The 115,343-nt window shown below is 44.7% G+C and carries 103 protein-coding genes, 3 pseudogenes and 1 riboswitch (1 of these 107 running past the window's edge); of the genes and pseudogenes, 52 read left to right on the forward strand and 54 right to left on the reverse strand.

The window, feature by feature from the left end:
* From AC6I8U_RS07465 to AC6I8U_RS07475, 3 genes are all read right to left on the reverse strand, one after another.
* On the reverse strand, positions 1-56 hold the start of the coding sequence (locus AC6I8U_RS07465; protein WP_042472783.1) for a tripartite tricarboxylate transporter permease. Its footprint begins 1,471 nt before the window's first position; only the first 56 of its 1,527 coding nucleotides appear in the window; it begins with the start codon at positions 54-56; its stop codon lies beyond the left edge, outside the window.
* Positions 57-65: 9 nt separating this feature from the next.
* Positions 66-563 carry a tripartite tricarboxylate transporter TctB family protein gene (locus tag AC6I8U_RS07470; protein ID WP_498018195.1) on the reverse strand — a complete coding sequence of 166 codons (498 nt, stop codon included), beginning with the start codon at positions 561-563 and terminating at the stop codon, positions 66-68.
* 247 nt (positions 564-810) lie between these two features.
* Positions 811-1,785 (reverse strand): tripartite tricarboxylate transporter substrate binding protein, encoded by a 975-nt coding sequence (locus tag AC6I8U_RS07475; protein ID WP_042472784.1) that lies wholly within the window; start codon positions 1,783-1,785, stop codon positions 811-813.
* Between the two features lie 293 nt (positions 1,786-2,078).
* Between AC6I8U_RS07475 and AC6I8U_RS07480 the strand changes: the two genes are divergently transcribed.
* The 6 genes from AC6I8U_RS07480 (at position 2,079) to AC6I8U_RS07505 (ending at position 10,712) form a co-directional block, all read left to right on the forward strand.
* Entirely contained in the window at positions 2,079-2,762 is a 684-nt protein-coding gene (locus AC6I8U_RS07480) for a GntR family transcriptional regulator (RefSeq protein ID WP_498018196.1), read from the forward strand.
* Positions 2,763-2,824: 62 nt separating this feature from the next.
* Positions 2,825-3,724 (forward strand): methylisocitrate lyase, encoded by a 900-nt coding sequence (prpB, locus tag AC6I8U_RS07485; protein ID WP_498018197.1) that lies wholly within the window; start codon positions 2,825-2,827, stop codon positions 3,722-3,724.
* Between the two features lie 130 nt (positions 3,725-3,854).
* Positions 3,855-4,985: a bifunctional 2-methylcitrate synthase/citrate synthase gene (prpC, locus tag AC6I8U_RS07490; RefSeq protein WP_234495928.1), complete on the forward strand. Its 1,131-nt coding sequence runs from the start codon at positions 3,855-3,857 to the stop codon at positions 4,983-4,985.
* A gap of 20 nt (positions 4,986-5,005) precedes the next feature.
* A complete protein-coding gene (gene acnD / locus AC6I8U_RS07495) occupies positions 5,006-7,600 on the forward strand; it encodes a Fe/S-dependent 2-methylisocitrate dehydratase AcnD (protein WP_498018198.1) in 2,595 nt (864 codons plus the stop codon).
* Between the two features lie 13 nt (positions 7,601-7,613).
* On the forward strand, positions 7,614-8,786 hold the full coding sequence (gene prpF, locus AC6I8U_RS07500) for a 2-methylaconitate cis-trans isomerase PrpF (protein ID WP_498018331.1): 1,173 nt from the start codon (positions 7,614-7,616) through the stop codon (positions 8,784-8,786).
* Between the two features lie 45 nt (positions 8,787-8,831).
* Positions 8,832-10,712 (forward strand): propionyl-CoA synthetase, encoded by a 1,881-nt coding sequence (locus AC6I8U_RS07505; RefSeq protein WP_498018199.1) that lies wholly within the window; start codon positions 8,832-8,834, stop codon positions 10,710-10,712.
* Here AC6I8U_RS07505 and AC6I8U_RS07510 read toward each other — a convergent pair.
* The gene (locus AC6I8U_RS07510; RefSeq protein WP_498018200.1) at positions 10,709-11,059 is read right to left on the reverse strand and encodes a hypothetical protein; all 351 of its coding nucleotides are present in this window, start codon (positions 11,057-11,059) and stop codon (positions 10,709-10,711) included. The two genes, AC6I8U_RS07505 and AC6I8U_RS07510, sit on opposite strands and share 4 nt — an antisense overlap.
* Before the next feature lie 161 nt (positions 11,060-11,220).
* Between AC6I8U_RS07510 and AC6I8U_RS07515 the strand changes: the two genes are divergently transcribed.
* Both AC6I8U_RS07515 and AC6I8U_RS07520 read left to right on the forward strand, forming a co-directional pair.
* Positions 11,221-11,712, forward strand: coding sequence for a GNAT family N-acetyltransferase (locus AC6I8U_RS07515; protein WP_498018201.1), 492 nt, complete (start codon positions 11,221-11,223; stop codon positions 11,710-11,712).
* A gap of 13 nt (positions 11,713-11,725) precedes the next feature.
* Complete coding sequence (locus AC6I8U_RS07520; protein ID WP_498018202.1) at positions 11,726-13,267, forward strand: bifunctional NUDIX hydrolase/phosphatase PAP2 family protein; 1,542 nt, start codon at positions 11,726-11,728, stop codon at positions 13,265-13,267.
* A 237-nt stretch (positions 13,268-13,504) separates the two neighbouring features.
* Here the strand turns inward: AC6I8U_RS07520 and AC6I8U_RS07525 are convergent, their stop codons facing one another.
* Positions 13,505-14,872, reverse strand: coding sequence for an alanine/glycine:cation symporter family protein (locus AC6I8U_RS07525; protein WP_128649702.1), 1,368 nt, complete (start codon positions 14,870-14,872; stop codon positions 13,505-13,507).
* A 150-nt stretch (positions 14,873-15,022) separates the two neighbouring features.
* Positions 15,023-15,134, reverse strand: a riboswitch (glycine riboswitch).
* A 386-nt stretch (positions 15,135-15,520) separates the two neighbouring features.
* On the opposite strand from AC6I8U_RS07525, the gene AC6I8U_RS07530 reads away from it, so the two are divergent.
* The 3 genes from AC6I8U_RS07530 (at position 15,521) to AC6I8U_RS07540 (ending at position 17,538) form a co-directional block, all read left to right on the forward strand.
* A complete protein-coding gene (locus AC6I8U_RS07530; RefSeq protein ID WP_042472795.1) occupies positions 15,521-15,679 on the forward strand; it encodes a hypothetical protein in 159 nt (52 codons plus the stop codon).
* Positions 15,680-15,704: 25 nt separating this feature from the next.
* Positions 15,705-16,448: a chromosome partitioning protein ParA gene (locus AC6I8U_RS07535; protein ID WP_498018203.1), complete on the forward strand. Its 744-nt coding sequence runs from the start codon at positions 15,705-15,707 to the stop codon at positions 16,446-16,448.
* 226 nt (positions 16,449-16,674) lie between these two features.
* Positions 16,675-17,538, forward strand: a complete 864-nt coding sequence (locus AC6I8U_RS07540) for a DNA ligase (protein ID WP_498018204.1) — start codon at positions 16,675-16,677, stop codon at positions 17,536-17,538.
* Positions 17,539-17,544: 6 nt separating this feature from the next.
* Here the strand turns inward: AC6I8U_RS07540 and AC6I8U_RS07545 are convergent, their stop codons facing one another.
* Positions 17,545-18,597 carry a DUF3080 family protein gene (locus AC6I8U_RS07545; RefSeq protein WP_498018205.1) on the reverse strand — a complete coding sequence of 351 codons (1,053 nt, stop codon included), beginning with the start codon at positions 18,595-18,597 and terminating at the stop codon, positions 17,545-17,547.
* A 190-nt stretch (positions 18,598-18,787) separates the two neighbouring features.
* Here AC6I8U_RS07545 and AC6I8U_RS07550 point away from each other — a divergent pair, with 190 nt between their 5' ends.
* Positions 18,788-19,144, forward strand: coding sequence for a VOC family protein (locus AC6I8U_RS07550; protein ID WP_234495937.1), 357 nt, complete (start codon positions 18,788-18,790; stop codon positions 19,142-19,144).
* A gap of 53 nt (positions 19,145-19,197) precedes the next feature.
* Here the strand turns inward: AC6I8U_RS07550 and purT are convergent, their stop codons facing one another.
* The 5 genes from purT to sbcB form a co-directional block, all read right to left on the reverse strand.
* The gene (gene purT, locus AC6I8U_RS07555) at positions 19,198-20,373 is read right to left on the reverse strand and encodes a formate-dependent phosphoribosylglycinamide formyltransferase (RefSeq protein WP_498018206.1); all 1,176 of its coding nucleotides are present in this window, start codon (positions 20,371-20,373) and stop codon (positions 19,198-19,200) included.
* Positions 20,374-20,535: 162 nt separating this feature from the next.
* A complete protein-coding gene (cdd, locus tag AC6I8U_RS07560; RefSeq protein WP_498018207.1) occupies positions 20,536-21,423 on the reverse strand; it encodes a cytidine deaminase in 888 nt (295 codons plus the stop codon).
* Between the two features lie 180 nt (positions 21,424-21,603).
* Positions 21,604-22,290 carry an LrgB family protein gene (locus AC6I8U_RS07565; RefSeq protein WP_252014555.1) on the reverse strand — a complete coding sequence of 229 codons (687 nt, stop codon included), beginning with the start codon at positions 22,288-22,290 and terminating at the stop codon, positions 21,604-21,606.
* 1 nt (position 22,291) lies between these two features.
* Complete coding sequence (locus AC6I8U_RS07570; protein ID WP_042472803.1) at positions 22,292-22,657, reverse strand: CidA/LrgA family protein; 366 nt, start codon at positions 22,655-22,657, stop codon at positions 22,292-22,294.
* Positions 22,658-22,752: 95 nt separating this feature from the next.
* Complete coding sequence (gene sbcB, locus AC6I8U_RS07575) at positions 22,753-24,174, reverse strand: exodeoxyribonuclease I (RefSeq protein ID WP_498018208.1); 1,422 nt, start codon at positions 24,172-24,174, stop codon at positions 22,753-22,755.
* A gap of 212 nt (positions 24,175-24,386) precedes the next feature.
* Between sbcB and AC6I8U_RS07580 the strand changes: the two genes are divergently transcribed.
* From AC6I8U_RS07580 to AC6I8U_RS07595, 4 genes are all read left to right on the forward strand, one after another.
* Complete coding sequence (locus AC6I8U_RS07580; RefSeq protein ID WP_498018209.1) at positions 24,387-25,361, forward strand: ABC transporter substrate-binding protein; 975 nt, start codon at positions 24,387-24,389, stop codon at positions 25,359-25,361.
* Positions 25,351-27,429 carry a putative bifunctional diguanylate cyclase/phosphodiesterase gene (locus AC6I8U_RS07585; RefSeq protein ID WP_498018210.1) on the forward strand — a complete coding sequence of 693 codons (2,079 nt, stop codon included), beginning with the start codon at positions 25,351-25,353 and terminating at the stop codon, positions 27,427-27,429. The genes AC6I8U_RS07580 and AC6I8U_RS07585 overlap by 11 nt, the downstream gene beginning before the upstream one ends.
* A 102-nt stretch (positions 27,430-27,531) precedes the next feature.
* A complete protein-coding gene (locus tag AC6I8U_RS07590) occupies positions 27,532-28,905 on the forward strand; it encodes a Na+/H+ antiporter NhaC family protein (RefSeq protein WP_498018211.1) in 1,374 nt (457 codons plus the stop codon).
* 164 nt (positions 28,906-29,069) lie between these two features.
* Positions 29,070-29,663, forward strand: a complete 594-nt coding sequence (locus tag AC6I8U_RS07595; RefSeq protein ID WP_498018212.1) for a GNAT family N-acetyltransferase — start codon at positions 29,070-29,072, stop codon at positions 29,661-29,663.
* Between the two features lie 46 nt (positions 29,664-29,709).
* On the opposite strand, the gene AC6I8U_RS07600 is transcribed toward AC6I8U_RS07595, so the two are convergent.
* The 4 genes from AC6I8U_RS07600 to AC6I8U_RS07615 form a co-directional block, all read right to left on the reverse strand.
* On the reverse strand, positions 29,710-31,164 hold the full coding sequence (locus AC6I8U_RS07600; protein WP_498018213.1) for a phospholipase D-like domain-containing protein: 1,455 nt from the start codon (positions 31,162-31,164) through the stop codon (positions 29,710-29,712).
* A 47-nt stretch (positions 31,165-31,211) separates the two neighbouring features.
* The gene (locus AC6I8U_RS07605) at positions 31,212-31,499 is read right to left on the reverse strand and encodes a hypothetical protein (RefSeq protein ID WP_498018214.1); all 288 of its coding nucleotides are present in this window, start codon (positions 31,497-31,499) and stop codon (positions 31,212-31,214) included.
* Between the two features lie 41 nt (positions 31,500-31,540).
* Positions 31,541-31,975 carry a hypothetical protein gene (locus AC6I8U_RS07610; protein ID WP_498018215.1) on the reverse strand — a complete coding sequence of 145 codons (435 nt, stop codon included), beginning with the start codon at positions 31,973-31,975 and terminating at the stop codon, positions 31,541-31,543.
* A gap of 113 nt (positions 31,976-32,088) precedes the next feature.
* The gene (locus AC6I8U_RS07615; protein WP_498018216.1) at positions 32,089-33,018 is read right to left on the reverse strand and encodes a LysR family transcriptional regulator; all 930 of its coding nucleotides are present in this window, start codon (positions 33,016-33,018) and stop codon (positions 32,089-32,091) included.
* A gap of 333 nt (positions 33,019-33,351) precedes the next feature.
* Between AC6I8U_RS07615 and AC6I8U_RS07620 the strand changes: the two genes are divergently transcribed.
* From AC6I8U_RS07620 to AC6I8U_RS07655, 8 genes are all read left to right on the forward strand, one after another.
* A complete protein-coding gene (locus tag AC6I8U_RS07620) occupies positions 33,352-34,932 on the forward strand; it encodes a hypothetical protein (protein ID WP_498018217.1) in 1,581 nt (526 codons plus the stop codon).
* A gap of 37 nt (positions 34,933-34,969) precedes the next feature.
* Complete coding sequence (locus AC6I8U_RS07625) at positions 34,970-36,142, forward strand: patatin-like phospholipase family protein (RefSeq protein WP_338164466.1); 1,173 nt, start codon at positions 34,970-34,972, stop codon at positions 36,140-36,142.
* A gap of 100 nt (positions 36,143-36,242) precedes the next feature.
* The gene (locus tag AC6I8U_RS07630) at positions 36,243-37,457 is read left to right on the forward strand and encodes a BamA/TamA family outer membrane protein (protein WP_498018218.1); all 1,215 of its coding nucleotides are present in this window, start codon (positions 36,243-36,245) and stop codon (positions 37,455-37,457) included.
* Between the two features lie 3 nt (positions 37,458-37,460).
* The gene (locus AC6I8U_RS07635; protein ID WP_498018219.1) at positions 37,461-39,125 is read left to right on the forward strand and encodes a cation:proton antiporter domain-containing protein; all 1,665 of its coding nucleotides are present in this window, start codon (positions 37,461-37,463) and stop codon (positions 39,123-39,125) included.
* Positions 39,126-39,277: 152 nt separating this feature from the next.
* Entirely contained in the window at positions 39,278-41,296 is a 2,019-nt protein-coding gene (locus AC6I8U_RS07640; RefSeq protein WP_498018220.1) for a carboxylesterase family protein, read from the forward strand.
* Positions 41,297-41,342: 46 nt separating this feature from the next.
* The gene (locus tag AC6I8U_RS07645) at positions 41,343-41,732 is read left to right on the forward strand and encodes an MAPEG family protein (RefSeq protein ID WP_498018221.1); all 390 of its coding nucleotides are present in this window, start codon (positions 41,343-41,345) and stop codon (positions 41,730-41,732) included.
* A 25-nt stretch (positions 41,733-41,757) separates the two neighbouring features.
* A complete protein-coding gene (locus tag AC6I8U_RS07650) occupies positions 41,758-42,402 on the forward strand; it encodes an HD domain-containing protein (RefSeq protein ID WP_498018222.1) in 645 nt (214 codons plus the stop codon).
* A gap of 66 nt (positions 42,403-42,468) precedes the next feature.
* Positions 42,469-42,720: a TIGR03643 family protein gene (locus AC6I8U_RS07655; protein WP_498018223.1), complete on the forward strand. Its 252-nt coding sequence runs from the start codon at positions 42,469-42,471 to the stop codon at positions 42,718-42,720.
* An 89-nt stretch (positions 42,721-42,809) separates the two neighbouring features.
* On the opposite strand, the gene AC6I8U_RS07660 is transcribed toward AC6I8U_RS07655, so the two are convergent.
* The 5 genes from AC6I8U_RS07660 to AC6I8U_RS07680 form a co-directional block, all read right to left on the reverse strand.
* Positions 42,810-43,118, reverse strand: coding sequence for an antibiotic biosynthesis monooxygenase (locus AC6I8U_RS07660; protein ID WP_498018224.1), 309 nt, complete (start codon positions 43,116-43,118; stop codon positions 42,810-42,812).
* Between the two features lie 107 nt (positions 43,119-43,225).
* A complete protein-coding gene (locus tag AC6I8U_RS07665; protein WP_498018225.1) occupies positions 43,226-44,317 on the reverse strand; it encodes a CobW family GTP-binding protein in 1,092 nt (363 codons plus the stop codon).
* Positions 44,318-44,319: 2 nt separating this feature from the next.
* Positions 44,320-45,987 (reverse strand): amidohydrolase, encoded by a 1,668-nt coding sequence (locus tag AC6I8U_RS07670; RefSeq protein ID WP_498018226.1) that lies wholly within the window; start codon positions 45,985-45,987, stop codon positions 44,320-44,322.
* A gap of 78 nt (positions 45,988-46,065) precedes the next feature.
* The gene (locus AC6I8U_RS07675) at positions 46,066-46,710 is read right to left on the reverse strand and encodes a trimeric intracellular cation channel family protein (RefSeq protein WP_498018227.1); all 645 of its coding nucleotides are present in this window, start codon (positions 46,708-46,710) and stop codon (positions 46,066-46,068) included.
* Positions 46,711-47,111: 401 nt separating this feature from the next.
* Positions 47,112-47,999: a LysR family transcriptional regulator gene (locus AC6I8U_RS07680; protein WP_498018228.1), complete on the reverse strand. Its 888-nt coding sequence runs from the start codon at positions 47,997-47,999 to the stop codon at positions 47,112-47,114.
* A 298-nt stretch (positions 48,000-48,297) separates the two neighbouring features.
* Between AC6I8U_RS07680 and AC6I8U_RS07685 the strand changes: the two genes are divergently transcribed.
* The 6 genes and pseudogenes from AC6I8U_RS07685 (at position 48,298) to AC6I8U_RS07710 (ending at position 51,799) form a co-directional block, all read left to right on the forward strand.
* Positions 48,298-49,047, forward strand: coding sequence for a hypothetical protein (locus tag AC6I8U_RS07685; RefSeq protein WP_498018229.1), 750 nt, complete (start codon positions 48,298-48,300; stop codon positions 49,045-49,047).
* 211 nt (positions 49,048-49,258) lie between these two features.
* Positions 49,259-50,371, forward strand: a complete 1,113-nt coding sequence (locus AC6I8U_RS07690; protein WP_498018230.1) for a linear amide C-N hydrolase — start codon at positions 49,259-49,261, stop codon at positions 50,369-50,371.
* 69 nt (positions 50,372-50,440) lie between these two features.
* Positions 50,441-50,614 (forward strand): annotated as a pseudogene (locus AC6I8U_RS07695) (YnfA family protein); the annotation flags it as partial.
* Between the two features lie 76 nt (positions 50,615-50,690).
* Positions 50,691-50,912 carry a VF530 family protein gene (locus AC6I8U_RS07700; protein ID WP_005472135.1) on the forward strand — a complete coding sequence of 74 codons (222 nt, stop codon included), beginning with the start codon at positions 50,691-50,693 and terminating at the stop codon, positions 50,910-50,912.
* A 58-nt stretch (positions 50,913-50,970) separates the two neighbouring features.
* Entirely contained in the window at positions 50,971-51,414 is a 444-nt protein-coding gene (locus AC6I8U_RS07705; RefSeq protein WP_498018231.1) for a YtoQ family protein, read from the forward strand.
* A gap of 37 nt (positions 51,415-51,451) precedes the next feature.
* Positions 51,452-51,799, forward strand: coding sequence for an SH3 domain-containing protein (locus AC6I8U_RS07710; RefSeq protein ID WP_498018232.1), 348 nt, complete (start codon positions 51,452-51,454; stop codon positions 51,797-51,799).
* Between the two features lie 320 nt (positions 51,800-52,119).
* On the opposite strand, the gene AC6I8U_RS07715 is transcribed toward AC6I8U_RS07710, so the two are convergent.
* The 8 genes from AC6I8U_RS07715 to AC6I8U_RS07750 form a co-directional block, all read right to left on the reverse strand.
* Positions 52,120-52,518, reverse strand: a complete 399-nt coding sequence (locus AC6I8U_RS07715) for a glycine zipper family protein (RefSeq protein ID WP_498018233.1) — start codon at positions 52,516-52,518, stop codon at positions 52,120-52,122.
* Positions 52,519-52,528: 10 nt separating this feature from the next.
* Positions 52,529-53,386 carry a pyridoxal kinase PdxY gene (pdxY, locus tag AC6I8U_RS07720; protein ID WP_498018234.1) on the reverse strand — a complete coding sequence of 286 codons (858 nt, stop codon included), beginning with the start codon at positions 53,384-53,386 and terminating at the stop codon, positions 52,529-52,531.
* Between the two features lie 90 nt (positions 53,387-53,476).
* Entirely contained in the window at positions 53,477-55,063 is a 1,587-nt protein-coding gene (locus tag AC6I8U_RS07725) for a bifunctional aspartate transaminase/aspartate 4-decarboxylase (RefSeq protein WP_498018235.1), read from the reverse strand.
* A gap of 125 nt (positions 55,064-55,188) precedes the next feature.
* Positions 55,189-56,904, reverse strand: coding sequence for an aspartate-alanine antiporter (gene aspT / locus AC6I8U_RS07730; protein WP_446567276.1), 1,716 nt, complete (start codon positions 56,902-56,904; stop codon positions 55,189-55,191).
* 467 nt (positions 56,905-57,371) lie between these two features.
* On the reverse strand, positions 57,372-58,958 hold the full coding sequence (locus AC6I8U_RS07735; protein WP_498018236.1) for a bifunctional aspartate transaminase/aspartate 4-decarboxylase: 1,587 nt from the start codon (positions 58,956-58,958) through the stop codon (positions 57,372-57,374).
* 226 nt (positions 58,959-59,184) lie between these two features.
* Positions 59,185-60,543, reverse strand: a complete 1,359-nt coding sequence (locus AC6I8U_RS07740; RefSeq protein WP_498018237.1) for an FUSC family protein — start codon at positions 60,541-60,543, stop codon at positions 59,185-59,187.
* A 3-nt stretch (positions 60,544-60,546) separates the two neighbouring features.
* Positions 60,547-61,422, reverse strand: a complete 876-nt coding sequence (locus AC6I8U_RS07745) for an HlyD family secretion protein (protein ID WP_498018238.1) — start codon at positions 61,420-61,422, stop codon at positions 60,547-60,549.
* A gap of 19 nt (positions 61,423-61,441) precedes the next feature.
* Positions 61,442-61,666, reverse strand: a complete 225-nt coding sequence (locus tag AC6I8U_RS07750; protein WP_042472885.1) for a DUF1656 domain-containing protein — start codon at positions 61,664-61,666, stop codon at positions 61,442-61,444.
* 243 nt (positions 61,667-61,909) lie between these two features.
* Between AC6I8U_RS07750 and AC6I8U_RS07755 the strand changes: the two genes are divergently transcribed.
* The 5 genes from AC6I8U_RS07755 (at position 61,910) to AC6I8U_RS07775 (ending at position 65,683) form a co-directional block, all read left to right on the forward strand.
* The gene (locus AC6I8U_RS07755; RefSeq protein WP_498018239.1) at positions 61,910-62,503 is read left to right on the forward strand and encodes a DJ-1/PfpI family protein; all 594 of its coding nucleotides are present in this window, start codon (positions 61,910-61,912) and stop codon (positions 62,501-62,503) included.
* Positions 62,500-62,991, forward strand: coding sequence for a GNAT family N-acetyltransferase (locus tag AC6I8U_RS07760; RefSeq protein ID WP_498018240.1), 492 nt, complete (start codon positions 62,500-62,502; stop codon positions 62,989-62,991). Before AC6I8U_RS07755 ends, AC6I8U_RS07760 begins: the two co-directional genes overlap by 4 nt.
* An 84-nt stretch (positions 62,992-63,075) precedes the next feature.
* Positions 63,076-63,750 carry a YoaK family protein gene (locus AC6I8U_RS07765; RefSeq protein WP_498018241.1) on the forward strand — a complete coding sequence of 225 codons (675 nt, stop codon included), beginning with the start codon at positions 63,076-63,078 and terminating at the stop codon, positions 63,748-63,750.
* A 9-nt stretch (positions 63,751-63,759) separates the two neighbouring features.
* Positions 63,760-64,557, forward strand: a complete 798-nt coding sequence (locus AC6I8U_RS07770; RefSeq protein ID WP_498018242.1) for a PhzF family phenazine biosynthesis protein — start codon at positions 63,760-63,762, stop codon at positions 64,555-64,557.
* Positions 64,558-64,630: 73 nt separating this feature from the next.
* Positions 64,631-65,683 carry a hypothetical protein gene (locus AC6I8U_RS07775; RefSeq protein ID WP_498018243.1) on the forward strand — a complete coding sequence of 351 codons (1,053 nt, stop codon included), beginning with the start codon at positions 64,631-64,633 and terminating at the stop codon, positions 65,681-65,683.
* A 40-nt stretch (positions 65,684-65,723) separates the two neighbouring features.
* Here AC6I8U_RS07775 and AC6I8U_RS07780 read toward each other — a convergent pair whose 3' ends face one another.
* A complete protein-coding gene (locus AC6I8U_RS07780) occupies positions 65,724-66,746 on the reverse strand; it encodes a helix-turn-helix domain-containing protein (protein WP_498018244.1) in 1,023 nt (340 codons plus the stop codon).
* Between the two features lie 226 nt (positions 66,747-66,972).
* Between AC6I8U_RS07780 and AC6I8U_RS07785 the strand changes: the two genes are divergently transcribed.
* From AC6I8U_RS07785 to AC6I8U_RS07795, 3 genes are all read left to right on the forward strand, one after another.
* Positions 66,973-68,115, forward strand: coding sequence for an HlyD family secretion protein (locus tag AC6I8U_RS07785; RefSeq protein ID WP_498018245.1), 1,143 nt, complete (start codon positions 66,973-66,975; stop codon positions 68,113-68,115).
* Positions 68,105-69,160, forward strand: coding sequence for a DUF2955 domain-containing protein (locus tag AC6I8U_RS07790; RefSeq protein ID WP_498018246.1), 1,056 nt, complete (start codon positions 68,105-68,107; stop codon positions 69,158-69,160). Before AC6I8U_RS07785 ends, AC6I8U_RS07790 begins: the two co-directional genes overlap by 11 nt.
* Positions 69,161-69,233: 73 nt before the next feature.
* Positions 69,234-70,997, forward strand: a complete 1,764-nt coding sequence (locus tag AC6I8U_RS07795; protein ID WP_498018247.1) for a phospholipase D family protein — start codon at positions 69,234-69,236, stop codon at positions 70,995-70,997.
* Positions 70,998-71,205: 208 nt separating this feature from the next.
* Here AC6I8U_RS07795 and AC6I8U_RS07800 read toward each other — a convergent pair whose 3' ends face one another.
* The 5 genes from AC6I8U_RS07800 to AC6I8U_RS07820 form a co-directional block, all read right to left on the reverse strand.
* The gene (locus AC6I8U_RS07800) at positions 71,206-71,973 is read right to left on the reverse strand and encodes a hypothetical protein (RefSeq protein ID WP_498018248.1); all 768 of its coding nucleotides are present in this window, start codon (positions 71,971-71,973) and stop codon (positions 71,206-71,208) included.
* Positions 71,974-72,094: 121 nt separating this feature from the next.
* Positions 72,095-72,259, reverse strand: coding sequence for a hypothetical protein (locus AC6I8U_RS07805; RefSeq protein WP_234495978.1), 165 nt, complete (start codon positions 72,257-72,259; stop codon positions 72,095-72,097).
* 128 nt (positions 72,260-72,387) lie between these two features.
* Positions 72,388-75,186, reverse strand: a complete 2,799-nt coding sequence (locus AC6I8U_RS07810; RefSeq protein ID WP_498018249.1) for an Hsp70 family protein — start codon at positions 75,184-75,186, stop codon at positions 72,388-72,390.
* An 83-nt stretch (positions 75,187-75,269) separates the two neighbouring features.
* Positions 75,270-77,132: an Hsp70 family protein gene (locus tag AC6I8U_RS07815; RefSeq protein WP_498018250.1), complete on the reverse strand. Its 1,863-nt coding sequence runs from the start codon at positions 77,130-77,132 to the stop codon at positions 75,270-75,272.
* Entirely contained in the window at positions 77,132-77,764 is a 633-nt protein-coding gene (locus AC6I8U_RS07820; protein ID WP_498018251.1) for a DUF2760 domain-containing protein, read from the reverse strand. Before AC6I8U_RS07820 ends, AC6I8U_RS07815 begins: the two co-directional genes overlap by 1 nt.
* 324 nt (positions 77,765-78,088) lie before the next feature.
* On the opposite strand from AC6I8U_RS07820, the gene AC6I8U_RS07825 reads away from it, so the two are divergent.
* Positions 78,089-79,624: a sensor domain-containing diguanylate cyclase gene (locus tag AC6I8U_RS07825; protein WP_498018252.1), complete on the forward strand. Its 1,536-nt coding sequence runs from the start codon at positions 78,089-78,091 to the stop codon at positions 79,622-79,624.
* Positions 79,625-79,712: 88 nt separating this feature from the next.
* Positions 79,713-80,243 (forward strand): 3'-5' exonuclease, encoded by a 531-nt coding sequence (locus AC6I8U_RS07830; RefSeq protein WP_234495981.1) that lies wholly within the window; start codon positions 79,713-79,715, stop codon positions 80,241-80,243.
* Between the two features lie 49 nt (positions 80,244-80,292).
* Here the strand turns inward: AC6I8U_RS07830 and AC6I8U_RS07835 are convergent, their stop codons facing one another.
* From AC6I8U_RS07835 to AC6I8U_RS07845, 3 genes are all read right to left on the reverse strand, one after another.
* The gene (locus tag AC6I8U_RS07835) at positions 80,293-80,742 is read right to left on the reverse strand and encodes a tellurite resistance TerB family protein (RefSeq protein ID WP_042472910.1); all 450 of its coding nucleotides are present in this window, start codon (positions 80,740-80,742) and stop codon (positions 80,293-80,295) included.
* A 72-nt stretch (positions 80,743-80,814) separates the two neighbouring features.
* On the reverse strand, positions 80,815-82,722 hold the full coding sequence (locus AC6I8U_RS07840; RefSeq protein WP_498018253.1) for an alkaline phosphatase D family protein: 1,908 nt from the start codon (positions 82,720-82,722) through the stop codon (positions 80,815-80,817).
* A 35-nt stretch (positions 82,723-82,757) separates the two neighbouring features.
* Positions 82,758-83,132, reverse strand: coding sequence for a VC1380 family protein (locus AC6I8U_RS07845; protein WP_234495983.1), 375 nt, complete (start codon positions 83,130-83,132; stop codon positions 82,758-82,760).
* A 251-nt stretch (positions 83,133-83,383) separates the two neighbouring features.
* Here AC6I8U_RS07845 and AC6I8U_RS07850 point away from each other — a divergent pair, with 251 nt between their 5' ends.
* The 3 genes from AC6I8U_RS07850 to AC6I8U_RS07860 all read left to right on the forward strand — a co-directional run bounded on the left by AC6I8U_RS07850 (position 83,384) and on the right by AC6I8U_RS07860 (position 89,448).
* Positions 83,384-84,715 (forward strand): MipA/OmpV family protein, encoded by a 1,332-nt coding sequence (locus AC6I8U_RS07850; protein ID WP_498018254.1) that lies wholly within the window; start codon positions 83,384-83,386, stop codon positions 84,713-84,715.
* Between the two features lie 205 nt (positions 84,716-84,920).
* Entirely contained in the window at positions 84,921-88,757 is a 3,837-nt protein-coding gene (gene hrpA, locus AC6I8U_RS07855; RefSeq protein ID WP_498018332.1) for an ATP-dependent RNA helicase HrpA, read from the forward strand.
* Between the two features lie 172 nt (positions 88,758-88,929).
* On the forward strand, positions 88,930-89,448 hold the full coding sequence (locus AC6I8U_RS07860; RefSeq protein WP_252014513.1) for an outer membrane beta-barrel protein: 519 nt from the start codon (positions 88,930-88,932) through the stop codon (positions 89,446-89,448).
* 107 nt (positions 89,449-89,555) lie between these two features.
* Here AC6I8U_RS07860 and AC6I8U_RS07865 read toward each other — a convergent pair.
* The 3 genes and pseudogenes from AC6I8U_RS07865 to AC6I8U_RS07875 all read right to left on the reverse strand — a co-directional run.
* Positions 89,556-89,825: pseudogene (locus tag AC6I8U_RS07865) on the reverse strand (carboxypeptidase M32); the annotation flags it as partial.
* Positions 89,826-89,836: 11 nt separating this feature from the next.
* Complete coding sequence (locus AC6I8U_RS07870; RefSeq protein ID WP_498016718.1) at positions 89,837-90,868, reverse strand: IS630 family transposase; 1,032 nt, start codon at positions 90,866-90,868, stop codon at positions 89,837-89,839.
* Positions 90,869-91,071: 203 nt separating this feature from the next.
* Complete coding sequence (locus AC6I8U_RS07875; protein ID WP_498018333.1) at positions 91,072-91,236, reverse strand: hypothetical protein; 165 nt, start codon at positions 91,234-91,236, stop codon at positions 91,072-91,074.
* 185 nt (positions 91,237-91,421) lie between these two features.
* On the opposite strand from AC6I8U_RS07875, the gene AC6I8U_RS07880 reads away from it, so the two are divergent.
* From AC6I8U_RS07880 to AC6I8U_RS07895, 4 genes are all read left to right on the forward strand, one after another.
* Positions 91,422-93,779 (forward strand): TOTE conflict system archaeo-eukaryotic primase domain-containing protein, encoded by a 2,358-nt coding sequence (locus AC6I8U_RS07880; protein WP_498018255.1) that lies wholly within the window; start codon positions 91,422-91,424, stop codon positions 93,777-93,779.
* Between the two features lie 36 nt (positions 93,780-93,815).
* Complete coding sequence (locus AC6I8U_RS07885; protein WP_498018256.1) at positions 93,816-94,130, forward strand: hypothetical protein; 315 nt, start codon at positions 93,816-93,818, stop codon at positions 94,128-94,130.
* Positions 94,131-94,206: 76 nt separating this feature from the next.
* Positions 94,207-94,743, forward strand: coding sequence for a hypothetical protein (locus AC6I8U_RS07890; protein ID WP_498018257.1), 537 nt, complete (start codon positions 94,207-94,209; stop codon positions 94,741-94,743).
* Between the two features lie 2 nt (positions 94,744-94,745).
* Positions 94,746-95,420, forward strand: a complete 675-nt coding sequence (locus AC6I8U_RS07895; protein ID WP_498018258.1) for a DUF6933 domain-containing protein — start codon at positions 94,746-94,748, stop codon at positions 95,418-95,420.
* A gap of 176 nt (positions 95,421-95,596) precedes the next feature.
* On the opposite strand, the gene AC6I8U_RS07900 is transcribed toward AC6I8U_RS07895, so the two are convergent.
* A complete protein-coding gene (locus AC6I8U_RS07900) occupies positions 95,597-97,078 on the reverse strand; it encodes a carboxypeptidase M32 (protein ID WP_498018259.1) in 1,482 nt (493 codons plus the stop codon).
* 151 nt (positions 97,079-97,229) lie between these two features.
* Here AC6I8U_RS07900 and AC6I8U_RS07905 point away from each other — a divergent pair, with 151 nt between their 5' ends.
* Positions 97,230-97,865: a LysE family translocator gene (locus AC6I8U_RS07905; RefSeq protein ID WP_234495987.1), complete on the forward strand. Its 636-nt coding sequence runs from the start codon at positions 97,230-97,232 to the stop codon at positions 97,863-97,865.
* A gap of 24 nt (positions 97,866-97,889) precedes the next feature.
* Here the strand turns inward: AC6I8U_RS07905 and AC6I8U_RS07910 are convergent, their stop codons facing one another.
* The 10 genes and pseudogenes from AC6I8U_RS07910 to AC6I8U_RS07955 form a co-directional block, all read right to left on the reverse strand.
* Complete coding sequence (locus AC6I8U_RS07910) at positions 97,890-98,144, reverse strand: hypothetical protein (RefSeq protein ID WP_234495988.1); 255 nt, start codon at positions 98,142-98,144, stop codon at positions 97,890-97,892.
* A gap of 82 nt (positions 98,145-98,226) precedes the next feature.
* On the reverse strand, positions 98,227-98,973 hold the full coding sequence (locus tag AC6I8U_RS07915; protein WP_498018260.1) for an alpha/beta fold hydrolase: 747 nt from the start codon (positions 98,971-98,973) through the stop codon (positions 98,227-98,229).
* Positions 98,955-99,971, reverse strand: a complete 1,017-nt coding sequence (locus tag AC6I8U_RS07920) for a DUF2817 domain-containing protein (protein WP_498018261.1) — start codon at positions 99,969-99,971, stop codon at positions 98,955-98,957. The genes AC6I8U_RS07915 and AC6I8U_RS07920 overlap by 19 nt, the downstream gene beginning before the upstream one ends.
* A 127-nt stretch (positions 99,972-100,098) precedes the next feature.
* Positions 100,099-101,424: an IS4 family transposase gene (locus AC6I8U_RS07925; protein ID WP_498016658.1), complete on the reverse strand. Its 1,326-nt coding sequence runs from the start codon at positions 101,422-101,424 to the stop codon at positions 100,099-100,101.
* 127 nt (positions 101,425-101,551) lie between these two features.
* Positions 101,552-101,818, reverse strand: coding sequence for a DUF2960 domain-containing protein (locus AC6I8U_RS07930; RefSeq protein WP_042501483.1), 267 nt, complete (start codon positions 101,816-101,818; stop codon positions 101,552-101,554).
* A 40-nt stretch (positions 101,819-101,858) separates the two neighbouring features.
* The gene (locus AC6I8U_RS07935; protein WP_498018262.1) at positions 101,859-103,637 is read right to left on the reverse strand and encodes a bifunctional molybdopterin-guanine dinucleotide biosynthesis adaptor protein MobB/molybdopterin molybdotransferase MoeA; all 1,779 of its coding nucleotides are present in this window, start codon (positions 103,635-103,637) and stop codon (positions 101,859-101,861) included.
* Between the two features lie 11 nt (positions 103,638-103,648).
* Positions 103,649-104,242: a molybdenum cofactor guanylyltransferase MobA gene (gene mobA / locus AC6I8U_RS07940; RefSeq protein ID WP_498018263.1), complete on the reverse strand. Its 594-nt coding sequence runs from the start codon at positions 104,240-104,242 to the stop codon at positions 103,649-103,651.
* Entirely contained in the window at positions 104,220-104,942 is a 723-nt protein-coding gene (locus tag AC6I8U_RS07945) for an energy-coupling factor ABC transporter ATP-binding protein (RefSeq protein ID WP_498018264.1), read from the reverse strand. The genes mobA and AC6I8U_RS07945 overlap by 23 nt, the downstream gene beginning before the upstream one ends.
* 65 nt (positions 104,943-105,007) lie before the next feature.
* A pseudogene (locus tag AC6I8U_RS07950) lies at positions 105,008-105,707 on the reverse strand (ABC transporter permease).
* A complete protein-coding gene (locus AC6I8U_RS07955; RefSeq protein WP_234495992.1) occupies positions 105,707-106,534 on the reverse strand; it encodes an ABC transporter substrate-binding protein in 828 nt (275 codons plus the stop codon). The pseudogene AC6I8U_RS07950 and the gene AC6I8U_RS07955 overlap by 1 nt, the downstream one beginning before the upstream one ends.
* A 239-nt stretch (positions 106,535-106,773) precedes the next feature.
* On the opposite strand from AC6I8U_RS07955, the gene AC6I8U_RS07960 reads away from it, so the two are divergent.
* The 3 genes from AC6I8U_RS07960 to AC6I8U_RS07970 all read left to right on the forward strand — a co-directional run bounded on the left by AC6I8U_RS07960 (position 106,774) and on the right by AC6I8U_RS07970 (position 110,603).
* Positions 106,774-108,228: a sigma-54-dependent transcriptional regulator gene (locus AC6I8U_RS07960; RefSeq protein WP_498018265.1), complete on the forward strand. Its 1,455-nt coding sequence runs from the start codon at positions 106,774-106,776 to the stop codon at positions 108,226-108,228.
* The gene (locus tag AC6I8U_RS07965) at positions 108,221-110,248 is read left to right on the forward strand and encodes a sensor histidine kinase (protein ID WP_498018266.1); all 2,028 of its coding nucleotides are present in this window, start codon (positions 108,221-108,223) and stop codon (positions 110,246-110,248) included. The genes AC6I8U_RS07960 and AC6I8U_RS07965 overlap by 8 nt, the downstream gene beginning before the upstream one ends.
* Before the next feature lie 127 nt (positions 110,249-110,375).
* Entirely contained in the window at positions 110,376-110,603 is a 228-nt protein-coding gene (locus AC6I8U_RS07970) for a DUF1059 domain-containing protein (RefSeq protein ID WP_498018267.1), read from the forward strand.
* Positions 110,604-110,630: 27 nt separating this feature from the next.
* Here AC6I8U_RS07970 and AC6I8U_RS07975 read toward each other — a convergent pair whose 3' ends face one another.
* Positions 110,631-110,987, reverse strand: a complete 357-nt coding sequence (locus AC6I8U_RS07975) for a thiamine-phosphate diphosphorylase (protein ID WP_498018268.1) — start codon at positions 110,985-110,987, stop codon at positions 110,631-110,633.
* A gap of 458 nt (positions 110,988-111,445) precedes the next feature.
* On the opposite strand from AC6I8U_RS07975, the gene AC6I8U_RS07980 reads away from it, so the two are divergent.
* Positions 111,446-111,892: a YHS domain-containing (seleno)protein gene (locus AC6I8U_RS07980; RefSeq protein ID WP_128648496.1), complete on the forward strand. Its 447-nt coding sequence runs from the start codon at positions 111,446-111,448 to the stop codon at positions 111,890-111,892.
* 20 nt (positions 111,893-111,912) lie between these two features.
* On the opposite strand, the gene AC6I8U_RS07985 is transcribed toward AC6I8U_RS07980, so the two are convergent.
* A complete protein-coding gene (locus tag AC6I8U_RS07985; RefSeq protein WP_252014499.1) occupies positions 111,913-112,791 on the reverse strand; it encodes a mechanosensitive ion channel family protein in 879 nt (292 codons plus the stop codon).
* A 9-nt stretch (positions 112,792-112,800) separates the two neighbouring features.
* Positions 112,801-115,143, reverse strand: a complete 2,343-nt coding sequence (locus tag AC6I8U_RS07990) for an ATP-binding protein (RefSeq protein ID WP_498018269.1) — start codon at positions 115,141-115,143, stop codon at positions 112,801-112,803.
* Between the last annotated feature and the right edge of the window lie 200 nt (positions 115,144-115,343).

Consider the following 115,343-nt stretch of genomic DNA (forward strand, 5'->3'; position numbering starts at 1 on the left):
ATGATGTTCATCGGCATGACCGCCGTCGAGAGACCTTGTAAAATTCCGTCTAACATAATGGTGTCCTACCAAATCGTGAAGATGAGTCCAGGTTCTAGATAGATATCCAGACCTTGAGTGAGTAAAAGATAAAAGCCGATGACAAATGGGAACGATGCGCCAAACAAAATGGGTTTTCTGCGCTCACCTAATAAATAGAATCCCGCCAATAGGAAAAAGCTGGTTGACAATACAAAGCCAAGGTAGCTGAGACCTAATCCATAACCCGCCATTAGAACCAAGAAACCAATGAGTAGTTTCCAGTTAAAAGAGGCTTCGACCGCACTTTTCTGATCAGGCTGACCAGTAATCAATAACAAAACAGACAGACCAATACCAACAAAGGTCAATATGGTTGGCAGAGTTCGAGCAGTAAAGGGTTCGTACTCATCCCCAGGGAACATGGGAATTAACGATGTTTGGTATCCATAGCACAAGCACAGAATCAAAAATATCATCGCACCTACACGATCACGAGACAGCAGGTTCTCTTTCGTGAACAGCTTTGAGGTGAAATCAGACATAACTCACTCCAAATAGTGAATAGAGAAAAGACCGTATATAAGGGGTCGTTGAGTGGCGACCAAGCGGATAAACAAACTCAGGACAAAGTGGGTCTACCCAGATAAACCTATCCCCAGGAGATTAAGGGGGCAGTACTGCAAGTGTGGACAATTGTGAACTGAAGGATTCAAAACTGCCTCTTATATACGGCAAAATTGGTAATAGGAGGAGCGATGCTCCTCCACTAAGCTTAAGTACTTAAGCGGTTTACTTGTTTAAGAAGCCAAGCTCGGTCATCAATGCACCCATCTGTTTCTCTTGGTCTTCGAGGAACTTATAGAAATCTTGATCAGGCTTGTAGTTGTCGATCCAGCCATTGCGGTCACGAACAACAGCCCATTCATCAGTGGTGTACATTTTCGACAGTGCGGCAGTCCACTCTTTCACTTTCTCTTCGCTAGCGTTAGGCGCAGCGAAGAAACCACGCCAGTTGGCAAATACGGTTTCATTGCCGTATTCCGTTAGCGTTGGAATATCTGGAGCTGCCTCTAAGCGTTTAGGAGCGGTAACCGCAAGAACTTTAACTTGTCCAGATTTCGACATCTCAAGAACTTCACCCAGACCTGTCGACAGTAGTTGTGTCTCGCCAGATAGTAGAGCAGCCATCGCTTTGCCGCCCGCATCATAGGCAATGTAGCGAACTTTTTTAGCGTCAAACCCTTCGCCTTTAAAGGCTGCTGCAACGACAAGGTGGTCCATACTACCTCGTGCTGAACCACCAGCGATCTTCACTTTACGTGGGTTCTCTTTGAAATCTGCAACCACATCTTCCCATGTGTTATACGGGGAATCTGCAGGTGCAACGATCGCACCATAGTCCGCAATAGTAGCGGCTACTGGAGTTAGATCTCGGAATGACTGTGGAAATACACCGGTCAGAGAGCGAACGACGATAGGAGTAGAGTTGACCATTAGCGTGTCTTCTTGACGCTCGGCCGTTTCAATCAGGTGAGCAATGGCTTTACCGCCGCCGCCACCAGATAGATTTTGGAAAGAGACATTGTCGACAATATCTGCTTTCACCAAAACGTCACCAGTACCGCGTGCAGTCATATCCCAACCACCACCAGCACCACCCGGAATCAAGAAGTGAATCTTCTCGAGATCAGCGGCATAGCTGCCAAATGAAAGGGTAGCTGCAACGATTGACGCTGCGAGGGTAGGTTTTAGTGCCTTAAACATGTTCACGTTCCTTATGTTGACTTTGTTGTCCGCCAGTATGAGGGAGCTGGCGTGACCTCTTTGGGTTAGTCAAAGGTTATGCAAATGTTAATGTCGCCTCAATAAAGTGCAGATATTGAGGATAAAGCGCATTAGCTGAATATTGTTCATAAAGTTCACAGGTTGACGTTAACGTTAGACATTAGTCTATATTGTCGACAATATGATTGAAATTTGAACTTGGGGCTGCTTAAATAGTCATTACTTAGTAATTATTGTCAACAATGTTGTTGGCGGCGTAGGTAAGTGTCGAAATGAGCGTTGAACTAGCAATGAATGATGAACTCCCGTTAAAAGAGGGGACGAAGTCAGAAAATTTAACAGAACGATTGATTGAAGAGATCGTAGAGGGACGCATTGAGTCAGGCAGTAAAATCTCTGAGCCTGAGCTTGCAAAGCGATTTGAGGTAAGTCGTGGCCCTTTGCGCGAGGCAATCATGAGATTGGAAGGGCTCGGGCTAATAGAGCGAATCCCACATGTCGGAGCTCGAGTGATCACCCTATCGCAGCAAAAGTTGGTCGAGCTTTACTCTGTGCGCGAGGCCCTTGAGGGAATGGCGGCAAGATTAGCAGCGACACATATCAGTGACAAGGAAGTCGCCGAGCTAGAAAAGCTTCTTGGCAGACACTCTGAACATATTGATGAAGTGTCAGGGGCTTCTTATTTTCATCAACACGGCGATTTTGACTTTCATTATCGAATTATTAAAGCCAGTCAAAATAGCCAGTTGGTTCATTTGTTGTGCAATGAGCTCTATCACTTGCTTCGAATGTATCGCTATCAATCACCTAGGACTCAATCGAGACCAGAGGCTGCTTTAAAAGAGCACTTATTCATCTTGGATGCGATAAAAAACCGTGACCAAGAGTTGGCTGAGTTATTAATGAGAAGACATATCTCACGCAGCAAAGCCTTGATAGAACAAAACCTTAACTAGATAACGTGAATGTCGACATACGTGAAATGAATGCCGACAACAAAAAGGACAAGGAGACAAGCATGTCAGCTTCACCAGGTCAATTATTTCGTGACGCCGTCACTAATGGAAGCCCTTTACAAGTTGTAGGTACAGTCAATCCGTACTGCGCCATGATGGCTAAAAACGTCGGTCATCAAGCCATTTACCTCTCTGGGGGTGGTATCGCCAATGCTTCGTACGGTTTGCCAGATTTAGGTATTACAACTCTCAACGATGTACTGGTAGATGTAGAGCGAATTACTAATGCTTGCGATTTACCACTACTTGTTGATATCGACACCGGATTTGGTGGTGCTTTTAATATTGCACGCACGATCAAAGCGATGGAGAAAGCAGGGGCGGCCGCTGTCCATATTGAAGACCAGGTCGCTCAGAAACGATGTGGTCATCGACCCAATAAAGCCATCGTGTCGCAGCAGGAAATGGTCGACCGTGTAAAAGCGGCGGTCGATGCGAAAACCGATCAGAGTTTTGTAATCATGGCGCGTACAGATGCGCTTGCCGTCGAAGGGATGGATAAAGCGATTGAGCGTGCTATTGCCTGCGTTGAAGCAGGGGCAGATATGATTTTCCCAGAAGCTATGACCTCGCTCGATCATTACAAGCAGTTCAAATCGGCATTGTCACAAGCGACGGGAAAAGATGTTCCTATTCTCGCCAACATCACTGAGTTTGGTCAGACACCGCTATTTGGCTGTGAAGAATTAGCAAGTGTTGGTGTTGATATGGTGCTCTATCCATTGTCAGCGTTCAGAGCAATGAACAAAGCGGCGGAAAATGTGTATCAACATTTGTTATCTGTGGGTAATCAAGAGGCGTTGACGTCACAAATGCAGACGCGAGCTGAGCTTTATGAACATCTCAACTATCACAGCTACGAGGATAAATTGGATCAGCTCTTTGCTGATAACAAGTCCTAATTAGCTGATTTCAAAAATGAGCAACAAGTCGGAAGTCCAAGAAAAATAATTTAAACCTACTTTTTAATCCAATAACGAAACACCGCATTAAAAGACCCAAGAAGGGCAAACGCGGGAAAAGGAGTTCAACATGCCTAATTCAGCCATCGGTGGAGCAGGTCTACGAGGTCAAAGTGCAGGTACGACATCACTGTGTACTGTGGGTAAATCTGGAACGGGGTTAACCTATCGTGGTTACGACATTACCGATCTAGCCAACAACGCGCAGTTTGAAGAGGTTGCGCACTTGCTATTGCGCGGACATCTCCCCAACCAAAAAGAACTGGACGATTACAAGACGATTCTAGTCGGATTGCGTGGCTTACCTGAGCCGCTTAAACAGGCACTGGAGTTAATTCCTGCTGACGCGCATCCGATGGATGTAATGCGAACAGGTTGTTCCGTGTTGGGTAATCTAGAGCAGGAGCTTGATTTCTCAGACCAAGAGAAAGCAACTGAGCGCATGTTGGCGCTGTTTCCTGCCATTATCTGTTATTGGTATCGTTTTAGTCATGACGGTGTGCGTATTGATACCGCTGACCAAAGTGAAGATTGTATCGGCGGTTATTTCCTAAAAATGCTCACTGACAAAGCGCCTTCAGAAACGCACAAGAAGGTGATGCACTGCTCACTGATCTTGTATGCAGAACATGAGTTTAATGCCTCTACATTCGCGGCGCGCGTTTGCGCATCAACCTTGTCTGACATTCACTCCTGTATCACTGCCGCTATTGGCACTTTGCGTGGTCCTTTGCATGGTGGAGCAAACGAAGCGGCTATGGATATGATTCAAGATTGGCGAAGCGCGGATGAAGCAGAAGCGAACATCATGCAGATGCTTGCTAACAAGGACAAAATCATGGGATTCGGACACGCTATCTACCGCGAAAGCGATCCCCGAAATGCTCTGATTAAGCGTTGGTCAAAAGCACTATCCCAAGAAGTCGGCGATACCTATCTGTATGACGTTTCTGTGCGCGTAGAAGCCGTGATGAAACGTGAAAAAGGACTGTTTTGTAACGCGGATTTCTTCCATGCTTCTGCTTATCACTTCATGGATATCCCAACTAAGTTGTTTACGCCGATTTTCGTGATGAGTCGACTCACAGGTTGGGCTGCACATGTTTACGAGCAGCGTGCGAACAATCGAATCATTCGTCCGAGTGCAGACTATGATGGTCCAGAAGCAAGAGAGTGGACACCAATCGAGGCGCGTGACTAGCACGGTGTGAGGATGTGAGCATGTCGAAAAACACTATAAATTACCAATATCGAAAACCGCTACCTGGTACGCAACTCGATTACTTTGATGCCCAGGCTGCCGTTAATGATATAGAAGCAGGCGCGTATGAACGCCTGCCTTACACGGCGAAAATCCTTGCTGAAAACTTAGTTCATCGCTGTGAACCGTCTGAGCTTGAGGCATGCTTGTCTCAGCTCATCTATAGGAAAAGAGACAAGGATTTTCCTTGGTATCCGGCGCGAGTCGTTTGTCACGATATATTAGGACAAACCGCGCTGGTTGATTTAGCTGGCCTGCGTGATGCCATAGCAAGTCAAGGAGGCGATCCAGCTGCCGTCAACCCAGTGGTTGAAACGCAGCTAATCGTAGACCATTCGCTAGCGGTCGAGCACGCGGGTTTTGACCCCGATGCGTTTGAGAAAAACCGAGCGGTTGAAGAGCGCCGAAACGAAGATCGATTCCACTTTATTGAATGGTGTAAAACCGCGTTTGAAAACGTGAGTGTCGTTCCTGCGGGTAATGGCATTATGCACCAGATTAATTTAGAAAAGCTCTCTCCAGTAGTTCAGGTCAAAAATGGGGTGGCATACCCAGATACGTGTGTCGGCACCGACAGCCATACGCCTCACGTAGACGCGCTTGGTGTTATCGCAATTGGTGTTGGTGGGCTAGAAGCTGAAACCGTGATGTTGGGTAGACCTTCAATGATGCGCTTGCCTGATATTGTGGGGGTAAAACTCACCGGCGAACGTCAACCGGGTATCACGGCGACCGATATCGTTTTGGCCCTGACTGAGTTTTTGAGATCCCAAAAAGTCGTCTCCAGTTACTTGGAGTTCTTTGGAGAAGGCACTAAGCAGCTCACGATTGGTGACCGAGCAACGATTTCTAACATGACGCCTGAGTATGGCGCGTCAGCGGGTATGTTCTATATCGACGAGCAAACTATTAACTATCTGAAGTTAACGGGTAGAGATGACGAACAAGTTAAACTTGTCGAGCAATACGCAAAGCAAACTGGGCTGTGGGCTGGTGAGTTAGAAAACGCTGAGTATGAGCGAGTCCTAGAGTTTGATTTGTCTAAGGTAGAGCGCACTTTAGCTGGTCCGTCTAATCCTCATCGACGATTGCCAACCGCTGAGCTCAATCAACAAGGCATCGCAGGCGAGTGGCAGCTACAAGACGATAAGATGCCAGACGGCGCGGTAATTATCGCAGCCATTACGTCTTGCACGAATACCAGTAATCCCCGCAACGTTGTCGCTGCTGGATTGATTGCGAAGAAGGCAAATCAGCTCGGCTTGTTACGCAAACCTTGGGTTAAATCGTCCTTTGCTCCGGGCTCTAAGGTGGCAAAACTTTACTTACAAGAGTCTGGCTTGTTGCCTGAATTGGAGAAGCTAGGCTTCGGGATAGTCGCTTACGCCTGTACGACTTGTAATGGTATGAGCGGTGCATTGGACCCGAAAATTCAGCAAGAAATCATAGATAACGACCTATATACGACGGCAGTCCTCTCTGGCAACCGTAACTTTGACGGACGCATTCACCCTTATGCAAAACAAGCGTTTTTAGCGTCGCCACCTTTGGTTGTGGCCTATGCCATTGCGGGCACCATCCGCTTTGACATTGAACGCGATGCGCTCGGTTTCGATGCGTCTGGTAAGCCGATATACCTCAATGATATTTGGCCAAGCGATGAAGAGATTGACGCGGTTGTGAATACTCACGTTAAGCCTGAGCAATTTAATCAAGTCTACTTGCAGATGTTTAAGGTTAATGATGAGCAAGCCAACTCAGAACCACTATACGACTGGCGTGAAAAGAGCACCTATATTCGCCGCCCACCATACTGGGAAGGGGCACTTGCCAAGCCTAGAACGTTAAGTGGCATGAGACCGCTGGCCATTCTTGGAGATAACATTACCACTGACCATTTGTCGCCATCTAACGCTATCTTAGCGTCCAGTGCAGCGGGTGAATATCTCACAAGTATGGGGGTGCCTGAAGAAGACTATAACTCTTATGCCACTCACCGAGGTGACCACTTGACTGCGCAGCGCGCAACGTTCGCTAACCCGAAACTGTTTAATGAAATGGTGCGTGAGAATGGAGAAACCGTCCAAGGCTCTTTAGCTCGAGTTGAGCCTGAGGGCAAAGTGACGCGGATGTGGGAAGCGATAGAAACCTATATGACGCGCAAGCAACCACTCATCATTGTTGCGGGGGCAGATTATGGTCAGGGTTCTTCAAGAGATTGGGCTGCAAAAGGTGTACGACTGGCTGGTGTAGAAGCGATAGTCGCCGAAGGCTTTGAACGTATCCATCGCACTAATCTAGTCGGCATGGGTGTGCTCCCTCTGCAATTTAAAGAGGGTACGGATCGCAATACCTTAGGGTTAGACGGAACTGAAACCTACGATGTGGTTGGTGATATCGCTCCTGGCTGTGATTTAGCGCTGGTGGTTACAAGATCTAACGGTGAAAAGTTAGACATTGCCGTCACTTGTCGTCTTGATACAGCAGATGAAGTAGCGGTGTATTCATCTGGCGGCGTACTGCAGCGTTTCGCGCAAGACTTTCTCGCGAAATAGGAGGGACTTAATGATGACGAAACAAATCAGAGTTCCTGCAACTTACATGCGAGGTGGCACCAGCAAAGGTGTTTTCTTCAACCTAACGGACTTACCTGAAGAGGCGCAAGTATCAGGAGCGGCGAGAGATCAGTTACTCATGCGCGTCATTGGTAGTCCTGATCCTTATGCGAAACAGATTGATGGCATGGGCGGCGCAACCTCCAGTACTAGCAAAACTGTGATCATCTCAAAAAGCAGTAAAGAGGGTCACGATATTGACTATCTATTTGGGCAGGTTGCAATAGACAAAGCCTTTGTTGATTGGAGCGGTAACTGCGGCAATCTATCCGCCGCAGTAGGCCCTTTTGCGATACACAGCGGCCTTATCAGTAAAGACAAGCTCCCGGAAAACGGTTTAGCCGAAGTGAGAATCTGGCAGGCGAACATCCAGAAGACCATAGTCGCGAAAGTCCCTATGGTTGATGGTGAGGTGCAAGAGCTTGGTGATTTCTTGCTAGATGGTGTGACATTTCCTGCAGCAGAAATTGCCGTAGAGTTTATCGACCCTAGTAGCAGTGAAGGTTCCATGTTCCCGACGGGTAATTTAATCGATGACCTAGATGTGCCAGATATTGGGACGTTTAATGCCACCATGATAAGTGCAGGTATCCCAACCATTTTCATTGATGCATCTGAGTTGGGTCTTAAAGGAACAGAGCTACAAGAAGATATCAATGGTTCGGATGATTGGCTTAAAAAGTTTGAAACCATCCGTGCTCATGGAGCGTTGAAAATGGGGCTAATCGATTCGCTGGAGGAGGCGGCAACAAGGCAACATACACCAAAAATTGCGTTTGTGTCTAAGCCGAAAAATTACACATCCTCAAGTAATAAACCTATCCAAGTAGACGACGTCGACCTATTAGTAAGAGCCATGTCGATGGGAAAATTACACCATGCCATGATGGGTACCGCAGCGGTTGCCATTGCCTGTGCCGCTGCTGTCGAGGGTACGGTGGTTAATATCGCCGCTGGTGGCGGCGTACGTGATGGTGTCACGTTTGGGCATCCCTCAGGGACACTTAAAGTAGGTGCGGTGGCATCGAAGTCTAATGACAGTTGGTCAGTAGACAGAGCAATCATGAGCAGAAGTGCAAGGATCCTTATGGAAGGTTGGGTTCGTGTACCGTCAGATACGTTTTGAGTGAAAAGACGTTTACTAATTTAGAGACATACTGGAGGACGCATTATGTCTGCATACCAAAAAGAGTATCAATGGGCAGAGCAGCAACCTGAGTCATTTTGGGAGCACCAAGCAAGCAAAATTGATTGGTTTGAAGCGCCAAAAACGATCTTAGCGAAAGATGATAACGGTATCGACCGTTGGTATCCCGATGGCGTTATGAATACGTCTTGGCTAGCACTTGACTATCACTGTGAGCAGGGGCGAGGTGATAACACTGCACTCATTTATGATTCACCGGTAACAGGGACGAAACAGCGCTATAGCTACCAAGAAATGCGCGATAAGGTCGCCAAAATAGCGGGTATGCTTGCTGCTCAAGGTGTGGTGAAAGGTGACCGCGTTATTATATACATGCCTATGATTCCAGAAGCGGCGATGGCGATGCTGGCATGTGCACGCCTGGGGGCTATCCACTCTGTTGTGTTTGGAGGCTTTGCTCCGAACGAACTCGCGGTGCGAATCGAAGATGCGGAGCCGAAGGTCATCATGACGGCGTCTTGTGGTATCGAAATCAATAAGGTGCTGCCGTACAAGCCACTTGTCGACCAAGCCATTATGGATAGTCGATGGAAGCCAGAAAAAGTGTTTGTCTTGCAAAGACCTCAATGTGTTGCTGAGCTAAATCAGGAGCGCGATCTAGATTGGGGAGATGAATATCAAAAGGCACTTCCACACGATTGTGTACCCGTGTTGGCAACCGATCCACTCTACATACTCTACACTTCTGGCACCACAGGTAAGCCGAAAGGCGTGGTGCGTGATAACGGTGGCCACGCGGTTGCCATGAAGTACTCTATGAGTGCGATTTACAATATGCCGACTGATGGTGTCTTTTGGGCAGCGTCGGATGTCGGTTGGGTAGTAGGGCACTCATACATTGTTTACGCACCTTTGATTCATGGTTGTACTTCAATTCTGTTTGAAGGTAAGCCGGTTCGAACGCCCGATCCCGGTGCTTTCTGGCGAGTGTGTGAAGAATACAAGGTTAAGGTACTTTTCTCTGCACCAACGGCATTTCGAGCCATCAAGAAAGAGGACCCTGAGGGTGCCGAGCTAGATAAGTACGACTTAAGCTCTCTAGAAAGTATCTTTATGGCGGGGGAAAGGCTCGATCCTCCAACGCTTGAATGGGTTCAGCATCACACCCAAAAACCGGTTATTGACCATTGGTGGCAAACGGAAACGGGTTGGGCCATTTCTTCTAATCCGGTAGGTATCGAGTCAATGCCGATTAAAGCAGGTTCTTCAACGAAACCGAGCCCAGGCTTTAAAGTGGAGATCTTGAACGAGTTAGGGGAGCCAGTTGGACCTAACCAACAGGGCTTTGTCTCGCTTAAGCGACCATTGCCACCGAGCTGTTTAACTACGGTGTGGCGCAACCACGATCGATTTGAATCCGGATATCTAAGCCAATTTGAAGGCTACTACGTTTCGGGTGATGGTGGTTACCTCGATGACCAAGGTTATTTGTTTATTATGGGGCGCGTCGACGACGTTATTAACGTGGCTGGGCATCGCCTATCGACTGGTGAGATGGAAGAAATTGTCGGTGGGCACCCTGCAATTGCCGAGTGTGCGGTGGTGGGTGTACACGATGACCTCAAAGGGCAACTTCCGCTTGGTTTAGTGGTACTTAAAGATGGTGTGAAAGTAGATAGTCATGACCTTGAAAGTGAACTGGTTGGTAAAGTTCGTTCTGAAATCGGTGCCGTTGCTTGCTTTAAACATGCTCTAGTGGTGGATAGGTTACCGAAAACACGTTCAGGTAAGATATTGCGCCGCGTAATCAGGCAGATTGCCGATGGTGAAAGCTACACCGTACCGTCGACAATCGATGATCCAGCGAGTCTATCTGAAATAGAAAAAGCGCTACATACCAACTAGCGTTGGTCCATCTTAACCGAACTCATGTGCCACATTTTAAGCACATGGTTCGGTTCTTCGCAGGTACCAAACAACATCTGATATTTCGGAATGAATGGTTCTCCGATATAAGTGGTACGACTAAACTTACCTGTCTTAAGATCGACTTGTGTAACGACTCTGCCTTTGAAGTTTTGAAAAATGACAAACTGACTGCTTTTAAACACCAATTGCTCTTGGTAGAACCAAAACTGGTCGGCAGTAGTATTTAGCTGGCATTTTAGCGGGAGCTCAGCGTGAGCTATGCCACTTCCGAATGTTGCGACGAAAATCAATAAAGACAAAGGCATAAAGCGCAGAAACTTCATAACAATCCCCTATAATTTTCTTTAAGTATAGCGATATTTTCCCCAAGGTTTTTTTCAGACGATATCCTTAGTTTTTTTATTTGCACATCCCTGACAAAACCCTCACACTATGCGCACATTTGTGACTGGCATATTAATCAAGTTAACTCGAGCGTGTGGCTATGGATTCCAACAGCATTACTCTTCGATCTGCGACGGAAAAAGACCTTTATACGCTCAATGATCTGATGTTCGAATTACACGACCATCACCATAAAGCAGTCCCTAATGACTTTAAGTCTGCCAATGAAGTCCAAGAAGAAAAGAGTATTGCTCGTTACCTAGATTCACCGGAGTGCTTGGTGCTGGTAGCGACGATTACCTCCCATAATAATCCAATCATTGTCGGCTTTGTCACGGCTCAATTTTGTGAATTAACATCTCCAATTAGCAAGCCGAGTCTAGTGGGGAATGTTGATGAGTTATATGTCGTGCCCAAGTGGCGTCAACATGGTGTCGCAGCTGCCTTACTAACAGAAGCCGAAACAAGGTTACAGCAGCTCGGAGCAACCCAGATTATGGTAGAAGTTTGGGACTTTAACCAATCAGCGCTGAATCTGTATAAGAAGCAGGGATTTTTCCCTCATATTCACTGTCTTAGAAAAAAAATATAAATTAGGAATGTTTGTGACTCAGTTTTTGAGCCATTGGTTTTATTTGTGCTTGCTTGCGCTTTTTACTGCAAACCTAAGTTTTGCATCACAACCTAAGGTTAATTCAAATACCTCACAAGAAGTGGCGTCGAAAGATCTTGCCGCCTCTATACAAAATCAGAGTGACACGGCACTCGAACCACTCGATCCTTCAATTCGAGGGTCGCTATGTCTTGTACGCAGCGATAATCGAATCTTACTGGTTCATGAAATTATTACGGGTAAATGGTCACTTCCTGGCGGCACAATCGAAAACAACGAAGACCCGAGACTCACTGCGCAGCGCGAGACGTGGGAAGAAGCTGGACTTGTAGTCGATGTGGGACAAGAGCTTGGCAGAACAGACAAAGCGGTCTTTTTCGAATGTCATGTCGAGTCGGCGATTATTGCCTATGAGGCGAGCAGCTACACTAACGGCCTCGAACTTCCCATATACTTTGCACCACATTTTGGCGTAGAAGTAAGAAGTGCCTCTCTTGTGCAGCCTAAAGCGGTTCCGATTAGCGAATATCGTTATCCTAGTCAGTGGCCACTAGTGCAAGAGATGTATAGCCATGCATCCAATCAACCGCTGCAGTTTGTAGATAATCTCATTGATGCCGCACCACAGATTCACCAAATAGAACTAGGCTGGTTAGCAAGTGCTCAAGATATGATGGCTCAAGCATCCGACAGTGTTCGAGACGTCGTTATCTTTGGCGGAAGAATACTGTATGTACTTGTTCAGCCGCTATTCTTGATTGCATTTTTACCCCTGTTTATTTGGTTGTGGGGACGCCATTTTACCGCTCAGTTAATGTTCGCGGTTACGGCAACTTCTCTGTTCATTCTGGTAGCCAAACAAGGCTTTGGGTTCCCAGTACCTCATGCGTATCTTCCGTCAATCAATTATACCGAGCGAAGTGGTTATAGCTTCCCAGATCTACTTATCGCAAACTGGGTGTCGATTTCTGCAATTGTGATCAGCCAAATTCAAGCGCGTTATCGAGCAGCTTTTATTACTGTATTCGTCGTAATTAGCTTCATTTTGGTGTTCTACCAGTTTATCAGTGGCGGAGCGTTTCTATCCGACATGTTGGCTGGCGCATTCCTTGGCTCACTCGTGGGCTGGCACTTTGTTCGTCATGCACTGAGCCTTGCTGTGAGCGAAGACTATACATTTACGCGCACTAGGGTGTGGTTCATTTTGACGGTGGTAGCAGTGGCTCTTGTGTTTATTTGGCCTTTCCCGTCATTTTTAAGCTGGTTAGCTCTGTGTCTCGGCATGCTGCTGTTTGCTTTGGCGAGCAGTGTCTGTTCACCTCGCTCAAAGATGTGTTTGCGCGAATTACTAACGTCATTGTTTATTATTCTCGGCGTGTTATTGGTCTATTTTCAGTTAGAATCGGCGGTATCACACAGTGGGATCGGATCTCTGCTTTTGCACGTTCTCGTTATCCCAGTACTGATTATTGTGCCTGCGGTCGTGATGATTTTGTTTAGAAAAAGAGAAAGCGTTTCTGGCGTAAAAAGGTAACTAGTAGAGCGAGTGGAGGCTTAACATAGCAGCGTCCAAATAACGGAGTTCATTATGATTATTGCTATGATCGCAGCGTGTTCTGCTTTTCTTTCTAGTTTAGGCATGCAGCTCAATGGTGCTGTCGATGCAGCGATGGATACCATCGCCGATATTATGTTTATCTAGCCCACAATCGAGATACGAAAAAGGTCTGCATCTGCAGACCTTTTTCGTTTAATGGAGAGGTATTAAGCGTTACGCTGCGGTAGCGACACTCGATGTGTTCGACTTCGCTGCGAAGTAAAGCTTAGTTTCTTCAATGACGACTCCGCGCAACAACACAAGACCAATCAGGTTTGGTACCGCCATGAGACCATTAACGATATCGGCAATTAGCCAAATCATATCTAGGTGTAAGAAAGCACCTGATGCGACAAGACCGACGAAGATGATCTTGTACGGTAGTACTGCTTTGGTACCCATTAGGAATACTACACAGCGCTCGCCATAGTAGTTCCAGCCCAAGATAGTGGTGAATGCGAAAAAGATAAGCCCAATCGATACCAACATAGGACCGAAGTACTCTGCGTTAAGACCTGTCGCAAATGCATGTGTAGTCATGGCTGCACCAGCAAACTCACTCTGCCACGCACCTGTAAGGATTAACGCGAGACCTGTCATCGTACAGATAATGATGGTATCGATAAATGTACCTGTCATCGAGATCAGGCCTTGACGTACACAGCTATCCGTTTTCGCTGCAGCTGCTGCCATTGGCGCACTTCCAAGACCGCTCTCGTTTGAGAATACGCCGCGTGCAATACCAGATTGAATCGCGAGCATAATGCTTGCGCCAACAAAGCCACCTGTTGCTGCTGTGCTCGTAAAGGCAGACACGACAACAAGCTGAACCGCGTCTGCAAGCTTATCCGCGTTCATGATAATGACGCTTAAACACGCCAGCACATAGAACACCGCCATAGTCGGTACTACTTTACCCGCGACTTTAGCAATGGATTTGATGCCTCCTAGTGTTACAAAAGCAACAAGCAGAGTTAGAACGGCAGCGGAAAGTTCGCGTGAAACACCAAATGAAATTTCACTCGCATCAAGGATGGCATTGACCTGTGGGAAAGTACCGATACCAAAGCAAGCGACACCTAGAGCGAAAACTGCAAACATAGTTGCAAGGAACTTAGAGCCAACACCATCACGCAAGTAATACATTGGACCGCCAAGCATCTGACCTTTGTCGTCAACTTTACGGTATTTCACCGCCAACAAGCACTCTGCGTATTTGGTCGCCATTCCAAACAAAGCGGCGAGCCACATCCAGAATAAAGCACCTGGGCCACCAAGTTTGATTGCTGTAGCTACACCTACGATATTACCTGTACCTATGGTCGCTGATAGTGCCGTACATAAGGCTGCAAAGCTAGAAACGTCACCATGCCCAGATTTGTCTTTGGTAAAGACAAGCTTTAAAGCAGTTGGAAGATGGCGGAACTGCAAAAGTCCAAGCTTAAAAGTAAAGTAGACACCCGTACCAACGAGCAAAATGAGCAGCGGTGGACCCCAAACAAATGAGTCGATGGTTTGCAGTAAAGATTGAAGATTGTTCATGATTTCCCCTTAATAAAACAAAACTTAAGGAGAAGAGAGAAAGGGCAGTTTGTCACAAACGCATTCGCAACGCGCTAATGACGGTAACTAATCCGTGTCGCTAAACCTGGCAAAAAGCCAGATACTGAATTTAATGTTTTCAATGTTGCTATTCTCTCCTCTGTCCTTTTGCCTGAGAGTTTCACTCATCATTAGAAATGAGCTTGCTCCTTCGGCGACCGCTATCTACAAAAGTAGTGCGATTCTCTCCAGAGGTTCCTCCAACTACAGTCCTCACTTTATCCTTATCAATTGATAAGCTCTGATTTCTCAGAATAAAGCACCTGAAAGATTTACTTCTTCGGCGGGTAGTTTTAACCAAACGTTAAATTTTGGTTAATTACCACTCTCCTGCAGTCTTCATCGGAACAAATATCTAGATACTAGATAATCTGTGACGGCAATCCTAGCGTAATTTATTGGCGATGTCATGAATAATTTTACAATTTTATTTGAGTAAATAGGGTAGCAAAGTCAACCATTTGGTATATTTGAAGTGTTTCTGACTTTAAACCTGTCGTTATGGGGTAGAGTAGTGATTTGTACAGTGCATTTTTGGAACACGTACCTTCCTACCTACTGGATTACCCTTAGTGCAAGGAGGTATCTATGACTCGATTACTAGCAATCGCTTTTCTTGTGGTATTGGCGTTTATGCTATTTCGTTATCGAACTAACGAGAAAGTACAGAAAGGTGTCGTCATCACCGTCGTGTCGGCGTTTCTGATATACACAGCAACGCTCGTTGTTTCCGAATTGATTCGATAAAAAGATTTCGCTCCCAGGAGTATAAGTGGATAAGTATTCAGAAAACCAACAGGTTGATAACGAAGAAGTAGTCGTTATCGAGCAAAAAGATAATAAAGCTCGTCTGTACATAGGGATCGCCGCGGTACTTGGTATTGCAACTGGCGGGCTTATTGGTGCATCGATTACGCAGAATGATTGGCAAAAGCGCTACACCGAGCTTGAAACGCGCTATCAGCAAACCCTAACACAGACTCAAAACCATGAGGCAACGCTTTCAGAGCAGCTATCGATGGCGGAGTCTGAATCTCAGCTTAAGCTTCGTAAAGCTGTAGAAGAGAAGGTGGCTGAGCATCAAGAGCAAGTCGAGGAGTTAAACTCACAAATTGCTCAGCTAGAGCAGGACAAAACAGATCTTGCAAACCAACTCTCGAGTCAAAAGAAGCAATTGGTAAAAGAAGAGAAAAAGAATACTCAGTTGGCTCGTAAGAATGATATTCAAAGCTCTATGTTTGAGCAGTCGCAAGAGCTGTTCAAACGTGAAGCTGAATTAAAGGCAGAGGTCGCGAAGCTAGAACAAGAGCGCGCCCAGATTACCCCTAACCTTGATAGACTTAAAAAAGACTGCGACTTGTACCTTGAAGGGACGTCTTGGGACGCTAAGTCTGATTCTTGCGAGCGATACGACTCTGCAACGGCATCGCTCAGTCAAATCGAACAAATGCTCAAGGTTCACAATATGGATCTTAACCATATCGCAACGCTTAAAACAGAGCTTGGTATTCAATAAGCACTGCCTCTTATACTCCTCTTTTTGCCCGATTTATCAATAGGTTGATAGACTGGATTTAAAGAGGAGTCGTTTGACATAACCTCGATTTACATCAAATCTAGATGTAACTGATACGTCACTCTGTGGATCTTCTTCTCTCCTAACTCGAAGATCTCATCTCAATATCTACTTCTCTAAATCTCTCGATCTAGACTGGTCAAAACCGTGATGAGAGGGGATAACCGTGTCTATAACATTTAATCGGGTGTCGACCATTTTTGCACTTATGGCAATATCAGCCACCGTAAACGCAGAGGGTCATCAATATCTACCGAAGCCGCCGAGTGTGACTAACGCACTGGAATATGATCAAGACGTTGATCTAGAGAATTACTACGTCAGTGAGAAGTTAGACGGAGTGCGAGCAATCTGGACGGGAACAGAACTGGTAACGCGTTCAGGGAGAGTATTGAACGCGCCCAACTGGTTTGTTCAAGCGTTACCAAATATATCGGTAGAGGGAGAACTTTGGGCTGGGAGAGGGGCTTTTAGCCAAGTTCAAAAGACGGTGCTGGATAAAACACCAAACGATGAGCAGTGGCAAGGCATTACGTTTATGTTGTTCGATGTGCCGGGTCACTTGGGTACTTTTGAACAGCGTTACGAATATCTCACAACTTACTGTGACTCATTACCATACACACACATCCAATGCGTCGAGCAAATGCTTATCGCCACACATAAAGAGTTGGCATCGGTCCTTGCGGATGTCACTGAGCAGGAAGCAGAAGGTCTAATGTTAAAGGCGCGGCATGAAATCTACCATCCCGGAAGAAATAGCTCGTTAATCAAGGTAAAAACGGTTCAAGATACTGAAGGCATTGTTGTCGGATACAAGCCCGGGAAGGGGAAGTTTAATGGTGTAATGGGTGCACTGCTTATTGAGATAAAGGGTGGCGTGCGACTGTATGTTGGAACAGGGTTCACCGATGAAGAGAGAAAGCGACCTCCAGAGATTGGTAAAATCGTTACTATCAAACACAACGGATGGACTGATAATGGCGTACCTAGGTTTGCTAGATTTCATCGCATTAGAGAGCACGAGTAGCAGGAGCTAGTTATTTCGAATGGATGACAGAGAGCGCCCGCAGCGTTCAAACAACCCTTTCCAATATTTAACGTGCTCTCTACTGGTCTCCTTAAATTCAAGGTGTCGCTGGTGAAGGCTATAGACATTAGCGTCGCTTTGAGAGAGCAAGGCGGAAACGAACTGCGTTTCCTGAGCGATAGCTTGATACTCAGAGTCAACATAGGATAAATACGGCTGTACTTCTTCGACAAACACATTGTTGAAAACATTAACGAGGTACTTAAATCGAGATGAATCTCTGTTCTTACCACAAATAATCTGGTCATCGTATGTGTTGAGCTGGTTGGTAATGGTGCGCATCCAATGTGCGCTCGCCTCTAATGAAAAGGCTAGGCGACCGATGACATTACTCTTCTCTAATTGTTCTTGGTAAGGTGTGAGCAGCGGAGGGCGCTCAATCGTTGCCCGGTCGCCTGTCGCAATGAACTGAGCCACTTGATTAAATGCAGTTAATGACTCGCGCACTTGGAGCGCCGCACTCCCTTTATTGGCTACTAACCAATCATGCCCGTTGAGTTGTGATCGCATAGCATCACTTGTATAAACGAGGTTGAAGAAATAGTCCGGCAGGTACTGATACTTAACACTTAAAATATCTTGTAAGCTCGTTTTGAGCTCTAATTCGATTTGGTTCGAGGCTAGGCATCGTTCTAATCCATCAATGAGCTTTAATTGATAGTCAAAATTTCGAAACTGGTCCTGCACCTTACCTAATACGGAGTTTCGCTCCGCAATAAGTCCGAACAGCTGACATTTACGAAGTTGGTAGCTGTCAACAAGTCCCAGCGTTGTCCTAGGTATCTCTTTAGTGAGCTCTCTTTTCGATGGGAGTTCGACCAGAGTCAACTCGGGAGGAGGGAGTAAGTCACTCTCTTGAACATTCGCTATTCTCTCTTGATAGTCAATAAACTTAGCTGATGGGCTATCGTTGAAACAACCAGCTAGCATAACCGGTGCAAGCAAAAGGCTTACGCGCGTCATAATGGCAGCTGAAAGAGAGTCGCGTTCAGTTCTCATAATGGTTTCTAATTAAACTCTAGCAGTTGTATGTTTTTACAACGGTTTGTACGTAAGGATAGAGCATTTATGGTCATAGCGGGCGTGGAATAACTCAGTTGTAGCATTGGGCAAACTGCATTACCTCTCACAACCCCAACAATGAATATCCGCTACTATGATAAACAGAATGAAGAAATAAGGAGCCGTGATGAGCGATCAAGTAAAACTAGACTATGTAGAGTTTGCAGCCCAAGACCTAATAAAGACAAAGCAGTTCTTCACCGATGCGTTTGGATGGGACTTTCAAGACTATGGCGATGAATACAGTGCTTTTTCTAATCAGGGGCTTAATGGCGGTTTTTATAAAGCAGACATGTGCTCTGAGGCAAGCAAAGGCGGCGCGCTGTTGGTCTTTTACAGCCCCTCGATTGAAACAACCTACGATAAGGTCGTAAAGAGCGGTGGTGTGATTGTGAGAGAGATCTTTGACTTTCCAGGTGGGTGCCGCTTTCACTTTAGTGAACCAAGCGGTAATGAGTTCGCCGTTTGGTCGGAGTCGCGATAATAAAAAAGCTCTGGCGATAAACCAGAGCCTTGCAATTATGAGTGTTTAGAAGGTTAGTAAACGACTTTTACCTTCTTTGCACACTCTACCGCTTCGTCGATAGCGGTCTCTAAAGATTTACGCTTTGTCAAAATGACACCTAGGCGACGGCGACCATCGATGTCTGGTTTACCGAACAAACGAATCTGTGTTTGTGGCAGTGATACTGCCTCTTCAATGCCCTCAAAGCGAATGTTGTTTGAAGTCCCTTGACCCAAGATAACGGCTGATGCTGCTGGACCATATTGAGTGATACCATTTACCGGTAAACCAGTAAACGCACGTACGTGAAGCGCAAACTCAGACATGTCTTGAGAAATCAGTGTGACCAATCCCGTGTCGTGTGGGCGAGGAGACACTTCATTGAAGATAACCTTGTCGCCTTTAACGAACAGTTCAACACCAAAGATACCGTAACCACCCAGTGCGTTTACAACTTGCTCAGCGGTGTATTCTGCCGCTTTTCGCGCGTTCTCAGACATGACTTGTGGCTGCCATGACTCTCGGTAGTCACCGTCTTCTTGACGATGCCCTACAGGTGCACAGAAATGAACGCCATCAATCGCTCGAACGGTAAGCAAGGTGATTTCGTAGTCGAAGTCGATAAAGCCTTCAACGATAACGCGTCCTGCGCCAGTACGGCCGCCTTCTTGAGCATAAGTCCATGCAGACTCAATATCCGCCTCAGTCTTGATGACACTTTGCCCTTTGCCAGAAGAACTCATCACCGGCTTCACAACACATGGTACGCCAACGTGAGCAACTGCTGCTTTAAAGTCGTCATAGTTGTCAGCAAATTGGTAAGGTGATGTATTAAGGCCCAGCTCTTCTGCTGCTAGACGACGGATACCTTCACGGTTCATCGTCAGCTTGGTTGCATTAGCCGTTGGTACGACATTCAGGCCTTTTTTCTCAAGCTCAACTAGCTTGTCAGTCGCGATGGCTTCGATTTCTGGTACGACGTACGCAGGCTGCTCTTTTTCGATGATAGCTTCGAGTGCTTCCCCGTCGAGCATATCTAGTACATAGCTGCGGTGAGCAACTTGCATAGCAGGGGCATCTGCATAGCGGTCACAAGCAATGACTTCGAGACCGAGACGCTGACATTCGATGGCAACTTCTTTACCAAGTTCACCTGAGCCCAACAGTAATACACGCGTAGCATTTTCACGAGTAGCAGTACCAAACATATAATATCCTTGATCGTTCATGAGGAAGAATTGCGGTGGATCATACTGGAATTAACCAAGAAAGCAATCGTTTGCGCGGGAAATTACCATTCCTTTTCAATAGACATATAAAAACAGCCCCGCAACTAAGCGGGGCTAATAAAAAGGTTCGAATTCATATCATTACAACGAGATGTACTCGAGTGGAATGTCTGGATCAATGGCCTCAAGAGTTGCTTGAGTGTCTGCAAGGTGGCTAATTTTCCCAGATGCCATCTCAGCAAGTGCGACTAAACGAATAGATTCGAATGATTCACCATCAAGTAATAGCTGCATAAATGCCACTTGAAGTGGAGGAAGGCTCGGGTTGAACGCCGCGTTTTCAGCATAAGCACCCTGGTATACCTTTCCGCTTTCAGTCGCAATAGCAACGCCACTTAAGTTTTGTGTGTAAGGAGAGTGACTTCTATTGAGGGCATCAACTGCCGACAAGATCAATGCGTCTGTCTCTTCAGTCGATAAACCGTGCTGTTTTGGGCTCATCAGCGCATCAGTAATGCCAAGATCTTTAGGACCAAAAGACTCAGGTAGATACTCTTGAAGTGTCATTGCGTCACGTTGAGGCAACTGAACGACTAGGGTATCTGCTGTCGTGAGTTCATTCATAAACTGACGACAATGACCACATGGACTGTAGTTAATGGTTATGTCTGTAAGACCTGTTTCACCCTTCATCCAAGCGTGGCTGATCGCAGACTGTTCAGCGTGAACGGTTTGGCCTAATTGCGCGCCGATGATTTCCATGTTGGCACCGAAATATAACCGACCGGACAAGCCACGGACGATGGCACCGACATAAAATTCAGAGATCGGCGCGTAGGAATAAGCGGCAGCAAACGGGAGCAAGGTAACACGGAGTTCATCGTCTTCGAGTCCAGAGATCGCTAAAAGCTCATCAAATTGTTGCTTGGAAATTGTCGCGTCGAAATCAGACGCAGTAACAATAGGCTTTAGAAAATTTGCAATCTGTTCTGGGATTTCGGCCAACGCAGAATCAAAACGATCGGTCATGCGGTTTCCTATGTAATTGGACGTTTTCTTACATTCTAAGCAAGTTTTAAAGATATAAAGGTGATCATAATCACAAATAAAAATGTAATAAATGCAATGGTTCTACAGTAAGAGTGATGTCACACAAATTATGGATTGTAGGTCTCTACCAATCCATAAGCATGCATAGACAAGTCTAGGTTAAGAGATGAGGTGCGTAAGCCAAATTGAAAATGCGAACATTGATGGCGCTAGAATGGACGTAATGACACCACAAATTACCAATGCCAATGAACTAAAAGCGGCGTCTCGCGGATCTTTTTCTGCACTTGTCGCAGTCCCAAGTGCGTGCGATACCGTTCCCATCGTTAAACCCTTGGCAATGGGGTGGGTGACACCAAATATGTTGTAAATTGGATAGGCCATTATGGCGCCAAATAGGCCGACCAAAAGTACTAGGATAGCTGCAATAGATGGTTCTCCACCCAAATGACTGGAGACCTCCATAGCAATTGGTGTGGTAACAGATTTACCAAGTAAACTCGCAATTAGGTCCATATCTGCGCCCAGCAAGACCGCGATGATTGATGCTGTAAACATTGAGGCAATACTACCTACACCACAAGCGAGCGCTATGATACGCCAGTTCTGACGAATCTGAGGAAGCTGTTCGTAAAGTGGGTAAGCCAATGCAACGACGGCGGGTTGCAGTAAATAACTGATCCATTCATTGTCCGCGTAATAGGTATCAAACGATACGTCGAACCAGACTAAAACGGGGATTAAAATCGCGATACTGATGAGTAGCGGGTTGAAAATTGGGTTTTTCACTTTCATTGCGACGAAGCGCGCGAAGAAAAATACCGCAACGGTAATAGGAAGCCACATATTATTTGTCTCCCTTTTTTAGGAAGCGATCGAGAAACACAGAAAGTGCAATCAATACGATAAAAGAGCCCCCGACAGCACTTGCTAAAATTGGCAGGGCATTCTCTACTAACATTTCAAAATGGTTCATTAATCCCACGCTGATAGGCACGAACAGCAGGATCATATAACGAATAAACACATGAGCACCTGGCTGAACGATGGACACAGGCATGGCACCAGTAGCAAGTGCAGTGAATAGGATGAGCATTCCGAAAACACTGCCAGGGATTGAAACACCTAATAAGCTTTGAATCGCATTGCCTAGCCATAGAGAAATGAAAATGACAGCAAAAGACAGTAAATAGCGAAGCACGGTTTTGAGCATGGCTTCCTCTTAGTGATGAATAGTATCGCAAAACATATTGCAGCCACACAGGTAGAGAGTCGGCGGCTGCTTTTTTAACTACGAGGATGAAGATGTTAAGAAACGAGACGCTCCACGTAGCGGTAGACGGATTTTAGTATGGCGAGCTTCTTCTCGTCAGACTCATGTTCGTGAACTAAGTTTTCCATATTTAGCATGTAGTCTTCAATACGACTTTCGAAAAATTCACGACAATGATTTGCCCACTTCTGTTGCTCCGTCTCATCAAGGGTCCACGCAAAATGGCGGGCTCTATATCTAAACAGCAGAGGTTCAATACGAGAGTCACTAAAACTAATGTCTAATGCGGACAGGTTGTTTGGGTCCGTATCTCGAATGATATCCATCGCACTGCGATCTGCTGGTGTAAAGAAACCACTGTAGAGCTGAGTATCAACGTCACCATCGTTTTCAAACTCCCTTTCGATACTATATAACCCAATTAGCTTTTCTCGAATTTCAGGGTTCTGCTTGATGAGCGCGAGATTCTTCAAACATTGTTCTCTATCGATGCCGATCACTCCTGCATTTTCTGCTGTTAGCGTTTTAGCTGGAGCAAGAATAGGGCATTTATTTAGATGAATAAGCTTAAGTGGAACAGGCAGTTCACCTTCTGCTAGCTCATCGCGTCTGGTGTAGAGTCTCTTGTGAAGTGCCTCGACATCTAAATCTAGTAAAGGTTGAGGATCTTTGGCGAGATCGGCAACAATCACTGCATTTTGGTTTGTAGGGTGCCATGCAATTGGTACGACCCAGCTCGTGTATTGGCACTCTTTACCGAGCATTCCAGATACGTGCATAAGTGGAGTCATATTAACGATATCCACCAGTTCATTAAGCTTACGTTTGGTTCGCATAGAGTAAAAGTAGTCGAACAGCTTAGGTTGTGCTGCCTTAACTTTCTTAGCAAGCTCAATGGTTGCAATGACGTCCGCCATCGCATCGTGTGCGTTTTCGTGCTCAATACCGTTCGCAACAGAAAGGTGTTCTAACTTGAAACTGGTAAAACCTTCCTCGTTCTCAGGCCACTCAATACCTTCTGGGCGAAGCGCATGGCAGGCTCTCATTACATCGAGCAAGTCCCAGCGAGAATTGCCATTTTGCCAGCTCCATGCATATGGATCGATGAAGTTGCGATAGCAGGTGTATCGAGTTACTTCATCGTCGAAGCGAATACTATTATAGCCAAGACTTGTGGTATTTGGCGTCGCTAATTGCTCATGGATCTTCGCGATAAATTCTGGCTCTGGAAGCCCTTTTTCCTGACAAAGTTGAGGCGTGATTCCGGTAATCAACGCAGCTTCTGGCGAAGGCAGATAATCAGCAGGTGGCTGGCAATAAATGACTAAAGGGTCGCCAATGATATTAAAGTCAGCATCTGTCCTAACGCCCGCAAATTGACAAGGTCTGTCTTTCGCTGGGCTAACACCCCAAGTCTCGTAATCAAAGAAGAAAAAAGTGGGTTGGTGTTGGGACATTCGAAGTGCTTCCTTAAGTCGTAAAGTCAGCCGTGTAATCAAGGCTTTCCAGTAGTCTCTTATTAGACCATTGCTGCTATTACAAGGCAATGAACAAAGAAAAATACCCCTATACTCGCTGCTTTAATCGCCAAACCACCATCAAATTCGAATAAAGATACAATACGGCGATTTGTTTACTATATTGAAAAGAAAATGCCGAGGTAGATCGCATGGTTAGAGTGCCATTTATCATCGCTTGCGTATCCTTGCTTTTTGGTTGCGGCGACAAAGACGTTGACTCACAGTTGCGGAAAGAACTGCTCATTGTGACAGGCCTGCAACCTGGAGCTGGACTGTTACATCTAGCAAATGATGCAAACCAGTTCGAAGACGTTAACCTCATGGTCTCTATCAAATCAAAGCCGAGTGGCAAGTTAGCGATAAAATCAGTAATCAATGAGGATTTAGATGCTGATGTAATAACGGCAGCTGATATTGCTTACCTCGCTCATCAGCATTTGCTACCTGATTACCGCGTTGTTGCAACCGTGTACGACTCAGATAATGCAAACGGAATTGCCAGCCTAGAACCATTTTTAAGTATTTCAAACATCGAAAATAAAGTTCTATGTACTCAATATTTGTCAGCTCTTCATTTTTTCGGACAATCGCTTGTCGAGCGCAGTGGAGCAAAGAACGTCCGATTTGAGTTTGTCAACGTTGCAGAACTTAATCAAAAACTCATCGATGGAGAGTGTGATTACATCACAACTCGTGAGCCTCTCATTACCGACTTAACTGCGAAGAGGAATGGGAAGATATATGTGAAACACTTTCCTGGTACCTACCTTCAATATGAACTGGTGTTAGTGCACAATCGAGTTCCTGATGAAGTTGTAAGTAGGTTTTTGAAGGCGTTGATTCAAGCTGAGTCTGTGATTGAAGAGCGCTCTGAATACGCTCAAGCTGTACTGATCGAGAATCTGAAAACAGATCCTGAACAACTAGAATTAATTCTGAAGGAGAGTGTGCTTTCCGTTTCTCTATACCAGCCATTGGTGACTCTTTTTAATCGTGAGCTTGTATGGCTAAATTCTCACGGCTTGTATGAAGAAGCTATTGTAAATACACGTGACATGTTGCGCCCAGAACCTCTCCGAGATGCAGCTCCTTTGAGGCAAACGATAATCGACTATGAAAATTAGCATTAAACAAATACTGACGCTTTTTGTTGTCATCGTGGCTGGTTTCATGGTCGCGATGTTTTATCTGTCAGAGAAACAAGATGATGTAAAAGATGTGGTGCTCAAACTCGATGAAAAAGCGTTTAGAATTGGGCAACAGGCATCGCAGTTGAACGTAATCGTCGCTGATTACAACTTATACCGTTCGCCAACATCACTTGTTCAATGGTCAGCGACTTTAGATAAAATCGAACGTCAGTCGGTCCATCTTCTCAATATCACACACCTTGAGGAGAAAGTGCTGGCGAAACGACTGGACACGGATATATCTCGAATAAGAATGCAGTTTGAGTTACTGCGAGATGCGACGATTGACACGGATATTCAATGGATAACGATTAATCTCAATACGTACAGTCAAAACTTAATAACACAGTTACATAACTTGAGCCATGAAGCGAGGCAGATTGCGTCACAAGACCTATCTAAGCTTTCTTACTATCAGTATATCGTCGTGACCATTACCGCTGTGTTCTCGATTGTGTTACTGGTCATTTTATATAGTGCTTTAATACTGCCTTTAAAGGCTGTGAAGTCTGAGCTAAAAAGAATTGGTGAGTGTTATGATCAATACGATCATCACTCATTTAAGAAATCACGTATCAACGAATGGCACGAGTTGACGCTTGATTTAGAGGAAATGTATCAGCAACTAAAAACAACAACGGTTAGTAAAAAGGCTCTCTTAGACGAAGTAGAAATGAGAAAGGAGGCCGAAGGTAATGCAAACTTGCAAGCTAGGACGGACTTTCTTACCGGGCTACCTAATCGAAGAAGTTTTTTTGAGCACTTTGAAGCCCTGTTGGAGCGACGAAATAAGCGAGCGTTCCTGTTGTTTTTGGACATCGATAATTTTAAATCTTACAACGATAACCTAGGTCACATTGCCGGTGATGCGATTCTCAATAAGGTGAGCGCTGCTGTCTCAGAAGTAATTAGTGTCAATGATAAAGTTGCCAGACTCGGCGGTGATGAGTTTGCTATTTTGCATTTTGCGGACTCTGACGAAGGGGCACATGAGTTTGCTCGCTTGTTGCAACAAAAGATTCGAATGCCTATCGATTTGGGAACTACCCAATTACGCATCGATTGCTCAATAGGCATAGCCTGTTTCCCCGATGATAGCCTTGAGTTAAAACAGCTTCTATCTTGCGCTGACACGGCTATGTACTTTGCTAAGCGAAACCCTGTGACAACGTCCGGAATTCAACGCTTTACTCGTGAAATTGGAACGGAAAGCAAGACCAACTTTAATTTGTACCAGCAATTGAGAAAGTCAGTAGAACAGAAAGACTTTGAAGTATGGTTTCAGCCTCAGATTGATATGACAACATTATCGGTAAGTGGCTTTGAAGCGTTGCTCCGTTGGAAAAAAGCTGACGGCAGCTATGTTAGTCCTAGTGAGTTCGTTCCTATGTTAGAGCGGACCGTCGATATAGTGAGAGTTGGGGAGTTAGTGTTTGAAAAGAGTATTGCGTTTCAGAGAAAGCTAGCAGCTCTTGGAATGGATCACTACGTATCAGTGAACATCTCAGCGGTTCAACTGGAACGGTCAGATTTTGTTGATTATCTACGAGCGCTGATCATAAATCAGGGGTTAGAAGCGAGTAAGTTCCCACTTGAACTCACCGAAACCGCGATTTTTCAGAATAAAAATGCGACGCTGAATTCTCTCAAAAAACTCAATGATCTTGGCTTTTCATTACAGCTAGACGACTTTGGTACAGGAAATGCCTCTTTGGATCTTTTGAAGAACTTTCCATTCTCAATCATAAAAATAGATAAATCATTTACGCAAGAAGCGTTGAACAAGCCGGAGACTCGAGCAGTCGTGAAAGCCATCACGGGATTGTCTAAAGACCTGAACTTCGATGTGATTATTGAAGGCGTTGAGACAGCGAAGCAACAAGCATTGGCGAGAGAGTTCGGGATTAAGTTTGCTCAAGGCTACTTCTATGCGCAAGCCATGCCAATGGATGAGGCGATCGAATGGCGTGAAAATTATCAGCAGTTCTCGGCAGCTTTGTAACATCAATCTTCTCTAGAATGGACATTTAGACGTCTAGACATTGACAAGTCTAGGCGATCTCTTTAGTCTGCACGCCTTCCTGTTATCCATACCGCTGTTCAAATGTTAGAAAACAATAAAAACCATCAATCTATTTCGCCATCTTTAGTGGCACTATTGCCTTTGGCGCTGTTCTTACTCCTATTTATCGGAGTAGGAAGTTACCTTACGTATCAAGGTGTCGATTTTGCGTTTTATCAACTGCCAGCACCAATCGCAGCTTTACCTGCAGTTGTGCTAGCTGTTTTATTGAGTAAAGAAAAACTGAATAAAGCCATCGAGCAGTTTTTGCGTGGTGTTGGTCATCAAGACATCGTTGCCATGTGTATGATCTACTTGCTTGCCGGTGCATTTGCCGCAGTAGCAAAAGCATCAGGTGGCGTTGACGCGACAGTCAACTTGGGGCTCTCTGCAATCCCAACCAGTATGATTCTTCCTGGCATCTTTTTGATTTCTGCGTTCATCGCTACAGCAATGGGCACATCAATGGGAACAATTGCTGCTGTTGCGCCAGTCGCCTTAGGCATTGCTCAGTCAGCAGGAATGAGCATACCTCTCACCGCAGGTGTTGTCCTTAGTGGCGCAATGTTTGGAGATAACCTATCGATCATTTCAGACACAACCATTGCTGCAACTCGCTCTCAAGGTTGTGAGATGAAAGACAAGTTCAAAGAGAATGTACGAATTGCGATTCCTGCTGCACTGGTTGCTATTGTGATTTTTGCATTCAACAGCTCGGCGACACAGTTGCCAGAAACGGGTCCGATCGAGTGGTTTAAAGTCTTGCCATATCTTGCCATTCTTGTCTTGGCTGTTTCGGGTCTGAACGTGTTTGTCGTGTTGACAGTCGGGATTTTGTTAGCAGGTTTCGTTAGCCTTACATCAGTCGCAGATTATGAATTGACGAACTTTGGGCAAGATATATACGCGGGTTTCGGAAACATGCAGGAAATCTTTTTGCTCTCGATGCTTATCGGTGGCTTGAGCGAACTCATGCGTCAGCAGGGTGGTTTGGCTTACTTAACCAAGTTAGTGAGTAAGATGATTCGTACTTTTGGTTCTAAGCATGATAACACATCGAGTCGTCGAGCGAGTCAATTTGGTATTGCTGGTCTGGTTTCAATGGTAAACCTATGTACTGCTAACAACACGGTAGCGATTATCGTCTCAGGCAGCGTGGCAAAAGAGGTCGCAGATGAATATCAGGTAGCGCCACGTCGTTCCGCCAGCCTTCTTGATATTTACTCTTGTGTAATTCAAGGCATCTTGCCTTATGGTGCTCAAGTGCTTTTGTTAGGCTCAGTATTTGAGTTGTCACCTTTTGAGGTTGTTGGTCATTCCTACTATTGCTTTGCATTAGCCATAACCGCCGTTTTTGCCATCATGATTAAGCAGCAGAGTGGGACTCAATCAGCAGTAGAGAGCGCTGATGCCTAACTTCGATTAGGTTATGTTGGGCGATGTTCAAGCCTACTGCATATGTTTGATTGCTTTGGATTAGTATTAATGTTACTTACTATCTATATCAATTTAATGTACTTAAATTGGGTGACAGTACGTAAGAACGGATTGTGTCCATTAGTTTGCAATGAGGAAGTAGTATGTCAGAACTGAAAATCATAAAAGCGGATTACTCAGCAGTACCAGAACTGTGCGCAATGTTTCTAGATGCTTATGCCGATAACGAGGCTATGCAAGCCGCATTAAGACAAGATGAAGTTGCAGACTTTGCCCACGATTGCTACTGGCGTTGGGCAGTAGGTGAATGGGGTTTGGGCGGCGGTGAAGTCTACACTACGCCAGATAGAGACGGTTGCGTTATTATGCGCGCACCTGGTCAGCACCAGCCAGATGTGATGCAAAAAATGGAAATCCTATCTATTGTGACTCGAATGATGGGGTCTAACCGAATCGAGATTGCTAAAGAGGTATGTGAACAGATGCTCGCGGTTCCACCATTACAAGATTGTTACTGGTTGTGGGGTCTTGGTGTATCACCAAAAGCAGGCGGTAAAGGTCTAGCAAGTGCGCTGATCAAGACGGTGACTGACCAAGCTGATGAGGCAGGTAAGCCTACTTATGTAGTCGCTTCCAGTGAAAAAGTCGTGAAGACGTTTGAGCGACGTGGCTTTGAAGTGCTTTCGAAAAGTGAGAACTTCCCTTACTGGTTTATGCTGCGTCCAGCACAAGGCTAATCCAATTATCGTAAAAACGCGCTAGAGCATGCTCTAGCGCGTTTTTTTATAGCTCGTTTTCGATATTGATAGCTCGATACAACTTATCAAATACTTTGCTTGCCCCACCGTAGTTTGGCTCTTTGTTTTTAAGCTGAGTGCCACGGCGCCACTCTAGTTTGCCGTCATCATTTCTGTCTACTTTCCAATACAAACTCTTATCTCCGAGGAGATAATGTTGTAATTGCTGAGCAAACGCTTCGCTCTCAATCATAATGCCGAACTCAAGATTCAAAAAATCTGAGCGCGGGTCAAAGTTTGATGAGCCTATATAGCTCAACTTGCTATCTAGGATAAACGCTTTGTTATGATAGTGCCCTTTACTGGTATGCACATTCTTTAGGTGTATCGCGTGAGTATCGTACTCATAGATGTTCACACCCTTATCAAGAAGTTCATCTCTATGTTTCTCATAGTAAGCTGGAACAAAACCTGAATCATTTGATGCCATCGAGTTGGTGACTAAAGTGATGTCAGCTTCGTGGCTAGCAAAGTCATTGACAACTTTAAAGCCGTCCTCGTTTGGCAGCATGTAAGGCGTTGAGATCAACAGCTCCTTTTTCGCGCTAGGGTAGCGGTATACGAAATGCTCGATACGATGACGGAAGTAGGGCATCGAATCATCGAGTTTTTTAGCAGAGTCAAAAATGGGAGTTAACTTAGCTTCAATATAGTTTGGCTCTTGCAATACTCGAATTCTGGTTTCAATGTCTGCGATAATGTCCTGTTTGTTCTTGGTGACATTAGTTAGCGTGCGCTTGAATGACTCCAGCGGCTGCTTATCCTTAGGGTCTATTAGGTACGCGATATCTGAGGTGTAGTGAGCAACCCAATGCTCTTCGAAATTTCGTTCGAAATCCTCAGCTACGTCTCCTTGAATCAGTATGTCTAAGTCAAAAAAGTTATTTTTTGGCTTATAGCTAAAGTAGTCATCTCCTATGTTCCTTCCTCCAAGCACTAAAGTTTCTCCATCGATATTCATATACTTTTCGTGTAGGCGATGGTCTAGGTTTTTCTGATGCTTCTGAAAATCAAAGGCACGAGTTAACCAGCCCGCTTTTCGAGCGTTGAATGGATTAAAGATTTGGATATCGAGATTTTTGTGAGTTGCCGCGGATGCTAACCATTTTTCATTAAAGACCAGTAGATCATCTAGAATGATTCGGACCTTTACACCGCGTTCCGCCGCTGCGACAAGTTCCTCCAAAAATAGAAGGCCTGTAGTGTCCTTATTCCACGAAAAATATTCGATATCTATGCTTGTTTTCGCATTGCGTACCAACTCAATACGCCTTGCGATTGCCTCTGGCGCGCTTTCAACCAAGGATACATTGCCTTTGACTGTTTTGAATTCATAGTCTTGCTGAAACTGGTCAGAAACTTCTGGTTGTGGTGCAGCGCAGCCAGCCAGTGCTAGTAAAGTTAGGGTGATAAACGCGAGTTTTGATTTGAAAAGTGGCATGGTTCAATACCTTTATTAAGGGTTGAATCCATTCAACGATCGGCGAATTATTGGATGTCTTTCCATCTTCTAGGGACTTTTAGCGACGGCTTTTTAACTTGTTTAGGTGGTTCAATATCACCAATCGCTTCGTGTTCACAAGGTTCGGCTTTTCGCTGAACCACGTAGAATCGCACGTCATTGGTTTGGTACGTGCAGTACCTAAGCTTGCCTTTGATATACCAGTTTTCTAAAGGTGCATGGATACGCCAGGCAGCATCGCTAACAGCATGGACAGACAACGGGAATCCAATCGCCAAAATAACTAAGAGTTTCGTATAAAATTGAGTGTTCATTTTGGGATGGGGCGCCCTGCATTAGCAGGGCTAGTATTCAATTATTTGTACTCAATCACTTTCGCTACATACTCAACCATGTCTGAGTTACCCACCATATTCTGGTAAAAATCAACAGAGAAGTATTTTGGTGCATCGCGCTCGATGTGTTTTGCGATATTTTTCGAAAGCTGGTTTGGATTCATTGCGCTGTAAACGTGGAATTTTTTAGTCTGCTCTAAACCCATTTCTTTTGCTTCTTCACGGGTGATATAAACTTCTTTGAAGTCTTCCAGTAGCGTGCCTGTGTATGTAACATATTCAAAGTTTGGTGTTTCTTCAGTTACGACGTACATATCTACAGTACTGTCAATTTGTTGCAGTTGACCCATTTGGTGGTTAATAATGTCCAAGTTAGTTTCGTGAGAATGGTGTGGCTGAGCAAATGCCGAAGCAGAAACGGCAGCGATCATTGCAGGGACTAGTAGTTTCTTCATGTTTTCCTCTCGAAGGGGCGTGTTGTTTCGTTGGAGAGGATATTAATGGGGAATTGATGATACGGTTTAATCGCGTTTGAAGGATTGAACCCTCTAATGAGGGTTCATAGGGTCTAATTAGACATTCCGTTGTTATCTTTAGCTGCCTTGTTTACACGTTCAACATAACGAACCAATGTGCTGACTATTTCGGAATGAATTTGACGCAAGTGTTTTGAGTGAGGGGACCATACTGAGACAGGGACTCTAAAATGTTCGTGAATAGCTTTTGTTTCTACTTCAATTAAGCCTTCTGCATCGAAATCTGTATAGATTATAAGCCTAGGCAATAACCCCCAGCCGACATTATCTTTAACCAACTGAATAGCTAAAGTCATTTGATCTACCGTTTCAGAGTTTGAAGATAAAACAATGTTATCTTCCATTTTATCGTCTACCATTCCATTTAGGATTATTTGCTTACTTGATTTTAACGCTCCCCACCTTTCTTCAACAGGAAGATTAAATATTTCATGTTCTTTAGAAGCAAATATTCCAAAAGTGATATTGTTTACCAATGTACCGTCTATGCTACTGATCACCTTAATATCGTGTGTATTAACAATGCCAAATTGAATTTTGTCGTCTAAAATACCTTCCCTTATTTCCTCTCTACTTCTGACAATAAGATTAACTATCATATTCGGATGAAGTTCGAGAAGCTTTCTACGTACCGCACTTATCGCTTTTGGGGGGAGAAAGCTTGTATAAGCGATAGTGATCGACTCGAGTTCTCCAAATGATAAACTAAGTGCAAGCTTGTCAAACGACTTAGCTTGTTCAATCACCTGTTTGGCATATCTATAAAGCAGTGTAGCATCTTCAGTGGGTTGCGCTGTTCGACCGACACGCTCAAAAAGTTCAACGGCTAACTCGTCTTCTAAGTTGGTAATCACTTGACCGATTGTCGTTCTATGTTTGTCAAGCGCTTGAGCCGCTTTACTGAACGAACCCTGTTCGTATACCGCAACAAAACTCTGTAATTGTTCAATACTGAAATTCATAAACATCTCTATCTTGTGGTCGCACTTGCAAAGTTTAGCATCTGTGCAATGCGATTAAAGTGGTAAATTATTGAATTCTTTGCAAGACGTTGTTTCAGTATAGATGTGAGGATTCAGTCCTTCAAACGCGATTAATGGATTTATCGATAGTGGGTAATAATTCTCCTCGTTGAGACAGCGACCCCAGAAAAATTTAGCACTCATTTTGTTTATCTTTTTGTGCCTCTGGTATTAAGCAGCTCGACCGTTCCCGTGACAACAAGGAGTTACACACGCAATCTGAATACTGGCGACGGTTTATAGACTTGGACCCGCCTAACTAGGTTATTCACAATGCTAAAGCTTAAAACACTATCCCGCGCTACTGCGATGCTACTATTGCCACTTGCTATCTCTACGAATACTTTCGCTAAGGAGACTGCGACTACTTCTGATAATGAAGAAGTAGGTATTTTAGAGCAGTATGGCGTACCTAAATACTTACCAAAACTTGCGATCAGTTCGATGCTTCAGGGCGACCACGTTGTTGAACACGCGAAAAAAACTGAAACGCTGGATGGTGTAAGTGTACAGAGCGAAGTGTATCTTGTTCAAACAACAGATACGAAAGGCAATATCGATCTTCGTATTAAATATGACCCTTCAAAAGTCGATGAAAAAACCGACCTTATAGAAAATATAGAAAGAATTACTAAGGCAGAATATAAGCTTCGCCAATATGCAGAGATGTATGATAAAAACTCTGTTGTAGTCACTGAATTAGATAACGGAGATCTTGAGATCGAGTTTGATTACTCGAAATATACCTTGCCTCAGGACATTGCGTATTTCCGTTTTATGCGCGGTAAATTGTTACTATCTGATGGCTATCCTGTCTCTTTAATTGTCACTAACAATTCACCATACACTCAAGATGGTGTTGCAGTAGAAACCTATAAGCAAACGACGTTTTTTGACAATTTACCGAACGGTCGTGTTGTGGTTAATAAAAAGACTATCACGGCAGAGGGCAAGAAGAAAAAGCAAGATATGAAGTTAGAGCTCGAGCTGACTCCGGTTGTTTATTACGATGATGAGCTAGGTGCTGTCGTTCAAGATGAACTATTGCTTTCTGAAGTATCAGATCCACGTATGCGTGAAGAATATGTAAAGTTAGATAGAACGTTTCCACTAATGGCAGATATGGTACGTCGTCAAGGTATTGATGTTCCATTACCGTTCGGTATCTCTGCTTCTTATCGTCGTCAAGACATGGATTTTAATTTTACAGACTTCAACATCGGTGGTTTGCAACTAGAGGGTATTGTTGATCCTGAAAATACCATTGCACATGTTACAGCAGAGTCGTACACAGTTCGTGGTGACGTGAATATTTTACCATTTTGGAACGTGTTTGGTTACGTTGGTCAAATTGATGTCGATGCAATTGTTGATGCTCAAACACAGCCAATCAATATTGGCCCGATCGGCATTGACCCCATCAATTTTAGTGTTCCCGTCAAACTACAGTATGACTTAATTGGTGTAGGTACAACGCTATCTATGGGCTATAAACAGTTATTCGCCTCTGTAACAGGGACTTATTCAAAAACTCGACTAAAAGGGTCAACGGCGGATTGGGGCGATGGAATCACAACTGTTCAACCGATGCTTGGATATCAGTTTGCGGATATACGAGCGCAGTTTTTTGTCGGGGCTGAATACCAGGCATTAAAGCCAAGTATGACGGGAGACCTAGGTCCAGCACTAGGCCTTGATACAAGTATTGAATATGACGTAGGTGTGAACCTAAATAAATGGGCATACATGGTCGGTTTCAACAAACAGATCGGTAAGCACTACAACATGACTTTCCTTTACAACAAAGGTGAGACCCGTGACTCATTCACAGTTAACCTCGGGTACCGTTTCTAATCGAGCTTAGACCAACGTTTATTTAAGAGATATCGCAATGACAACTAAAAAATATTCGATTGTGCTTCTAGCACTGGTTTTGAGCGCTTGCTCTTCACAGCATGCTTTAGAAGACCGAGTAACAAAAGAGAATTACACCGAGGTTAATCTTCAGCACTCAGAGCAGTTTAAAGGCGAAGAACCTTACCGATTTTGGGGTAACGAAGGCCCAGAGTTTTTATTAGAGAGCAAATACCACCCATCATCAATTACCGTGAGCGGCGAGCGAATGAATATTCTCGCGCTATCAGGCGGTGGTGCTAATGGAGCGTTTGGTGCTGGTGTAATTAATGGCCTTTATGATGCGGGTAAGCTTCCAGATTATTCGATTGTCACCGGCGTTAGTGCTGGTGCGCTTATTGCGCCGTTTGTTTTCACTGGCGGAGAAGATATTCATAAACTTCGTGACGTAATGCTAAGCCTCGATGATCGAGAAGTTTTGGGCAAAAAGAACTTTCTGAATACGATTTTTAAAGATGCCTTTACTAACGGCAAAAGCTTGTTCGAGCTGATGGAAACGACCTACGGCGATGACATGATTGCAAAGATCGCCGAGCAGCATCGCTTGGGTAAGCGCCTATTCATTGGCACGACTCATTTCGACTCAGGCAAGCAGATTACTTGGAACTTAGGTGAAATTGCTGCAAGTGATTTACCGAACAAAGCGGAGTTAATTCACCAAATCTTGGCAGCTAGTGCTTCGATACCAGGAGTGTTTCCTCCACAGTTCATTAACGTGGAGTACGAAGGCGAAACGCTCGAGGAGTTGCATGTTGATGGTGGTCTAACGTTCCAAATGTTCTTTGATCCATCAAACTTTGACTACGGCCAGTTGAGTGAGGCTATGGGTTTAGAACAGCCACCTCAAGTTCACGTAATTCGAAACGGTACGCTTGAGCCAGGTTACAAGCAAGTAAAAGACAAAGGCATGGATCTGTTATCGCGCAGTATTAGCAACTTGACGCTTCAACAAACGCGTGGAGACATGTATCGCATGCTCTATATGAGTGAGCGCAATGATTATGACATCGCGTTTACCTATGTGGATACATCATTTAAAGCTCATAAAAAAGGTAAGAAGATGTTCGATGCTGAATACATGAACAACCTTTACAACTATGGCTACCGCAAAGCGCAAGGTGAAACCTTGTGGGTGACAGAAGCACCTTAACGGACAAAAAATAACAACACTTCAACTTTGGCTCGATTAATACCAAACGGGAACAGTTTGAGCGGTATTAATCGGGTCTTTTTTATTTGGCGATTTTTCCATGATTAAAATCAATACACCTTTTTCGACAGCGGCGCTATTTGCATTGTCCATTTTTGCTAGTCCTTTTAGTAGTGCGATGATTGATCCGCAAGACGGATATCTGGATATGGGCGATTACCTGGCAAACAATGCCTATGGTTTTTTGCCAGTTCCCATTGTGATTACTGAACCTGCCATTGGTGTGGGTGGCGGTATGCTTGGAATGTTCCTTCACGAATCAGACGATGAACGCGAAAAGCGCAAGCAGCATGCATTGACATCACTCGATGGGGGGGCACAACTACTGGCCCCAGCGATTACCGTGGCTGGTGGTGCGTATACCGACAATGGTACTTGGATGGCACTCATTGGCCACCGACATACCTGGAATGAAGACAGTATTCGTTATATTGGTGGGGCAGGGTATGGCCATGCCAACATCGATGTCTATAAAAGATTTCAGGGAGATGGTTTACCCGGCTTTATTGACCCTTATGCTGGCACCCTAGGTATGGGAACCGAAAGTGAAGGCTTTTTGATGAAGCAGCGAGTTTCGTTCCGAATTCCTAACAGCGACTTGTTCTTGGGAGTATCGCAGACCTATTCGAGCTTCAGTACAACCATTGATTCTCTCTCATTGGCTGTGAATGACTATAATCTCGAAATGTCCAATCTCGGAGCCAAGTTTGACAGTTCACTATCCGCGATTGGTTTGGTAGCAGAGTACGATACGAGAAACAACCTATTTTTTCCAACTAAGGGCTCGTCAGTCGTTGCTGAATACCTGGTTTACGATGCAGCTTTGGGAAGCGACTTTGATTACGCGACATTTGAGGTTGATGCCTACCAATACCTGCCGGTTAATAAGCATTTGACCTTGGCATTTGCAGGTTCATACAGTTCTCTAAACACCGACGAAAGCTACCTACCACCTTTGGCAAAACCTTATATTAATATGCGTGGTGTAGCGGCGTATAAATATCAAGGTGACGAAGTGAGTACGTTACAAGCTCAGGCGATGTGGCATTTAAACCATCGTTGGACCATCAATGCTTTTTATGGGGTTGGATCGACAGCAGAAGAACATAATGAGTTGTTTGAAGACACTGTTGATGCTTATGGTGTCGGTTTTCGCTATCAGATAGCGAGGCGCTACGGTATTCATGTGGGTATCGATGTAGCGTTCAGTGAAGATCAAGGCACAGCCTACTTCCAAGTCGGAACAGGGTTCTAAACGATGGATATGAATAGCTTTTTAATAACGGCAGCATTAGCGTTCCTGATCATAGGCTGCTGCGTTGCAATTTCTGTCAGGCTTAATATTGGTTCGGTAGTAGGCTTCATTATTGCTGGTGTGATTTTAGGACCAAACACACCAGGCCTTGTTGCGTCCAACAATGTTGAAACGTTGCAATCCATTGCTGATTTTGGTGTTGTGTTATTCCTGTTTACCTTGGGGCTTGAGATGCGTCCAAAACAACTCTGGAGTATGCGTAAAACGCTAGCGCTTCAGGGTATGGGCCAAGTCGCGCTTACGGGGGCATGCTTTACCATTGTTGCGGTACTTTTTAACGTATCTTGGGAAATAGGACTGGTACTAGGCTTGATCCTCGCCCAGTCATCAACTGCTGTAGTCGTGAGTATGCTTGCCGACAAACGCGAATTGGGAACGTCGCACGGGAAAAACATCTTTGCTAATTTGATGGGGCAAGACATGAGTATTGTTTTGGTTATGGGTGTTATTCCCATACTCGCCCATAGCAAAGTCGAAGCTCAGGTGGGGCTACTCGAAAAAAGCTTGGTCTTTGTAGGCGTTGTAACTTTGATAGTGCTCATGGCAAGATTTGTGTTGCCCAAGTTACTCGTATGGAGTGCAAAACTGCGAAGTAAAGAAGCCTTTGTACTGATGCTAGCCAGTGCCATCCTGTTGACAGTTCTGTGTTCACAACAAGCGGGATTATCTGAAACCATGGGTGTTTTCTTGTTAGGTATGCTGCTCTCTGATTCGGAATTTAAGCACATACTGGAGGAGGTTGTTGCGCCAATAAAAGGCATCTTGATGTCTCTGTTCTTCTTGGCGGTAGGCATGTCGATTGACCCAAATATAATTGCCGGACACCCCGTCCTGATTTTGGGGCTGCTGGTCACTACCATCCTAGTGAAGTTCTTAGTGTTCTTTGGGCTTGCACTCATGGACCGCAAAGGCAAATTAGTGGCAACCAAAACCGCTTTCGCCCTTGCTCAAGTTGGTGAGTTTGCGTTTGTACTGTTTGGCGTCGCGCAAGCGTTTGAGCTTCTTTCTCCCCAAACTGTCTCAATTGGTTTTGTTGTGATTAGTTTGAGCATGATAGCAACTCCTTGGTTGTACGAGTTTGGAAAGCGAATTTGTGATGCGCTGATTACTAAGCAAGATCTAAAGTATCAAGACGGTTCTGCGAACTGCGAACTTGTTGTTGTCGGTTTAGATGAGGTTGGCAGGTTAGTTTGTATGATGGCTGAAAAAGCGGGAATCAGCTATGTGGGTTATGACTTGGACTACGACCGTGTAAGCCGTTCGAAAGCCTTAAATATCAACGCTCATTTTGGTGATATTCTTTCGATTAAAACGCAGCAGCGCTCGGGCCTTAAGTTTGCTCAAGCATCCTTTATTTCAGTTACTGAATCTTCAAGATTAAGAAAAATCGCTCAGGTACTTCTTCGATATAAAGGGATTGAAATCTATGCAAGAACTAACTCTAAACTCGACGAGCAGTTTTTGAAAAAAATCGGTGTGACTCATGCGAGCTCGGTATATATCGAAAGCACGATTAGCAAAGGACGTGAGCTATTGAGTGATTTTAATATTGACGAGAAAGAAATTGCTAATATTGCCAGGGAGTTAAGAACAGAACTCGTTGGATAGATAAATGTGACAACCTAGGTAGTGATGATTACGTCCTTCAAACGCGATTAACTCAGATTTTAGGCTGATTATAAAATGACCGCACTTAGAGAGGGTGATGTGACGTAGCCCTCTTCCATAATCCATTAAAAATACATTAAGTAAGGTTAATCATGCGTAAGTCTGTTCGTACTGTTCTATCTCTCGCTATTCCTTTAGCACTTGCTGCTTGTGGCGGCAGCAATAATTCTACAACCAAACCGAGCGAGCCAAAACCTGTTGAACCAGGTCTAAGTTACCCAGTTGAAACTGAAATTGGAGATGTCACTTTGGTTGGTACTAGCGAGTCTGTTGTTGTACGCGACACCGCCGGTGCACAACAAAAGGTTCGAATTGAAAGCTTTAAGGGTATCCCTTATGCAGAAGCAACTCGCTTTAATCACAGTAATACGATTTCTCTCGAAGATGGTTATGCTACGGAGTTTGGCGCTGTATGTCCGCAAACAGCCTTAACCGAAATTCGTCAATCAGAAGATTGCCTAAATCTAAATATCTGGCGCCCAAGTGACCTAGAGACTGATCAACGAGTACCTGTATACGTGTTCATTCACGGAGGTAACTTTGAAAATGGTTCTGGTTCGGACCCACATATTCACGGTGACAATGTTGTCGCTCAAGGACAACTCGACGGACAGCCTTTTATCGCAGTCACATTTAACTACCGTCTGGGGCTACTTGGTTCAGCATACACTTCTGACAGCAAAGCTGGAAACTTTGGCATCGGTGACCAAAAGCGCGCTCTAGAGTGGGTGAACGCCAATATTGATAAGTTCGGTGGCGATGCTGGTAACGTGACAGTTATGGGCCAGGGTGCTGGCGCTATGTCAATCGGTATCCTACAGCAAGATAGCAGCGATGAGTTTATTGCTGGCGAATACTTTCAGCGCGCGATTATGCAAAGTAACCCTTATGGCTTTGAGTACAAAAGCAGCAGCAATGCGGAAACTTTTGCGACTGTCTCTGAGATGGAGAACATGTCGTTGAAAGAAATTATGGACAAGCAACAATCAATGTCTAAGGCGACATCTAAGATTGTGGATTGGGTAGTAACTAGTGCAGCTACAATAAACCCAATCAGTTCAAACGCGACACCAATGGCGACGCTTATGCCATTTGCGCCTTACATCGAGTACCGTAAAAAACTGATTGGGTCAGAAAAAGGTTATCACTTGAAGTCGCAGCCTTTTGGAACTGATTTGACGGTACAAACGGTTGCTGGTTATAACGCTTCCGATGAGCGAGGGTTTGGTTCTCTAGCGGATATTACCTTCTTGATTCCGATGGTAGTTGATTTGATCATGGACAATGACCCAGACCTTTTGACCGAAGAAGATGCAGCGCAAGCACCGGAAATCATTGCCACTTGGTTAACGGAAGATGACAATGTAGAGTTGTTGCGAGCGGAATTGGCGAGTATCGATGGCAATGATGTCAACGCTCAACTGGAGTTGGGAGATATCATCGACCTTCTGCCGGAAACTGCTTACGAAGCTGTAGTTACTCTGTTATATGGGCTTGGTAATTCAAGCCAAACTGACACTCTAATCGGTTTTGAAGATTACACAGCGAACTCTGAAAAGGAGCTTAGTGGTGCGTTTGATAACATGAAGCAGTTTAACCAAATGACCAGCGATATGATGTTTGCAGGCCCTATTCGAGCTAAGGTCGCGTCAGCTGATGATTCTCAAATTCAAGCGACTATGTATGAGTTCAACTATCGCGGTAGTTTTAACTCAGTACCAAAAGGCAACTTATTTAGTGAGAAAGAAACCGATCTCATTCAAGTGGTTAAATCGTTGAGCTGCAGTTTCGGAACGCCATGTTTTGGTTCAGAGCTTCCTTTCGTTTTTAACAAAGCTGTGCGCTCTGATGGAACAACGTTCAGTGTTTCTAGCCAAGATGAAGCCATGATGAGCAAGATGTCTCGCGTTTGGTTTAGTGATGAGTTGTTCGACAAAGAGCACTACCAGAAAGGTTCAGATAGCGTTTGGGTAATCGACAGCAACGAGATAGATGGACCAACATACGACTGGGATCGCATGACGAAAATTGGTAAAGATGAATCACTCCAAGATGGCCGTTTACAAGGTCTAGAAGATCAGAACCTTATTGGTTACTACTTAGTCGATTAATTCGATATACTGTAACTTAATAATTTCTTAGGAAAAGGACGTCCTAATGACCACTTTAATATGGTCTCTCCTCATTGCAACAGTCTTGCCTTACGTTGCCAAGGTACCCGTTGCGGTAGCGATGAAAAACGCTGGTGGTTACGACAACCGTCATCCAAGAGCGCAGCAATCAAGCTTAACTGGATTCGGGGCGAGGGCATTAGCCGCGCATCAAAATAGTTTTGAGTCATTGGCTGTGTTCGCACCTGCTGTTCTTTTGGCTTTGGTGACAGGCAACACGTCGGAGACGGTTCAGGTTCTCGCTCTTGTGCACATTGGAGCGAGAATTTTCTATAACGTTTTATATTTAATCAATAAAGATATACTGCGCTCTCTATCTTGGGCGGTCGCAATAGGTTGCTCTTTCGCTATTATCTGGCACTGTATTCCTAGTTAACGTAACAGGTGCGAGTATTAGCGGTATGAAAAGTTTTAGCTGCGAAGCTTATGAAGATGCGATGATCGATTTCATTGCCAATGAGATGAACCAAGACCTTGCTCATGACATCAACCATGTATTTCGAGTCGTAAAAACAGCCAAACAACTCTGCAAAGCAGAAGGTGCAATGTTGGAGGTGGTGCTCCCAGCAGCCTATCTCCATGACTGTTTCTCATTCCCTAAAAATCATCCTGAACGATCACAAAGCTCCACAATAGCCGCCGATAAAGCGGTCGCCTTTCTCAACGACATTGGATATCACGCCAAATACCATAAAGCGATACATCACAGTATCGTTGCTCATAGCTTTAGCGCGAATATTCAGCCCCAAACTCTCGAAGCGCAGATAGTTCAAGATGCTGATAGACTCGATGCATTGGGTGCTATTGGAGTAGCAAGGTGTTTGCAAGTCAGCTCGCAGTTAGGTGTGAGCTTGTACAACGCAAATGATCCCTTTTGCACATCAAGAGAGCCAGACGATAAGTCTTATTCCGTTGATCACTACTATACAAAGCTGTTTCGCCTCCCAGAGATGATGCAGACCGCATCAGCAAAACGAGAAGCAGAACAAAGAGCCGACTTCATGCGCGCATTTTTGACTCAATTAGGGCAGGAGATTAACGCCTAAGCGTGTGTGAACTTTCAAAATTACTTCTGCGTAGTACAGGTTTTATATTGCGCAGAGAATGTATCGATGGAAATAACAGAAGCGATGGAATCGAGAATTATTGAGATGGCCTGGGAAGATCGAACACCCTTCGAAGCCATTGAGTTGCAGTTCGGGTTGAGTGAATCACAACTCATACGGTTTATGCGGGTTCGGCTAAAAAAGGGCAGTTTCCAACTGTGGCGTGAACGCGTTTCAGGAAGAGCGACTAAGCATGGCAAGTTACGTAATGGAAACGCAAGTCGGGGTCATTGCCCAACTCAGTATAAGCACAGATAACAGACGTCACCTGTTAGCGTGAGCTGTCAGGTGATATCTGTGTGTAAATGAGTCGATGAGGTGTACTTGTACTTACTAAAAAGTACTTCTTAAATCACTACGTGAATACTTTCAAAGCTTGCGGTGGTGGCATCAGCAGACACTACCTTAAGCAAATCTGAAGTCTGCTTGTCACGAATAGGGCTATCTAACCAATCTTGATAGGCCTGTTTGTTTTCCCATGTACACATTACTAGTACTTTCGCTGGGTCATCGGCAGATAGCATAGTTTCTCCGCGCAAAAAACCTGTGATGTTTTCACTGGCCTCTTCCACACATCTTCTTGCTATATGTAGGCTGGCAAGTTTTTTTCCATCGCCATGATGATCTGTCAAAGTAAGCATGGTTATAAATGACATAATAAAGTTCTCGTTTTATATTAGTTTAGACTGCACTGACATGGCGCCGTCACGTGTTTCAGTTTATGGCGCCAAGTGGTATTTTTATTACTGGTTGTTAAAGGCCGTTACTCAATGCAGGCCATTAGCCCTGTTTCTAGAGCATCTTTATTTAAAGAGCCCTTAGGGCCGATAAAGACTAGGCTCGTATGACGTTGTTCATTACCCCACGGTTCTGAAGCTGTGTAAGAACCTCTTTTTCCAACGCGCTGATAAACCACTTTGTTAGTGGGTTGGTCTTTTACGTCAATAACCCCTTTTACTCTAAGAATCGAGTCAGGAAGGCACTTGAGAAACTCATCAAGTTTCGTTTTGTCTAGGCTTTCCTCGATGGTAAAGCTTACACTTGCAAAGTCGTGTTTGTGGTTTGTCGGTAATGCTTGATCTTCTTCAGAAGAAATCGAAGTTTCAATCCCAAGAATGATCTCAGGTGGAACATTGCCATTGATACATTCAATCATTTTTTTGCTCGGGTAGGTCGCTTCTAACCACTCTCGAGCCGTTGCCAATTCTTGCTCACCAACTAAATCAACTTTTGTTAATACAATCAGGTCAGCAGCCAATATTTGGTTATGGAACAGACGACTGGTTAGTGTATCTTGTGCGAGCGTAAACATAGTCTCAGCATCGACAACAGCGAGCCCACCATCAAGTCGAATTGCAGGAACGGCATGGGCGACCTGTACGATTCCATTTGGGTCAGCTACGCCACTCGCCTCAAGTACAATGGCGTCTGGCAGTTCGTTACGCTCAGCAAGTTGAACAAGGCTATCGGTTAGATCCGCTGATACCGAGCAGCACGCACACCCATTTGACAGATTGATCATGTCATCTGTTTGAGAGGAGATAAGCTCTGCATCAATGTTAACTTTGCCGAAATCGTTAACGAGTACCACCAGACGTTTCCCATGGGGTGCAGTAAGCAACTTATTCAGAAGCGTGGTTTTACCCGAGCCTAAGAAGCCACCAATGATCGTTAAAGGTAGTGAGGCTACATCAGCATCGTTTACGTTCTTGTTGACTTTATAGGCGGACATAAGCATACCCATGATGCCTTGGTGAGCGTCGTTAAAACGCTCTTCCACAGACTTGCTATCCGTTGCATTGATAATATTCGCCATATTCAGTGGCGGTGTGTTTATCTGATTGCGATGGCTCATGGTTAGATCTCCTCAGCTTTGAATTTCTTACCACCCATAACCGTTCCCCAAACGTTGATATTCTCAATCTGTTTTGCATCAACTTCGTAAGGGTCTTCATCTAAGATGGTGAAATCCGCAAACTTGCCCTGTTCGATGCTACCGACTTTATCTTCTAGACCAAGAACATAGGCGGCATCGATGGTGACTGCTCGCAGTGCGCGGTCAACGCCAATGGCTTCATGAGGTGCAATAACCGTCTCACCATCTTCAGCAATACGAGTGACAGCACCAGACACTGCGGATAGTGGCTGCATTGGAACGACGACTTGCGGGTAATCAGAATGCATCGCAAATGGCACACCTTCACGTTCCAAAGAACCTAAGCGAGCGACAGTTTCAGCGCGGTCAGGTCCATACGCATGAGTTCTGTGAAGCAGACTACGGTGGTGGATGAAATACGCATTAACACTAGCAACGCCCCCAAGGGACTGAAGGCGACGAGCCTGCATTGGTGTCGTCATTGAGTAATGCTCAATAGCAAATCGATGGTCGAAACGTGGTTGAATCTTTTGCAATTCGGCAAGCGCATTCAATGTTATGTCGGTTGCATGGTCACCATTTGCGTGACAGTGCAATTGCATGCCTGCTTTCCAATAAGGCTTCATGAGTTCAATAAGATCATCATCACCAGCTTGACCTTGAGAACCGTCTAAGTAGCCAGGGAAGCCAACAAGAGAGCCTTGAAGAGGATATGAGCCATCGCTAAAGAATTTCACACCACGAATAAAGAACTTGTCCGATTCCATAGTTTGTAGACGTTTAATCTCTTCAATCGCCCCTTCAACGCCATGAGACTTTGCCATGGCAGCGCCGTAAGGTGTCAGTCTCATTCGTACGGGAAAGTTAGGATCTTCTGTCGCAGCAATGTGATCCGCGAGCTCAGATTTCTCATCTAGCGTTCCATATAGCAAGTCGGCTATTGTGGTGATGCCTGCACGGTTTGCAATGGATGCCATAAAGTGCAATCCGTTAACGCCACCCCCAGCTACAACTTCACCCAGTATTGGCGCCAGTGCCATCTGAACCGCTCCAGCTTCAGCAAGAACGCCATTTAAACGGCCATCTGCATACTTTTGGATATGTGGATCGGATGAATCGGCAGGAATTTTTGACAATGCCAAAGCTGCAGAGTTTGCGTATACAAAATGAGGGGCCCACGCCAAGATGTAAATAGGACGCGTGCTACTTATTTGGTCTAAGATGTCTCTGTCTAATACACCGTCTTGCTTAGCCGCATCATAACCCCAAGCGATAATAGGTTTGTTAGGATCGGTTTCCTTACGATCCACCTCTTTTAGGTGTTCAATGATACTCGCAACGTCTTTGATTGGTTGCTGCATACCATAACGTCCAGGCCATTTAATTGGGCCAATAAACTCAAGCGCCATGAAGCCTGCTGACATCCAACAGTGAGAGTGTGCTTCGATAAACCCAGGCATAATGATGCGGTCTTTAAATGACTCATCAATGGTGACATCGTATCGTGACAGCCAAGGTTCCATTGACTCGATTGTGCCTGTAGATAATACACGCCCATCTAAAATGGCAACCGCATCAGCTGCAGGGCGACCTGGGTCCATGGTGTATACTTTCTTTGCTGTATAAACAGTGACTTGCTTTTTAGACATGGTAGTCTCTCCGATTATTTGTTAACTATCTTTGATAGTGAAAATTAATGCTTTGTGAGTGATATTGACGTATCCATGTCATTGTGTTTTTCGGCCTAAAATGGCCCATTCAGGAACTGAAATTTGTTTGCTGATAGACAGGTGACGTAAGTACACAGAAAAACAAACTGAAACTACAGCACCTATTTCCGAGTGTTGTGGAATAAAAATGAGGAATGTCGTGTACACCATACATCCGAGTGTGACGGGTATTGCATAGAGCTCTTTGCTCAGAAGTAGAGAGGGTTTTTCTAGAAGAACATCTCTGACAATGCCGCCACCAACAGCCGTGATAACGCCCAGGAATATAGGTGCTAAAGGTAATCCAAACCCTAGGCCCCAGGCTTTATCAGTGCCTTGTATAGCAAACAATGACGCTGCAATTGCATCAACATATAGGTAGATGCGATTGACACGCTTCATTTGAATTAAAGGAAAAAACAAAAAACCGAACAAGCTAGCGACGACGCCTATAACGGCATAGTAAATGTCAACCGACCAAAACACTGGGACATTGAGTGTCCAGTCTCGGATAGTCCCTCCGCCAATAGCGGTCATCAGCCCGAGAACGACAACCGTAAAAATATCGACTTTTTTATCCAAGGCAGCCAGCACTGCAGATAACGCAAATGCAGCGGTGCCTAGAATAGTAATGGCTTGAATAAACAGTTCTGCAGTAGACATAAGTGCTTCCGTTAGTTTTTAGTTTTGACTCATCACATTCATGAATGTGTTTTAACCAATAAGCGTTTGGTGTTTCTTAATGTCGTTGAACTAACTCCGAACGCTTAGTGTCCACACATTCTACATACTGATTGTCGACACAATAACTCCCTATGGTAGGTTAAGATCATACCTATGTTTCAAGGGTGGATTGAGTTAGCCAACATTGTGGTGGGATTGGTCGGAGTAAAAAGTTTGTCATGTTGAGTCGCGTACTTAATTGCTAGGTATATCTCGCGAAATTTGAAGAGGTTTGTGTTTGAGGTAAAAGTGGGCTTGATAGCCCACAGTTTTGAGAGGAGGTGAGTGCTTTGTTTTAGTTGAAGAAGATGCCGGTCGAAATCAATTGCAGCGCGTTGCGGTCAGCTGAAGTACGATGAGATCGACTGTATAAGCTTAGTTTTAAAGGGAGCAATTTTCACTGAATATGGGCACCATAGCGCCACTGGCACAACCATGTCACTGAGGGCTGCCGGTAGCTCTATTCTTCTAATTTGGTTGTGACACTCTGGCTCTTCTAAGGTGTATTTGGGTAAAAGCGACCATCCTTCGCCTTCACTTGTAAGCTTTTTCAACAAAGTCATGTCGGCGATTTGATCATGCTGAGAAGAGATGATCATCCTAGTGGCTAAATCATCTTCAATAAATGACTGAACGATGAGTTGTCTAGTCGAGCGCATAGTTGAGTAGCGGTCTTTGTCTTGCAAGTTATGAACTGGGTGCTGTGTACCAGCAACAGGAACCAGTGAGAGGTGACCTAAGAGCGTGGAATCGAAGCTATGAATCATTTGAGACTGATGCACGTTCATCAGAGCAAAGTGAATACTGCCGTTTTCTATTCCGTGTTTAGCTTCTTTCTTACTACATATCTCAAGGTTGATATGCACGCTAGGAAAGCTTTCTGATAGTGCCTGATACATAGCGAGGACAATCGTGTGTGGGACAAAGCTGCCATAGGCGATAGTGACAGTCTCTAACCCATTCTCAGCAAGACTAAGCGCTATCTTATCGAGACTTTTCGCTTGCTCGAGTGTTTGCTTAGCATAGTGATAAAGCAGCTTTCCCTCTTCCGTTATTTGCACTGAACGGGCCGAACGATCGAACAGTGTCACCCCCCATTGTATTTCTAGGTTGGTGATCACTTGTCCGACGGTTGTGCGATGTTTGTTGAGTTTGATGCCCGCTTTTTGAAAAGAGTTGAGTTCGTAAGCAGCGATGAATGTTTGCAGTTGTTCAAGACTGTATTGCATGAATGGGGACCCTTACCATTATTCCGGATAGTTAGCTCGTACACTTGGGTTCCGAAGTCTATTTATCAAAACGTATCTAAATAGTAGACCATGTTTTCATGACGATTAACATAAATAAAATTAAAATGAGTACGGTGTCGAACAATTATTTATAGGTAACGCTATTATAAAATATTGATGGATTTAGTCCTACGTGAGCGATTTTCTGTCTGCTTTCATCTGTGCATAATCATCGAAATTAGACATTGGAGTGGAGTCTAATTTAGAACGAAGGAATGATTGCTTAATAAAGACTAATATGAACGTTAAACACAACGGCAAAGCGCTAGTTTTTTTAGTGGTTGCACTCGCGTCAACTCATTTATTTGCTAAAGATAAGGAACCTGATCCGGCTGACCTAACTGAAACAAATACCTCGGCTTATTTTTCGATGAGTAATCAAGGTGACCTTAAAGGCTCTATTTCAGGAGATTTCTCGTTCTCGGAGCGTCAGACTGGCATGTTGACTATTGAAGGAACAATGAACAAGGAAGGGAAATACTCAGATAGTCGCTTGCAGTACTTTCATGTGTTTTCAACAGCCAATTCTGTAGTACCGAGAGCAGCGGTTTCTTTGGATGTTATTGATAACGATATGTTCACTTCCGCATCAATTGGTACAACGCTTGCGATTAATGCAGGTGTCAAAGGTTTGAATTTGTTTCCCCGCGTTGGAGCACTAGCAGGCAAGTTCTCTCAGGCGACCATAGATGAGTTTAACGTAAGCAATGATGAGGCTTATGGTGGCTCAGCGGCAATGTATGTCATTTATAACATCGGTAAAGATGGCACGTACATTGGTTTTTGGCCAGAGTACAACTATTTGTCTGGTGATGTCGACGCTTCAGTCCTAAAGTCAACATTTATGATTGCTACACCATTTTCAAATGACAAAACCCGTTGGGGCAATATACGTGTTGAAAATACGGATGTAAAACTTTCGACCGCCACTAAAAACGTAACGAGTAATGACACTGTAGTTTGGGCTAGCTACAAGTTCTATTTCTAAAATTACGCTTTTTAATTTGATAGAAAGCCTCACTGATGTGAGGCTTTTTTTGTAATAATTAATGTAACTTAAATCTGTGGTTATAATTTTAACTAATGGTAGGTTTTAGTCATCTCATGAGTAGTTGGTCGTAAAAAGGCAGTGATACATAATGTATCTATTATTTATCACTGCCTGGCTCAGCCATGCTAATTAATATTTAAGGTATATTATGAAATTTAAGCCGCTATTATGTTCTCTTGCCATTTCGGCAAGTCTTTTTGGTTTGACTGCACCAGCAGAGGCTTGTACTGGTATACGTTTGATTGCTGATGACGGTGCGCCTGTATTTGGGCGTACAATGGAGTTTGGTGATGACATGATCGACTTTAACTGGTTCACGTACCCACGTGGTTATCAGTTTGAGGGTGTCACATCAGAAGGCCTTAATGGCATGACGTGGGATGTAAAACATGGTTTTGCAGCCGCAATGACGTTCGATACCTCAGCAATCGCAGAAGGTACCAATGAAGAGGGGCTCAACGTTGGGGTGTTCTTCTTCCAGCCATATGAAAAAGCAAGCTACCAGAGCTACGATGTGTCGCAAGCTGACAACACGATCGCCGGGTGGCAGGCGGCAACTTATGTTATATCGCAAGCCTCTAACGTAGAAGAAGCGATTGAACTTCTCAAAAACGTAAGAGTAGTGGACGCAACGCTCTATCCTGAACAAGACGGATGGAATTTCTCGCCTATGGTTCACTTCGCTGTAAATGATGCTGAAGGCAATTCTATTGTCGTTGAGTATTTAGATGGTGAACTTCGAGTGTTTGATAACCCACTTGGTACAATAACCAATGCACCGAGCTTTGATTGGCATCAAGAGAACTTGAAGCGTTTTACTTCACTACCGATTGATAAAGCGGCGCCATTTGGCGACGATATTGAAGAAGTCACCGCTGGTGGTCTAGATGTGGGTCGTTTAGAGAGCTTACCGGGTGAAATCACCGCGCCAAATCGCTTTGTTCGTGCTGCTATCTTTAGCCAAACGGCAGATCAATTTGCTAACGGAGACGAAGGCGTTCATGCCGTGTTTAACATTTTGAACAACTTCGACATACCTAAAGGCATCAAACAATATCGCCACGCCGACGGCAACGATTATTCGCAGTTTGTTCAGTGGACAACCGTGTCTGATCTACAAGCACAGAAAATCTACATTCGTTCATTCTACAGCCCATCGGTGAAGATGATCGATCTAAATGATATTGATTTTACCGATGGTAAAGTACACTCATTTGAGATCCCACACTCATTTGAGTTCGATCGAATCGAATTGAACTAACTTCCTACAAGTATTCGTTGTGCCCCTACTGTGGTTATGAGCCTTGGCGGGGGCTAGCGAAATTTTCAGTATCCGACCGCAGCAGGAAGAGTTTATGCAACCTACGGAGGGGTATACATATTCGTCGCAATCTTTTGATTATGGCTAGTTGATGGGATAAAGCCAACTATTTGGGATATTGTCGGTACCTTGGTTGCAATGCTCGGTATGGCAATCATCATGTTTGCTCCAAGAAGTGCATAGTTCGCTAATTAATCTGCAGTGGGTGGCCGTGTATTCTGTTACACTCCCGCCCGATTATTTAATTTAGGTACACAACATGAGTCAAGAGCAGCCAAACAACCCATTACACGGCCTAACACTAGAAAAAATCTTAGTGCGTCTTCAAGAACATTACGGCTGGGAAGGCTTGGACGCGGAAATCCAAATCAACTGTTTTTATAACAACCCTTCTATTAAATCCTCACTCAAGTTCTTACGTCGAACTCAGTGGGCAAGAGATAAAGTAGAAGCGCTTTATATCGATACTTTCTGTAAGTAACAATCTCATTGCTCCGTGGGTTTGTTGAGAGTAGACTGTTTTTAAAATCAATGTGTTAATGGAGTGCGTGTTGAAAGTCTATCTATCAGGTGAAATTCATACCGATTGGCGAGAGCAGATCATTCAAGGCTGTAAAGCCAAGAACCTTAACATCAGCTTTACCTCTGCCAATACTGATCACGAATCAAGTGATGCAGCAGGTGATGGTTTGGGTGCTGAATCTCAGCAGTTTTGGCGCGATCACAAATCTGCGAAGGTGAACGCGATTCGAATTCAAACCGCTATCAAAGCTTGTGATGTCGCGATTATTCGTTTTGGCGATAAATATAAACAGTGGAATGCTGCTTTTGATGCTGGCTACTGTGCGGCGCTCGGCAAACCCTACATTACTCTCCACGATGAAAACCTAGTACATGCTCTGAAAGAGGTTGATGGCGCTGCACAGGCGTGGGCAACGTCGCCAGAACAGGTTGTTGATTTGTTAGCTTACATAGTTTGTTAGTTTTGCTAAAAATACTAACGCAGGGGCAGGGCAATATATGCAATACAAAGTAATAAAGGATTACACAGATACGCCTGTACAACCGATTGTTGTTACACAAGGTGAGCTACTGACTGTAGTTGAAGAGTCGGATCCTCAAGGTGATTGGCCAAATTGGGTTCTTTGTCGCGGTGAAGAAAAGAAAGGGTGGGTACCTAAACAGATACTCGCGATAAATGCTGATACCGCGATAGTGCAAAGTGACTACCGGGCGGTCGAGCATCGGTTATCAGTAGGCGAAATACTGGTGGCTGAATTTGAACTCAATGGTTGGATTTGGTGTGAGAAATCAAATGATAAAGGTGTTATGGGTTGGTCGCCTCTAAATCACCTTGCTCGAGTTTGATTAGACGTTTCCAAAGGCCCAAGGAGCAAACCATGTTTCGTGAAATGATGAGAAACGATTCCTGTAGCCTATAACCATAGCCACCAGGGTATGTTGACAGTTTCGTGATGTATAAAGGGTTAGTGGAAGAGTAGAAAAAATTGGGAATCCCTTCCCAAAGCTGGGTTGCCCCAAACGCCATGTTAATCCTTTTGAGTTCAATTACAGTACCAAGGAGCATTACGCCTTGACCTCTGTATAGTATCTTGGCTCGCTGATTAGGCCCAATCGCGTGTGAAGGATCTAATCCTACATAGCATAATTCGGTTCCATAAGGGGTCTTAGTTCAGCACATAGTAGCCACGACCTTGCATGCAGTGTCTTACCACTTGGTCTTTTTGCACCTGATATTCTTCTGCTTGATGTCTCTTCTGCGCGCTGTGTTTTAAGGCACCACCAATCAAACCGATACCAGCACCTACCTGTGCGCCTTTTGTACCACTTCCTCCAGAAATTGCGCCTCCTGCAGCACCAAGAGCTGCGCCTTTTGCTGTTGAACCCAACATATCTGAACCGAGGGAGCTAGATTGTCCGCTCTCGACATTTTGACTATATTGCTGACACTCATACATGTCGGCGTGATACTGCTCTTGATCGACATTTTTGGTGTCGATGATGATGTTTGCGCTGGCGACTGTGCTCAAACAAACAAATGTCGCTGCAATAAATGCTTTTTTCATAGATGAATCCTTACGCGAGCTGACTGGCACAGAAACGATCTTTAGGGTCAACGAGGCTCTGCTGGGCAGCCACAGTTTGAAGTTCCCATTCGTTACGTCTGTGTGTTTCTCGTAATACGCCATAACATGCGTTATTCGCATGTTCAAACGCTTTAACTGGCGAAAGTTCGCTTAATAGTCCAGCTGTAAAGAGAGCTGAGATAAGGTCACCAACGCCCACGGGTTCACGTTCGAAATCTAGAAAAGGACGCTGAACCATATAGCAATGTTCTTCTGTCGCGAGCATCATGGTGAAGATATTGTTTGAAATACCATGAAGGTGTTTCACCAGTACGACCTTTGGTCCCATGGTCAGCGCTTTTCGACAGGCTCTAACTGCTTCTTGGAGAGAAGTGATTTCAATACCTGTGAATTGAGTAAGCTCAAATTGATTGGGAATAATTACATCTGCTGCTGGCATGAGATGCGTGATCAATTCATCCGTTATTTCAGGTTCTAAAATGCAGCCTTTTTCTGAATCTCCCATAACAGGGTCACATACGTAAAGCGCATTTGGGTTCTCTGTTTTTACTTTGTTTACTAGCTTTAAGACTTCGTGCGCTTGTGCTGCGCTACCTAAGTAACCTGATAAAATGGCGTCACAATCTTTTAAAGCACCAATCTTGTTGAGCCCGAGAGTAAGCTCACCAATGATACTTGGGTGAAATGCGTATCCAGTCCAACCTTGTTTGTATTGTGTATGGTTTGAGAATTGAACAGTGTGGATTGGCCATACTTCAAAGCCAAGTCTTTGTAGCGGGAAAACAGCGGCACTGTTCCCAGCACGCCCATAAACAACGTGCGATTGAATAGAAATAATACCTTTCATAGCGTACTTCTTCTTTTGGTTGAAAAGCCAACTGAGTGCTTTTCTTTATGAGGGAAAAATAAAGCCCCGCTGAGCGAGGCTTAAGTCTGATTACTGAGCCATAAACTCTTGGAAGTACTCATCAAGTACACGGCGAGTTTCGCGGCCAATCAACTCATACTCGTGGTGGGTTAGGTTAGCGAGTGATACACGTACAGACGCGTGCACAACATCAAAACCTTTACCTGGCAGCAAGATGACACCGGTTTCGTGAGCAAGGCGGAACAAGAAGTCTTTGCCTTTGCCGCTTTCTTTAAACCATTGAACAAATTCGTCGCCGTAAAGCTTGCCACCTAGGGTGTCTAGCTCAAGTAGTGTGTAGTAATCCACGCGGTCTTTGTCTTCTTCGACAGTAATACCCATGTTTTCGTAAAGCGTGTTGAAGCGCTCACGGATGATGCGTTTACATGCGTCTTTGTACTTGTCTTCTAGGTCCATGAGGCAGTTCAGAGAGAACATCGCCATTTGAACTTGTTGTGGTAGCGAAAGACCCGCAGTGTGGTTAAGGGCTACTGCACGGCTGTCTGCAACAATGCGGTCGATGAATTTAATGTCGCGCGGTGTTGGAGTCAGTGTTTTGTAACGGTCATCAAGCTGAAGCTGTTGTGCTTCTGGTAGTGCACGCATCGCATCATCAAACACGTTGTTGTCTTGAATGGCGATAGTGCCTAGACGCCAGCCTGTTGCACCGAAGTATTTTGAGAATGAGTACACACAAAGTGTGTTGTATGGCAGTTTGGCAAATAGCGATACGAAGTTATCTGCGAATGTGCCGTATACGTCATCCGTAATGATGAATAGGTCTTTACGCTGCTGTTCTACAAATGAAGTTAGACGGTCTAGCGTGTCGTCAGAGAACTTCACAGACGCAGGGTTTGCTGGGTTTACCACACAAAGCAGCTTGATTTGCTCATCTGCTAGCTTTTCAATCTCAGATTGAGGAAGCTGCCAAGTTTTCTCGTCTAGACGAATTTCTACGATTTCCAGTTCGTACTCAGAAAGCTCAGGGATTTCTAGGTACGGAGTGAAGATAGGCGTAGTCAGTGCAACCTTGTCACCTTTCTTCAGCAGACCATTGTGGAACATGGTTTGGAAGGTGTACGTCATTGACGCAGTGCCGCCTTCAGTTGCGAATAGGTCAAAGTTAGTCGTCGTTGGCATTGGGCCGTACATCTCTTCAGCGATGTATTGCTTAACCACTTTTTCGATGTTCACAAGCATGCGAGGAGGAACAGGGTAGTTACAGCCAAGGAATGCGAGAACGAGTTCGTTTAGGAACTCTTGCTTGTCAATACCTAGGCGGTCTTTTGCGTAGCTCAGCGCTTTTTCTAGGAAACGAACACCTTCAGAGTCACCGGCTTTACCTACGAACGTATCGAAACGCTCAACGATGCCTTTACCATCTGGGATGCCGCCGAAGCCTGCATCTAGGTAAGCGTAGTTGCGTTCAGCTTCTTGCATTGCGAAGTCACCTAAGCGAAGGAAAGCGTGACGAGGTAGCGTTGCTAGGAAGTTAGGGTTACCACGACCTGCATCCATCAGCATGCGGTCTGGAGTGGTTTTTGCCACTTCGATAAGTTTGTCTTTAAGTTCGAACGGGCTTAGGTTTTCGAATTGTGAGAAGTCGATGTTAGACATAATAAATTACCTTGAATTTTTTGAATCGTTAGCAAACGAACAGGTTCGTTTGGCTGAAATTTGGTTGAAAAGGCGGGACGGAACACTCCCGCTCATTTCGATTAATGCGTTACGTTGGGACTTGGTTACATCGGAACATTGGTAGTAATGATGCCAACGATGATAGGTCCCCAAAGGGTTAGCAGTACGTTTGCTACTGCGTAAGTCACGGTGAAGGCGAATACTGGAGATGAGTTACCTGCTTTCTCTAGTAGCGCAGCAAATGCTGGATTTGCGCTTCGACCACCACTTACGGCTGCTAGGCCTTCAATTGGATTGCGAATTTTCAGTACGTAGTAAGACACGAAGAAACCGATGAACTGAGGAATCAATGTCACACCAAACCCTAGGAATAGAAGTGACAAGCCGTGTTCTTGGATTGTGCTTACTGCTTGTGGGCCCGCTTCTAGACCTACGATGCCGACGAAAATAGCCAGACCGAAGTCACGAAGGAAGTTAGACGCACCAACAGGGAACGAGGCCACACTTGGTTTTTTGCTGCGTAGCCAGCCCATCATTAGGCCAGAGATCAAACAGCCAGCACCTGAGCCGATAGTGACCGGGATACCTGCAATCTTAAAGCTGATCATGCCGATAAGGACACCTAGCGCCATACCAAGACCGAACATGACGTAGTCAGTCACAACACTTGAGCCAAGGCGTTTACCAATGTTGCTTTCAACTTTGTTGATGTCTGTTGGCTTACCTGTCAACTGAATGATGTCGTTTTTCTGAACAACAAGGTTTTCAGTCACTTCAATAGAGTTGCCGCCGCGAATGTAGTCTGTAACGTATACGCCGCGAAGTGCATCTGCATTAGACTCTTGTTTAACCTGTTTAAGGGTTTTACCGATAAGCTTTTTGTCTGTCGCAATGAGCTGACGGTTTTCTTCGATAAGCGTGAATTTCTCGTCTAGGTCGACAACTTCTTGACCTAGGTGTTTCGCGAACTTGTTCACTGCTTTACGACGACCAGTCACAACGATGACGTCACCTTCATTGATAGCTGTGAATTTCTCTAGCTCGATCTCTTTACCGTCACGTTCGATAACTTCAATCGCAACGTCTACAAGTTTTTCGTTTACTTGTGCGATGGTTTTGCCATATACGCTACAAGAGTTAGTCACTTGGAATGCGCGAGACTCTAGTTGTGAAATCGCGTTAAACTCACCTGGGTTGAGCTCAGGTTTGCCGCCAGACATTTTCTCAGCGAGTTTGATAGCTTCGCCGCGGATGTCCCATTTCATCATGGTTGGGATAATCCAAGTCACCATTAAGATTGGACCTAGAGAACCGAAGATGTATGTTACCGCGTAACCTACTGCTACGTTGGTTTGCATGATGTGCTTCGCTTCTTCAGTCACACCAGCAAGTTTGCTGATTGCGTCACCAGCGGTACCGATGATTGCTGACTGAGTTAGACCACCGGCTGCAAGACCTGCTGCTGTACCTCGGTCAAGGTCAAAGAACCACGCTGCCGCCAGAACACATAGAAGGCCTGAGACCGTCATTACAACAGCCGACATCAAAATGTTGATGGTTCTGAAGTTCAGTGCGCTAAAGAATTGCGGACCGCCTTGGAAACCTACGGCATAAATAAATAGTGCGAAGAAAATACTCTTAACACCTGGGTCGATATGAACACCAAATTGACCAATTAATACGCCCATTAATAGTGTGCCTGCGACACCACCAAGAACAAAGCGACCAATTGTTATCTTACCTACCAAATAACCTAGTGATAGGGTAATGAATAGTGCAATAAATGGTGAGCTTTGAATTAAAGTATGAACAAAGTCCATAATATAGCTCCAGTTGAGTTTATATAATTAATTAAGAGTCTTCCGTGAAAGCTGAGTTGCAGTCTTTGCTAATCAAGTGTCGTTGTTGTCTTGATGTGATAATAATAAAGTGACTTGTCAGATTGAATAAATCACGTTTGTAGGATGAAGTCATCGTCAGTAGAGTTATAGTGGTTTTTTAATGATCAAATCTAGCTAAGTTGTTGATTTTGTGGTGCTATCTTGACTATCTAACGGTGGGTCTAATTTTTGAGAAATATAAATTTAATTTAAAAAAGTTAGTAGGTGTTGTTTGTGCAGGGAATAAATCGGGTGTATGTGCGCTAGTTGGAATTTAGTTGGAATTTAGTTGGAATTTAGTTGGAATTTAGTTGGAATTTAGTTGGAATTTGGTTGGTGTTATATTATTAATGCGCTAGGTATAAAAACGCCTCGCTAAATAGCGAGGCGTTGTCTGTGGGGTAAAATTAGCTAGCGATGAACTCTGCATAGTACTCATCAAGTACGCGGCGAGTTTCACGACCAATCAATTCATACTCGTGGTGAGTTAGGTTAGCGAGTGACACACGTACAGATGCGTGTACCACATCGAAGCCTTTACCAGGAAGCAAGATAACACCTGTTTCATGAGCAAGGCGGAACAAGAAGTCTTTACCTTTGTTGCTTTCTTTAAACCATTGAACAAATTCGTCGCCGTAAAGCTTGCCACCTAGGGTGTCTAGCTCAAGTAGTGTGTAGTAATCCACGCGGTCTTTGTCTTCTTCGACAGTAATACCCATGTTTTCGTAAAGCGTGTTGAAGCGCTCACGGATGATGCGTTTACATGCGTCTTTGTACTTGTCTTCTAGATCCATTAGGCAGTTCAGAGAGAACATCGCCATTTGAACCTGTTGTGGTAGCGAAAGACCCGCAGTGTGGTTAAGGGCTACTGCACGGCTGTCTGCAACGATGCGGTCGATGAACTTAATGTCACGCGGCGTTGGGGTCAGTGTTTTGTAGCGGTCATCAAGCTGAAGCTGTTGTGCTTCTGGTAGTGCACGCATCGCGTCATCAAACACGTTGTTGTCTTGAATGGCGATAGTGCCTAGACGCCAGCCTGTAGCACCGAAGTATTTTGAGAATGAGTACACACAAAGCGTGTTGTATGGCAGTTTTGCAAATAGCGATACAAAGTTATCTGCGAATGTGCCGTATACGTCATCAGTAATGATGAATAGGTCTTTACGCTGCTGTTCTACAAATGAAGTTAGTCGGTCTAGCGTGTCGTCAGAGAACTTCACAGACGCAGGGTTTGCCGGGTTTACCACACAAAGCAGCTTGATTTGCTCGTCTGCTAGCTTTTCAATCTCAGATTGAGGTAGCTGCCAAGTTTTCTCGTCTAGACGAATTTCTACGATTTCCAGTTCGTACTCAGAAAGCTCAGGGATTTCTAGGTACGGAGTGAAGATAGGCGTAGTCAGTGCAACCTTGTCACCTTTCTTCAGCAGACCATTGTGGAACATGGTTTGGAAGGTGTACGTCATTGACGCAGTGCCGCCTTCAGTTGCGAATAGGTCAAAGTTAGTCGTCGTTGGCATTGGGCCGTACATCTCTTCAGCGATGTATTGCTTAACCACTTTTTCGATGTTCACAAGCATGCGAGGAGGAACAGGGTAGTTACAGCCAAGGAATGCTAGAACGAGTTCGTTTAGGAACTCTTGCTTGTCGATACCTAGGCGGTCTTTTGCGTAGCTCAGCGCTTTTTCTAGGAAACGAACACCTTCAGAGTCACCGGCTTTACCTACGAACGTATCGAAACGCTCAACGATGCCTTTACCATCTGGGATGCCGCCGAAGCCTGCATCTAGGTAAGCGTAGTTGCGCTCAGCTTCTTGCATTGCGAAGTCACCTAAGCGAAGGAAAGCGTGACGAGGTAGCGTTGCTAGGAAGTTAGGGTTACCACGACCCGCATCCATCAGCATGCGGTCAGGAGTGGTTTTTGCCACTTCGATAAGTTTGTCTTTAAGTTCAAATGGGCTTAGGTTTTCGAATTGTGAGAAGTCGATGTTAGACATAGTTAATAACCTATAATTCAGTCTGTACGTAGATAGTTAATCTTGATGATGGTGGCACTATTCCACTCACCATTATTTGTTACATTCCTATGCGGGTAACGAGTACCTTGTCCTGATGACGGAATAATAAGGTAAGAGTAAAAAATGAATAAATCGCTTTTGTAGGGTGAGTTCATCGGGTACAAAAATCGGTAAAAAAAAGCTGCCATGTGGCAGCTATTCAATATTAATCGTTATGTATTAGGTCTATATAAAACTTGCCGAGTGCTAAAGATAGAAAGACAAAGATCACCATGATGAGTGGCGTCTGTATATCGAAGCTTGGCGTTAAATGTAATGGTCCATTGGTAAGGACAACAAGCATTTGTGGTCCTATCATTTTTTGGAGAGGCTGTTTAAGTACGTCACAACCGATCGACATAACCATCAAGTTGGCAAAATAGAAGATGGCTAACTGCCAAGCTTCTGTGAGCGACGGTAGAATCAACACAAACTGTAACAAGACGAACGTTGCAAAAATAATGAACCCTAAAATGACATTATTAATATAGGCTTTCGGCATCGAAGTCATCGCACTAGCCATGACGCACGCAAGCATCGGAAAGACAGTTCCACCGGGAATTGCCAAATATATCCAAAGAAGAAACGCCGAGATGAACACGCAGACGTTTTGGGCGGCGACAACAAGCCTTTGCTGATAGTTAGTGAATAATGTCAGACTACGTTTAGTCGCTTTATATAGCGTTTCATCATCCCATGCAGAATCTAGCAATAGGGTATGCAAATCGTCGAAGCTAAGCTGATCGATACTGTTTTTGTTGACAGTACTATTCAGTTCAGCACATCGATGGCTGTGCCAGTCTAGGTCAAATAACTCTGGTTGTTCTAGTCTATCGACTGACTCGATAAAAGACGCCAATACGATGCGATACTTATCAACATTGCTTTTCAGGTCATAACTTCCGTGAAGTGGGAGCGCAAGCAGTGATTTTGTGCGTTCAATGTTCGTTTTAAGAGTATCCAATTCTAGCTTCTTACTGTGCTCGAATCGATAATCGACGATAGTTTTTCGGTATTGTTTTACCAAAGTGGCAAACTGCTCGAAAATTAAGTCTTCCGTTTTTTGTGGCCACAGAAAGCTATAGACAAAGGTGAACACCAATACACCGAGAATCGTCTCCTGGACTCGCGTAATTGCCATATTGAATGTCGTGACATTGTCGAAATTGCCCACAAAGGCAATAAGAGTACAAACGACGAATGCCATTTTGAATAAGTAACCGTGGTGCAGACAACCGCCTAAATAGATAAGGATCGCGGCGACTGTTACAAACGCTGTGATAAAGAGAGCTGGGTCTTGTGGAAATAAAGACACCAATATGAACGCTAGAATCGCACCTATGCCAGCGCCCAGAATACGTTCTCGCCCGGTTTTCAAGGAATGACCAAACGACTCGTTCGTAGAAAGGATAATAACCGTAGTTGCCGCCCAGTATGGCTTTTCCCAACCGAAGGATAACGCTAGCAAAAGAGCTAGCGGTACCGAAATAGCCAATTTTAGAGCATTATGGATATCAATCTTCATGTTCTACTCTGCCTGTTGATGTTTACTCACTAAAACAGATGCCGTCGCACCAACGATCAATTGGATATCTTCTGGCGGATTATCCAGCTTTACCTGCACAGGAATACGTTGCGCTAGACGGATCCATTGGAAGTTTGGGTTTACATTCGGCAGTAGGAACGAGCCCGTGCTGCCATCGGCTTTTGAAATCCCGTAACCCAGGCTTTTAACATGACCAGCCAATGGGCGGTCAGGGTGAGACATAAGCGTTACTTGGGCTAGAGAACCAGTTCGGATATGGCGAAGATCGGTCTCTTCAAAGAAGCCTTCTACCCAAAAGCTGTCATCGTCAATCAGCGCAACAACAGGTTGGTTCGCTACCACTTGCGATCCTTCTTGTAGATTGAGATTAGTGATGTAACCTTCAGTTGGAGCGGTCACCGTAGTGAACTCAAGATTTAACGAAGCAGCTTCATAGCCCGCTTCAGCCGCTTTTAAGTTTGCACGGGAAGTTTGTACATCGTTGGCTAGATTATTGAGAGTCAACACAGGTACAGCGCCAGGTTTACGACGTTCAAGCTCTACAGAACGTCTTTCTTCATTGATAGCACGGTCAAGAAGCGCTTTAGCCTGAAGTAGGTTCGCGTATGCTTGATCTTTTGCTGCCTCAAAAGTGCTCGGATCGATTTTAAATAGTACATCGCCTTTTTTAACGTGACTGTTGTCTTCGACATTGAGCTCGATTACTGGCCCAGTAACTCGTGGGGTAATCTGAATAATATCGGCGCGAATCTGACCGTCCCGTGTCCATGGGTTCTCGATATAACTTGCGTAGTTGTCATAGGTGAAATAACCGACAATAGCTAAAACAGCAATGGTAGTGATGAGTTTCTTTAACACGGGAAAACCTTTCTTTAAATTACGACCAAACGATATATTTGTTGAGCAGAACCACGTAAACAGCTGCAATAGCAATCTCGACCAACGCATAACCAGCGAAGTATCGGTGCCATTTTCTGCGCACGATGAACTTACTTGTTATTAGGGCTAGTAAATAACCGCATGCGCAAGTGAGCAGAAGAGGGGGGAAATAAATCCCGGCAAACTCAAGCTCGTGGGGCATGCTGAACGACAGTTCATTCATAGTGTGATTCGCCTTTTTCAAATAGTAATTTCGTATCAGAAAAGGAAACGGAGAAGGAACTGATACGTTGATGAAGTAAAGGTTAAATGGGAAGTGCCTTTTCAATAAATCGGTTATGTAGGATCGTACCCTCTGTTTTAGCTAACACTCTGTTCAACAAAGGATAGTTTGAGACGAATAAGTTGAAATTTTCGCGGGAACTGAATAGTGTTGATAACAGGGTATTAACAAAGGACGGTTGAGATGAACATTGGAATTTATATCTACAAAGACGTCGAGGTATTGGATTTCGCAGGTCCGTTCGAGGTGTTTTCTACGGCAAATCGATTTTTGCCTGATGAAGATAAGTGGAATGTGAGTTTACTGTCTAGCAGTCATGGTGAAGTAAGTGCCCGTGGAGGTTTTAATGTTCAGTCGGATTACTCAATCCTCAGCCACCCAAAGTTGGATGTGGTAGTCATCCCCGGCGGTATACATGAGCCAGAGATGACCAATGTGAAATCTATGGACTGGATCGCGAAAGTTTCCAAAGAGGCCGATCTAGTCTCTTCAGTGTGTACAGGCGCCTTTTTGCTGGCTCAAGCAGGGGTTATTACCGATCAAACTGTCACCACCCATTGGGAGGATCAAGGTGATTTGAAATCAAAATTTCCTAACTTAACGGTTAAACCCGACGTTCGTTGGGTTGATCTCGGTCGCTTAGTAACATCTGGCGGAATATCAGCCGGTATAGATATGAGCTTGAGGCTCGTGGAAAAACTAAAAGGTAGGGAAATAGCACTAAAAACGGCAAAACAGATGGAGTTTGATTGGAATGAGAACGGGGTTATTTTGTGACTTTAGTTATCAGAAAAGTTGAGATTCCCGTTACCGAGGAGTTAGTTAACCTCTCTGTTGACGAAAGCCAACTCCCTTTTGTCGGCATTACTTCAGAAATTGTCTACGCGAGCTTATCTAAACCCTCAGAGACACAATGGGTCATCTATTCCAATGAAATAGCTGTAGGTTTCTTTTTACTCGACCGAGATTATGCCAACACGATGAAGGATGCGCCCGCTGGTGCGGTCGGCTTACGTGCATACTTTATAGACCAGCGCTATCAGGGGCTTGGTCTTGCGAAGTCGTCACTGAGTTTAATTACTGAGGAGTTCGATTCTTGGCTTAGCATAGCCCCGTGTGACCTGTATTTAACAGTAAATTGCAATAACACGATTGCCTATCAGCTGTACCAAAAGGTAGGTTTTGTGGACACAGGAGAACTGTATTTAGGTGGTGCGGCTGGTCCGCAGCACATTATGTGCTTCAAATCAAAGAAACCACGCTAGATAGGACTATGATGCACGCTTCGTCTTTGACGGTGTGAACTATTTTGTCGTCGTTAACCTGCTTTTTTGTCGTGAGGTACTCACTTGATTTCTAAATTGCCACGTTGGATTGAATCTGGAGCCTTTATTCTTGCGCTGCTAGCAGGGACGGTAAACGCGGTAGGATTGATGGGATTTCAACATCAAGCGATCTCTCATCTATCGGGGACGGCGACACTGCTAGGTACGCAGCTTTTTAATGATTGGTCAGCGGCAGGGTATTTGTTTGCGATCGTCTTAAGCTTTTTGGCTGGTTCCGCTATCTCCGGTCTTTTCATTTCTAATGTATCGCTAAAGCTTGGCCGTCAATACGAATGGCTACTTTGTATCGAAAGCTTGTTTTTATTTATTGCTGCCTATTTTCTCTTCCAAGGTTCGCACATGGGAACCTATTTCGCTTCGGCTGCATGTGGACTACAAAATGCACTTGCGACAACTTTCAGCGGCGCAGTTGTCAGGACGACCCATGTAACTGGGATCGTGACTGACTTGGGCATCATGATTGGTTCTTCACTGCGTGGTGAACCCTTCGATAAACGAAAAGCGAAATTGTTTGTGACCATCGTTTTTGGTTTTGTTTTAGGGGGCATCGCAGGGGCTATGTTGTTCTATAGGTTGGCTTTTCTTTCACTTGCCGTACCTGCAACGGCTTGTATACTACTGGCTATCGTGTACCGAATTTACCGTAAGCGCATTGCTTACACGAACAGAGCGAACTAAGGAAAGAGAATGGCGCTTGAACAATGGATTGTCGATGCTTTTACCGATACACCTTTTCGAGGTAACAGTGCTGCTGTGGTGATTGTAGACAACTACGATGACGTGCAGTGGATGCAAAACGTCGCGATTGAAAATAATCTCTCGGAGACCGCATTCCTAAGAAAGTGTGCTGACAATCATTACTTTATTCGTTGGTTTTCGCCGATAACCGAAATTGATTTTTGTGGTCATGCAACCTTGGCTTCGTCTCATGTTTTGTTCGAGCAACTTGGACTAACTGGCGAGATCAAATTCTCGACACAATCGGTAGGGGATTTACTGGTATCCAAAGATGAAAGTGGAAGGGTAGAAATGAGCTTCCCTATTCGTAAACCACTTAATGTTACTGATATCCCCCAGCAGTTACTCAATGGGTTATCGATCACACCGAAACAGGTTTTGTGTAGCGAACAAGCCTATTTTGCCATTTATGACGATGCGAAACACGTTACTGAATTGGTCACAAACAATGCGGCACTAAAAGAACTTGCCCCTTATGATGTGGTTGCTACGGCGCCAAGCAATGTTTCGGAGTATGACTTTGTCTCTCGTTATTTTTGGCCAGCGAATGGTGGAGATGAAGACCCCGTTACGGGTTCAATTCATGCTGGACTCATGCCTTATTGGTCAGAGCGACTTGGTAAACTCAATTTGACGGCCTTTCAGGCGTCAAAGCGCACAGGTGTTTTATACGGTTTACTAAAAAATGACAGAGTTTTGATATCAGGTGATGCCGTATTATTTGCTAAGTCACTACTATTTGTTTAGTGTGGCGAGCAAAACATAGTCAGGACAATAACAGCGCGTTAGAACCTGCATAGATGAGTAGAAGAGTCATTAAATGAAGCTTTCAAAACGAGAGAGTCGTGTAGTCAATAATGCTATTGATACGTGGTTGGAAGAGGGGGTCATCGATCAAGAAGACCACAATAAGCTCAAAGGCAGCTATGATGTCGCGACGATAGATTGGTCGCTCATTGCGAAATACTCTTTTTGGATAGCAGTACTGTGTATTGTGCTCAGTGTGCTGTCAGTACTTCTTGATAAATGGCTGATCGAACTCATCCAAAACATTTTCAGCGCTCCAGACATCGCCAAAAGCGTCTTTTTTGCCATTGTGTCTGCAGCGTTTTACCTTTTTGGAGTGAGAAGAAAAAAACAATCACCGGACAAAACCTTTAGTAACGAGGCGTTTTTTGTACTCGGAATTGTCAGCACGGCTATATCGATCTATTTCATTGGACAAGTCATTGAAACAGACAGTCTCTCCAAGCTTATTTTGCTTGCGTCCATTGTTTATGGGTTGTTGGGGCTCTGGATTCCATCGCTCTTAGTTTGGGTATGCTCGCTGTTTAGCTTGGGAACCTGGTTTGGTTTCGAAACCTATCAATGGAGTGACAACGGCTATTTTCTCGCGATGAGCATGCCTTTACGATTTGTCGTATTTAGCGCTTTCCTTATTGCTTTGGGAATGTTCGCACAGACCCGATTCAAGTCGAAAGAAGATTTTGCTCTAACCACTCGAGCGTTTGGCTTGATCCTATTTTTCTTGTCGCTTTGGGTTGTTTCCATCTTCGGCAATTATGCAGACTTTGCAGATTGGGGAGATGTAAGCCAGTTCTCATTGATACATTGGTCGCTGTTGTTACTAATAGCCTCAATCGCTGCTCTGTATCATGGAATCAAGTTTGATGATGAGTTGAATCGAGGGTTCGGTCTTATTTTTATCTTCGTCAATTTTTACACCCGTTTTATTGAGTACTTTTGGGAAGGGACGCATAAAGCTTTGTTCTTTGCAGTCTTGGCCGCCAGTTTTTGGCTCTTTGGCACCAGAGCAGAGCATATCTATCGTTTAGGTCAAAAATCACGATTAGAAGAAGGCCCAACAGAATAGCAGGCTTGTTCCAACTCCATAACCTCAGCCCAGTCAGAGGTTATGGAGACCTATGGTTGCTGTTAAGGCTGAGGATCGTGCGTTGATAGAGTTTGGGGGTTAGACCGCTGATTCGTTTAAAAGATCTAGAGAAATGAGATATATCAGAAAAGCCAAGTTGGCTTGCAATATGAGTGAGCGATAGGTCTTCTCCCATCATCTCTACAGCGACAGTAAACACAAGATTGTCTTTTATGTGCCGGAAGTTGGTGCGTTCCTCGTTTAAACGTCTTTGCAAAGTCCTAGGCGACATTTTGAGTAGTTTAGCGGCGTTGTCCAGTGTGAGGTTATGCTCCCTGACATAGGGCATAAGAGCTGTAAACACTTGGTCGGTAAAGTTAGCATGCCATGTAACTAGTGGTGCTTTCGGAGCGGTGTCTTTCGACGATATCATTGGTCGCTGTTCTAGAATCTCATCCTCGATTAGCCACTCAATTCGCTCGTTACTCACGAAGTATTGAGTAGAATTACCGATTATTGCCTTATATAGCTCGATTTCATCATGCTGGACCTTGAGTTGTTTTGGTGTCCAGTTGGTTTTCGTTAATGCCCTAATCATTTCTATCGCATAAACTACCGCCCATACCTCCGACCAAACGAAAGGCTGCGAGGCATCATAATCTCGTTTGCACCAATACCATGTTCGACCGTGCGTTGTTTCTAGGCCGACGCGCACATTTGTTGAGTCGAAGGCGAAAACATCACGCGAACATTCTAGCGCTTCTCTAACTGTCTCACACTCTGCAAACTCACCAAGAAGCCTAGGCAAGGCCTTCTGTTTGATGGCAGTTCTGATGAGTTCACCAAAGTTATTCATCCCTAGCTGATTGCCAAGTAAATACAACAATCGCTTCACGGGTTCTTGAGGCAAAAACTCTTGGTCGAGCTCAAATAAGTCCGGGGGCAAGCCTGAGTCACGAATTGCTTTGTGCGGGTCTTCGTTATATTCGCGAAATAGCTCGAGTAATATTCGAGCGTAACCCGATTTAATCAGGCTCGTCATAGGTTCTTGATTGCTAGACATGGTTTGGCTTTATCAGTGGTTGTTCTCTTAGATTAGTATTTTGGCGTGAAATGGCAACTTTTGGCGAACTTCTAATATACTCTTATCACCGGATGAGAAGTGTTCATCTAATTATGGCTTCCGTCGCTAATCTACTAATTTTTAAAGCAATTAATTTTAAATTACTAGCGATATAGTCTATACCTAAAAGGGTCTAAGTCTCAGAATTGTAAACAAGGGCTGTGTAATGAGCGACAAAACAGAATTAGAACAAAAATCAGACGAGAGTACAGAGCAAGCCGAAACGGATAGGCAGCAAGCTGATGCAAAACAAAACAAGGTAAAAAAGGTCACAAATGGATTAATAGTGCTAATCCTCGCCAGCCTTGGTTTAAGTATTGCCTCTGATCGCATCATACCGTCAACCGACAATGCTCGTGTTCAAGGGTATGTGGTTCCGGTAAAACCTCAGGTATCGGGTCAGGTTATTGATATACAGGTTCAACCAAACCAACTTGTTTCTGAAGGCGATGTACTTGTTAGTCTCAACCCCGTTGATTACCAAATAGCGGTAAAAAAAGCAGAGCAAGATCTTGAGATTGCCGGACAAAACGTAGGTGCACAAACGGCAAGCATAGCATCCGCTCAAGCGAGGTTGACGAGTGCGACCGTTGAACGAGATAACGTCGAGCTACAAACAAGGCGCGTTTTAGGTCTTGCAGATAAGGGCGTAGTGTCAGTATCTGAGGCAGATAAAGCACGTGCTAGCCTTGCCACTGCTCGTGCAAACGTAGCAAACGCACAAGCCGACCTAGATCGCGCGAACAAACAGCTTGGTGCAGAAGGTGAAGAGAATAGCCAGATCAAAGCGGCACTGCTGGCTTTAGAAAAAGCGCAATTGGATCTCGAGCGTACCGTTGTTCGCGCGCCAACCAATGGTGGTGTCTCAAACTTCAGCCTGTCAGAAGGCTTTTACGCGAGTGCGGGTCAGCCCATCATGACATTTGTCTCGACTGACAGTATTTGGATTGAGGCATATTTTCGAGAAAACAGCTTGGGTAACATTCAGCCAGGTAATGAAGTTGAGATCGCTCTGGATTTTGCTCCCGGTAAAGTGGTGAAGGGGACGATATCTAGTGTTGACTGGGGCGTTGACTGGGGGCAGAGCAACCAGGCAGGCAAGCTAGCTCAAGCTAATAATCAAACAGGTTGGTTACGACAAACGCAGATGCTGCCGGTTAGTATTGAGTTTGATACAGCGGATACCACTGGGCTATTAAGAATTGGCGGGCAAGCAGATGTCGTCGTATATACAGATGACAGCACAGTGTTCAATTTGTTAGGAAAGCTTTGGATTCGAGTTGTAAGTTGGATGTCGTATGTCAGGTAAAATACTGAGCGGCCAAGCAACGAAGGTATTGCCAGCAGCGGTTCAAACGCGGATATTGCGTTTCACACTCGGTGTTGCACTCGCTACATTTCTGGCTGCTTGGATAGATTGGCCACTTGCTTTTGTAGCGCCGATTTTCACGGCGAAGTTCTTGTTTGAAAAACGGGTACTTCATGTCGATATCGTTTATGAGTTGCTACTAGCAATGATCGTCACTGTGGCGATTGGCGTGGCACTAAGTCTTGGTTTTTCGCAGTATCCAGTGCCTATGTTAGCGAGTGTCGCCGGTTTGATGATGATCGGTTACTTCTTGTTCTTAGATCCAAAGTGGAACTTGTTCGCAACCATCCTTTTAATGTCTACTTTAATGCTGCCATTTATGGCTATTCAAAGTACTGGGACAACCATCTTTCTCGCCATAGGACTGAGCTTATCTGGGGCTATTTCCGTCGGCATTTTTGCTCTACTCCACATTTACTTACCTGAGCGAGAAGAGCAGCACGCCAGTTATCAAGCGGTGTCACTATCGGATGAATTTCGATGGTTCTCTGCGCTGCGCGCTTTGATTATCGCGTTTCCAGTGGTTAGTGTGTTTTTTATTTTTCAAATCTCCGAAGCCTTGTTATCGATGATTTTTATCGCGCTGCTTTCCCTGATGATCACAGGTGAAAAGTCGGTAAAACTGAGTGCTTTTCTTCTTATCAGTAACGCGATTGGTGGCGTGATTGCGATTGTCGTATTTGGAGTTCTAGCCTTAGTGCCTAATATTGCCTTCTATACATTGTTCATCGCTTTATTGGCGATCACGTTAGGCACCAAAATGTACACAGAGTCAGCAAAAGCGCCGATTTACGCAACAGCACTCAATACGGCTCTTGTATTGATTGGTACCACGCTAATGAGCTCTGGCGTCATCGATGAAAAAATGTGGATACGTTTGGGTTTGCTCGCACTCGTCGCTGTTTACATGGTCGTTGCTGCCTTCTTTATCGAGACTAGGCAGTGGAAAGTACTGGAATTTAAAGGCCAGATGACCAAGAACTAGGTTTTGTCATTTGGTAATAGATAGGTAATTCAGGTCATATTTGACCTTCTAAAATCAAACTCAGGAAAATGATATGTGGAAAGGGATTTCAGTCGCAATTTCATTATTCATCATTGGAGGGTGTGCCTCCAATGCTCACCCGCCCGTTACCTCAAATGACGCTTGGACATCAGAGCTTATGGAGTCTCGACGTTGGCGTGATTCTGATGAGCTGGATCAAGACTATTTGAAGCTTGCCTCCGAGAGTTTATTACCAGTTCAGCCCGCCAAAGTTAAAGTGTTAGGTACTGAGCAAAAGGATGCTATACAGAGCTTAGCAACGAAAATCTATCTGATTGAAAACGCTAAACACACTATTGATATGACGTATTACATTTTTGCTGACGATTTAGCGGGTAAGGCGACGCTTGGTGCATTGTGTAAAGCGGTAGAGCGTGGCGTAGATGTTCGCATCATGGTGGACAGTTTAGGTTCATATAGTCTGAATAATGGAAACTTAAAAGGCTTAATGCAATGTGAAGAGGATGCAGGCTATATCCTAGATAGAGCAGGGATGAAGACAAACCAGAAAGCCCGAGTACAAGCGGTAATATTTAACGCATTAACTGAAGGCGATTCTCGTTGGAACCATCGTTCACATGACAAGCTTTTTATCGTTGATGGGTTTTATAACGAAGATGCTTATGTGATTACCGGTGGCCGCAACATGTCACTGCATTACTATGGGATCAATAGCGATGGCGAGAAGGATCTCTCAGCATTCCGCGATATCGAAATTATGCTCAGACCTTTATCGGATGCCAAAGTCAACGAAAGTCCAAGTCGCTTGAGTGAATACTACTTCACGGTTTTGTTTACTAAACCAGGCAATAAGAAGCTCGATACTTGGTCATCTTACAACCGAGATCGTGAGCTATTGCTACAAGCCTATGCACAATTGAAATCCAACTCGGAGTTCAACCAAGCCTACAGCTCGGTGTCTAACTTTGTTCAAGAAGGGTATCGAACATCAGATACGAAGTTCGCTCATGAACTGGATAACCTAAACGCGGATGATGTTGTTGAGCGCTACAGCACGAATAAAAGCGCTAATGCGAACTCTATTAGTGGAATATTGGCAAAAGTCGCTTATACCGACACCAGTTTAAAAACGATTAAAGTGGTGTCGCCGTATCTCTTTTTACAGTCAGAACTTTTAAAAGATGAAGGTGTCATTGACAAAGATCTAAACACTGCGCTTCGATGGTTGGAGCAAGATCCTGAACGAAACATTGAAATCATCACCAACTCAGTACTGACAAGCGACAATTTCTTCACTCAAGCAGTAATAGACATGCACACTGTCCCAACGCTTATCATGTATGACGATGAGCTTAAAAAAACTTGGCTTGAAGATGACTTAACGAATAACGAACTAAACGCGTCTTTCTTGAACTCAGAAGCTTGGCAAAAGGCGATTAATCATCCAAGGATAAAGTTCTATCAACTGGGTAAGCCAGACTCTGTATTACTCGGTGGTGACCAATTTTATGGAAAGCTTCACGCTAAATTTCTAATCATTGACGACAGTGCATTCGTAGGAACGACTAACCTCGACTTTCGCTCTCTGCTGTACAACAACGAAGTGGGTTTTTTCTTGACTGGCGATGAGATTATCAATGATCTTAATCAGCAGTTTGAGCTTCTTAAGAAAGACTCTCTTCGATGGGGAAGCGAAGAATGGATTTCAATGCGAAATAAACTGCGCGAAGTAGGTGGGACAAAAGGGCGAACATCGGAAAGTCAACGAGAAATCTATGAGCTGTTAGAGTCTACAGGGCTTAAATATCAGTTCTAAATTCGTTGCTGTTTAATTTATTTCACTACTTATCCATCGTTGTGGCGTGTTTTGGCAAACAGAGACCTATCAGAACCTGTATGTTCAAAAACCACACAACGATGGAGATAAACATGATTGTCCACTTTAGAGTCCAAGATATCGAAACGCTCTGGCTACATATTGATTTGGCCACGCATTTACAAACTAGACTGAGATATGTACGGTTTTAAAAACTAAACGCCCAACCGACCATCGGGCCCTGCTGAGTGACATCCACTTGTGTAGTGCCCGAATCGTTTTGAATGTTTAAATACCGATATCCAAACCAAATATTATTCAACTCACTTAAACGGTACATACCAGCAAGGTTTATACCTCGGTTCACGTCGTTGTCACCCGCAATACTACTGTCTACTGTCAGGCTTAGGCCCCAGTCTTGATTAAACCAATGCGCGTATTTGAGACCGACCAACCAATCAAACTGATGACCAGAGGACTTGATGGGGTCAATGGGTGTACCATTGATATTGACACCGACGTTAAAACGACTGTAGGTGTGTCGAACGCCAGTTAAGAGCACTAAGCCGCCAACCACTTCATACCCTCCAAACAAATCATTTAATGACATGGTCGCGTCTACATCGATATTAGCGGTGATATCAGGGATCAGTGGAGAGTTAGGGCTATAGGTAGAGGAGGTATCGCTCTTGATGTGAAGATAATTGGTTCGAAAACCGAACAGCCATTTGTTTTTTTGGGCGTAGAAGTCTCCCATGATGCCAAAATTCAAGTTTTTGACGATATTTGAAAATGGGATATCGATATCGGCTCGTCCATCAGCGTCACCCGCGGTGCCAGAGATACTGGGAGTCCAAATCATTGGGAATACCAAAAGAAACTCCCATTCATCGTCACTACTTGCCCTCTCGTTAGCAGACAAGGGAGGGCAGATAACACTAGATAGTAGGATAGGGTATAGATACTTGGCCTTCATCGTAATTCCTTTACTCAAGCAAGTTTCGATATTGAAAAGTTCACTGAATCAGCAGGTTAACTTAAAGGATAGACTATCCATTAAAGAGTAGGAATTGGTGGGGGCATAAAAAAAAACGAGCTCAGAGCTCGTTTTTCTTTCCATTAAATATGTAACTGTAAACCCTAACCGGCCAACCGTATTCTGTGTATTCTTTTGCTAGGACTTCGGCAACTTCTGGGGTCACCTCAACTCGTATCCAATCGCCAATACCAAGAGGTTGGAACTCTATAACTCTGCTCTTCATTGGCTTCTCCGCGCAATTTATAAATAGTATTTCGTGAGAAATCTAACTGCTATTTAAGAAATTAGCTCGGAATAAAGGTTATTACTTACCTTAAAATGCCAGCTAACGAAGCAAAGCTATAGAATCGATTAATCCTTCAACAAATGTAACCCAGCAGGCAAGGCATCACCGAATAGCTTTTTCGAGTCGGATTCTGAAAGCTCTTTCACCTCGGATACTAGTTCGAGCCAGTTAGTAGGTGCCTTTGAGGTCTTCAACTTGTCCATAACTTGTGTCCGATAATCATCAGAAACGTCTAACGAACGGTCACCAGTCTTACGGCACATAAGAACACAAGCAAACGCCGCCATTGGCTCTTTAATCCAGTTTTGCTCAAGAAGTTTTGGTAGCCATTGCTCGACTTGCTCTCTAGCTATCACGTTATGCTGGCTACCATAAAGCGGTGTTCGTGATGCAAGACGGCCCAGCGCCCACCAGTGTGCTTGTTCGAACTGAGACTGATTAATCGCTTTGCTTAAGTACCAAGTCGCTAGCAGAACTTTGTCGTCAACGTAGAGGTTTTCTAAGCTTGCTGACAGCCTAACCATTGCCTCGTAACCCTTATCCTTGGCACCTTGGAACGTCTTAGCATTCTTCATCGCTCCTGGATGAAGGTACTTAGCAATGTCACCTAGGATAACCTCTTGCTGTTCTTCGTTCAGCCCTCCAGACACACGACGCCAAAATGTCCACCAGTCACTCCAGCCTTGAGAATTTTGGAATTGGATGCCTTGCTGATACAAACCCCATATTTGTTCCATTCTCCAAGAGTCAGTTGCGTCACCAAATCCCGGACGCATACAGAAACCAGTAAGTCGAAGCCAATTCTTTTCATGCTGCTCCGAGCGACGGCGACGTTTGCGACCTAATGAAAAGCTGTCGACAAGTGAGCGAAGGGTGTGAAAATCCCACTCATCTTTTTTGCCTAAGCTCTTTTCTAGCGACTTCGCGAGAATCTTAATCTCTTTACTGTCGGCACTATTCTTATTACCACTGTATAATCGTGAGATAAGCGCTTTACTGGGCTCTAGACCAGGATGAGCTTGAATGGTTTCTTCTTGGGCTTGTTGATTCCTAACCTCAAACTCTAACTCCCATCGCTGCTGCTCATCCTCGACGCTTACACATTCGATCTTTAGTGTCCCGACTTCCGTTAACTGACACGCGAGTTGCACTTCAACACGCTCTTTTTGGTTAGCGTTGAGTTGTTTTTCGTTACCTTGTAACGTACTGATGTAAGGTGGTAGCGGGTTGAACTGATCCGGGTCGATATGGGTCATCAAGCCATTCTGAACCTTTTGATGCTCACCAAAGTAATCATGCGTCGAAGTCAGTAGATTGAATCGGACAGGTTCACCTAAAGTAAGTGCGAAGCGACGGCCTGTAAGTCGAATCTCTTGTCCTTCTTCCGTCCCTTTTGATAATAAACATAGTGCTTGGCCAAGCTTGTTCTTTTCTTGCAGGTGAAGGAAGTAAGAGCGTGCACTACCACCACCAATCTTCAATTGAGCCCCACGGCGTGCTTTGGCAAAGGCGACTGCTCCAAGAGCAACAGACCAATCCGGATGTGGGTTGGAGAGCAGTGTAATAGGGGTGCCTTTCCAGTTTTCTACGATATCAACGATACGTCGTGTAACGAGTTCACTATTGAAAACACCGCCATTGAGCAAAAGGCCTACAGGGATTGCGGGATCTGAACCATCGTTTAATGCTTCTCTAGAAACCTCTTGATGTAAATGCAAGAACTCTGAGACATGTTTGCTAACGGCTGGATCGGAGACATACGGCAAGCCAAACTCCACGACTGCGCTACGCTTCTTATCTGGCAACTCTCCGAATTCGGTTTGAGGGAAGAAACCTTCGAGCGCAATCTGGTGAACTTCGGACTTACTGAGCGCGATGCTTTTGGTGCCGCCAATCAGTCGCGAACCACTACCAAGCATAGTAATTTTCATTTCTGATGGTGCATCTTCAGACAGCAGTGCTTCTTTTGCTTTTCTGGTTTGCTGAATTAGTTTAGTGAGACTTGCAGCGTTCAGTTTCTTCGACTCATTGAATCGTTGCTCAGCCATATGGGCGAGCGCCAAATCAAGGTTGTCGCCACCTAGCATTAAGTGCTCACCCACGCCGATACGGTTCAGCACTAGCTCTTCGTCGTCGTGTTTTGCTTCGATTAAACTGAGGTCAGTAGTACCACCACCTACATCACAGACTAAAATCAATGGCACTTGTGAAAGCTCTTGTGACGCGGTTTCTTTGTGTCGAGCATACCAGTCGTAGCAAACTGCTTGAGGCTCCTCCAGTAAGTGAACTTTTGGAAGGCCGGCGAGCTTTGCCGCTTGAAGTGTGAGTTTTCGAGCAGTTTCATCAAACGAAGCGGGTACTGTGATTACGACGTCTTGGTCTTCAAGCTTGTTGTAATGGTGTCTGTGGTTCCAAGCCTGACGGATATGATTGAGATAACTTGCACTTGCGATAACGGGAGAGACTTTTTCAACATCTTGAGCACCTGCCCAAGGAAGGATGTCGTCTTCACGATCCACGGCAGTGTGTGACAGCCAACTTTTTGCGCTGGAGACCTGACGGCCCTCTACTTTTGCACCTAGCTCTCGCGCCCATTCACCAATGATTAGGTTTTGGATGTCCCCTTTAACTGGTTTGTTTTCCCACGGGAGTGTCAGATCGGAATCCGAAACTTGTTGCTGCGCAGCATGATAGCGGAAGGACGGCAAGAGCGGTTTCCTTACTACTTCGCCCGGACCAACAAGTTGGTCTATTTCAAAGAGTTCAACAGGGGAGTTAGAAAGTTCGTCTTGAATTTCACAGAATGCAACAACCGTGTTGGTTGTCCCTAAATCGATGCCGACCAAATATTGTGCGGATGCCATGACACGCTCCAGTTAGGGTTTTGAAAAGGGAGAGAGTGGAGATAAAAAACGGCACATAGCGTGCCGTTTCATCATAGTTATTATTATGCGTCTTCGCGAACGTCGAACTCAACGTGCCATTTTTGACCGTTGTCTGAAGCGATTGCCTCAAGATAGAGAGTACCAAGCTCAGTTACACGTGATGATAGCGTCACTGGAACAACGTCTCCAATATTACGCCCTTCAGATACTGGCAGAGTAACTTGAATCTCTGGCAGTTCTTCAAGCTCTTCTGGTCTCCAGTAATCTAGGTGGACACCTGCTTCGTCTTCGCGGCGAGTTGTCGAACCAAAGAATTGGAAGTGAACAGGTTGACCGATGACCAAACCAAATTCTTGGCTCGGTACCAGCACGCTGCTGCCTTCTTCCATACCAAAAGGAGCCACGCATAGGGCTTCCATTGGAGGTGCCATGCCCGGAATAGCCGGCATAGCGCTCTCGATACCGATATAGTAGCTAGACGCGATACCACCGCGAATACGAACGCCTTGGCCGCGACGTACGCTGCCGTAATAGGCTGCACCGCTCGCAACCGCAAGGTCAAGATCGAGACCTGAAAGCATTTTCGCTTTTTCTGCATTCGCTGATTCTAACCAGCTGTTAATCGTATTGAACAGGCGATCAGAGAGCAGCTTAGACTTAAGTACACCGCCGTTAAATAGCAGTGCCGTAGGTTTAACAAACTCTGGGGCAGCTTCCATTCCTGGAATACCTGCAAATGCGTTGTCAGTCGCGTTACTTTGATGGCTTAAAAACGCGGCAATGTGACGAGTAATCGCGGCATCTTGAGCGTAGGGTAGACCCATTTGAGTCAGTGCACCGCGAGCACGTTGTACAGGATGCTCTTGAACGCCAACCTGAGGGAAGAAACCGTCAACCAGCGTTTGCTGCACTTCTTGCTGAGTCAATTCCGTTTTTAATGTTGCGCCGAGTAGCTTAGATCCACGGCTTGGAACAACAATTGGTACAGCTTGAAGCTCAGCATCATTGAGCAGCGCTTCTTTTGCGTCACGACAAGCGTGTGTCATCGCCTGTACTTGCCATGGTTGAAGTTCTTTACCATCTTGTGCGAGCTTCATCTTAAGACGATACGCAAGCGCAAGGTCCATGTTGTCGCCACCAAGAAGAATATGCTCACCAACCGCTACTCGTTCTAAGTTTAAGTTACCGTCTTCTTCGGTAACGGCAACAAGAGACAAGTCGGTAGTACCACCACCTACATCGACAACCAAAACAACATCACCGACGTTGACTTCATCACGCCATTTATCGTTACTGTTATCAATCCAGCTATAAAGTGCAGCTTGTGGCTCTTCTAAGAGAGTAAGGTGCGCAAGACCAACATTGCGTGCCGCTTCTGCTGTTAGATCGCGAGCTGCAGGATCAAATGATGCTGGTACCGTGATGGTCACATCTTGCTGTTCTAGAGCATTGTCTGGGTGCATGTGATTCCATGCATCTTTCAGGTGCTCTAAATAAAGTTCTGTCGCACGAAGAGGTGACACTTTGCTCACTTCTTCGGGGCTGCCTTGTGGCAGAAAACTTTCACGACGGTTCACACCACCATGACATAGCCATGATTTAGCACTTGCGACCAAGCGAATCGGTGTTTTTGAGCCAAGGTTACGTGCTACCGCACCAACCAATGCTTTCGGCTCGCTCGTCCAAGGCAGCGTGCGAGAGCCTTGACCCATTTCGTGTTCATGTGGTTGATACAAGAACGAGCCAAGCTGTTTATATGATTCAACTGTCCCTGGGGCAGTTAGCTGAGGAATAGCGACGACTTCAACTTGAGCGTCTTCGTTTTGAGTGTCGATAAACGACATAACACAGTGTGTCGTACCAAGGTCGATACCTACACTGTATTTTGCAATAGTTTGGTCTTGAGTTTGCACTGAAGGTTCCATTATAGCTCCACCTCTGCAGGTGCGATGATTGATGCGTTGTAGTTCTCAGAAAGCTTAGGCAGAGTGACTTTATCTGCCTTCCAGCCTTTATGGACAAGCGTACCATTGAATGGTGCATTGCCAGTGACATTGCCGGTCAGACGCACAGATTGAGGGTCGAAGCCTTCTTCGATTGAAATGCGAGTCTCTTCTTCTTCATTGCGAATCGGAGATAGTTCGAAGTACTCAGTGATCACCTTTTTACCACCAGAGTGAACAACACGTGCCGCAGCGCCAACTTCTTCATCAGAGAATGATGTTAGGTCTTCTTGAAGGAAGTCGACCATACGTGCTTCTTGTTGCATCAGCGATAGTAACTGCATCGCAGAATCGGTTGAAGCGGTTGCAAGTTTGGATTCGACTTCTACAACTTTCTCTATCACTTTTTCGACTTCTACGACTTTTTCAATTTCTACGATTTTTTCTACTGGCTTTTCAACCTCGACAATCTTCTCTACTGGCTTTTCTACCACTTTCTCGACAACTTTGCTCTTGCGAGATACAGCAATAGCGAGTAGTAGGACGCTTGAAGCAGCAAGGCCAGCGTGCAGCATGTCGAAAGTTGTTGGGATAACATTTAGGTCGAAGTTCATAGGGGTTTCTCTATGTGTCAGTCATTAGTAGTTAATTTTGGGGCGAAGTCTAGCATAATCAAGGCTCTTAGCGCGATGCTTTCGCAGCTTTGTCATTGCAAAGTGAGTTTTTCGGTGGATAAATCAGCAGAAGATGGTGTTTTGCTAATTTAAAGTGATCTGTGCTTCATTAATTGAAACTGTAACTTCTTGATAGTTAGACAGTGTGTAAAATCGATTTTGCTACCATTAATAATAAAAATTATCAACATAAATAATACGTTAGTTATATATCAGTTTCACAAATGAGAAGGCTGGCACTTGCATAGTCAGCCAGGACAAAAAATGGTTACAGGCTTAAATCAAAAGGATCGTGGTGTTAAGCGATATGCCGTTTTGGTATTCGTATTTGGCGTTGTGCTTACCGCATTTATTACACATATCGTCTATGGAGGACAAAAACAGCTAGCCGACTCAAATTTTGAATTTTTAACAGAGAATCAAACCGAAAATATAAAAGAGCTCGTCATGCTCGATGTAAGCTTTATAGGAGCAGGAGCTAGCTTTTATCATGCGACCCAACCCAGTGCGTGGGATAATTTCTCGAGTTTCGCGGAGCCTTTGGTAGACAGTTCAAAAAGTCTCATTGCTATGCAATGGATGAAAAAGGTTTATCCAGAGCAGCTAGACACTCATATCAAACGAGTGCGAGAGCGCTTTCCTAGTTATCAAGTGTATACCGTTCCCAAAGATAAGCCGCGTGTTGAAGGTTACATATTAGAAAATGATGAACCTATTTATGTGGCGAGTGATGTCTATCCCGTTAACGAATCAAACCTCAGAGCTTTGGGTTATTACTCTTCCCGAGAGCGTGTTCGTCGCGTTATAAGAAACACCACGGAGACGGGAGAGCCAAGTCTTTCGGACAAGATTCGACTACTCCAGGATGGGTTCGACCGCTCTTTGCCCAAAGAGGGGATGCTAGTTTATGTACCAGTATTTGATGCTGGCACACGCTCCCTTCGTGGTGTCGTGATTGGCGTAATCAGAATCACAGTATATTTTGAGCAAATTGTCAATCGTACAGCGCTAGGAAAAGATGTAGGGATTCGTGTTGTCGATCTTGGGTTTGATGCGGAAGATGACCCAATACTCTATCAAAACGACCTTTGGGATGCTTTGGATGAACCATCAAAAGATGTCATCATCGACCTTTACGATCGTCAGTGGCGCATTCAGTTTAAACACGATGCCGGAATCACAAAGAACGATAAGTTAATTCTCTTCTTTGTGATGACAGGTGGTTTGTTGATTTCACTGTTGCTCGCTTACGTTGTTTATCTGATGCTTAGAGAGCAGCGCAGACTCGCTGTGATTGTGAACCGCCGTACAAGAGATCTTCAATACCTCGTAGAGCGAGACCCTTTAACAGAGGTTTATAACCGACGCGCATTCAATCGTTTGACTGACTACCACGTCTCTTGTAACAAGCCGTTCTCACTGGTGATTATCGATGTCGATCAATTTAAAGGAATCAATGACAAATATGGTCATGTAGCGGGTGACGAGATACTGATGCAGGTTGCAGCGTATATCAAAGATAAGCTGTATCCGGATGACATGTTATTCCGTCTAGGAGGCGATGAGTTTGCCGTTATTAGTCGATGCATCGATTATACGACGCTACAAAAGTATATTGCGGATATTTGCGTGGAAGCCTCTCAGCTAACCTGGAACTCGATAGATCCATCTTTCACTTGTACGCTAAGTATCGGAGCTGCCGTCTATCGTGGTGAAACTATCGAACAGTTGATCAATAGGGCAGACGAGCAGCTGTACATTAGTAAGGCGAATGGTAGAAATCGAGCCAATGTTGCTTGAATAAAGAGCGATCGGTAATGTGCCTGTCGAGCTTTTGTTTTGAATACGCTACAATTTCGCGGTGTTAATTACTGTTTACTAAGTCGCTATGAATTATAACCGAGTCGTTTGTTTTGATCTTGAAATGTGTTGCTGGAACGTCGATGGCGTTGGTACAACAGGTGAAATCATCGAAGTTGGCTTGGCTGAGATCGATTTGGTGAAGCAAGAAGTCGTAAAGCGTGCTCAGTACTATGTAAAACCCGAGAAAGATGAAGTGTCGTTGTTCTGTACAGAGCTGACAGGTATTACCCCGAGAAAAGTTGAGAAACAAGGGCGACCACTTGAGTCAGTGATACAGTCAATGGTTAAGAACTTTGGTGGTCCCAATAAGATCTATGCTTCTTGGGGACGCGATGATGATATTTTGCGTCTTGAGTGTGAAGCTAAAGGGATTGAAATGCCTTTCAAGGAGTTTGTGAACTTAGCCACGTTGTACCGTATTCAAAACCGACTAAAAGACAAGCGTATAGGTCATAAGGCCGCTCAAGAGCAGAAAGGAATTGAGTGGGAAGGGCGTCAGCATTCAGGATACGTCGATGCCTATAATCTCGCCAAGCTTGCTCTGACGATGCTTTAATCTTGTTAGCCTCTTTCTAGCTTTGCAGAAGAGGCTAACCATTAAAATCCTAGTCTTTATCGACAACCTGTATTTTGGCGCGTATGAACTCGCTATGGTCAACATAAAGCAGCTCCGCAACCTTTCTGATAACAGAATCCTCCAACGGATCAATCACACCGTCTGCATTAGCCACTTCCCACATCGCTTTAATTAATTCAAAACGTCGTTCTTGGCTAAGTTCCCTTAAGCTAGAGGTAAAATCATAAAGTGACGCTGAGTTTTGGGCTTGCTCTTGAGCTTGGTCGAGTAGGGTGACGGCTTCTGCATCCGTCAAGCCGAGCATACGCACTACCAACTGACGCTTCGCTTTCTCTTCCTCTGCATCTACTTGATAGTCAGCTTTAGAGACTTCGCACAGCAAGGAAGCAATGGCGAGGTTGGGGCTGACACCCTGAGCTTTGGACAGATCATCCCCTTCAATAAGCTGTTTAAATAAAGAAGTAATTGAGTTGAACATTGGCGTACCTACTTTTAAGGGTGTTACTTAACTACATAGTGCTATGTGCGCGAGATCACAAGTAGTTAGAGTCTAATCTTCTGAATTAGTTTCAGGAAAGACGGTTTCTGAGCCATCCCCATGAAGTACGGCGACGTAAGCAGGTTTGCCAAAAGGGTCTAGCTTCACCAAACCAACGCCAGATTTATTCACTAATCGATTGTGATCGCTTGGCTCTGGCTTACGTTTGAATATCTTCAAGCGTTTACGCTTAGTAAACCAGTTGAGCGGTGAGCGAGGGGTATATAGCCATTTATCTAAGGTGTCACAAACCGTAAGCAATGGTTCTGGAAACTCATTCTTTATACCACTGCATGTAATTTGATAAATATGGGAGTCGGTTTGTTTGAACCTCAGCTTTACGTCATAGACAAACGAATAGTGAACATCGCCAGACAGAATGACAAAATTCTCGGGCGTTTTACTGTGAGTAAAAATCGACAGCAATGTGTTGGCACTTCCTGGGTGCGCCATCCAGTTCTCAGCATCAATGATCAGTGGATTGCCAAGCTTGGTCGCCATAGCTTGTAGCGTCTCAATAAATTTCACACCAAACATTGGGGCTGGAGAAACGACAACGACAGAGTCAAACCCAATCAACTCTTGTTGAAACTCAACCATCGCCTCCCAATCCATAAGCCCTGACGGTTTGTTCATCTTAGACTCGGAGCGCCAGCGCCGAGTACGGGTGTCAATAACGATCACTTTTGGGTGGCTTTCTAAGGTGTAGTGCCATTTTTCGTATCTTAGAAGCTGCTGTATCAATTCATCATGCTGATCGTTATCCAGCATTGCCTCGCTAACCGGATTGTTTGGGAATAAGGTGATTAATTCTTGTTTCCAGTCGGAATGCATCTGTTCTGGATGATTTCCCCATGCTTGGAAAATCAGATAACTCACTAAAGCATTACCTATGATTCGCTTAGAGAAAGCATTTTCATACGCGGCTTTTTCCCAGCCAACCGTTAGGTTCCAGTCATCTGTGACGTCATGGTCGTCGAAAATCATGTAAGTAGGAACATGAGCTAGTAGTCGTCGAACCTTTGATAAATCGGCGACGAACCCCCCTAGTGCTTGTTGCTCTGATAGCCACTGTTCGCGATGCGAGGGGCAGATGTCATTGCCGCTTAACTTTTCGAAACCAACGAGATGCCATAACTCTGGGGACCAAGTAAGAAGGTACATCGCGATGAACTCAGACAGAGTAACCAAATGGTTATCACATTCTCGTGAACTGAAAATGGCGGTTTGTTGGGAGTTTAATAAGTTCTTGAGTCGACTACTGGTATCTTGATACTTAGGTAAGAGTTTATCTCTTTCATAAAGTCCAACTTCGCCACTGTGAAGCAACGAACTGTCTGCAAGCGAGCTTTGGAGAAATTCTTCGTTAGGTAATTCCAGAAGCTTAATGACTTTATGAATACACTGAAGAGTCGGCCCGGCGATGTGGTCAGCGTATATTTGATCACCAGTGAGTAGCAGGATATCGGGACGATCAGTCAATTGACCGTCTTTTACTTTACTTTCAATGCGCTCGTCTAACTTTGCAAGACTATCTGGACTTGGGTGGTGTGGGTTTCTACAGGAGCCATGAATGATATAGTCTGCGGTGTCCGTGAGTTGAACATCGACGCGTTGGTTATCGGCATAAAACATATTCTTGGGAAGAGCGGAACGATTTGATGCCAAGTCGACGATGTCGTAGTGAAGCTTATCGTACGCTTCAAAAGAGTGTTGTAAATAGAATTGGACTATCCAAAGCTTAGGACTTAGCTGCAATATCTGAGGTTCAGGTATCGTGTAGGAATGTTTACCGAACTCACCAGATACAGAAACAGACAAAGACTGCGGTGAAACTGACGTCGCAAACCAAAGTGTCAGCTCACGTTTGTTTGTTCGGCGAAGAACTGGACCTGCAAGAAGATGGGGTAGTGTCGTCATGACTATCCTTGTTACTTTTTGTTTTCTATTTGCGGTTATGCACTTTTGTCGAGTACAGCTTCCTCATTTTCCATTTGCTCTAGTAATTCTATAAAGTCAGAGCTACTTGCCTCATGCCCAATCACAAAGAAACCTGTCAGTGCGTCTAGTAGTTGAGACGTGTTACTACTTTGTTCAACGATTTCTTCCAATCTGCGGCGAAGTAGTTCAACCTCATGCTCAACAAAACCACGCGCCTCTTCATCAGAAGATGCTTCATCAGGAGCGTTGTCAAACTCTAGAAATAACAGTTCGTTATCGAGTTCTGTATTGACTAATCGTTCAGGAAGCCACTTTTCACCAGTAACGACATGAATATCACTGTCAACAGGCAGACTATTAAGGATGTTTTTTAATTTTTCTACTTTCACGATTGGTCTAAATAGTGGAAACTATGCCATTGATAACTGTTGGTTATTTATTGAGCTGTATCGGATAATCACAGTTAGGTGACATAATAAGTGTAATAACAACATAATATAACAACTCTTCTCTTAAGAGATAGCGTTGTAAGCGAAATTGGCATTAGCCTTACAAGTTAGGCTATTTACCATCCCAAACACGTGCTCTCGACCCTTTTTTTACTGATTGATAACATTTCCAGTTGGAGAAACTGCAAGACATGATTAAGAAAAATCTCGCGCTAGCGATTACGGCAACCATGATGGCAACGTCCATTGCACAAGCCGAAGAGTCTGCGCAAGAAGCGGAGTGGGGTATTGCAGCAGTTTGGCGTACAGCCAACATCCCTTTTGATACAAAAGGCGGTGATGCTACTGTAAGTACTTTCATTCCCATGATGTTCTTTAAGAACGACTATGTCTTTCTTGACGGTACCATGGCAGGTGCCCACCTCTATAAAACGGATGATAAACAATTAGAGTTCAACGCGATAACGCGTATGCGATTCATCGATATCCCTGAAGATGAACAAAATGCCGTTGGTGGTGATACCGCTGATTACGGTCTGCAAATGCGTTATAACTTTGACCCTGTGTGGCATTATGACGCGGAGTTGATGACGGATGGTGACAATCGTTTCCATGCTAACTTCCGCCTACAAGGTTTGTTGGACTATGGCGACCTCGAAGTTCGTCCTAATGTCACTTTGCGTTTCAAAGATGCTGACTTTAATACTCAGTACTACGGCACTTACCGTGATACGGTCGACAACCTATCTGGTGGTGTCGATTACGCGATGGGTGTTGATGCGCGTTACCACGTCACATCAAATTTGTACCTATTAGGTGCAACGAATATTCGCATGCTGGATAACGCGGCGTATCACTCCTCAGTGGTCAAAGAGCGCTTTGAAGGCGAAGTCTATGTCGGTTTCGGTTTCTTTAATGAAAAGAAAAAGAGCACGTCTAAAGCCAAGCAAGTAAGCCGTGACATCAGCACTAAGCCTTATGTGAGAGTGGCACACGGTTGGGCTTCACCGTCAGACATGGGTGACATTCTTACTTTTAAAGGTAAACGTGACCCATATAACAACCAGGTGACTTCGGTGTTCTATGGACACCCACTTACTGATGAACTGTTTGGTTTACCTCTTGATATCTACTTGAGTCCGGGTATTGCCCATCACTGGAACTCGGAAGTACAAGACTCAGGTACCGAATTTGTTACGCTTATCAAAGCCTACTACACCATTAACTGGCCAGTGAAGATGCGCTTGGGTGTAGGTAATGGTTTATCGTATATCGATAATATTACGTATATCGAACAGTCAGAGATGGATAAGAAAGAGAAGCGTGCAAGTCATCTGATGAACTACATCGATATCTCCTACGATCTTAGCATTGGTTCTCTGATTCGTAAGCCAGAACTCGAAGACTTGTGGCTTGGTTACTCTTTGCACCACCGCAGCGCTATCTTTGAAGCGTCTTCGCAGTTTGGTCGTATCAAGGGCGGCAGTAACTACAGTACGGTTTACCTGCAGTACCACTTTTAAGAATTATTGAACAATAGCTCCGCGAAATGCGGAGCTTTTTGTATCCGCCCGAGTTAACCCACATCCACTACCTGTGCTACAATCGCGCCAGTTTTAATAAGAAAAAATACTAGGGAATGTTTTGACTTCCTCTCATGATTCCAATCAGCCAGCACAAGCGAAAGCCAACAATGCACAGTCTCTAAAACGAGCACTAAAAGACTGCATGATCCGCGATCGTTTTCGTTTAAGTAAGCGCATCGCTGGCGCATCAAAAATTAAGAAACCAGAAGCTCAAGCCGCCGTATTCGATGAGATCGCTGCGGACATTGCTAAATCGATGATGGACGCAGAGCAGCGTGCTGCGCAATCACGACATATCGAATACCCTGAATTACTGCCTGTTAGCCAGAAAAAAGACGATATCGCAAAAGCGATTGAAGAAAATCAGGTTGTTATCGTAGCGGGTGAGACGGGTTCAGGTAAAACCACCCAGTTACCGAAAATTTGTTCAGAGCTTGGTCGTGGTAAATTCGGGCTTATCGGTCATACACAGCCACGACGACTTGCTGCACGCTCAGTTGCCAACCGTATCGCGGAAGAGATGGAAACCTCGCTAGGCGAGTTTGTGGGTTATAAAGTTCGATTTAACGACCAGATCTCAGGCAACACACAAATTAAACTGATGACGGACGGTATTCTGCTGGCCGAAATTCAGCACGACCGTTTTCTCAATCAATATGACACCATCATTATCGATGAGGCGCACGAACGCAGTCTAAACATCGATTTTATACTTGGTTATTTACGCGAGCTGTTGCCTAAGCGTCCCGATCTTAAAGTCATCATTACCTCGGCAACAATTGACCCAGAACGATTCTCAAAACACTTCAACGATGCACCAATTATTGAAGTGTCCGGTCGTACTTATCCCGTTGAAACTCGCTATCGTCCACTTCGCGGCGATGATGACAGTGACCGAGATCAGTTAGAAGGCATCTTTGAAGCAGTCGACGAGCTGTGTGACGAAGGGCTAGGCGATATCTTGATCTTTATGAATGGTGAACGAGAGATTCGCGATACCGCCGATGCCTTGGGTAAGCGCAACCTTCGTGATACGGAAATCGTACCGCTCTACGCGCGCTTGTCTGCTGGCGAGCAGAACAAGATCTTCCAGCCTCATGCGGGTCGACGAATTGTCCTAGCGACAAACGTGGCTGAAACCTCGTTAACGGTGCCTGGGATTAAATATGTGATTGACCCTGGTACTGCACGCATAAGTCGTTATAGCTACCGTACTAAGGTACAACGTCTTCCAATCGAGCCTGTATCACAAGCAAGTGCAAATCAGCGTAAAGGTCGTTGTGGTCGTGTGGAAGAGGGGATCTGTATTCGCTTGTACTCAGAAGAAGATTTTGAGTCGCGCCCAGAATTTACCGACCCAGAAATTCTGCGTACCAACTTGGCCTCTGTTATTTTGCAGATGACGGCGCTTGGATTAGGCGATATCGAGGCGTTTCCTTTTGTGGAAGCACCAGACAAGCGTAACATCCAAGATGGTGTTCGTTTGCTTGAAGAGCTCGGCGCGATCAACGATAAAGCCAAAGATCCTAAAAAGCGTCTCACGCAGATAGGTCGCAAGCTAGCGCGCCTGCCTATTGATCCTCGTCTGGCGCGAATGGTCATTGAAGCACCGCGTTTGGGTTGTTTGAAAGAAGTCATGGTTATCGCGTCGGCACTGTCGATTCAGGACCCGCGTGAGCGTCCGAGTGACAAACAGCAGTCTTCTGATGATAAACATCGTCGTTTCTTCGATAAAGAATCGGATTTTCTAACGTTTGTAAATCTATGGGACTACATCCAAAAACAACAAAAAGCGTTATCAGGCAATCAGTTCCGTAAGCAGTGCAAACAAGACTATTTGAACTATTTGCGTGTTCGTGAATGGCAAGATGTCTATTTCCAAATCCACCAGGCTATGCGCGAAATGGATGCCAAGCTAAACCAAGAGCCGGGCAGCTACCAAGCAGTACATAGCGCATTACTGGTTGGCTTGTTATCGCATATTGGTGTTAAAGACCAAGAGAAGAATGAGTATCAAGGCGCTCGTAACGCACGTTTTCACATCTTCCCTGCCTCTGGTTTGTTTAAGAAGCAACCTAAGTGGATTATGTCTGCGGAACTGGTGGAGACCTCTAAGCTTTGGGGTCGAATTATCGCTAAGATCCAACCGGAATGGATTGAGCCTCTAGCAAAACACTTAATTAAGCGAAGCTACAGCGAACCTCATTGGTCTAAAAAACGCGCTGCAGTAATGGCTCATGAAAAAGTGATGCTTTATGGAGTGCCAATTGTACCGAAGCGCTTGGTCAGCTATGGCGCAATTGATCCTGTCATCAGTCGTGAGCTGTTTGTGCGTAGTGCTCTGGTAGAAGGTGACTGGGAAACAAAACACGCATTCTTTAAACAAAACCGAAAACTTCTACAAGAAGTCGAAGAGTTAGAACATAAGTCTCGCCGTCGAGATATCTTGGTCGATGACGATGAGCTGTTTGATTTTTACGATCAGCGTGTTGGAACCGAAGTGGTATCCGGGCGACACTTTGATACTTGGTGGAAGAAAGCGAGCCAAGCCAATAAAGAGCTGCTTAATTTCGAGAAAGAGATGCTGTTTAAAGGTGACGCTAGCCATGTTACCGATCTCGACTATCCAAACTTCTGGCATCAAGCTGGTTTCAAACTCAAGCTGAGTTATCAGTTTGAGCCTGGAGAAGATAACGATGGTGTCACTGTTCACATACCACTGCCGATTTTAAATCAGATCGATCAAGATGGATTTGACTGGCAAATCCCTGGCCTGCGGCATGAATTGGTGGTCAGTCTTATTAAAGCGCTACCTAAGACACTTCGTAAGAATTTCGTTCCAGCACCAAACTACGCCGACGCGTTTTTGGCAAGAGCGAAGCCAATGGAAGCGCCACTGCTTGATTCTCTGGAGAAAGAACTTCGTCGTATGACCGGAGTTGAAGTGTTACGTGATGACTGGAATCTAGACCAGTTACCTGAACACTTGCGCGTTACGTTCAGAGCGGTCGATCACCGTAACCGCAAGCTTAAGGAAAATCGCGATCTTTACGAGCTAAAAGAGGGTTTAAAAGACAAGGTTCAAGCGACGCTTTCTAAAGTTGCTGATGACGATATTGAACAGCAAGGTCTGCACACATGGAGCTTTGGTGAACTGCCGAAAGTCTATTCTCAAAAGCGTGGTGGGTTTGATGTCAAAGCTTATCCAGCGCTAGTTGATAACAAAGACAGTGTTGAGATCAAGCTGTTCGAAACAGAAGCAGAGCAAGAGCAGGTGATGAAAGAAGGGCAACGTAGGTTGTTACTTCTGAACGTGCCATCACCGATCAAGTACCTGCACACCAATTTACCGAATAAGTCGAAACTTGGTCTGTACTTTAACCCTTACGGCAAAGTACTCGATCTGATTGATGACTGTATAGATTGCGGTATCGATAAGCTTATAGAAGGTCAGGGCGGACTTGTTTGGGATTCAGATAAGTTTGAAGCATTAAAAGAGCATGTAAGAGGTGAGTTAGGTGATACGGTGGTTGATATTGCTCAGCAAGTTGAAACCATTCTAACTACCGCATTCAACATAAATAAAAAGCTTAAGGGGCGTGTAGACTTCTCGATGGCGTTTGCACTGTCTGACATTAAGGCGCAAATAGAAGGTTTGATCTTCAAAGGTTTTGCGACTGAATGTGGCTGGAAACGACTTCCAGACATTCTGCGCTACTTGAAAGCGATTGAAAAACGGATGGAAAAACTGCCGATCGACCCGAATCGAGATCGCATGCACATGCTTAAAGTTGAATCGGTAACACAAGATTACAAAGAATTGCTGAACAAGATCCCGAAAGGTATGAAAATACCAGAGAACGTTAAAGAGATTCGCTGGATGCTCGAAGAGTTGCGTGTCAGTTATTTCGCTCAACAACTCGGTACCCCGTACCCGGTATCAGACAAGCGTGTACTAAATGCGATAGACGCGTGTTAAGCCGGAATTGTTGAGTTTACTCAAAATTTTTGATCTATGTCTCTGAGAAACATGAAGGTTTTACCAAAAATTAAAACTTATCGGTTTCTCACGAGATATAGTGTGTGATATATAAGGCTCCGCGGTGGCTTTGATTGGATTCGCCGCATTCTATTAAACAAGAAGGTTACAAATGAAAAAGACACTTTTAGCGCTTGCGCTTGTTGGTGCCTCAACATCTGCGTTCGCTGATGCTTGGTTGTACGGTGGTGTTTCAGCTGGTCGTGCTGAATACAATGGTAATAGCGATACACCAATGGGTTTCCATGTTGGTACTGGTATCCTACCAATCATCGGTATTGAAGGTGGTTACTGGAAGCACGGTAATTACGATATGACAGCTAACGACGGTGCGACTGGTTACGCTGAACTGGGTTCTTGGTACGCAGCGCTTAAGCCAAGTATCGATATTGGTCCAATCCAGCTTTATGCGAAAGGTGGTCTTCACTACTACAACGCAGACTACAAAGGCAGCTTGAACGGCAGCGATAGCGGTACTGACATCATGTACGGTGTGGGTGCTGAGTACTTTGTAACTGACATGCTTTCAATCGGTGCAAGCTGGCAGCGTTTTAACGGCGTTAAAACGACGTTCTCTGGAGACAAAGATCTAGATAGCTTTACTATTAACGCGACTCTTCACATCTTCTAATCATTGTCAGATGAGTTATTGAAAGCGACCTTTTAGGTCGCTTTTTTCGTTTTGGAGCAATTATTTGCTTGTGTTAGTTGGAATCATGAGTGGCACCAAATAAGCCACTACAGATAGCGCGAACGCAGATGCGCCTCGAAGAATTTGGCGTCCAAGACGTCTCCGGTCGCTTGTTTGACCAATGAGTCGGTTGATAACAAGCTCGCTTTACTCCAGATGTTTTCAGACAACCAAGTAAATATCGGTGTGAGGTCTCCAGATTTAATGGCGTCATCAACATTCACAGTTTGTTTCATCGCTGCCATAAATTGAGCAGCATACATCGCACCCAGTGTGTATGACGGGAAGTAACCGAACGCGCCATCTGTCCAGTGAACACTATACCCAATCAACTTGAAGATGCAGGCTTGAACACCTGAAAATTATCATTGATTCGAGACGTCAGCGAGCCTGCAATCTCTGGAAGAGTCACCGTAAAGAATTGGGTAATGGCTTCCTTGAAATCCCGTTTACTTTTGAAGTAAACGTTATTCCTTGACTTCTCGTTCATAACCTTCCAAAGCCGCTCTATTGGGTTAAGATTCGGGCTGTAAGGTGGGAGATAATGCAGTTCAATATTAAGGACAAATGCCGCATCTCTGACTAAATCACTGCGGTGATATCCAGCTCCATCTAAGATGACATGGAGCTTGTGATTTAGCGGGTAGCTCTCTCTGAGTTTGCAGAAAAATCGAACCATGTTTTCACTGTTAATGCTGTCGTATTCGCTAACAATGGTCGCTCCAATATCTGATAGGTTCAGAGCACCAACAATGTTCAATCGGCTACGATTACCTGTTGTGTCCAGAACTTTACTTTGACCTGTACGTATCCAACCATGGGAGAGTTTGGTTGACAGTGTGGGGTGAACGGCATCGATAAACACTATCGATTCATCCTCGCCACAGCTTGCTTTCAGTGCTTCATAAGCCTCTATGAACGCTTGCTGTTTTTCCTCATCGAACTTATGTGGAACGCCTTTCGGCTGCTTGTAGCTGAAACCATTGTGATGAAGCCATTTGTTCATGCCAGGAACACTATAGTGAATCTGAAACCTTTCAAACACGTACGCAATAATCTCGGACGAATGGTGGTATGTATTTTCAGTTAGATGCTGAACCAACTCTTGGGTTTGCCGAGCCGATAGATAGCTTTGTGAACCGCCATTTTCAGGCTTGAGCTTGTTCGACTCTAGGTAATCTTTGATATGTTGTCGAACAGTGGATTCATGAATAAGAAGTGCGTCTGCAATTTCTTCGGGGCACCAACCATTACTCGCATGAATAACCGCTTTTATACGGTCACGAACTCGTCCGTCACGCGTTGTGCTGTGCTGGATTTTTAGTTCCTGCTTTTGTTCATTGGTCAGAGTAATTTTCATAGTTGCTAGCATGATCCTCTATTCAGGAAAAATCAAGCGTCTTCAATGATCACGGGTATAAACACTAATTCCTTTCATTTTATTCTGCGTGGCTTACGGAATCTCGGCCACAAATGAGAAATTACTTTTTCTTGAAAAGTTCAGTATTTGCACGGAACTTTAATTGATGGAAGTGTGCAAATGGGCAGCTAACTGCGTTTGCTTTAGATATTCTCTGAAAGCCAGTTAAAGATGGATGAAAGATCACCACTGCGAATAGCAGCACCCACATAAACAGTTGCTTTCATTGATGCCATAAACTGAGCCGCATATATAGCGACTAGAGTGTAGAGTGGGAAATATCCGAATGCGCCTCTACAGTGTAAAATGTCAGTTGTACATTAAGACGTTGATTGCTTTGGAGTAAGTGGCTTTAATCGACAATCAGAACACGCTAAGCTTACCTGGCAAGGCAGTGGGGATTTGTGTGTTATCGTATACAGTTATATTTACATGGTAGTGCGAGAAGCCACGTTTTCTACTATGAATTTATCACAGGGTAGGTAGTAACATCATGGATGAACTTAGTGCTCTAGATCAGAAGATATCGGCTCTTAAATCAGAGCTGGCACTGCTTGAGAATAAACGGAAACAGCTTATTGCCTCGAAGAGTACCGAGTCTTCAGACTTTTGCAATACTATGTCACCTGAGCTAAAGATTGAGCTATTTCAACGCTACTTTCGTGGAAATTCCAGTTGCTATGGGGTTCGCTGGCAAAATAAACAAGGGCGTTCGGGGTATTCGCTTGCGTGCAATAATGAATGGCAGCAAGGGTTATGCAACAAGCCCAAAGTCAAATGTCTCGAATGTCCGAACCAATCATTCAAGCCTCTTGATAAAAAAGCCATATATGATCATTTATCGGGAAAATCTATTATTGGTATTTACCCTATGGATGCTGACAGTAACTGCTGGTTTCTAGCCGTTGATTTCGATAAGAAAGACTGGAAAGAAGCTTCACTGGCCTATGCTGAGGCATGCCGACGAAATGAGATAGACTTCCTGCTTGAGCGCTCTCGTTCAGGAAATGGTGCTCATGTATGGATTTTCTTCGACACTAGAGTGGATGCAGCCAGTGCGCGAAAGCTGGGCTTTATGCTACTTGATCAAGCTATGCAAATCCATGGTGCATTGTCGTTTGACTCCTACGACCGTCTTTTCCCCAATCAAGATGTATTGCCTGTAGCTGGAATAGGTAACTTGATAGCTCTGCCGCTTCAGAAGGGTGCAAGAGCAGATGGTAATTCTGAATTTATTGATGGAGAGGCTTCATCTTATCAAGATCAATGGCAAATACTGGCCTCAACCGAAAAGTTGACAGTTGCTGCCCTGACAAAGCTCGTAACGTCTTATGATTCAAATCAGTCTTCTGATAATGATACAGCGGATTCCACACAGCCGCCGTGGGAGAGAAACTTACCAGCAACTTCTTCGGTTGTATCAGGATGCCCAGACAGTATTAATATAACGTTGGCGAACAGAATCTATATCCCTATCGAAACATTGCCAAATGCTCTGATTGCCAGGTTAAAAAAGCTGGCATCTTTTTCGAATCCTAAGTTTTTCAAAGCTCAGGGACTACGACTGTCTACGAACGGAATATCCAGATATATATCGCTGGCAGAAATCGATGGTGAATACCTTGTACTGCCAAGAGGCTGCGTTGATGATATTTGCGAATTACTCGAACAGTATGACATCAGTTTATTTGTTGATGATAAAAGAAGATCAGGAAGTCGACTTAGCAGCATCAAGTTCAGTGGCGAACTTAGGAAGGAGCAAAAGAAAGCGGTGGAAACGGTTTCTAAGTTTGATATTGGCGTTTTGCATGCGCCTACAGCATTTGGCAAGACCGTAACAGCAATCGGCCTGTTGTGTAAAAGAAAGGTCAATACTTTAATTCTTGTTCACAATAAGCAACTCGTAGAGCAATGGCAGGAAAGGCTAAGGGCATTTACGACAGGTGTTGAGGTAGGGGTGATTACAGGCTCAAAGAAAAAGCCGACAAAGGCTGTTGACGTGGCAACCTATCAAAGTCTGCTTAACCGCAGTGACAATACGGTGAATCCTGTTGTCCATGTATATGGCCAGATCATCATAGACGAATGCCACCACCTGTCTGCACCGCAGTATGAAAGACTATTGGGTGAGGTTCACGCTAAATACGTATTGGGAATTAGTGCGACGCTGGAGCGTAGAGATGGTCATCAGCCAATAATTTTTATGCAGGCAGGGAGGGTAAGACATACCATTGCTTCGTCCAGTTCAGTGAAGTTTATTCAATCCCTTCAAAAGAAGGAGGTTCTTTTCGAACCACCGCTTCAACTAACAACTCAAGACCCTCGGCCACATATCGCGGATGTGTATAGATGGTTGATTGAGCATGAAATGAGAAATCTGCAAATCGTCAGTGACATTGAAGCAGAAGTGGAACAAGAGCGCGTTCCTATCGTTCTTACAGAACGTCGAGAGCATGCGAAATTGCTCAGTGAGATGCTAACCCAGAGGAAAATTCAGAATGAGGTGTTAGTTGGAGCAATGAAAAAGAAAGATCGCGATGAGGTTAATCAAAAGCTAGCGACGACTCAGGTTTTGGTAGCAACTGGGCGGTTTATCGGGGAGGGTTTTGACCTACCTAGACTTGACACTTTAGTACTGGCATTGCCAGTATCCTGGAAAGGAGCGCTTGTTCAGTATGTCGGTAGAATACAGCGGGAGTATGATGGTAAGGCGGAAATCCGCGTTATCGATTATGTAGATATGAAAGTCCCAATGTTGGCAAAAATGTATACCAGGCGCAGTCGTGGATACAAGGCATTGGGTTTCGATGAGGGTGTGTTTGATGTACAAGAGAAACTGTTTACTGAGTAAAGCACGCTTATTCTAAGGGTATTTAAAGGAGTCCCTGTGTATAGTGATGAAAAACTAGCCGAACTGATCTGCCATGAAGAGATGATAATGGAAGGATTGGATAAGAGTTTCTGGCGTTTTATTAAGCTGCCTTCACCCCAGATATGGGAGCACACAACCGAAAACGTGGAGGAGTATTCATGGGTGCTCGCGATTGTCGGTCAACACTGTATTTATTTTGATGGTGAGAACTGTAACTATTCTATTGCCCAGTTCAATAACTACTGGGAGATTGGTAAAGTAAAGCGAGAAGATGAAAATCTCCATGAACTCATAACAGGGATAGTACGGTCCCGATTTGCACGACTCTAGAAGAACCAGAGCAGAAATATACTGATCTTAAACGGTTGCGCATTACTGCAAAAAATTCACTACCAACACAGAGCCAATGATGAACATCCAACACATATTTGACGAGCTGGAATCAGCCACAGATTTCGAGCTGTTTCGGTTAAAATCAGCAATTGAAAAAGTGCTTGAAGACCCAGAGAGGACGACTGTTTTAAAAAGAAAAATTCAAGTGGGGATGGCTGTTGAATATTTTTGCACTGAGCGTAACAAAGCGGTGCTTTGTACAGTTCTGAAGGTAGGACGCAGCCGAGTATCAGTCCGTGAGCAAGATACTGGGCAGCAATGGTCGCTTCCTTTTTATTTCCTCAATCTAGACCATGTTGAAACAACCTTGGTATCCAATAAAGCAGTGGGACTGTCAAAAGCTGAGTTAGCGATTGGTGAAACGGTAGGTTTTATCAATAATAAAGACAACCAAGAGTACATTGGTCAGGTGTCGAAGTTAAATCCGAAGAGGGCAGTTGTATTGGTAAACAATACTGCCTGGACTGTTCCTTACTCAATGCTGTTTCCCGTATTGACTTCTGAAGCAGGTGAATCAAAGCAAACGCTATTGTTGGCTGAACGAGATTAGCTATGTTGGTTTTTAACTGCACAAAAGCGGCGGCAGAGCACTTTTCTTTCGTCTTTGATAGGAAAAAGAGGTCTTGTTTGGAGCCAGCTCCTCACAGAACTATTGAGGAGTCAGTCCTGTTTCCTGTTTTTCCTGATGATGTAGATCCCAGAATCAATGATGGATTTCAATGGCAGTGGGTGGTGGACTGCGCCTCAATTAAAAAGAAAAAGTATATGCTCGTGATGGATTACGCTTCCCGATATTGCGTGATATTTCCAGCAGAAGCCCAAGGAAATGAGATGGGATTTTTAGATGCGTTTGAAAATCAGTTGAAGGCGAATTTCCGTTATTGGGCTGATAAGCATCAGATGACAGTTGAACAGGGCAGCGATTACATCCAAGGCTATGATATGCAGTGCCAGACCAGCTGGTTTCATCAAAGAGGTGATAGAAGTGTGCAAGCTCATTTAAAAGAGGTGAAGTGGCACCTTGAAGCTGTGTGCGCTAAAGAAGGAGCGATTACCAAACCTATCGATTGCGTGTACTTTAGTGTAACTGCATCGGGTATACCTAGAACTTGCAAAGGTGAGAAAAATCATTTTTTTGCTCATGAGCGCTTTTTCTCTTTTTGGCTGGCTAATTTTAATCTTGATGCGATTATTGAATCGTGTGATGGTGAAGTTGTACTACATTGATAGCGACAGAGATATCCTACATGCAAGGCTTCTATAAAATATCGGATAGTGCCTATGATGTTACCCGATCGCTTGCATTCCTCCCTCTTATGTTTGGAAGGCCTGAATTCGATAGTTTCCTTCTAGGAAAAAGACATGTACTCAGTGTAAAAACAGAGTACATGTAAGTAACCTAATTAGAGGTAACGACTTTTTAAGTGAGCTTTAAAGTGTTCAGGATTTAACGTTTCACCAGTGGCGGACATGACCAGTTCATTGGTTGTTAGTAAGCTGCCTTTACTCCAGATCTTGTCATGCAACCATTTGAAAATTGGTGATAAATCACCATCTCTAATATTTTTTTCTACATCCAAAGCTTGCTTCATTGATGCCATGAACTGAGCAGCATACATAGCCCCTAACGTATAGCTTGGGAAATATCCGTAACTTCCATCTGTCCAGTGGATATCTTGCATGCAGCCATCTTTGTAATTGTCTTTAGTAGAAAGACCAAGATATTGCTGCATCTTTTTATCCCATAGCTCTGGAATATCTTTGAAGGAAATCTTGCCGTTCATAAGGTCACGCTCGATTTCATAACGTAAGATAACGTGAGCAGGGTAGGTCAACTCATCGGCATCTACACGAATGTAGCCTGGTTGTACGCGTGTGTAGACCTTTTGAAGGTTTTCTGGTTGAAATACCTGCGCATCATTCGACGTAAAGTGTTTTTGTGCGAGTGGAGAAAGGTGAGCAATGAAGCCCTCACTACGACCTAACTGCATTTCAAAAAATAGCGATTGAGATTCATGAATACCCATCGAGCGTGCTTCACCTGCAGGTAACCCAGAAAGCTCGGCTGGTAGCCCTTGCTCATAACGCGCGTGACCGGTTTCGTGTACGATTCCCATCAGTGATTGAACGAAATCAGATTCATCGTACCTCGTTGTAATCCTGACGTCTTGAGGGACACCTCCGCAGAATGGGTGTGAGCTAATATCGAGGCGACCATGGTCGAAATCGAAGTTAAGCAACTTCATTACATCCAAACCAAGCGCGTTCTGTTCTGCCGTCGCGTAGCGCTCGTTTGGCAAATAGACGGACTCGGATTTTTGCTTCTCAATGACTTGTTGAGTAAGGCTAGGCAGCCATGATATTAAGTCACCAAACAAGGTATCGAGCTGTTTAGAATTGACTCCGGGCTCATAAATATCAAGCATGGCATCATAAGGCGTTAATCCAGACTGCTCAGCTCGAATCTGCGCTTCTTGCTGAGATAGATTGACGACTTCTTCAAAGTTCTTACAAAACCCCGTCCAGTCGTTCTCACCACGCTGCGTCCGCCATGCATGCTCGCATTTCGATCCAGCGAGAGACTTAGCTTTCACTAGATCTTCCGGGACAACTGTTTTTAAGCGCCACTGACGTTTCATCTCTGCCAAGCTTGCCTGCTGCTTGGCATCTAAGTTGTCTGATTCTGCTTTATCAAACCATTCGCCTAATTGAGGAGCCGTCGATAATTGATGGATATGAAGAGAAAGTTGCGCCATCGCTTCTGAACGTGCCTGGTTGCCACCTGATGGCATCATCGCGGCAGCGTCCCAGCCGCAGATAGCCGAAAGATGACCAAAATTGGCAATGGTTTTAAAGTGCTCAACGAGTTTATTGTAGTTTTCCATGTCTGTGACCTGTCGTTAGAACTATGGCTATACGTTAACATTAACAATAGGTTGCGAAAAGAATAATGCTATCAAGTTGTAAAATGTTGATGGCTTTTTAATACGCATTGGAGCAGAATCAGACTATTGTTCTACTTTTGCCCTTATCCATATGCATATTCTCAATTTCGAAGCCTTTTTAATCGCGATCACGATTCTTACTCTCACCCCCGGTCTTGATACGGCTTTGGTGATCAGAAATACCACAAGAGGTGGTTTTCATGATGGTGCGGTGACGAGCTTAGGGATTTGTCTCGGTCTATTTGTCCACGCAAGCTTTTCGGCGCTCGGAATCTCGGTGATACTGACTCAGTCTGCGGAGTTATTCACCTTGGTGAAAAGTGTAGGGGCGGCATACTTAATTTGGTTGGGTATTTCGAGTCTTCGATCGTTAAAAAATGCCTCTGCAATGTCAATCAGCGAAGGGCGTGAGCAACGAGTTCAAGGAAAGCGTTCTTTGAGAGAGGGTTTTCTTTCTAATGTTTTGAACCCGAAAACAGCCGTGTTCTACTTAGCGTTCTTGCCGCAGTTCATTAACCCAGAGTACTCACCGCTTGTACAATCAATGGTTATGGCGAGTATTCATTTTATCATCGCGATGGCATGGCAGTGTGGTCTGTCAGGAATGCTTAATTCAGCTAAATCGTTATTGAAAAGCTCTAAATTCATCCGTTGGATGGAAGCAACGACGGGCTTGGTTTTGGTTGGACTAGGGGTAAAACTGTTGTTGGAAGAGCCGACTATTTAACGTCTAGACAGTCGGCTAGGAAGCTTAGCTTGATCGAGTATCGATAGCCTGCTCAAGTGAGCGCTTAGTGCGCAAAAATTGATGCATGGTGACAGAAGAGCCTTTTAACAGGTATCTATCGAAACATTGATAGTAGTGGTCGCCATCTTCCATTTGCTTACAGAAGTTTCTCGCTTCTGTGTTGTGATGGTGTAGATCTTTTTCAGATGCAAACTGATTGTGAGACGCGCAGCCTGCCAAGATAAGTAACATCGCTAGTGAACAAGTGATTCGAAACATTTTAATCCAATAGAAGTTAAACGCTTGTTGTATTGTAAGAATCCAATGATTGTTTAGTTACCATTTCACGACACAAGTTCCATTAAGCCCCAGCTTTTTTTACCCAATGGAGCAAATATTGTGCTAATTCTGTGGGTGAGTCCGCTGGAAGATCATGCGCGTCACTATCAAAGGGAATATGGGCGACTTTCCAAGCTTCAGCGATACGTTTTCCCGCTAAACTATTCACTAATTTATCGTCATTGCTTGTGATAACTTGAGTAGGGCATGACGGAGAGTTTTCCGGTCCCGCAAACCGAGCAGCGGCGAAAAGCTGTCTGAGCGCGTTGGAGAACTTAACGGGATGCTTTTCATTTAAAGCCAGGTGATACGAAAGTATGCTCGGATTGAGAACGTGGTTTGGATAGGTGATATTTAGTATGGTTTTTTCAAATGCCTGAGAACCGCGAAGCTTTGAAATTAGGAGTCTAGGAATCTCTTTTAGATTAAAGCGTTCGTTAATTGGGCTGAATCGAGCGAAACTTGGATTGATAAGAGTTAAGCTAGCCACCTTTTGAGGAACTTGGTGTGCCCAGCATGAACCCAGCATTGATCCCATTGAAATGGCAATGATATGGTAACTGCCTATATCAGGTGGCAATTGCTCTATGACAGCGTCCAACATTTGCTCTATTTGTAGAGGGCTTATTTCCTTATACAGGTCTCCGTTACCGGGTACGTTAGGTGTGTAAATGTGCAAATCCGGCTCAAGCTCCTTTAATGCTCCAACCAAAAAATGCCAGTGTCCTGCTTCCCTGAGCAAGCCTCTAACTAAGACGATGGGTACCATAAATTCGTCGCTTTCCTTGTCAATTTCTCTTGCTGCTTATCTGTAATATTGAGCAAAAGGTCGTTGCTGAGCACCTGCATCAAGTAGTTAAGCAAGGTACTGTGTCGCCTCTCGACACGTTTTATTCTGTGTGGTTTGGTGGGGTGAAATAACTGACTAAAGCTCAGTAATTGCATAGGGTTCTTCTTAACCCAAAGCCATGACCCTAACTCTAGCGTCAGTGGCACAAAGGGGGAGGTGGAGTCTTTGTAATGCTCTAAATGCATCCAATCCCAAAAATCTCCGTGTGTGGTGTATTGATGCCACTGAGGCTCAAACTGATAGAGTTTGTAATGTGGGTAGCTCTTTCTGAACACTGAATAGAGCAGATAAAACTCATGGAGGTTGTTAGGTGGCCGTTTGTGATGCGCAAAAGGAAACCATAAGCGATCTCTGGTACCAAAACCGCTGTGTAGGTCTAGTACGATGGTCGCTGACGACTGTCGTGCAAGGTTGAGTATGCATGTTGATACGGCAGTGAGTTCCCGTTCCATCTCTATTGGATTGCCTCGATACCAAGGAAGCTTAGAGCTTATTGATTGCCCCGCATACAACTGATAGCGAGGGTTGGTAGAGTGGACTGGGGCATTGCGCATCAAATCCACGCCTCTATGGTTTGAGCGATTTTTCAATGCAACACCCCATGGGTTGACGACTGGGATAGAGATGATTTTTATAGTGTCTAAGGTTTCCTGTATTTGCTTGTCCCACTCGACACGCCTTAACAAGCTTTTCAGAAAAGACAGAATGATTTGGCTTCCAATTCGCTCAACGCCGTGAATAGCACCAGTTAAAACAAGGCAAGGTGCAGAAGGCTTGTCTGTGCCCAATGAAAGCATTTGTACTGGAAACTCATGTTGACCATGCTTGATGTACGCGAGCGTTGTCAGCGACAATTCATCGTAGCGCTCAGCGTACGTTTCAATGTGTTCTAGTTCTTTAGGCGTTGCGACAAACATAAATAAACTCAGTGTTTTAAGCTAAGTTTAGAGAGTTTTGTTGCTACTAATGTGAACAATTCATGTCAATCGCGCGTCGTCGTAATCATCCAATAAAAAAACACCGAGCTTCATGCTCTAATGCCGTTCACTTAAGGTGAGCGGCATTGTTTTTTCTAGGGTATCGGCATGGTTTTTTCTTCACTACTCTAGGGAAGGATCTTTCCCGTCTTGGCTCTAATATTAAACTCTCGCTTATTGAGTAAAAGTTCTGGAGTTGCCTAGGTATTGCTCCTGGTGACGAATATGGAAGGCCTACTAGTAAGCGCATAATATGGGCTAATGCACCGTTGAAGCTTAGTTGGTATGGCAGGTAATCTCCATTCAACGTGTGACACATTTGAACCATTTGATACCTGACCAAGTTATACGTTAGCAAGATCCCCCATAGCTCCTGCTTCACTAATTCTGGAAGTCGACTTCTTAGTGTAAGTCGGTTGCCAAGCATATATTGTTTTTGTTCTCTGTATCCGAGCTCAATTTCCCAGCGGTATCCATAAAGACCAACTATGTCTGACTTTGGGTAAAGCATCGGGTCGGTCATTGAGGTAAGAACATCATATGACTTGCCATTCTTGACCTTCGTGATTAGACGGACAACAACTTCTCGTTCTAGCGTTGGCCATTTCTTGCGAGCTTGCGGATTACTCTTCAGTTTAATGAGTTTATCTTGTCGACCAAGGGACTGAACGACTTCGTAATTTAATCCCTTTTTCATTGGGATGAGCCAATGTCGATTTACACCTTTAGCGCTCCACTCTTGAAGTAACCCAAGAGAGTAAAAGCCTTTATCGAAAAGGGTTAGACTGTTATCGGGAGTCGTTTCTATTAGTTGCTCGGCCAGCGTCATTTCATTCACGGTATAACAGCCGAAAGCGCTGCCTGTTATTAGATGACTGCTTAGTTCCATCTGGCACACCATACGTAGCTGAGGGTACTGTGTTTCTTTACCATCACGATTGGTAGGCTTTGCAAAAGCCTCGGCGTTATCATTAGTATCTTCTGTTCGCCACAAAACCCCATCAACACCAAGCAGTGTGAGTCCGTTCCAGTTGGGTAGTCTTGCATGCTCAAACCAATGCCTTTGCGTACACTTAAATAGGGCTTTAGCCGCGGATTCACCGAGATTTTTTCTACGCTGTGTCAATGCACTCGGGGCAACAAACGGTTTACCTGAACGGTCGACAATATCAAGCATATTGGCGATATCAGCCATAGATTTGTGGTTATAAATAGCCATTCCGACCAAAAGCCATGCCATCGATTCCAAAGTCAGTTTTCGCTTTCTAAGAGTGACTGTGTCTGTCAGCTCATAGGCATCTTTGATTAGCTCAATCGGTAGGAGGTCTGCGAGAGTTTCGACTTGATTCGGTTTGTAGTTATTTATGATATCGAGGGCTTGAGAAACGTGCATAAAAAAATCCGATAAACAGGGTCTATCGGATTTTTACACACTGGAGGGATCATTCAATTGATCTGCCGATTAATGTTTAACTGATCGGCATTAGAGCTTCATGCTCGGTGTTTTTTTATTGATGTTTTTACATTGGCTTTTTACCAACACCAAAATTCTCTTTTGGTTTAAGCGTGATCTTACCAAAACCAAGCTTTTTGAAGTGATTGTCGCGATAGTTGCGAACCGCCTTGGTGTCAGAAATGGCTTCGATTTGCTGTTCCATTTTAAGGAACTCTGTCAGGTCGATACCTTCTGCTTCTGCTACCGCCTCATGGATATTACGGTGCTGTTGATAAGAAAACGTTAGTGTTTTCTCTTCGTTTTTGTATTCGTAGATGATGGTACGCGCCATGGTGTTACCTATTGTATTTGATGCCTGACAAATCTAAGCGCTAGATTCTGCCTTGAAGCGGGATGATTGTCACGCTTTCACCGGGTTTTACTGTATCGATGTGTGGAGCTATCTCTATCAGACAGTTTGCTTCGCTCATCGAACGCAAGATGCCTGAGCCTTGCTTGCCTGTCGTTTTAACCGAAAGTTGCCCGCTCTCTTGGTCCACTTCGTACACGCCACGACTGAACTCAGTTCGCCCCTGGCGAGAACGCAACGATTCTGTCGCAATGGCTTGAACTTTAAGTGGAGCGAAGTTATGTACACCTTGCATCTTCTTAATTGCAGGCTCAACAAAGTTAATAAATGAAACCATTACCGCAACAGGATTACCTGGAAGTCCAAAGAACGGAACCCCATTAATATCGCCAAACGCAAGAGGACGACCTGGGCGCATATTGATTCGCCAAAAATCTACGCTGCCGCGCTTCTCTAATACGTTCTTAATAAAGTCCGCGTCACCAACCGACACGCCACCAGAAGTAATCACTAAATCAGCGCTCTCACTGGCTTCGACAATAGCATGCTCCATCACACTCTCGTCATCCTCTAAAATGCCGAGATCAACGATATCGCAGCCTAGCTTTTTAAGCATAGCCATGATGGTGAATCGGTTCGAGTCGTAGATAGAGTTTGCCTGTAACGGTGTACCTGGAGCTTGAACTTCATCTCCAGTAGAAAAAACAGCGACACGAAGCGCTCGTTTAACCGTCACCGAATCCATACCCAAAGAGGCTATCATGCCTAATTCAGGCGCTTGAAGTAAGGTTCCGGAAGTAAACACAGCTTGTCCAACGGCTAAGTCTTCACCAGCTTGTCTCACGTTCTGACCTGTTTTGATCGCTGCATCGCCAAAGCCAACTGAATTACCATCTACCAGTGCTTGTTCTCTCATCACGACCGTGTCAGCGCCAACTGGCATAGGAGCCCCGGTCATGATCTGCACTGCTTGACCTGGCTCTAACGCTTTGTCATATCCGTGTCCTGCCATCACACTTGCTACAACCTCGAACTGGGTACGATGGTTGTCAGCGCCAATAATCGCATAGCCATCCATCGCCGAGTTGGTATAAGCCGGTACATTGATTGGTGAACTAATGTCATCGAGCAAGACTCGTCCGTATGCCTCTGTGATTGTCACTGTTTCTGACGCACTAATCGCTTCGACTGCATTTAGGATTTTCTCTTGCCCTTGTACAACAGAAAGAAACGCTGGAGATAAAGTATCGCAGCATTCGGCAGCATTTGCTTTTGGTGTTTCTTGCTTTTGCACATAACCCAGAATGAAGGTCTTAATCGCATTGAGATCATTGATACTCATGGTTGGAAGTTCAACATCGAGTTCACTGTCTGATGCAATAGCAATAATGTTGTCGTCACTAGGGTGAAGCCAAGGTTTACCCACTTCTTGTCGGTTTAATTCAATCTTTGGAAACGCGATGTTTTTGCATCCTTCCACTAGGATCAAATCGAGTGCCTTATGGTCAAATCGAGATAATAAGTATTCGAAGCCAGCTTCGGAATCTGGTGTTTCCGTCATAAGCGCGTGGCGATAGCGTGAAGAGATCAACATTTGGCTCGCGCCCGCTTTGCGAAGGCGGTAACTGTCTTTACCGGGTTTATCCACGTCAAAGTTGTGATGAGCATGTTTTAGTACGCCAATACGTAATCCTGTCTCAGTTAACATGGGCAGCAACGCTTCGAGTAAGGTCGTTTTTCCGGTACCACTGTATGCAGCAAAGCCGAGTAGGGGGACGTTTTTGATGGACTTGATAGTCATAAATAGGCTCTTTACTGTTGATCGTTGGCAATCGCTAATTTAGCGAGTTCTTCTGGCGTATTCAGGTTTACAAAGCATTCTGGATTATCAGAGAAATCGACGTACTCTGTATGACATTCTTTATAGAGTAGAATGATCTTACGATCTCCTCGCTCGAGAAAGGCTTCCAGCTTTGGCAACACCCGCTTATGGAACATAGTAAATACTGGTTGATGGAAGTCTCCATCGTGAGCGACCAGTATGTCACTGTCTTGTTTGACCGCTTGGCAGAATTTTTCAACCACAGACTGGTCTACGAAAGGACTATCGCAAGGGACAAATCCGACCCAGTCTGTTTTTGCTGAGGCGAGACCAGCATGGATACCACCAAGTGGACCCGGAAAATCCGGGTAAGTATCGCTGATGACAGGGGCATAGTGCCCATATTTATCTTGATTGCGGTTAGCATTGATGGTGATGGATTGAGTTTGTGTAGCCAATCGCTCTAACACATGTTCAATGAGTGGCTTACCATTAAACTCGATAAGACCTTTATCATTGCCACCCATACGAGAGGCTTGTCCTCCAGCAAGAATGACCCAACTAGTCTGAGTTGGATGCAACATAGTTATTCTCTTTATCTTTATGTTTTTTATCGATGATTTGTAGCAATGGTGATTCTATCAAGGTGCAGTCTTTAATCCACCATTGTTTTCGACACAACCGAGTTAACGCGTTGGTTTGGTGGCTTGTAATGACGATACTTGAGCCATGCTCTAGTAAATCTTGAGCCATAAAGACAAGACGTTCGATAGACTCTTGGTCGAGAGAGGCGCTTGGTTCGTCCATTAGTAAAATCGAAGGTTTTAGCACCCATGCTCGCGCCATCGCAACGCGCTGCTTTTCACCACCAGACAGTACAGAGACGTGCTCGTCAGCGAGCGTTTCAAGCCCGACAAGGCGTAAGGCTGAGATCACCTCAGCACGTTTGTCATGAAGATCTAAATTCTTGTGTTTGATACCGTACACAACATTCTGAAATACTGAACCATCGAACAGATAAGGCGATTGGTGCAAATAAATAACGTCTTTTCGTCCTGGCCCGCGAAACAAGCCAGTAAACAGCGATTGATGGCGAGGCAGCACATCACCTGATGTCGGCTTGAGCAGTCCGGCAAGTATTTTCAGTAATGTTGTCTTACCAACGCCATTGTCTCCCTTCAGATAAACGGCTTCATTTGGACCAATTGTGAGGCTGGAGATATGAAAAAGGACGCGATCTTTAAATCGCATTGAAACCTGCTTTGCTTGTAGCTGTATTGTCATTGTTGTCCCTTAAGCAGAGTCTTGGGTTAATTATAGTGGTTAGTATCAAAAACAGTGGAGCTATATCAGGTTCTCAGCACACCCTTACCGCGCATTGATGAAAGAAGGAAGTTGAGCACGAGTGCTAACACAAGTAGAACAATTCCAAGGGCGACACCTTGAGCGAATGCGCCTTTATGGCTCTCCATTGCGATAGCGGTTGGGATATTTCGAGTTAACCCCCATAATGTTACCGCCGACCATCATTGAACAGCCCACCTCTGTCACGATCCTCGAGAACCCAGCAACGACAGCGGCCATAAGAGGGAAGCGAGACTCCCAAATCAACGTCATTAGAGTTCGAAAGCGTGATACGCCGAGGGTGACGGACGTTTCAAGTGCGCGTCTATCGGTGCTTTGAAGTGCGCCATGCATCATTGAAACGAGTACAGGAAAGCAGATCAGTATTTGACCTACAATCATTGCGCGTTGCGTGAATAGCATCTCCCAATTACCAAGTGGTCCCGAGCGAGAAAGCAGCATGTAAAGCAACAAACCAATGACGACCGTCGGAATCGCTTGCATCGTGTTAACCAACGACAGCAAAAACCACTTTCCGGGAAAGTTCGTGTAGGCGAGAAGATATGAGACGATGATTGCGGGTAGCACAACCAGTGAGACAGCAGATATCGAAACGCTGAAGGAAACCGCCACAATGCGCCACAGATCTTTGTCTAAGCTAAATAGGAGGCCTAAGGCCTCCATTGTCGTTTCGGTGATACTCATTAACTGTTGTTTTTCTCTGCATCCGCAACAAACAACTGCTCACCCATTTTACGGTAACTGTTAATCATCGATTGACCTTTCTCCGATACAAGCCAGTCACTCAGGGCACGGGCGCCTTTAGTATTAAGAGTAGGGTAACGCTGTGGATTCACCACGATAACTTGGTATGGGTTGAACAGCTGCTTGTCACCCTCAAATAACACTTTTAGGTCAAGCTTCGCTTGGTAAGCGAGCCAAGTACCACGGTCAGTCATCGTGTAACCTTGCATCTCTGATGCCATATTCAGTGTCGGCCCCATACCTTGACCTACTGAGCGGTAGCCACCGAAATCGGGCTCAATCTTGGTTTGCTTCCAAATCTGCAGCTCTTTCTTGTGTGTTCCCGAGTCATCTCCGCGCGAAATGAAGATAGCGTTTGTCTTTGCAATGTGATCAAAAACTTGTTCGATGCTTTTTTGATCGTGGATGTGAGCAGGATCTTTGTCTGGGCCAACAATCACAAAATCGTTGTACATCACACTGCGTGGTTCGATGCCGTAGCCTGCTTCAACGAAGCTAGCTTCGGCTTTAGGCGCGTGCGTCATTACTACGTCCACATCGCCATTTTCACCCATTTTTAGCGATTTACCAGTACCTGCTGCGATGATATCAACTTGATAACCAGTTTCTTGGGTAAATTCTGGGAGAAGGTAATCGAGTAAGCCTGAATGGTAAGTGCTAGTAGTCGTTGCAAGTCTGACGCGCGGTTGCTCCGTGCTGTCTGCATAAGCCGAAACAGATAGCGTAGCTAGGGATACCGCCGTAACCATTAATCGAGGGAATGTCATAGTGTTTTCCATTTTTGTTTTTATCGTAAAACCATGTGCTCATTGCGAGCTCTATCCTTAAGCAAAGACAATGCCATAATTTCCTTAGAAAAAAAGAGGCAAAGTGCGACATTTTGCTAAAAATTTCAGAGAGTAAACTACAATTAATTTGAGCTGGGACAAAATGTCGCAATATTAACCATGATGTTTCTCCACAGATTGGTACACTCTGTCTCAAATAGGAACAATAACAATTATCTATGACTTTCTTCCAAACATCTGATATCCCAAATCAACAGTCTTCTCCCTATCTTGCGTTTTCTGTGCTTGTCGTCGATGACGAAGTCGGTATGCAAACCGTCCTGAAAAAAGCGCTTAGCAAAGGCTTCGGTCATGTTGAAACCGCAAGCAGTGTCGAGCAGGCGGAAGAGATGCGTCTAGCTAACCATTACGATCTGATTATTCTCGATATCAACCTTCCTGGTCGCTCAGGTATCGAATGGGAGGAAGCGTTTAATGATCAAGAGCGAAAAGCCGACATTATCTTCATGACTGGCTACGCAGACCTAGAAGTCGCAATCAGTGCGTTAAAACTGGGAGCATCAGACTTTATCCTTAAGCCATTTAACCTTGAGCAAATGCTACAAGCCGTTAAGCGCTGTATGGATAAACGCCTCGCTGAACGAATGAATCTCGCGCTAAGTCACGATATCAGCCGCAGGGTAAGTAAAGATCTCATCGGCAACTCTGAAAAAACAAAGCAGTTAAAACAACTCATTGCTCAGTTCGCACCGTCACGAGCGTCTGTTCTTATCGAAGGCGAGTCAGGGACAGGTAAAGAGCTGGTGGCTAGAGGTATTCATGCGGCGAGCAAAAGGCAGGGACCTTTTGTCGCAGTGAACTGCGGAGCACTAGCTCCCGAACTGTTAGAGAGTGAGTTGTTTGGCCATTCCGCAGGCGCTTTTACTGGAGCTAAGAAAAACCGAGAAGGCCTATTCAGAGTGGCGAGCGGCGGAACGCTGTTTTTAGATGAGATAGGCGAAATGCCACTGGCGATGCAAGCGTCACTACTTCGCGTTCTTGAGCAACGTACAGTTCGTCCCGTAGGTACTGAAAAAGAGATCAGTATCGATGTAAGAGTCGTTGCCGCCACGAATCGAAATTTACGAGACCAAGTAAACAAAGGAGAGTTTCGAGAGGATTTGTTCTATCGGCTGAACGTACTAAAAATTGATGTGCCCGCACTACGAGAGCGATTGGCGGATCTTTCTGACCTAGTCCCGTTTTTCACGCGTTATCTTGCTAAAGAGCTCGGTGTTCCAGAGCCTAAATGGGCGCACGAAGATATGCACATGATGCAAGACTATGACTGGCCAGGCAACGTTCGTGAGCTTAAGAACATGCTGGAGCGCTGTATCTTGCTCAATAAACCACCAGCACACCATTTCGTTGAGATGAAAGGTGGTGCAGTCAATACAGCGATAACTATGTCGGTCAATGATCTTACTATCATGCCAAGTACCACAACGCCGATTGAAGCAGAGTTTGGCTATCCAAATTCCTGGTCGTTAAAAGATGTAGAAAAGTCTCATATTCAACAGGTGGTTGACTATCACTCAGGTAACAAGTCTGCTGCATCACGAGACCTTGGTGTCGCTCGTAAAACCCTAGAACGCAAGTACAAAGAGTGGGACGAGAACAGTTCTGATGAATAAGGAAAATCGTTTTATTAGCAAATGGCGGTATCGAATGTCATCGATGGTTCGCTATCGCCTGCTGTTTCTCACTTCCGCACCAATTGTACTTACGTTAATCGCCCTGTTTGGCATTACGGCTTATTGGTCAATACACTACACGTGGCAGAGCGCGCTGGTAGATGTGTCTGAACGCCTAAATATCGTCGAAGATAAGATCCATCGCCTTCAAGATCGACAGTATGATCATTTGGAAGCATTCTCGTCTTCATATGAGTTCCGAACACGCCTTGATCATCTTCAGACCCATGACGAGTTTGACACTTGGATAAGCTCACAGAGAGCGAGATACGGCTTAGACTTTCTACGTTGGAACCCAAAATCTCAAATAGCGGATATGAGTCGTTATCAAGAAATGGCGGGCGCTCGAAGCTTTTTTGACGTGTTAACCAGTTCAGAAGCGACCGACATCGAACCTACGCTTACTGATCACTCAGAAGTATGGCATCAAGACAGACAAATTGTAGAGACTCGCTCATTAGTCAGCCGTTCAGTCATCCCGGTTTTCGATCGTGAAAGTAATCTACTTGGTTATCTCGACGGTGGTGTATTGATGAACAATAACCTTCAACTCGTCGATGAAATCAAAAGCACGATTTATCCTAGCGGCACCCACCAACGTACAGTGTCGGGAACCGTCACTCTGTTTTTGGATGATTTACGTATTGCCACTAATGTACCTATGGATGACTCCTACGAAGGTCGACGTGCTATCGGAACGGTAGTTTCAGACGAAGTGAAGCAGGCGGTTCTCGTTAGGGGAGAAAGCTGGATAGACAAGGCTTTTGTCTATGATTCCTGGTATATCGCTGGCTACAATCCCATCGTCGACCTTCATGGCAAGACGGTGGGTATTACTTATACCGGTTACTTAATTTGGCCACTTATCAAAACCTATATCACTAACCTCGGTGAAGTAACAGCTATCATACTGACACTGCTACTTATCTCCGGGCTAATCGTTTACCGTGGTGCTCGAGATCTGTTTCGCCCAGTTGAGCAGATTCACCGTGTCGTAAAAATGGTGCAACTGGGTAAAGACGAAGAGCGCATAGGTGGACTTGGGCTGAATGCCAATCATGAACTAAGTCAGCTGGCCACTCAGTTCGATAACATGCTAAACCAACTTCAATACCGCAACGAGCAAATTCAAGAGGCGGCGCATGAGCTAGAAGCAAAGGTTCATTCCCGAACGGCAAGCTTAAAAGAAAAAACCGAGCAGCTTGAGCTACATATTCAGCTCTTAAACCAAACTCGCGATAAACTCGTCACCAATGAAAAGCTCGCCGCTCTCGGTGAGTTAACGGCCGGTATTGCTCATGAGATTAACAACCCAACAGCGGTAATACTCGGAAACGTCGAACTGATCAAATTTGAGCTCGGCTCAGATATGACGCGTGTAGAGGAAGAGGTCGATACCATACTTGCTCAAATCGATCGTATTCGAAACATCACACGAAGCCTACTTCAATACAGTCGCCAGGGTGGAGTACAAGATGAGATAACGTGGCAGCATGTTAATCCGATTGTGGACGAGAGCGTCACCTTAGTTAGAACAGGTTCTAAGAAACGTGATATTGAATTTATCGTCGACTTACATGCTAAAACACCGGTCGAGGTTAATCGTCATCAGCTATTACAGATCCTCGTGAACCTGCAAATGAATGCCATCCATGCAATGAGCGGTAAGGGCAGGTTAACCGTACTGACCGAAGATTGGATTGTGGGTAAAGAGAGCGTTGGTGCTCTGGTGCATGTTATCGATGAAGGGTGTGGAATCTCTGAACTCAATCTGAAACGTATCTTTGACCCGTTTTTTACGACAAAGCGTGATGGAACCGGACTCGGTCTATCAGTCTCACAGAGCATTCTCAGCCAAACTGGTGGTGAGATTAAGGTGCAATCTACGGTAGGTAAAGGGAGCCAATTTACGTTGTATCTTCCTAATAAAGCTGATCATCATTTACTCGTAAGTGCATAAAAACGTGAAGAAAGAGTTTGTCCCAAACTTACCTCTGATGAAGTAAGACTGTCATTTCACATAACAAACACTTCGTGTTGACTAAGATTAAGTTAGATTAATTTGGTCATTAAATGAAGGAAGCAAGATGAAAACAATGACATGTAAACAGCTCGGAGGGGCTTGTGACCGTGAGTTTCATGGAGATACGTTTGAAGAGATTGCTGAGCTCAGTAAACAACACGGTATGGAGATGTACCAACAGCAAGAGCCTGCTCATCTCGATGCTATGGCGAAGATGCAAGAGTTGATGAAAGATCCTGCTGCAATGCAGGTTTGGTACAACAATAAAAAGCGCGAATTTGACGAGAGTTAAACTCGCGCTACTCATCACCGACAGGCATCACGCCATGCAGATGTAGATAGTACCTAGTACCATGACAGAAATAAGACCGTACCAAATCTTTTGGGAGCGAGTATCAGCGACATTCACGCGGATGTAGTTCATCTCCTCGTTAGCCATCACCTCAAAATCGGCAAAACTTAGTGTACATTCTTTACTTGCTGCAGAGATGTCTTTTTGCAGTTTATTGAAGGTCGCTTCTACAAACTGTTTAGCTTCTCCTAGTGGCGCGCTTGCGAGAGATATCGCATCCCAGATTGCCATTCTTGATTCAAATTCACGGTCAGTTACGCGGTTGAGCATTAGTAAATCATGCTCACGTTTCAAACGTTCTTTGCCCAATTTATTGGAATTCATATCAGAGAACTTATTCAAGTGTACTACTCCAGAGTTTTCATAGTTACGCCGCCTCAGGGGAATGAGAGCGGCGTTATGTGCCGAAGATAGTAGGTAGGGCTCGAACGCCCTTCAACTTGATGTTTTTGTTTGAACGACAAATTTTTTTGGTTAGTAAAACCAATAATAGTGTGCCGTGGATTACTGTTGCGATCTTTCTAGGCTAGGGTAGCCGCCTAATTGAGTGCATTTGGTAATCAGCATGTTGCCCTCGTAATTGCCATCCACCCAACAAGGAACGGTGGGTGTTCCCCCCGTATTTCCTCCGGCAAAAGCGACGCTACTTACGCCAAGCGCTAAAATACATAACAATTTCATAGGAACCTCCAAAAATAGACTATGTATTTAAAAGGACTGAAAGATTCTACTTAGATGTCCTGTCTACTATTGCTGTTACGTATCCAAAACAAGGAGAGACCATGAAACTATTTAGATTAGCGCTACCAGTATTTTTATGGCTCGCATTGACGGCAACTGCACATGCAGTAGAGCCTGTCTACAGTGATTTCTTTGGAAAGGCGATTCGAGGCTACGATCCCGTCGCTTATTTTACAGAGGGAAAACCAGTAAAAGGCGATAGCGACTATACCTACAGCTGGAACGACGCTGAGTGGTACTTTTCATCGCAAGAAAATCTCTCTTTGTTTACCGCAAACCCAGAAAAGTACGCTCCTCAGTATGGAGGATACTGTGCATGGGCCGTGAGCAAAGGCTATACCGCGAAAATCGATCCCAATGCATGGTACATACATAACGACAAACTGTACCTTAATTATAGTCGTTCTGTTCAAAGTACATGGCAGCAAGACATTCCCGGCAACATAGCAAGCGCCGACAAAAACTGGCCGCAACTATTAAATAACTGATTACGACAAAGACATTACTCTTAACTTGAGTGCACAGCGATTTGCGGTGGATTAATACCATGTTTCTTGAACTCACTCATAACACGAAGGGTAATGTCAGTCTCAAACAGTTTTTCATAAGCGGTGTCCACCACATATGCCTTACACGTTAACTGAATCGCCAAGTAGTTATCGGTGATGGTTTGCTTAACCAAAACGGTAACGGGTTTCGGTAGGTGAATATAGCGGCTCGATGACGCTGCTTCTTGTATAAGATTACGAGCTAAAACAATATCTTCGTTCATTCCTACATAGAAAGGGATGACAACCTGCATATCGAGTGCCCCATAGTTACCACTAACCGTTACCTCGTTTAGAAACTTATTATTAGGAATGGTGATAATGTCATCGTTTAGGGTGCGCATACGAACTGAGCGTAAACCTATGGTCAGTATGTCACCATAGTTACCTTCAAACGTGACTCGGTCACCCACCTGAAACGGCCTATCGATCATGACGGTAAGGCCAGCGATAAACGAAGCAGCGAGATCCTTCATCGCGAAACCGACAGAGACGGCGAGAGTACCGCCAATTAAAGCGAGAATATGGTCGTTGATTCGAAAGCTGAGCATGAATACCACGATACCAGCCGTCATATAGATGAAGAACTGCAAGAATGACTGAAGCTTTTGAAGCAGCATTCGATACTGAACAAACTGACCGCCAATACTCTCGACCATCGAGTTCATAAATTTTATGAGCAGCCAAGTACCCATAATGATAAATATACTGAGTAGCACACCGGACCAACGAATCAGTGTTGCAAACTGAGTGATGCTATCGACGTTTGCAATCTCCTCGCTCGCCAATGAACAGAGAGGGAACAACAAAAGCAGAGTGAAAGCGAAAAACTTTGTCATTTCGGCTCCTTACTTAACGAGTAAATGTTGGCGATCTAGAACGTTGGTGATGTGTCTAAACCAGTGGTCCGAAATACGAGCTTTATCCTCGTTCCAATCAATGTAGCCACGACTTTGGAAGTACCTTAGCGTGCCGATCACTTCGGAGATGGTCAACTGAGTGCAATCAGACACATCCTCTGGAGAGGCTGACTCAAGCTGAACGATGGAACGAAGTATGGCGAGCATGGGTTTAGGCATCTTGTCTAGCTCTTCAGACTCTGGCGCATGAAACAACCTTACAACGACATTGTCTGTCTCTTTGTTACGCTTGAGAGAGAAACGAAAGAATCGCAGCGCAACCGTTGGGTTACCATCTGAATAGTGCCAAAGGATTCGATAAAAGCCTTGCTTGGCACGGTCTTCTTCCGATTCACTGTCATTATCCCACTGCTTAGGTACGGTGAGTCCTTCAAAGCTGACGATGTAGTTTTCATCCTGATTAATTCTGCTATCCAGCAGCCCAGCAATTTGCTCTTCACTCCATCTAGGGAGAAATGCGACCCAATCAAATAGCAGACGTTCTCCTCGCGCTCTGTCTACAAAGCGCCAACTGGCTTTTTCGATAGAGAATACCGCACGATGGCTTTGTTTCGATCGGCGCAATAGGTTGGTAAAGCGAATAAGGTCATTCAGTCCGCCTACTTTAGGTTTCACCAACCTCTGACAGTTATCGATGGCAATTAAATAGTGGGTGTCACTTTTTCTGAGATGGTTAAGAATTTTGACCTCACTTGTTTCTTCCTCAAGGCTTAAGCTGACAGCGAGGTGAACAAGGAGTTCTTGATATCCCGCAATTGGGCAGTTTATATAAATAGGCTCAGCGTTTTTCGCTTTGTGAAGTATTTGCGTGAGCAACCTCGTCGCACCAACACCACGCTCACCAGTGACGACGCAAATTGCGGGGCTGTTGGTAAGAAGATATTTTGAAAGCTGCTGCATTTCATCTTTTGCGTATGAAATCAATGGGCTTGAATCATCACCTGGCTGAACATAATCAAACGTGGAATCGCCTTTTACTCTCACGAGGTTGTCATCGGCATTACTACCAGTTTGTTTAGCAACCTCAATCTTAAACAAGTAAGTTAGGGCCTGATTAAAGAAGGTGTAATGGGATAGAAGCCCAATAAGGCGATTCTTAAGATGATGGAACGCGATCCACATTGTTGCGATCGCAGTCGCGATAAGACCAACAATAAACACATCTTTTTTGGTCGAAGCCCAATGGATGAGCATAGGCTTGTCTGAGATCTTATCGAGCGATTCAAACACCACCTTTTTCCACATAATAATCATGCTGAGCGTAATGAGCGCAAACCAAAGGGAGAATAAGGTGGTTATCCAGTAGTAAATGGTGCCTTTTCCTAGGGTTTGAGAGGCGATTTGCAGCACTAACCCAACAACAATAAAACTCCAGACGTAACGACGCACCGTAGAGAGTCTTAGGGCTGCTACCGTTTTGTTGGTCGCTAAACTGTTACGCTGGACGAACTCGAGGATGAAAGAGATGGCAATCGAACCACCCAGTATCCACCACGTAAAGAGCTCGATGTAATAGAGCTGAGAAAGGGCGTCAATGCTGCTTAACACCCGTAAGGAGACGGTAATTGCAACCAACCACGCAATCGCCTTGCTCGCGCGACCTATATACCAAATTAATCGAACCCAAATAGGTGGTTTCGTCATTGCAGCGGCGACGTGCGCTTTGAACTGTTCAAACAGTCGTTTCTCGTTCGCTAACCACCACATTAGAATTGAGTAGATAAAGAAGACTTGAACACCAACCCAGATAACGGGAACAGGAGAGATAAAGATCTCCTTGATTAAGGTTTTTAAGCTTCTTAGCTGGAAGAACACAAAGTATTCAGCGTTAAGCCGTGTTATTTCGAATTCTTGCTTAAATTGGGTAACGCCGTCGGGGCCAAATCCGGTCAATTGCTCGAAGGTTTTATCAGATGCAAGCTCCAACAGTCTCTGTTTACTATGGCTTAGACTATTCAAGGTCAGGTACTGAGTTTGAACATCAAACCAATGTTCTTCATCTGCCTCATCACGATAGACCGCCAACGCTTCGTTAAAGGCAATAATTTCACGGTCTTGCTGATCCAAGGTATAAGCGAGCAAACGACGTACTTTGTTAGAATCCGACGGTGTCATAAACAGTTTGGATGGAAGTCGACTAATCTCTGACTCTAGAGATAGCGCATCTTCAGATGGAGTTGGCAGGTTGTCATCCTGATAGTCCCAACGAGCGGATGCCGGGAAACTAAGAATGAGAGTTACCACCACTAACCAGAAAGTGTGTTTAATCATTGTTGTCATACTGTCCGTAACTGGTTGAGTCTATTTGATTTCTTATTTAGTGTAGTTGCACTCTTAGACATCTGCTGGGATGAAGCGAAAAAAGCTCAAGTGAGCTTGCTTTAGAAATTAGCGACAAGGACGTGAACGGCAAGAAAGCAGAGTTTTGGTAGTAAGAATTTTAGTGGGAAAGTGGTTCTTGCTTGCATCTC

The sequence above is a fragment of the Vibrio sp. KUL80 genome (assembly GCF_059725495.1).

Bases quoted from the DNA above. Each gene is read 5' to 3' on its own strand.
- prpC (WP_234495928.1), top strand. From the start codon at position 3,855: ATGCCTAATTCAGCCATCGGTGGAGCAGGTCTACGAGGTCAAAGTGCA.
- AC6I8U_RS07625 (WP_338164466.1), top strand. From the start codon at position 34,970: ATGACAACTAAAAAATATTCGATTGTGCTTCTAGCACTGGTTTTGAGC.
- AC6I8U_RS07670 (WP_498018226.1), bottom strand. From the start codon at position 45,987: ATGTCTAAAAAGCAAGTCACTGTTTATACAGCAAAGAAAGTATACACC.
- AC6I8U_RS07960 (WP_498018265.1), top strand. From the start codon at position 106,774: ATGACTTTCTTCCAAACATCTGATATCCCAAATCAACAGTCTTCTCCC.
- AC6I8U_RS07605 (WP_498018214.1), bottom strand. From the start codon at position 31,499: ATGAACACTCAATTTTATACGAAACTCTTAGTTATTTTGGCGATTGGA.
- AC6I8U_RS07690 (WP_498018230.1), top strand. From the start codon at position 49,259: ATGAAATTTAAGCCGCTATTATGTTCTCTTGCCATTTCGGCAAGTCTT.
- AC6I8U_RS07635 (WP_498018219.1), top strand. From the start codon at position 37,461: ATGGATATGAATAGCTTTTTAATAACGGCAGCATTAGCGTTCCTGATC.
- AC6I8U_RS07715 (WP_498018233.1), bottom strand. From the start codon at position 52,518: ATGAAAAAAGCATTTATTGCAGCGACATTTGTTTGTTTGAGCACAGTC.
- sbcB (WP_498018208.1), bottom strand. From the start codon at position 24,174: ATGTCCCAACACCAACCCACTTTTTTCTTCTTTGATTACGAGACTTGG.
- AC6I8U_RS07545 (WP_498018205.1), bottom strand. From the start codon at position 18,597: ATGAGAACTGAACGCGACTCTCTTTCAGCTGCCATTATGACGCGCGTA.
- purT (WP_498018206.1), bottom strand. From the start codon at position 20,373: ATGTTTGGTACTGCTACTCGTGAAAATGCTACGCGTGTATTACTGTTG.
- AC6I8U_RS07590 (WP_498018211.1), top strand. From the start codon at position 27,532: ATGTTAGAAAACAATAAAAACCATCAATCTATTTCGCCATCTTTAGTG.
- AC6I8U_RS07650 (WP_498018222.1), top strand. From the start codon at position 41,758: ATGAAAAGTTTTAGCTGCGAAGCTTATGAAGATGCGATGATCGATTTC.
- AC6I8U_RS07815 (WP_498018250.1), bottom strand. From the start codon at position 77,132: ATGGAACCTTCAGTGCAAACTCAAGACCAAACTATTGCAAAATACAGT.
- AC6I8U_RS07665 (WP_498018225.1), bottom strand. From the start codon at position 44,317: ATGAGCCATCGCAATCAGATAAACACACCGCCACTGAATATGGCGAAT.
- AC6I8U_RS07890 (WP_498018257.1), top strand. From the start codon at position 94,207: ATGATGAACATCCAACACATATTTGACGAGCTGGAATCAGCCACAGAT.
- AC6I8U_RS07870 (WP_498016718.1), bottom strand. From the start codon at position 90,868: ATGAAAATTACTCTGACCAATGAACAAAAGCAGGAACTAAAAATCCAG.
- AC6I8U_RS07965 (WP_498018266.1), top strand. From the start codon at position 108,221: ATGAATAAGGAAAATCGTTTTATTAGCAAATGGCGGTATCGAATGTCA.
- prpB (WP_498018197.1), top strand. From the start codon at position 2,825: ATGTCAGCTTCACCAGGTCAATTATTTCGTGACGCCGTCACTAATGGA.
- AC6I8U_RS07685 (WP_498018229.1), top strand. From the start codon at position 48,298: ATGAACGTTAAACACAACGGCAAAGCGCTAGTTTTTTTAGTGGTTGCA.
- AC6I8U_RS07740 (WP_498018237.1), bottom strand. From the start codon at position 60,543: ATGAAGATTGATATCCATAATGCTCTAAAATTGGCTATTTCGGTACCG.
- pdxY (WP_498018234.1), bottom strand. From the start codon at position 53,386: ATGAAAGGTATTATTTCTATTCAATCGCACGTTGTTTATGGGCGTGCT.
- AC6I8U_RS07530 (WP_042472795.1), top strand. From the start codon at position 15,521: ATGACTCGATTACTAGCAATCGCTTTTCTTGTGGTATTGGCGTTTATG.
- AC6I8U_RS07880 (WP_498018255.1), top strand. From the start codon at position 91,422: ATGGATGAACTTAGTGCTCTAGATCAGAAGATATCGGCTCTTAAATCA.
- AC6I8U_RS07725 (WP_498018235.1), bottom strand. From the start codon at position 55,063: ATGTCTAACATCGACTTCTCACAATTCGAAAACCTAAGCCCGTTCGAA.
- AC6I8U_RS07900 (WP_498018259.1), bottom strand. From the start codon at position 97,078: ATGGAAAACTACAATAAACTCGTTGAGCACTTTAAAACCATTGCCAAT.
- AC6I8U_RS07905 (WP_234495987.1), top strand. From the start codon at position 97,230: ATGCATATTCTCAATTTCGAAGCCTTTTTAATCGCGATCACGATTCTT.
- AC6I8U_RS07820 (WP_498018251.1), bottom strand. From the start codon at position 77,764: ATGAACTTCGACCTAAATGTTATCCCAACAACTTTCGACATGCTGCAC.
- AC6I8U_RS07850 (WP_498018254.1), top strand. From the start codon at position 83,384: ATGATTAAGAAAAATCTCGCGCTAGCGATTACGGCAACCATGATGGCA.
- AC6I8U_RS07860 (WP_252014513.1), top strand. From the start codon at position 88,930: ATGAAAAAGACACTTTTAGCGCTTGCGCTTGTTGGTGCCTCAACATCT.
- AC6I8U_RS07830 (WP_234495981.1), top strand. From the start codon at position 79,713: ATGAATTATAACCGAGTCGTTTGTTTTGATCTTGAAATGTGTTGCTGG.
- AC6I8U_RS07835 (WP_042472910.1), bottom strand. From the start codon at position 80,742: ATGTTCAACTCAATTACTTCTTTATTTAAACAGCTTATTGAAGGGGAT.
- AC6I8U_RS07915 (WP_498018260.1), bottom strand. From the start codon at position 98,973: ATGGTACCCATCGTCTTAGTTAGAGGCTTGCTCAGGGAAGCAGGACAC.
- AC6I8U_RS07620 (WP_498018217.1), top strand. From the start codon at position 33,352: ATGCTAAAGCTTAAAACACTATCCCGCGCTACTGCGATGCTACTATTG.
- AC6I8U_RS07985 (WP_252014499.1), bottom strand. From the start codon at position 112,791: ATGACAAAGTTTTTCGCTTTCACTCTGCTTTTGTTGTTCCCTCTCTGT.
- AC6I8U_RS07955 (WP_234495992.1), bottom strand. From the start codon at position 106,534: ATGACATTCCCTCGATTAATGGTTACGGCGGTATCCCTAGCTACGCTA.
- AC6I8U_RS07805 (WP_234495978.1), bottom strand. From the start codon at position 72,259: ATGAAGAGCAGAGTTATAGAGTTCCAACCTCTTGGTATTGGCGATTGG.
- AC6I8U_RS07945 (WP_498018264.1), bottom strand. From the start codon at position 104,942: ATGACAATACAGCTACAAGCAAAGCAGGTTTCAATGCGATTTAAAGAT.
- AC6I8U_RS07580 (WP_498018209.1), top strand. From the start codon at position 24,387: ATGGTTAGAGTGCCATTTATCATCGCTTGCGTATCCTTGCTTTTTGGT.
- AC6I8U_RS07785 (WP_498018245.1), top strand. From the start codon at position 66,973: ATGAGCGACAAAACAGAATTAGAACAAAAATCAGACGAGAGTACAGAG.
- AC6I8U_RS07585 (WP_498018210.1), top strand. From the start codon at position 25,351: ATGAAAATTAGCATTAAACAAATACTGACGCTTTTTGTTGTCATCGTG.
- AC6I8U_RS07640 (WP_498018220.1), top strand. From the start codon at position 39,278: ATGCGTAAGTCTGTTCGTACTGTTCTATCTCTCGCTATTCCTTTAGCA.
- AC6I8U_RS07480 (WP_498018196.1), top strand. From the start codon at position 2,079: ATGAGCGTTGAACTAGCAATGAATGATGAACTCCCGTTAAAAGAGGGG.
- AC6I8U_RS07505 (WP_498018199.1), top strand. From the start codon at position 8,832: ATGTCTGCATACCAAAAAGAGTATCAATGGGCAGAGCAGCAACCTGAG.
- AC6I8U_RS07755 (WP_498018239.1), top strand. From the start codon at position 61,910: ATGAACATTGGAATTTATATCTACAAAGACGTCGAGGTATTGGATTTC.
- AC6I8U_RS07600 (WP_498018213.1), bottom strand. From the start codon at position 31,164: ATGCCACTTTTCAAATCAAAACTCGCGTTTATCACCCTAACTTTACTA.
- AC6I8U_RS07550 (WP_234495937.1), top strand. From the start codon at position 18,788: ATGAGCGATCAAGTAAAACTAGACTATGTAGAGTTTGCAGCCCAAGAC.
- AC6I8U_RS07975 (WP_498018268.1), bottom strand. From the start codon at position 110,987: ATGAATTCCAATAAATTGGGCAAAGAACGTTTGAAACGTGAGCATGAT.
- prpF (WP_498018331.1), top strand. From the start codon at position 7,614: ATGACGAAACAAATCAGAGTTCCTGCAACTTACATGCGAGGTGGCACC.
- cdd (WP_498018207.1), bottom strand. From the start codon at position 21,423: ATGACCGATCGTTTTGATTCTGCGTTGGCCGAAATCCCAGAACAGATT.
- AC6I8U_RS07660 (WP_498018224.1), bottom strand. From the start codon at position 43,118: ATGTCATTTATAACCATGCTTACTTTGACAGATCATCATGGCGATGGA.
- AC6I8U_RS07565 (WP_252014555.1), bottom strand. From the start codon at position 22,290: ATGTGGCTTCCTATTACCGTTGCGGTATTTTTCTTCGCGCGCTTCGTC.
- AC6I8U_RS07795 (WP_498018247.1), top strand. From the start codon at position 69,234: ATGTGGAAAGGGATTTCAGTCGCAATTTCATTATTCATCATTGGAGGG.
- AC6I8U_RS07710 (WP_498018232.1), top strand. From the start codon at position 51,452: ATGCAATACAAAGTAATAAAGGATTACACAGATACGCCTGTACAACCG.
- AC6I8U_RS07475 (WP_042472784.1), bottom strand. From the start codon at position 1,785: ATGTTTAAGGCACTAAAACCTACCCTCGCAGCGTCAATCGTTGCAGCT.
- AC6I8U_RS07700 (WP_005472135.1), top strand. From the start codon at position 50,691: ATGAGTCAAGAGCAGCCAAACAACCCATTACACGGCCTAACACTAGAA.
- AC6I8U_RS07930 (WP_042501483.1), bottom strand. From the start codon at position 101,818: ATGGCGCGTACCATCATCTACGAATACAAAAACGAAGAGAAAACACTA.
- AC6I8U_RS07800 (WP_498018248.1), bottom strand. From the start codon at position 71,973: ATGAAGGCCAAGTATCTATACCCTATCCTACTATCTAGTGTTATCTGC.
- aspT (WP_446567276.1), bottom strand. From the start codon at position 56,904: ATGGACTTTGTTCATACTTTAATTCAAAGCTCACCATTTATTGCACTA.
- AC6I8U_RS07510 (WP_498018200.1), bottom strand. From the start codon at position 11,059: ATGAAGTTTCTGCGCTTTATGCCTTTGTCTTTATTGATTTTCGTCGCA.
- AC6I8U_RS07525 (WP_128649702.1), bottom strand. From the start codon at position 14,872: ATGAACAATCTTCAATCTTTACTGCAAACCATCGACTCATTTGTTTGG.
- acnD (WP_498018198.1), top strand. From the start codon at position 5,006: ATGTCGAAAAACACTATAAATTACCAATATCGAAAACCGCTACCTGGT.
- AC6I8U_RS07770 (WP_498018242.1), top strand. From the start codon at position 63,760: ATGGCGCTTGAACAATGGATTGTCGATGCTTTTACCGATACACCTTTT.
- AC6I8U_RS07570 (WP_042472803.1), bottom strand. From the start codon at position 22,657: ATGCTCAAAACCGTGCTTCGCTATTTACTGTCTTTTGCTGTCATTTTC.
- AC6I8U_RS07825 (WP_498018252.1), top strand. From the start codon at position 78,089: ATGGTTACAGGCTTAAATCAAAAGGATCGTGGTGTTAAGCGATATGCC.
- AC6I8U_RS07990 (WP_498018269.1), bottom strand. From the start codon at position 115,143: ATGATTAAACACACTTTCTGGTTAGTGGTGGTAACTCTCATTCTTAGT.
- AC6I8U_RS07680 (WP_498018228.1), bottom strand. From the start codon at position 47,999: ATGCAATACAGTCTTGAACAACTGCAAACATTCATCGCTGCTTACGAA.
- mobA (WP_498018263.1), bottom strand. From the start codon at position 104,242: ATGTTGCATCCAACTCAGACTAGTTGGGTCATTCTTGCTGGAGGACAA.
- AC6I8U_RS07840 (WP_498018253.1), bottom strand. From the start codon at position 82,722: ATGACGACACTACCCCATCTTCTTGCAGGTCCAGTTCTTCGCCGAACA.
- AC6I8U_RS07645 (WP_498018221.1), top strand. From the start codon at position 41,343: ATGACCACTTTAATATGGTCTCTCCTCATTGCAACAGTCTTGCCTTAC.
- AC6I8U_RS07750 (WP_042472885.1), bottom strand. From the start codon at position 61,666: ATGAATGAACTGTCGTTCAGCATGCCCCACGAGCTTGAGTTTGCCGGG.
- AC6I8U_RS07610 (WP_498018215.1), bottom strand. From the start codon at position 31,975: ATGAAGAAACTACTAGTCCCTGCAATGATCGCTGCCGTTTCTGCTTCG.
- AC6I8U_RS07675 (WP_498018227.1), bottom strand. From the start codon at position 46,710: ATGTCTACTGCAGAACTGTTTATTCAAGCCATTACTATTCTAGGCACC.
- AC6I8U_RS07515 (WP_498018201.1), top strand. From the start codon at position 11,221: ATGGATTCCAACAGCATTACTCTTCGATCTGCGACGGAAAAAGACCTT.
- AC6I8U_RS07925 (WP_498016658.1), bottom strand. From the start codon at position 101,424: ATGCACGTTTCTCAAGCCCTCGATATCATAAATAACTACAAACCGAAT.
- AC6I8U_RS07980 (WP_128648496.1), top strand. From the start codon at position 111,446: ATGAAACTATTTAGATTAGCGCTACCAGTATTTTTATGGCTCGCATTG.
- AC6I8U_RS07810 (WP_498018249.1), bottom strand. From the start codon at position 75,186: ATGGCATCCGCACAATATTTGGTCGGCATCGATTTAGGGACAACCAAC.
- AC6I8U_RS07935 (WP_498018262.1), bottom strand. From the start codon at position 103,637: ATGACTATCAAGTCCATCAAAAACGTCCCCCTACTCGGCTTTGCTGCA.
- AC6I8U_RS07735 (WP_498018236.1), bottom strand. From the start codon at position 58,958: ATGTCTAACATCGACTTCTCACAATTCGAAAACCTAAGCCCATTTGAA.
- AC6I8U_RS07970 (WP_498018267.1), top strand. From the start codon at position 110,376: ATGAAAACAATGACATGTAAACAGCTCGGAGGGGCTTGTGACCGTGAG.
- AC6I8U_RS07910 (WP_234495988.1), bottom strand. From the start codon at position 98,144: ATGTTTCGAATCACTTGTTCACTAGCGATGTTACTTATCTTGGCAGGC.
- AC6I8U_RS07775 (WP_498018243.1), top strand. From the start codon at position 64,631: ATGAAGCTTTCAAAACGAGAGAGTCGTGTAGTCAATAATGCTATTGAT.
- AC6I8U_RS07470 (WP_498018195.1), bottom strand. From the start codon at position 563: ATGTCTGATTTCACCTCAAAGCTGTTCACGAAAGAGAACCTGCTGTCT.
- AC6I8U_RS07705 (WP_498018231.1), top strand. From the start codon at position 50,971: ATGGAGTGCGTGTTGAAAGTCTATCTATCAGGTGAAATTCATACCGAT.
- AC6I8U_RS07615 (WP_498018216.1), bottom strand. From the start codon at position 33,018: ATGAATTTCAGTATTGAACAATTACAGAGTTTTGTTGCGGTATACGAA.
- AC6I8U_RS07920 (WP_498018261.1), bottom strand. From the start codon at position 99,971: ATGTTTGTCGCAACGCCTAAAGAACTAGAACACATTGAAACGTACGCT.
- AC6I8U_RS07655 (WP_498018223.1), top strand. From the start codon at position 42,469: ATGGAAATAACAGAAGCGATGGAATCGAGAATTATTGAGATGGCCTGG.
- AC6I8U_RS07895 (WP_498018258.1), top strand. From the start codon at position 94,746: ATGTTGGTTTTTAACTGCACAAAAGCGGCGGCAGAGCACTTTTCTTTC.
- hrpA (WP_498018332.1), top strand. From the start codon at position 84,921: ATGATCCGCGATCGTTTTCGTTTAAGTAAGCGCATCGCTGGCGCATCA.
- AC6I8U_RS07630 (WP_498018218.1), top strand. From the start codon at position 36,243: ATGATTAAAATCAATACACCTTTTTCGACAGCGGCGCTATTTGCATTG.
- AC6I8U_RS07780 (WP_498018244.1), bottom strand. From the start codon at position 66,746: ATGTCTAGCAATCAAGAACCTATGACGAGCCTGATTAAATCGGGTTAC.
- AC6I8U_RS07790 (WP_498018246.1), top strand. From the start codon at position 68,105: ATGTCAGGTAAAATACTGAGCGGCCAAGCAACGAAGGTATTGCCAGCA.
- AC6I8U_RS07595 (WP_498018212.1), top strand. From the start codon at position 29,070: ATGTCAGAACTGAAAATCATAAAAGCGGATTACTCAGCAGTACCAGAA.